Genomic DNA, 115343 nt, shown 5'->3' with positions numbered 1-115343 from the left:
AGCATTTACAGAAATAGTAATATGCGCTTTATCTGTTGTTTTGTTAGAATCTGCTTTAGGCAACATCAAATCGATAACATTCGGGTTTGCCAAAGTAGATATAATCAGGAAGAACAACAGTAGAAAGAACATGATATCACTGAGCGCAGAAGCTGCGATCTCAGCATGAAAACGTTTATTTCTCCTTACTCTCATTATTTACCTGTTGTAATTACATTAACAAACTGAATAACCTGCTTTTGAACTTTTAATGCAAACCCATCTATAAGCATATTAAAAAAATGGTATCCTGAATAAGCAACAACACCTACAATAAGTCCTAAACCTGAACTGATCATTTTTTCATAAAGACCTCCTGATATACTTCCAATACTAATATTCTCAGTAATTGAAATCGTATAGAAAATTTTGATTACACCGGAAATAGTTCCGATGAAACCCAAAATAGGTGCAATACCTGAAACAAGACCTAACCAGCCTAGTTTCTTTTCCATAAGTCCAATTTCAACATTGGTCGTCTTTTCCATCATACCTTCAATTTCACTCAAAGGTCTTCCTACCAGGGCAATCCCACTTTCAAGGATATTTCCATAAGCAGTACCTGCTTTACTGGCAGTAATTTGTGCTGCTTCAATCTTACCCGAATTAAGCTGAAAACGAACATCATTTATAAGTCCGGCATCTTCCTTACTATGTTTGCTGATATATAATGCTCTTTCAATAATAACATAAAGTGTAAAGAACAATAAAGCCAAAATTGGCCATACCATCACCCCACCTTTCATTAACATCGAAAAGAAATTGATTGATTGATCCTGAGTCGCTACAGCAGCCGCATCAACAGGAGCATCTTTTGCCACAGCCAGAGTGTCCTGAAGTAAGAAAATTAGATTTGTCATGTTCTGATAAAGGTTTTCTTTGAAAAGGTAATTTTGCCCAAAGGCAATAGTATTTATTTATAAATGATAACGAATATATGCTTTTTTACGTATGCACAAAAGCAAAATAAAAAAAACCTGTCCATTTTCACAGACAGGTTTTAGTATAATTTAACAAAGATTATTAAGCCTCTTCGTTGTGTTGTTTCACAATCAGGTCTTTATCTTTCTTCGGCATTGAATCAACAAGTACCGGAGTTGCGATAAATAGTGAAGAATATGTACCTACCACGATACCGATAAGCATCGCGAAGATGAAACCTCTTATAGAATCACCTCCAAAGATGAACATGATACCTAATACAAGAACCATTGTTAATGATGTATTGATCGTTCTTGACATAGTAGTATTAACAGAAGCATTTACGATATCTTTAAAGCTACCTTTTTCTTTACCTGTAAGGTATTCCCTTACCCTGTCAAATACAATTACCGTATCATTCATCGAGTAACCGATAACCGTAAGGATAGCAGCGATAAAGTGCTGATCCATTTCCATATGGAAAGGCATGAATTTGTAGCAAAGCGAGTAGATACCCAATACGAATATAACGTCGTGAGCAACTGCTGCGATAGCACCAAGTGAATATTGCCATTTTCTGAAACTTACCATTAGGTAAATAAATACGATAGCCATAGCACCAAGAACTGCCCATACTGAGTTAGCCTTGATATCGTCAGCAACTACACCGCTTACTTTAGAAGCAGAAAGAATACCAACTTGTTTACCCTCATAAGTATTTACGAATTGATCGTAAGTAATATTAGAATAGTTTTTCTTAAGAGACTCAAAAAGCATTTTGTTTACTTCTGTATCAGCTTCTACTGTATTTTCTTCAACTTTATATTTAGTTGTAATTCTTAGCTGAGAATTATTACCAAATACCTTAACATCTACTCCCTGGTGGAATACATTATCAAGATCAGATTTAATATCATCTGCAACTATCGGCTTCTCAAACTTCACTTGAAATGTCCTACCTCCAACGAAGTCGATACCCTGATCAAGTCCATTTACATAGAAAGACACACAGCTTACAATCACAACGATTGAAGAGAAGATATAAGTAAACTTCTTAGCTCCAAGGAAATCAAAATGGAAGTTAGTAAACCAGTTTTTAGAAAGACCGGTTACAAATGTAAGCTCACCACCTTTTCTGATACTCCAGTCAAGGAACAATCTTGTAATGAAAAGCGATGTAAATAATGATGTGAATATACCTAAAAGTAGTGTTGTAGCGAAACCTTTAACCGGACCTGTACCAAAAATCAACAGTACAAGACCTGTAAGTACGTGCGTTACGTTCGCATCTGTGATAGATGACATAGCACCTCTCCAGCTATAAGAGATCTTAACGGCCTCATCAAGCGATTTACCGTGACGCAGCTCCTCTTTTGCTCGCTCGTATATAATGATGTTAGCATCCACCGCAGTACCAATTGTTAGTACGATACCAGCGATACCAGGTAATGTAAGTACAGCACCTAAGCTTGCAAGCATACCAAATAAGAACAATACGTTTACAACAAGTGCAGCATTAGCAAACCAACCTGCTTTACCATAATAAACAACCATCCAAAGAGATACAAGTAAAAGACCTGCAATAGATGAGATAATACCGTTATCAATAGCTTCCTGACCAAGAGACGGACCTACCACTTCAGACTGAACAATATCAGCAGAAGCAGGAAGTTTACCAGCTCTAAGGATGTTAGCTAAGTCTTTTGTTTCAGTTACGTCAAATGCACCTGAAATTTGAGAATTACCACCTGCAATTGGACCTGAAGTTACACCCGGAGCAGAATAAACAACATTATCAAGAACGATAGCAATAAAACCTTGTTCTCTGTATGCTTTACCTGTCATTTCTTCCCAAACCTGAGCACCGCGGTTGTTCATCTGCATTTCTACAGACGGTTTACCCATTTGGTCAAATGCTGCATTAGCACCTGTAATTACGTTACCTGCAAGATCAGGAATACCCTCTCTGTTTGTTTTAAGACAGTAAAGTTCAAGAACACCTTTTGATTTTCTAACATCTTCTTTACCCCATGCAAAACGAGCGTAACGCTGATCAGCAGAAAGAAGACCACGAATATCGGCTCTTTTTAACCAAGAGTTGATTTTAGCAGTATCTTTCACAGAAGCGATACCGATTATCGGACCACCCTGACCCGGTGTAAGTTTTTCGAACAAAGGGTTAGCACCTTTAACAGGAGCAGCAGCTGAGTCTTTTGCTTTATTTGTAAGAAGTGTATCTGTTGGAGAAGCAGTAGCAGTCTCAGCAACTTTTACATCTTTTTCAGTTTTTTTAAGCACTTCGTTAGCACCCATAAGGAAGCCCTGAAGGTCATTTACTTTGTAAGCTTCCCAGAACTCAAGCTGAGCAGTACTCTGTAAAAGTTTTTTAACACGGTCAATATCTTTAGCACCAGGTAATTCTACCATGATACGTCCTGATTCACCAAGTTTTTGAATGTTTGGCTGAACAACACCAAATTTATCGATACGCTCAGTTAATACACCGAAAGCACTGTCAATAGACTCGCTTACTTTTTTTCTGATAACAGCCTTAACCTGATCATCAGTCATTTTTGTATTAACAGCCTCACCCATTATTCTGTTAGTGAATAGTTCCGGTGAAGCAAGTTTTACAGTACCGTTAGACTCTTTATCAAACGCAACGAAGAAAGCATCAAGATAATCCTGGTTACCTTGTCTGTTTTTCTTAGCCTCATCAAGAGCTTTGTTGAAAACAGGGTTTTTAGAATTGTTAGCAAGGCCTTTAACGATATCTTTTACTGATATCTCAAGCATTACGTTAATTCCACCCTCAAGGTCAAGACCTTTGTTGATTTGTTTGTTTCTTACTTCATCGTATGTATAACCAAGATACACTACTGAATCTTTCATCGATTCAAGATAAGCAACTTCCTTGTCAGAGTCGCCATTGGCATGAGCCTTAGCATCTTTCTCAATTCCATTTGAAACAAATGTAAAGGAAAGCTGGTAAATACATACTAACGCAAATACGATTGCGAAAAACTTAATGAGTCCCTTATTCTGCATTATTTGTTAAAATTAATTATGTCCAATTTTTTTAAAACGAGCAAATATATAATTTCAGATAAGATTAACCAATTTATTTACTAATTATATCGCAAAAAAAAGACTACCAATGGTAGTCTCCTTATTTTATTGACGTTTACATTACACAAGTACCGATTTCAAATCAGCATTCATGCTCCTGACAGCGTCTGCACTCTTCGTAAACAATACTTTTTCAGCATCATTAAGCTTAATATCAACAATTTTTTCAATACCGTTTTTTCCTATAATACACGGAACACCTATACAAATATCGCTCTGCCCATACTCCCCTTCAAGATATACCGAGCACGCAATAATCTTCTTCTGATCATTAAGAATACTATCCACAAGATAAGCCACCGAAGCACCCGGAGCATACCAAGCAGAAGTACCCAAAAGCCCTGTTAAAGTAGCTCCACCAACCATCGTATCTGCTGCAACTTTTTCAAGCTGCTCCTGTGAAAGAAAATCCGACACAGGACTTCCATTATATGAAGCAAGCCTGGTAAGAGGAATCATAGTTGTATCGCCGTGCCCGCCAATAACCATACCCTGAACATCATTAGATGGTTTATCCAGCGCTTTAGACAGATAATACTTAAAGCGTGAGCTATCCAACGCTCCACCCATACCAATAATCCTGTTTTTAGGAATACCCGTAGCCTTAAGCGTAAGATAAGTCATTGTATCCATGGGATTTGAAACCACTACTATAATCGCATTAGGCGAATGCTGTAAAACATTCTCAGCAACAGCTTTAACTATACCGGCATTGATACCGATAAGTTCTTCTCTGGTCATACCCGGTTTCCTGGGTATCCCCGAAGTAATTACCACCACATCGCTATTAGCCGTTTTTGAATAATCATTTGTACTTCCGGAAACGCGTGTATTAAAACCTGTAGTTGTGGCACACTGCATTATATCCATAGCCTTACCTTCAGCAAAGCCTTCTTTAATATCAAGCAAAACCACTTCGCTGGCAATACCCCTGTAAGAGATAACATCTGCACAGGTAGCGCCTACATTGCCGGCGCCTACTATTGTAACTTTCATAAATTAATGTTTAATTAGGTTAGTTTGTATTGTTTGTAAATCGGTTAAAGAACTTGTTCAAAACACATATCATCAAAAAATTGACAACATCTGTCTTTGATTTACCAATTTACTAAAATATTCCTCCCAAAGCATGTTATCTTTAATTTATTTTTAAAATAATCCAATTCATAAAAAAAGGACATTCGAATGAATGTCCTTTTTAGCGTGTTTGTTTGTATAGAAAAACCGTTATGCATCAATTTTAGCATAAGCAGCATTCTTTTCAATAAATTCTCTCCTTGGCGGAACCTCATCCCCCATAAGCATTGAGAAGATCCTGTCAGCTTCAGCAAGACTGTCAATACTAACCTGACGAAGCGTACGGTGCTCCGGATCCAGTGTAGTTTCCCAAAGCTGCTCAGCATTCATCTCTCCAAGACCTTTGTAACGCTGTACAGAAGATCCACCACCCATTCTTTCCGTTATCTGATCGCGCTGGGTATCATTCCATGCATATTCTTTCTTCGTACCTTTTTTAACCATATAAAGAGGTGGTGTCGCAATATATACGTGACCATTCTCTATAAGCTCTTTCATAAAACGGAAGAAGAATGTAAGGATAAGCGTAGAAATGTGCGAACCATCAACATCGGCATCACACATGATAACCACTTTGTGATAACGAAGTTTTTCAAGATTAAGCGCCTTACTGTCTTCAGGTGTACCAATAGTCACTCCAAGAGCTGTAAATATATTACGAATCTCTTCGTTTTCGAACACTTTGTGATGCATTGCCTTTTCTACGTTAAGAATCTTACCCCTTAACGGAAGAATAGCCTGAAAAGCCCTGTCACGTCCTTGTTTAGCAGTACCACCTGCCGAGTCACCCTCTACAAGGAATACTTCACATTTTGCAGGATCCTGCTCAGAACAGTCAGACAATTTACCCGGAAGTCCGCCACCACCCATTACAGTCTTACGCTGCACCATCTCACGTGCTTTTTTAGCCGCATGACGTGCCTGAGCCGCAAGAATAACTTTTTGTACGATTGTACGGGCATCGTTAGGATTTTCCTCAAGGTAATTCTCTAGCATTTCGCTTACCGCCTGGCTTACCGGCGCTACAACCTCACGGTTACCAAGTTTAGTCTTAGTCTGTCCTTCAAACTGAGGTTCTGCCACTTTTACCGAGATAATAGCTGTAAGTCCTTCACGGAAGTCATCTCCCGATATTTCAAACTTCAGTTTTTCAAGAAGCCCTGAGTTATCAGCATATTTTTTAAGGGTATTGGTAAGACCTCTTCGGAAACCCGAAAGGTGCGTACCCCCCTCATGTGTATTAATGTTGTTTACATAAGAGAAAATATTCTCAGAGTAGCTCGTGTTATAGATAAGTGCAACCTCCACAGGAATTTCCCCCTTATCGGTCTCCATACTGATTACATGAGCAATTATCGGCTCACGGTTACCATCAAGGAATTTAACGAACTCCTTAAGACCTTCCTGCGAATGGAATGTCTCACTAAGGAATTCACCTTTATCATCTTTTTCCCTTTTATCAGTAAGCGTAATTGAAATACCCTTATTAAGATACGAAAGCTCACGCATACGTGCTGCAAGCGTATCATAAGAATACTCAATAGTCTGGGTAAAGATAGTAGCATCCGGCTTAAAAGTTACAGTCGTACCTCTTTTCTCCGTCTCCCCTATTTGTTTTACAGGATAGATTGCTTTACCTCTTTCATACTCCTGCTCATACACTTTTCCATCTCTGTAAACAGTAGCCCTAAGGTGATCTGAAAGTGCATTCACACACGATACACCCACACCGTGAAGACCTCCCGATACTTTATAAGAGTCTTTATCGAATTTACCTCCTGCACCAATTTTGGTCATTACAACCTCAAGAGCAGAAACGCCTTCTTTTTTATGTATATCTACAGGAATACCACGACCATTATCTTCAACGGTTATGGAATTATCTTCATTAATAGCAACAATAATAGTATCACAATGTCCGGCAAGAGCCTCATCAATTGAGTTATCTACAACCTCGTAAACAAGGTGGTGTAAACCTCTGGTACCCACATCACCTATATACATGGAAGGACGCATCCTTACGTGCTCCATCCCCTCAAGGGCCTGAATACTGTCAGCCGAATAATTGTTTTTCTTTATTTCCTCACTCATAAAACTGTTTGTTAACGAAATTTTAAGTTTAACGAACAAATATATAAAAACAGGAGGGATAAAGCTATCAAAACACCTCTTTTAGGAGGTAAGTTATCAACAATTTATTAAAATCAACAGCCACTTGGCAAATAGCCAGTAATGTGTTAAAAACAATGCAGAAAAAATGCCCCATAAAGGAGCATTTTATACAAACAAACTAAAAATTCAAATATAAACTACTACATTATATTTCTATCTTAACCTGTGCAATACAGGTATCAGCCTGAACGTGTGCCGCGTTCGCGCGTCCGCTCGGATCGGTGTTTTCCTGCCACTTCGGTATCCATTTGCGTACCGTTTGGGCCGCACTGACCTGTGGGAAATGCTTATGAAAAATCGTCCTGTAAAAATAAGCTTCCTTAGTCGCCGGAGTGTTGTACGGGAAGCGTTCCTCGGCTGCTTCAAGCTCTGCATCGGTTACCTGCTCTGAACAATATTCAATCAGCGTATCGATCCAGCTATACCCTACTCCATCACTAAACTGCTCTTTCTGCCTCCACAACACCTCGTTTGGCAAATAAGGCGTCTTAGGTGTATCAAATGCTTTTCTGAGAATATATTTCTCTACTCCATCGTAAGTCTTAGGCTGTTTTTCTTCAGGTTTTATCTTTATAGCCAGTTCCAAAAATGCCTTATCTAAGAAAGGAACACGAGCCTCAAGACCATGTGCCATAGTCGACTTATCCGCTCTCAGCAAATCGGCTGTAAACAGCTTCTGTACCCTTTCAATCGTTTCCTTCTGGAAATCGGTAGCTGATGGCGCATTTCTGAAATAAAGGTAACCACCAAAAATCTCATCGGCTCCTTCACCTGAGAGCACAACCTTAATTCCTTTATCGGTTATTGCCTTACTTAAAAAATACATGGGTGTACTCGCCCTTATTGAGGTTACATCATAGGTTTCCAAATGCCAGATAAGCTTATCAAGTATTTCAATACCCTGCTCTATAGTAAAATGCACCTCGTGGTGTTCTGTACCTAAAAACTCAGCCACAAGGCGTGCCGCAACAGCATCGGGAGCATCAGAACCAAGTCCGATTGAAAACGAATGCAGCTTTTGTCCCGAATCTTTCATTAAACGTGCAGCTATAGAAGATGTTAGCGACGAATCCAGTCCTCCGGATAATAATACCCCAATTGGCACATCGCTCATCAACCTTTTCTCTACCGCCTGAGTCAATGTTTCCCTTATGGCAAAATAATCAACCTCATCAGTAGCCTTTGCTGCATCTTCCCATTCCGGCCTATAATATTTTACAAATCCGGTTTTGGCAGTATAATAATGTCCCGGCGGGAAAGTTGAAAAGTTTTTACACTGGTCCGCAATAGCTTTCATTTCGGAAGAAAAATACATTCTTCCCCTTTCATCAAGGCCATAATACAGTGGTTTTACACCAAGTGGATCACGCCCCGCTATATAATCGTCTCCATTAATAACAACGAAAGCAAAAATGCCATCAAGCATATCGCAAAATTCATAACCATATTCCTCGTAGAGGTGTACTATGACTTCCGAATCCGATGTAGTCCTGAATTCATGATGGCTTAATACAGTATCGCGCAGCTTCTGATGATTATATATCTCACCATTGTGCACCATCCAGGCCTTTGATGTTCCCTGAATAGGTTGTTTACCTGTAGTAAGATCGATAATGGATAAACGCTCATGACTTAGTATATGACCATTTTCTGTTACATGAAGATCGCTCTCATCCGGACCGCGATGTGACATCCTTTTTGAAAGCTGTTTCACTAATTGCTCGTCTTTTCCTTTACCGATAATTGCTAAAATTCCACACATAAGCTCTACTGTTTTATAATTTTTACTGAAAGCCCTGCTTTAAGTTCTTATCAGCAAGACAAAATTGAACTTTTAGTTTAAATTATAAAATACAAAACAGAATAAAGCTTACATATTCAAACATAAAACACACTTAACACATAAATATATTAGCAAGTGAAGAGTTTTGTTCAGAAAGAGGTTACAAATCATAAAAAAACCGATGCTTTGACATCGGTTTTTTTATTAGTGAATTTCTTCTATCAAATATTTTGTTCCGCTTATCTCAAATTCAAATCCTTTTTCCATCCCTATAAGTTTTGTACCTAATGGAGATTGAGGAGATAACGCAATTATATTAATACCCTCAACAGTGATCTTTGGCAATGCTGCACTAACAAAAAGATACATTGCATTAGCCTTTACAAGACTGCCAACTGCTACCTTCGTAGTTTTGGCATCAGGATTTATCTTATCTAATATTCCTTTCTGAGTAATAAATTCACCCAACTTATAGTTAAGCTTTTCCTGCTCCAGATGCATCATAGATAAAGCTGTTTCATGCTTATCCCCCGCCGAACCTTTTGCATCATTAGCGGAATCGATAGTAAGTTCGGCTATCATATCACGAAAGGCATCAATACGGTCTTCTGTTTGTTGTTTATAGTAGTTAAGTACTTTATGTTTAAGAGTTGTCAATTTGATTAAGGATTAAATGAATGAAAGATTTAAAAATTGAGAATACCCAATCTTTAAATCTTTCAATTTTAAGTTTTTATATGATTTTTAGAAGTCAAATTTATAAGATGCCCCTGCAAGAACCTGGAATCCCTGTACCGGATAGTTTACCCATCTTTGGTAATCCTGATTAGCAATGTTATTAAGCTTTATAAAGCCTGTAAGGCGTTCACTGTATTTGTACCCTACATGTGCGTTAAGGTCAAAATAGCTTTTCAGCGTTACTACTTCTGTATCATAATCCATTCCTGTATCAGCGAAAGTATTGCCCGGCAATACAAGATCTTTCCTGTCTCCTACAAAGAACAGATTAAGCCCTGCATACCATTTCTCCGTAATATCAACATCAAGAGTTGAACCTACCTTAATTTGCGGAAGGTTCCAGGCTTCAGCCTGTGTATCCATAGAGTAGCTACTGAACGTTCCATTAATTCCGAAATTTACACTTTTAGAGAAATCAGCTTTAAGCTCTCCGAAAAAGCTAATCGTTTGTACCTGATCATAGACTACACTGAATGAGTTTCCGTATTGAAATCCCTGAAGATCGGCTCCCGGTCCCGGAAGCACGCCCGGATTGAAATTTAAGAACAATGATTTATCATCTTCATTCATATAAGAACCACGTATGTTGTACGATACAGCATTAGCCAGTTTACCTTTCAATCCAACATAGACATCATACTGCTGGTTTGTTGGTGTTACTATCTGCATTGGTGAGATAAATGGATTCTGGCTCACAAAATCGGCATAAGAATTTTGCTTAAGAGCTCCTTCAGCACCGGCATAAGCCACCATAAGATCTCCAACAACTTTATATGATACTTTTGCCTGCGGATAGATATAGAACTTATTTTCTTTATCATCGGCAATCTTACCCATACTATAGAATATTCCGGCACCCAACTGAGCTGAAAAATCATCTTTTTGATATATGATACTTGGCTGTATACCTAAATTAAAATGTGAGTAATCAATTGGGAATTCCGTATCATCGGCAAGTGTACCTCCTACGTAATCGGCAACGAAATCAACTTTAATCTTTTCATCCATCACATCAATATCAAGTGAAGGCTTAACAAAGAAACGATTCTCTGCCGATCCATACGCATCCCAAAAACGCTTGTATTGCATTGATGCATCCCTGAAGAAACTATCCTCAGCAGCTATCCTTCCACCTATGTAAAACGAATTATAAGTTTGCTTTGGGTCAATCCCATTGATATTTACACCCAAATCATCAAAACTCACATATTCAGTAGGCAAACCATACCAGTTATACACCTGATTCTGGAAACCTAAATCGGTATTCCAGCTAAAATCTTTTTGTCGGTTACCATATGTCAAATCCAGCGATGTATTATAATACTTATCATCAACCTTTACCTCTTCTATACCGCCCTGTGAAGACAAATGGCGAAGCATCCCTCCCACATACTCATTACGATTTAGATTTTCAGTAACAAAAAGTTCAGCATTAATAGTTCCGTAATTACCTACACCCAGAGTAGCGTAGTTACTATACAGTTTCTCTTTCTGAGGCCTGTCTACACCTGCCGCCTTACCTTTAGAAGGTGTAAATGTAGAAGCTACAGGAAATGAAAATATGTTATACTCAATAGTCTCTTTTTGAGTATTATCCTCGTCTTCAATTACAGGTGTTTCCTTTACTTTAAACGCATCAGATATGGTTGGTGTATATGGCTTAACCACATTCACCACCTCTGTACCTATATTTTCGTCTTTCTTTTGTGCGTATGCCCCACTTACCGAGACAAATGCTGCTATTATGGCTATATATTGAAATCTGATCTTCATGGCTATAAATTAATTTTGGATAGATGAATTACGTTTAGCTTCTTCGGCTTTAATGGCATCAAGTTCTTTTTGCGCTTCTGCCACCACATCGGCATAAGAAGCAAAATTCTTGATAACACTTTCCAGTATATATGTTGCCTGGAAACTATCCTTAAGTCCATAAAAGTTTTTAGCCATTACAACAAGGCCTTTGGCACCAAAATATTTGTAGCCTGAATAATCTTTAGAAAGCTTTTGCACCGCGGTGTTAGAAGCTTCATATTTTCCATCTTTGTTCTTAAAGTAAGCGTCGTAGTATAATGCTTCAGCAGCAAGCTCACCTTTAGCGATAGCCTGAAGCTTAGCATAAGCCTCCCTTGCTTTGGTTTCATTGTTAGTTTTAATTGCCGAACGTGCCACTATAATTTGGGCATCACTCTTAACCCTGTCTTCGGTCTTGTTATTAGCCAATACTTTATCAGCATATACAACTGCATTAGCATAATCCTGCTGATCATAATAACATTTCATCAGATTAGACTGCGCAAAGGTTACGTTCTGAGGAAAATCTGCCTCAGTTTCAAGTCGCTTAAGTACAGGAACCGCTTTAGCACAATCATTCTTCTTCAGATGAATCTGTGACAACCTTGCCAGAGCCTGTTCTGTAAATTCGCTTCTTGATTTAGAGATTACAAACTCATAGTGCGGAATTGAATTTGTTTCAAGACCATCAGCATAATAGGATTGTGCCAAATAGAAGTTAGCTTTAAGGGCAGAAATTCCGTTAGGGAACTTAGCCACATAACTACTCAGGGTAGAGATTGCCTGTTTCGTATTATTCTGCAAATATTGTTTCTCAGCCGCTTCAAAAGCTGTATTATCCAAATCGGCATCGCTCACATCAACAAAGCCCAGCGTTTTAACCCAGGCAGCATATTCGTCGGTACGGCCATTGTCTACATAAATGTTGCGTGCTGTTGATACAGCCTCCATAGCTTCAGGAGTATTAGGAAACTCGGCAACTACTTTTTTGAATTTAACCAATGCCTGTTCGTCTTTCTCCGCATTATAATAAATAAGCGCCTGACGCATAATTGCTTTCGCAGTGTAAGAACTACCTTTGTATTCGTTTATAAGCCTGTCATAAGCTGCAATTGCTTTTTCAGTCTGTTTTTCTGTAACATAAGTATTTCCTATTTCATACAATGCATCATCTGCATATTTTGATTTAGGGTATGTCGACACGAATTTAGTCAGGTCTTCAATTTTCTTCTCATTCCTTGCTACGAATCCATAACTTATTCCCTTCTGGAAGAAAGCATAATCAGCATCAATACCCTTCATCTCGATGGCTTTGTTGTAAGCCTCCATTGCCGGCCAGTATTTAGCCGTTACGAAGTTACTGTCACCTAAACGCAGGTAGGCGTCATTAAGCCTTACAGCATCACCTTTAGCTGCAGCAGAAGATACATACTCCTGAAAATACTTAGCAGCATTCTCATACTCTTTCAGTTTGAAATAGGTATAAGCAAGGTTGTAATTATAGTTTTTATATTCCGGCGTATTTTTAGCCTCAGCACTTCCACCAAATTGCTTATAGCTTATCAATGCCTCATTAAAACCATCAAGAACATACTCTGTTTCAGCTTTCCAGTAGGTTGCACGGGCAGTAATCTTAGCGTCACGCGGCTCGGCTATCGATTTTTTAAACATTGCCATTGCCTCCTGGTAATTACCATCGGTAAACAGCTCAAGTCCACGATAGAAAGTCACTTTCTGATAAGCGGGCTTGTTAACTGCCGATTTATCCTTTTCAAGTAAAGCAAGTGCCTCCTTATAGTTTTTAGACGTGATATACGAGTTGATAAGCAGCGTCTGCACCTCCTGTTTAAAAGGGGTTGCAGGATATTTTTGCAGGAACGAACCCAATACTTCAGGCACGCTCTGGTAAGGGTTACCAATCTCATAGCTTAACTTAGCATAATTAAGATATGCATCCTCCTGAATCTTCACATCATACTCCATTTCAGAAGCATTTTTAAAAGCATTCAGTGCCTGTTGTTTCTTTCCTGTTTTCAGGTAGCTTTCCCCTAGGTGATAATATGCATTTTGGGCCACAAAGTCATTACCTTCAATTATCTTATTGAACTGGGTAATGGCATTTTCATAATCACCTTGTTTGTAATAGGCATATCCTAATTGGTAGAAATCGGTATTATTCCACTTGCCTTTTTTACCATGGTATTCTTTAAGGTAAGGTATCGCCTTGTCATATTTACCAAGGTTAAAATAACTCTCCCCTATTATCTTGTTAAGTTCAGACTTTTCATTAGCATCTGACTTTGGCAACTGTGGCACACCTAAATCAATCGCTTTTTGGAAGTTACCCAGCTTAAAGTTCATATCCGCCTGGAAATAGGACATCTTTTCTTTGTACTTGTCCTTATCCTCTACCTGCTCAAAAAGCTGATTCGCTTTTTTGTAGTCATCACTTTCGTATGACATAAAGCCAAGGTAATACTTAGCCTGAGAACCGTATTCTTTAGAGTTAATAACCTTATTCAGGTACTTATCAGCCTGTTTCTTATCTCCGGCACTAAAATAACTGTAACCTTTTTGGAAGTTATACCTGTCCCTGTCCGTAACACTCATGTTACTTTCATCCACTTTGTCATACCATTCCAGCGCCTGAGGGTATTTACCCTGCCCAAAATAGTAACCGGCAACCTCAACGTAAGCCTGGTTTTGCTTTGTGCTTGTTGGATAATCTTCTACAAAGTTTTCCATTAGCTCATCGGCATTCATCTGATCAAGCCTAATAGCGCAATTAGCAATATAGTAAGCACAGTCAGCCTGTACCTCCATTTCTCTATTCTCAGTCTTTGTTTTTTCGAAAAGAATCTGAGCCGCCTGATACTGCTTATCATTATAAAGCGTTACAGCCCTGTCAAAATCTCTGAGTTCATTAGTATAAATTGATGATTGCTGTGCCGAAAGGCTTAAACCCCAAAAGGGTAAAGTATATAGGAATAGCCTGTTTGGTTTATGCATGTGTGTTATGTTTTTTTAGGTAAGCCAAATATATCAATTCTTATTTATTTTAACGGATGATATTTTAGTTTTAGTATACAGTATTACTCCTTAAAAAAGACCTCAACTCCATTAAACCTGCTTATTATGAGTATGAATAACCCGTAATTTTAACCCAACTTTAACCCTTTTTAGCCTCACCCCTAACCCCTCTCCAAGGGAGAGGGAAACTCATACCGTAAAAGTCACTGAAAAACTGAATCCCCTATCTTTCCTTCTGAAATAAAATTTTGAATAGCCGCGTTATCTTATTACTTTTACCAAAACAAACATCAATAACTATGTCTCAACCCGTATTGTCTTTACAGGACGTTACCATTTACCAGGATAACAATGCCGTTTTAACAGATATAAACCTTGAAGTAAACCATGGCGAATTTCTGTATATAATAGGCAAAACAGGATCAGGAAAAAGTAGCCTTATGAAAACGCTATATGCCGATCTTAAGCTAAAAGATGGTGAAGGAACTTTTGTAGATTATGATTTGAAGACACTTCGCGAAAGGGATATTCCTTACCTGAGAAGGAAGATTGGTGTTGTTTTTCAGGATTTTAAACTGCTACCGGACAGAACAGTTTATGAAAACCTTTTATTCGTGCTGAAAGCAACAGGCTGGAGCGAAAAACAGGAAATGGATGTAAAAATCAACGAGGTTCTTGATAAAGTAGGACTAAAAGCTGCAGCTCACAAAATGCCGCACCAAATATCAGGAGGTGAACAGCAAAGGATCGCTGTAGCACGTGCGCTCTTAAATGACCCTGAAGTTATTCTTGCCGATGAGCCTACCGGAAATCTTGACCCTCAAACCAGTGTGGAAGTAATGCAACTGCTTCGTGAGATCAACCAGAATGGTAAAACTATCATTATGGCTACACATGATTATGCACTATTGATGAAGTTTCCAAGCAAAACGCTTAAATGCGAAAACGGAACACTGTTTGAAGTGGTACAAAGAACGGTTTAATGCTTTCAATCCTCATCCCTACATACAATTACAATGTTAGTCCGCTTGTAAAGGATTTGCATGATATGGCTGTACTTGAAAATATAGCCTTTGAGATAATTGTTCTGGATGATGCCTCTGCAAATGTTTTTTCTTCTGAAACCACATTAGAAAATGTAACCTATCTGAAAAATGAGAAAAACCTCGGGCGTACTCTTACCCGAAAAAAACTTGCAGAGACTGCTCTGTATGAAAACATCTTATTTCTGGATGCCGATGTAATACCTGTCAGTAATGATTTTATCGCCAGGTACATTTTCGAAATGCAAAAAGATTTTCAGGTTGTTCTGGGAGGGTATGCCTACGAAAAAACTAAACCTGAAAGAAAAAACATCTTACGCTACAAATATGGGAAAGAAAGGGAAGAAAGGTCTGCTTCCATTCGCAATCTTAATCCTTATGGTTTTATATTTTCCGGAAACATACTTATTAAAAAACGTATTTTCCTTGAAAACAACTATTCCGACGCTCTAAATTTGTATGGTATGGATATATTCTTTGCCTATAAATTGTATACCAACAATGTAAAGGTTAATCATATTGATAACCCTATCTATCATTTAGGACTTGAAGCCAATGAAGTTTTCTTTAAAAAGTGTCTTGAATCTGTTGTAAGCAGAAAAAAGTTTCTTGAGAATGAACAGGGAATAGAAAAGGTTAATGGCTTACTGAGGCATTACAAAAAACTAAAAAAATACAGCCTAACAGGTTTAGTGAGTATAGGCTTTAAACTAACAGGACCTTTTCTGAAAAAAATGATCTTTAAAAAAGACCCTAGTCTTTTTTGCCTTGATATCTACCGGCTTGGTTATATTTGTGCTATCAAATAATCGCTATGCCATTTTTTTCTGTAGTCATACCTCTTTACAACAAACAAAACTATATCACTGCTACACTGCAAAGTGTATTATCGCAAACTTTTACCGATTTTGAAGTTGTAATAATCAATGATGTTTCTACTGATGAAAGCCTTAAAGTTGCAGCAACTGTTAAGGACAGCAGAATCCGTATTATAAACCATGAAAAGAATAGTGGCCTTTCTGCCTCACGTAATACCGGTATTAAAAATGCACATGCCGAATATGTTGCCTTTCTTGATGCCGACGATATATGGAAACCCGCTTTTTTAAAAGAAATACACAATCTGATAGTAAATTATCCTGAAGCGGATTTATTTGCTACAAAATATGAAGAAATTTACCCTTCTAATGTTGGCGTTATTCCATCCTTTTCAATCGGGTCCGGCATAGTAGATAATTTTTTTCTTCGCAACTTAAATAAGACTATTTATTGCCCTTCAGGTTTATGCGTCAAAAAAAGTACTTTTGAAAAAATAGGCTTATATGATGAAAAAATCAGCATGGGGGAAGATGTAGATTTTAACATCAGAGCCCATCTGAAGTATCGTATGGCATATTGCAATAAACCATTGGTAGAGTATACCATGTATTCAGAAAATCAAATCATGCACTCATCCCTTTCCGGAAAAACAATAGTAGATCATGATTATTACGAAAAAGCTAATCCCGGAAATAAGGAACTAAAAAAATACCTCGATTTCCATAGATATACTATGGCCAAAAGGTATAAACTTGCCGGCGACATGGCTACTTATAAAAAAATGGTTAAAGCCATTCATCTGGCTAACCTTAATTACAAGCAACAGATTTTATTATATGCACCTGTATTTGCTCTCAAACTAATAAAAATGATAAAATCGAAATTAATAAAGAAAGGTATAAACCCTACTACTTATTAACCCCTTACCTTAAGGCAAAGAAAATAATTAATATCAAAAATCACTCTTTAATCTTTTCGGTATACTCCAAATATAGCATCATTTTCTTTGGTAATCTGCATAAATTTTTTCTCTTGTTCTATTAATGAATAAACAACCTTCTTTGTTTCAACATCGTCAGAAACAAAATTATGAGCAATACCTTTTAAAAGACTATGAAGAATATTCCAACCCAATTTTGCTTCTTCAAGAACTGTAAAATTATCATGTATACCTTTCACAAGATTTTCAGAATCAGGCGCTTCAGAAGGATCTACAAGTAACATCCTTAATAAACCAGGGCGATATACTTTTTTCTTTAATGTCTTACCATCATAAAGAGTCTTAAATTTATTTGGCAAAGTCTGTAAAATCCTGTTCGCTTCTTTTAACTGAGAATTTCTCCATTGCAATCTATTTGGACCACTAAATTCATACACTACCAACAAGCCTCCATTTTTTAACAAGGGCTTAATGTAATTTTGAAGAAAAGTAGATATATTACTGAAATGATGGAGGCTAGAACTAAACAGTATTACGTCAAAAGACTCCTTTTCAAAATCCTGTTTAAAAAAATCACCTGCAATATATTCAATTGGGAGTTTAAGTTCCTGCGCCATTTCTCTGGCTCGTTTAACCCGCATTTCGGCAATATCTATTCCAACAACCTTTTCTACTGCTGGATAAACAGCAAATTTCCTTTCATGACTGCCATCACCACAACCTACAGAAAGTATTTTAAGACCTGTCTTTCCTTTAAAATACTTTTCAGCAACATAATCCTCATACTCTTTATTTTCATCACCGCTTATCGATTTATTCCAATCCATAACAATTTCAGGAACTTCCCAAAAATCTGAAGATGCGGTATGCAAATCCCATTTGGATGAAACTCTCGCAGAATGCGACAGATGAAGCTTTGAAAACAAATAAGACATTCCTTTTTGACGGATTTTATGATAAACATCAAGAAAATCTCCCCAGGAAACAACAGAAGTATCTTTTTTTAAAATCATTTTTTATCTTTAATATATTTAAGATAATCCTTGTAATTTCTTATGTAATCATCTTCATCGTATATTCCGGATGCTAATACCATACACACGGCTCCTGATGAGAAATTATTGAGTTCACGCCAGATATGATTATTTATAAGTAAACCTTTATCTGGTTTATTAAGTGTTATAGTTATTTCATCAGTGCCATTTTTTAAAATAACATCAAAGCTGCCCGACAATGGGACTAATAACTGCTGTAGATTTTTATGGGCGTGCCCCCCCCTTTTTGCAGAGCTTGGCACATCATATAAATAATACACTCGTTTGATATCAAAAGGTATAACATCTTTTTCTATAACGCCAATATTACCTTGTGCATTTACTATTTTAGGTATCTCAACCAGTTGTATTTCCATGGAGTTTATTTCTCTTCAATTTTAAGGAATTCAAGCCAATTATGTCCTATACTTTCAATAGAAAATTTATCAATACTAATTAATGCATTTTGTTTACATGAAATGTACAATTCTTCATCTTCCACCATAGTATTCATCCCATTACGTAATTCATCAAAATCCTGATCTTTGATTAAAAGCCCATTAACTCTATGCTGTATAATTTCTGAAGGACCGGCATCACAATCAAAAGAAATTACCGGCGTACCACAGGCAAGAGATTCAATAAGCACCATTCCTAAACCTTCTTTTTTACTGCTCAATATGAAAAACATAGCGTGTTTCATAAACACAAAAGGATTTGACTTAAATCCGGGAAAAATAATCATATCATCCAGCTTCATTTCATTTACCTGCTCAACATAACTACTTTTTAATTTCCCTTCACCTAAAATAACCAGTTTTATACCTTTAGCCGGCAGATCAGAAAGAGCATAAGTATTTATTAGTTTATCAAATTGCTTAGTTTGGTGATTCATGCTTCCGGCAGCCAGAACATATTTATATTCAGGTGCGTTATCAGCATCCATCTTTAATCTTATCCGATCAATTATTACCGGATTATAAATACATTCCAGATTATCCGACAATCCAAGACCAGCCACCTTCTGCTTGATCCTGTCAGATACCGTTACTATGCCATAGGCCTTTCTAAAAAGCAGTTTCGCAAGGATACTGTTTTCAGGGATGTAATATTTTAAAATTGAACTATGAATCGTAAAAACGACCTTTTTATTAGTATTAACCAATTCATTTGTAATCAATTCCTGAAGATAATGATTCTTAAATCTGAAATCAATTACATAGTCAAAATCATGTTTTTCTAAATAATTTTTAAGCCTTAAAAGACGGTCTATTTTATTAATTACACCTCTCTTTTTATATAAACCCAGATTCAGCAACTCGCCGGAGTATGAATATGTAATTTTATCCTGAACAATAACAACATGAATTTCAATACCTTTAGAAAAGAAGTAATTTGAAAGATCGGCCATAACACGTTCTGCACCTCCAACTGATAATGAATCTCCTACAAGGCAGATTTTTTTTTTCGACATTTGCTGCATGAACTATATTTGTTACTTTCGTCAAATATAAATAATTCTTATGAAAATATTGCTTTTAGGGGAATACAGCAGGTTCCATAATTCCCTCAAGGAAGGATTAGTAAAATTGGGACATGAAGTTACTTTAGTAAGCGACAATGACTTCAAAAATTATCCTGCCGATATTTTCCTTTACTCAACTATTTTCAAAGACAACTATATTCTGAATAAAATCCGTCAGGGTATTTTCAGGATTTTAAAACTGGACATTGCTCACTTGGAAATAGCTTTCCGTTTTTATCGGAAACGAAAGCAATTTAAAGGTTTTGATGTTGTACAGCTTATAAACGAATATCCCCTGCCCAGTACGTTGTATCTTGAAGCTAAGATACTGAAATACATTTTCAAAAATAATAAAAAGACGTTTCTGTCATCCTCGGGAGATGATTATATCTGTGTAAACTATATGCTCGAAGGGAAGTTCAGGTATTCAGTACTAACTCCGTGTGAAACCTATCCGGATGCCAGGCACTGTCAATACACCTTATTTTATGCTACAAAATCATTTAAAAAACTACATGACTTTGTCTTTCAGAATATTCAGGCCGTAATAGCCGGTGATATGGACTATTCAATACCTTTAGAGGGGCATCCTAAATTTGCAGGACTTATTCCTTATCCCATAAATACCGAAAAACTTCAGGTAATTGATGTGGCTTCACCCGTAACATCAAAAATTGTAATTTTTCATGGAATCAACAATGTAAACTACTACAAAAAAGGAAACTATCTTTTTGAAAAAGCACTGGAGGTCATTTCAGAAAAGTATAACGACAGAGTAGAAATAATCACGACCCGATCTGTACCTTATAGTACTTACGTTACTTTATACAATAAATGCCATATCCTGCTCGATCAGGCGTTTTCATACGATCAGGGATATAATGCACTCGAAGCCATGGCACAGGGTAAAGTAGTATTTACCGGTGCTGAAAAAGAATTCATGCAACATTATAACCTAACCGAAAGAGTGGCTATTAATGCATTGCCCGACGTAAATGCGCTGGTAAATGACCTATCTTATCTTATTGAAAACCCTGAGGAGATTATTGCTATAAGCAAACGGGCAAGAGCTTTTATTGAAAAGGAACACGAGCACATTAAGGTAGCTCAAAAGTATTTAGAGAAGTGGAATAGATAAAAAAAACCGGGCAATGCCCGGATTTTATGTTTAATTCTTTATTAATTTTTTCGTTAAATTTTCACCCTTAACTGTCTCAATATTTACAATATAAATACCTTTAGGATAATCTTTGACATCTAATTCAAATTCTTTTTGCTGTATATTTTTAGTGAATATCTGGCGCCCATCTAAAGAAAACACCGATATATTTTCTATAACATCATCAGATAAAACAAATGTTGTTATATCATCCGTTGGATTAGGATACATTATAAAAGAATTATCTAACATCATTTCAGATGACGAATCATCTTCTGAGTACATATTTACCCTATCAGTTGAACTGTTAGAGCATACCTCAATTTCAGCATATAAAATAGCTCCATCCTTTATATCTGTATTAGGTTCAAGAAAAATTGCATTTTCAGCTTTTAATGCAACCGTAACACCATTATTTACTGCATAGTTTGTATTAGTACTGATAATATTCGACACTTTATATGTTTTGTTTGTCGTTTCAGTAGTGTTCAAATATAATGATTCAATGCACTCTACTTTTGGAAACAATTGTGGTAACTCTCCTATCGTATTTCCGTTCAAATACAAATTATTAATCTTAACAGATGAGCCAGAAAAAGAATTAGGATTATTTATTATGTGTAAGTACTTATTCCTGTTCAAATCCGTGGATTTTCCACTTACTAACATATTACCATATTTGTCTTTCTGGATACTATAAAATTTAGCAGAAGCTGTTGTAGAACTGGCAAACTCATAAAGCACCCTTGAAGGTGTATTTAAATTCGATAAATCTTTAACCATAACCTGTCCATCATTTCCTGATGGCATATTAACTGGTCGATAAGCCACAAAATAGGCTTTCGTTAAATCAGGAGATAACTCGAAATTATACGATATTCCACCATTGTACTCAAGTAAAATATTCTGGTAATTCGAAAAATGACCCGTAGCCATATCAAAATCAACACTATAGAAATGAGATAAATGGTTTCCTGGATCAGTATCTCCTGAGTCTTCGAAAGACGATTCGAGACCGTATAATTTAGATGTTCCTAAAATTGGCAAAACTCTAAACATACTTCTTTGTATGAAACTTCCATTATTGTTTGCATTTAAATTATAAATCTGACCAGGAAGAAATGTACTCTCTACTGGTACGGTATTTAGGCCTTGAGAATCTATTTTAAAACTATATAAACTATGGTGACGCTGTATAATTACCCAGTAATTACTCCCAGTCGTATCAGCGGTAAATGTCAACGGACTATAATAACCACTATGAGCATCCATAAGAACTGAGGTGTACAAATTTTCTACACCTGTACTCCCTGGCTCTTGATTTGTAGGAACAATCTGACCTAGACTATTGGAGCTAAAATCCACTATAGAGTAAACATAATATCCCCAAGAACTTCCATTTCCTCCAGTGCCTGCTGTATTTTGCATTTTATCCCTAATTATATAATATCTATTAGAATTTCCCGGATGAGGTACAATTATTACTTTTTGTAAGGATTTTGACAAAATATTAGTATCAACATCTATCATATCTCCATTTTGCATAATCTGATGGTTTTTATTCCACACAGTAATACCATCTGTGTAAAACAGCAAAGCACCATTGCTGTCGCTTATAGTAGCTATTCCATATTTTGCAGCAGATCCTTGAGAAACTACAGTAGCGGCTGGAGGATTGCTAGAAAAATTAACGTCCGTTAAACCCAAAAGCCAGTGATTGTTTCTGCTTTGCGCTAAACCCGTAAACCCACAAATAAGTAGGAATACCATTGAATATAAGTTTTTCATATTTCTATTTATCAACTTATATTTAGTTTCCTTTTTCTAAACGCTCAATTTTCTTTTCAAGGAGTTCAATTACCTGAGCTTGTTTTTCATTCACTTTATTTTGTTCGATCATATAAAGCGTTAACTCTTCAACTTTTTGCATTAAGAGTCTGTTCATATCCCCTAAGTCTATACCTTTTACCTCAACTTCTTTCGCTGAAGGTATATCAATAAGGTGTCCTTTTTCTTTGATATGTTTTTCGACTTCCTCAAGTGTTGGTAATTTATAAGAGTCTTCGAAAACATAATCTGCCCAGGTGTTATATACTTTAATCCTGTCAGCTCTTACATTACCATTAACGGATAATTTAAATAACTCTCCTGTTGCCGGATCACCATAATTACTTGAGCCAATGGTCACATATGAGTTCTCCTTTGGCATTGCAAAATGATTATTATTATTACTATCCTCAACAAAAGTAAAATTTACGGTCTGACTTTTATCATAAAGTGAAAAAGCTGATTTACCATCCTGAGGAGCATAAAACCTAAACCTTGTCATATCATTACGATTGGTAAGGGCAAACCATATTGTAGGAGCAGTATCAAATTGTGATTTTGGCATATCCATATAAATAAATGTCCTCGCATTTGAAACAGGAGAACATTTATATCCTGCGTTTAATACCAGTGATTTGTTTACCCTATCTGCATTGTCTATAAAAGTAGTTGCAATATTTGGATCTGCATTTCCGACAGCATTTGTAAAATACCCCTGAACAGCCTGAACATTGCCATTTACATCTAATTTCTGCACAGGTGTAGTAGTATTAATACCCACATTGCCAGATGAAGCCAAAAACAAACCATTAGTCGTAGAAGTTGGCTTAAATGCTAAACTATAGCTTCCTAAGGTAAGGGTTCTGTTAGAAGTTAAACTACCATTAGAATCGTAAATGTTTTGTGCATTTACTGTTGTCATTCCTGCCAAAAGTAAAACTGGCAAAATAATTTTTTTCATAAAAAAGTACTTTTAAAGTTAGACCTTAAAAGTATTCAAAAGAAACAAACAAGAAAGATTAATCCGACAAAAAACAAATATATCCGACAAAACTACCCTATAAATAAGATTAGATATATTCTTACAATCAAGTTATTGAAATCAATTCCTTCCTAAAGTATACTGCTAATACAATCCAATAGATAAAGTAGGTAAATGCATGCCCCATTACGGCTCCTTTTGCTCCATATTCTGCCATAAAGAAAATACTAGATGACAGCAAAATTAATGAAGAAACAACTTCTGTAATAACAAATGCTTTCGTAAGCTTTTTAGCAAAGAACTGATATCCTAATATTAATGAACCTACTTTAAAAAAATCACCCAGAAGTTGCCAGAAGAACAGTTCTGTCATAGGTAGAAATTCTTCCTTAAAAATAAAGAGTACTACAAACTCTCTTAAAAAATAGAGTCCCGATAAACCGATAGCAAACAATGGCAGTATGCTTTTGTAGTAACTGCTAAAAACCTGTTTAGTTTCATTAATACCGTTAGCAACAGATAATTTCGGCAAAAAATAAACTGTTAGCATGGTATTGGCAAACATCATATAAAAACCAGACAACCTGTTCATTGCCGACCACTGCCCTGCAGTTTCAAAACTAAAATTATCAATTAGTTTGTTGTTGATAGAAATAATAACTATCGGTAACAAAATTGCCGAAAACAAACTCATAAAACTATACGACAACAAGCCTTTTAAAATTGTCGTATCAAAATATTTAAAGCTTAAAAAAGGAAATCCGTTAAAACGCTGCCATATAGTATAAAATGTAAAAAGAAAATAAACCGCCTGAAACAGGATAAGTCCTAACAATGCGCCATCTGTATGAAACTTCCACATCAAATAGATAGAAAGTATGACGCCAATTATGTTACCACTAATATTTAGACGTATCACTTTCTTATAATCCCCAAAACCATTTAATATGGCTATAAATATGAGGCTTCCTGCATACCAGGGTAAAGAGAAGGCCAACACCTTAAATACCCACGCATATTGATCCGAATCTCTAAAAATCCACTCGCTGCAATAACCCGAAAATACAAGTAAAAGAGCTGTAAAAAGCAAAACTATTCCAAAAATGCTCAGAAAAACAGTGGATAGTACCGAATAAAGTTTCTTTTCATCTTTTTCATTTTCGGCAACATATTTAATAATACCATTTTGCATTCCCAAAGTGGCAAATGACTCCACAGGAGTCAAGAACTTACGCATGTTCTCAACAACAGCAAGCCCGGCAGCACCCACATAGGCCGCAATTGCTTTTGCGACAAATAAACCTCCAAGAATGCGCACTACAACGCTAACGGCATTTAGCGACGAGACTTTTACAATGGGCTTTTTTAATATTTCAGAAAGATTTTTCAAATAATATCTATTACATAAGAGCTGAATCCAGTAAACTGAAGTTAGCAGTTTCTACTTCATAAAAATCCTGAACAATTGTACGCGCCCCAAATCCTTCTTTCCAAAACATCAGTCCGCTATTCAGTTTTCTCCCCTGCTCCTCATTCGATATACCAAAATCAAAAAAATGCTTTTCAGCAAAAACATCGTTAATAAGGTGATCATATAAAAAGTCAAGAGCCCCGGAGTCGTTATACTCATTAATACCCGAAATATACTGCATATGCGCAACTGTATCAGTTACAAAAACAGTAGTTCCTGCCACAACGTCATCATTGTGATATACATTAAATTGTTTGATATTATGAGGAAACTTTTGCTGAAGCAGCTTTATTTCCTTTGCAGTATGCACCGGATCAGCATCATGTTTCTTTTTTAGATTAGGAATAAGTACTTTATCCCAAAAACTTTCAAAATCAGCCTCTTCTACAATACTATATCCATTCTTTTTACCCTTATTGACCGTACGCTTCCTTAACTTGGAAAACGGCAACCTTTGTTGCATATCTATTACAGCGAGGCTATCCCTACGAATAAGGCAGGCTTTTGCCAAAAAAAGGGCATAGCTCAACTCTTCAGAAGGATATTTATGATAGATAGAAGGTGTTTGTTTAATAATAAGTTTCTCAAACCCGTTTTGGTTTAAAAACTCAAGAATGGCCTTAAATGACATGATTACCTCAGGAAGTTTGAGTTTTTCAGAAAAGACTAGTCCGCCATAGGTCAATCCGCCATGAGAATAAACAGTATTCTTTTTTTTATTAGCCGGGAGGACTGCAATAAGTTCATTTTCATCAAAGACAAGCAGTGAAAAATCTTCAAACCTATCGCTATGATATTCCATAAAATCTCGATGGAATAGAAATGTTCCATTCTTTGACTTAGAAACAAAGTCATTCCAATTATCAAAATCATTTAAGGCATATCGCCGGATGCTGTACATGTAAATTGCAGGTATACATTTATTCTATTGGGTAAAAATAAACATTTATTTGGCAAATGCCTTCAACCTTTAGTAAACGTTAATTTTCAAAAATGTTGTTTTAGCTTAAAAAATTGAGAGTTAGCAAATAATTGTTATTTTTAAAAAAAATTAACGCTGTGAAAATAAGACTACTATTATTTTTTACATTTTTCGCTATAACTTCAGGATTCAGCCAGGTTGATATAACTCTTTATGAGCAATTCAACGGGAGGTATGACTTTACTTTTGTAGGAAACACACTTAACACTGCAGAGAATAATTTAACGGCTGTTGGAGAATGCTCAATAAATACATCCTCATCTGCGATTCTTAATCTGCAGCCGGATGACATAATTACGGCGGCTTATTTATACTGGGCCGGCTCAGGAACCGGTGATTTTGATATTAAATTAAACGGTACCGATTTTACCGCCGAACGCATATTTCCGCTGACGGCAATAACACTTGACGAGATACCACGACCCTATTTTGGTGCTTTTGCTGATGTAACAACTTTAGTTCAAACAACCGGAAACGGAACTTACACCTTATCTGAACTTGACCTTACACAGGTAGTAATTGATGATTTATATTGCGGAAATAAAACCAACTTTGGAGGCTGGGCCATTATTGTTGTTTACGAAAATGCTGCACTACCCTTAAACCAGCTTAATGTTTATGATGGGATGCAGTACGTCCCTAATTCCATTTCAATTACGCTTCCAAGCCTAAACGTAATTGATAATAACAATGCCAAAATAGGCTTTCTGGCATGGGAAGGTGATGCTAACCTTGCTATAAGCGAAACCCTTACGATTAACAATTCTGTTCTTAGTAATACTCTTAACCCTGCAACGAATGCCTTTAATAGCACCAACAGTGTTACTGGCTCATCTGACCTGTACAATATGGATCTTGATATTTATAACATCGAAGATTATATTGCTCCCGGAGATGAAACTGCTGAAATAGAATTATCATCAGGTCGTGACTTTGTAATGGTCAACGCTATTGTTACCAAATTAAACAGTGAATTGCCCGACGCTACAGTTACCATTGATGATGAATTTAAAGACTGTGCTGCGCAAACCTTACAGGTAACTTATACCGTTCATAACGATAACAGTACTGCTCCACTGCCTGCCGGAACGATGGTAGCTGTTTACCTGAATGGCAACCTTATAACAACATTTGCCACTCAAAATGAATTGCCTATTAACGGCAGTGAAAGCGGTACATTGTTATTACCGCTACCTATCGGCTTAACGGGCGAAGTTCAAATCATCTTTATTGTAGATGATAACGGAACCGGAGTTGGTAGTGTTACTGAAATAAACGAACAAAATAATTCGTACATACACACTACGACGCTTTGGGCATTAGAACCCATAAATCCTGCAGATATAACCGTTTGTGAAACTGCCAGCAATACGAATGTGGGTATTTTTGATTTCTCGGGATACGAAGAGTCACTTAAAACAGACCCGACGCAAACTGTTGCTTTTTATCACACTCAAATTGGCGCTCAGTCTCAGGACACGAATGATGAGATAAACAATAGCGACAGCTATCTTTCTACTCAAAACCCCGAAACCATATATGTAAGGCTTGATGATCCGAATGGATGTTCTACCATAGCCTCGTTTGATCTAATTGCCATTGACTGTACATTCCCTGATGCAACAGTGATGATTGATACTATTGTTACTTCATGTGATTCAAAAGAACTACAGGTAACCTATACCGTAAACAATTTTAACAGTTCTGATATATTACCGGCAAATACGCCAATAGCTATTTACGCCAACGGAATACTGATCACAACAACAGTAACAGCCTCAGATATAGCTATAGACGGTAGCCTTACGGCAACGATAACTATAACTATCCCTGCTTCCATTCCTCAAAACTTCAATCTTACTTTTGTTGTTGATGATACCGGCAACGGAACAGGTATTGTTATAGAAACCGATGAGACCAATAATAGTTTTACACTGCCGTTTACGCTTTGGGTATCACCTGTACTGACACAGCCTCAGGATATAGAAGGCTGTGAAACGTTTAACGGTTCAGGTATTGGAGAATTTGATTTCTCAGCATACGCCGAGTCGCTTAAAAACAACCCCACAGATGTGGTTACCTTCCATTTGTCACAAGCTGATGCCGACAACAATACTAATGCAATTAATCCTCTTAATTATAATGCTGTAACCAACACAGAAATTTATGTTAGGCTTACAGATGCTAATGGTTGTTATGATACCGCATCCTTTACGCTTATCACTATTGATTGTTATTTCCCTGATGCATCGGTGGTTATAGACGATGTATACAAGCAATGCAATTCGCGTGTACTACATATACATTATACAGTAAGCAACTTTAACGGAACTGACGTACTCCCTGCAAATACACCTGTAGCTATTTATGCCAATGGTCAGTTACTTACGGTGGTTCACACCATTAACACGCTGGAAATTGGTGAAAGTGAACCCGGTTTTATAGAAGTAACGGTACCTTTAGGAATACCATTAGACTTTGAATTAAAACTTACTGCCGACGATACCGGCAATGGTGTCGGCATTGTAATTGAAACGGACGAAACTAATAATGAATTTGCCCAGCCTGAAAACCTGCCGCTTTCTCCGGTATTGATACAGCCCGATGATATAGAAGTATGCGACACAGGTTTTGGAAATGCAACATTTGATTTTTCAGGTTATGCCGAATCACTGAAGAACTATCCAAATGAGGAAGTAACGTTCTATTTTTCTCAGCCTAATGCCGATCAGGATTTTGACCGTATATATAATACTTCAGATTATAAGATTGAAGAAAACCCAACGCGCATATACGTGCGCCTTTTTAATGGAACATGCCACACAACAGCTTCTTTCCTGTTGAAAACAAAAAAATGTAAACCAATCACCCACAATTACCTGACACCTAATGGCGATGGGCTTAACGACACCTTTTTTGTCGAAGGCTTGCGCAACGTATTCCTGAACTTTAAGCTGAGCATATATAACCGTTGGGGAACATTGATCTGGACAGGAAACCACAATACAGCCGATTGGGATGGTGTAGCTGATGTTTCAAAAATTGGTTCTGAAGGCACCGAAGTACCTGTAGGCACCTACTATTTCATACTGGAACTAAACGACCCCGATTTCCCTGAACCGATAGTTGACTGGGTATATGTAACGAAATAAATTGTGCTTTGGATTTCTTTAAACTATGGAAATAAAAGACCTTAACATTCCTGAAATAGCGAAACTTTTTGATTACACTCAAAATGAAGACACCAAATCGTGCGTTAATAAAATGCTGTTTACCCCTTTACCCACTTTAGAAGATGCCTTAGAGCGACAGGATATTCTTAAAGGTTTTATAGCCAATATCAGTCTTTTTGAAAACTATTCCTATTCACGGATAGATTTTAGGGAGACGGATTATTTTATAGAAAAATTCAACCAAAATGATTACTTACCACAAAACATAAAGCTAAAACTAAATCTTTACAAAACCCTTTATCACGAATATCGTAGCAAATTTGTCCAGGTAGTATTATTGCTTAATCGCCTGAATTCCTACATAAAGAACCTGCCGACGAAAGCATTCCCTGAAAACTATAAAAAGGAACTGCTTTCAATGGATGATTATCTCAGTAGCTACAGACTTAATTATTATGATAACCTCATCCGTGAAAATAAACTCAGGATAAAACACGTTATTGAATTCTTTGGGTTAATTGCTGAAAAGAAAAGTAAAAAACTCGAAATAGCTTTTAAAGATGCTTACACTAGGTTTGAAACCTATATTTCTATCGCCAAGGGTATAAAAGCACATCAATTCATTTTTCCTGAAATAGGGCATGCAAACCTTTCTGTCAACGATTTTTATCACCCGCTTTTAAAATCACCTGTAAAGAATTCACTGCAAACAAACTGTAATATTATATTACTTACCGGACCTAATATGTCCGGAAAATCTACATTACTCAAAGCTTTAGGTATATGTGTATACCTTGCTAATATTGGCTTAGCCATCCCTGCTTCTACAGCAAAAATTCCGTTTTATAACAATATTGATGTTTTTATAAATCTTAATGATGATTTACAGAGTGGTTACAGTCATTTTATGAACGAGATACAGAATCTTAAAAAAGTAATTACAAAAGCGGGAAGCGGTAAACCTGGATTTGCTGTTTTCGATGAATTATTCCGTGGCACTAATATAGATGATGCTTTGGAGATTAGCTGTTCAACACTAAAGGGAATGCTGAATTTTCCGAATTCACTATTCTTTGTTTCAAGCCATTTGCATCAACTTACTCAAATGGAAGAAATAGAATCAGGTAAAATAGCATGTATGCACCTGGATTGCAACCTGAACAATGAAAGTCCTGAATTTACTTATCAACTTAAGCAAGGAAGCAGCGACATAAAAATAGGCCGTATACTTTTCGAGAAAGAGAACATGAAGGAATTACTAAAGCTGTTATAAAAGCTTATTTTCTATCTAAAGCCGGTAATGACCACTTATAGTTTACAGCCATTAGTCTTATTGCGATAATAACAGCGGAAACTACAGGATAAAGCACGTCTTCCGATACATTTAACTTACGTAACAGGAAGAAAACACAGCCACCTATAATACATATAGTAGCATAAATTTCTTTTCTAAAGATAACGGGTATCTCATTGCATAAAATATCACGGATAACACCTCCAAAACAGGCTGTCATTGTACCAAGGGCAATGCAAATTACGGGATGGAGGCCACTTGCAATACCTTGTTCAAGACCGATAAGCGTAAACACCCCAAGCCCGATGGTATCGAAAAGGAAAAGAGAAACCCTTAACTTGTCAAGCTTTTTTCTGAATATGAGTGTTACTACAAAACCAGTTATGATTACATACACAGAATCCAGATTGCGCATCCAGCCTACGGGTGTATGACCAATAAGTACGTCCCGCAATGTACCACCCCCAACGGCAGTTACAAATGCAATAACAAAAACCCCAAAAGGGTCCATTTTTTTATTAATAGCAGTAAGGGCTCCAGATATGGCAAAGGCCATGGTTCCTAATATATCGAGAAGATCAAACATTACATGTTTCGGGTATAGTAGTTATAATCGTGAAGTACTGTATCTACAAATGCCATTGCATTCTGAGAAACTGATTTTATGCCTGTAACCTTTTCAATCTTATCCTGTAACTTGTCTATCATTACAAAATCGGCATTCTTCACACTGGCTTCATACGTTTCTTTAATGATCCTGACATCATTATCACTAAGCTTGATAACAAGAGGATAAACAGGAACATAATTATCCCTTACCTCTTTAAGTATTGTATGATTAATATTAATGCTGTTTTTAAGGGTAATTACAGCAGTTCCGGCAGCCATATCGCCAAGCCTCTGATTTTTATTGTTCACGATCATGCTGATAAGCCCGATAAAACTAAACGGAGGAGTTACTTCTACTATCCTCAAAATCCATCGGATAAGATAATCTCCAAAACCAGCCTGATAGCCATCTATTTTTATAACCTTAATCTTCATTATCCTCTTGCCTATCGTCTGTCCTTCCATGAGAGCTTCCTGCCAGAGTGCATAAAACAGCACGGGCAACGATATCAATCCATGAACGGCACGCTCAGACCACGGATCGTTGGGTATCAGATCGCCTAATCCAACAAGTTCTACCAAAACATAATATATAAGAACATAATAAGCTATAATAACAAGTAAATCAATTACATATGCCAGCATACGTTCTCCAACCGAAGCCGTATTAAAATTAATATTAACATTTTGCGTAGTAGTTATGGATAATTCTGACATATTTTATATTTTAGCTTTGTATGAGAGAAGTTGCATTTATAAAACAAAATAAAGAAAAATGGCTTGAATTTGAACAGGCTATTTTTGGTAAAGCTAAAAAAAATCCTGATGAATTAGCAAGCCTTTACATACATCTTATTAACGACCTATCGTTTGCACAAACCTATTATCCTAAAAGTAAAACGGTTGTATACCTTAACCATCTTGCTTCTATAACCTACCAAAAGATATACAAGACCAAACGCGAAGAAACCAATCGTATCGTTCGCTTCTTTAAGACCGAAGTGCCTCTTATCGTTTATCAAAACAGGCGTTATATGCTTTATGCTTTTGCACTGTTCTTTGTTTTTACATTTATTGGTGTGATTTCAGCAGGTAAAGATGAAACATTTACAAGATTAATCGTTGGAGATGCTTATGTAAATATGACGCTTGAAAACATAGAAAAAGGCAATCCGGTAGCCGTGTACAAAAGTGGCAGCAACTGGGGAAGTGCGATAGGTATTACGCTTAATAATCTAAGGGTTGGAGCGACTTCTTTTGTTTTGGGAGTTTTTGGAGGTGTGGGCACAGTTTATATCCTTTTTAAGAACTCCGTAATGCTGGGCTCTTTTCAATACTTTTTTTACGAGCATGGTGTGCTTTGGAAAAGTGTAAGAGGTATCTGGATACATGGTTGTATGGAAATATTTGCCATAGTTGTAGAAGCCGGTGCCGGACTGATGTTTGGCGCAGCATTGCTTTTTCCTAAAACCTTCTCAAGGGTAGCTTCTCTTAAAAACGGTTTTAAGAACGGTCTTAAAGTATGGTTCAGCACTATACCGTTTACTATTGCCGCAGGAATACTCGAGGGGTTTGTTACCCGATACTCACCCGATATGCCTTTGTGGCTTAACCTGCTTATCATATTGGGCACACTTGCTGCCATATCCTATTATTATCTTGTATATCCATTTATTGTAAACCATAAAATCAAAAAATATGTTCCAACTGTATAAAGTCAGGAATTTTAATGCAATCATAAACGATACTTTTACCTTTTTTAAAGTTGCCGGTAAAAATTACTTCAGGAATTATTTCATCATAAACGGTCCGCTACTATTAATACTTATAGTAATTGGCTTCGTTTTCTTTAAAATATTCTTTGAGAACATCTTTTCAGGTGTAATTTCAACGGGATCAACCGGAACTGCAGACAACTTATTTTCGGATAATTTCGGTTTGATGGTTACTCTTGGTATACTTACAGGAGTACTGGGACTTGTTGCTGCTATTATCAACTACAGCTACCCGGTAATTTACCTGATGCTGATGGAGAAAAACGAAAAACCTGATACCAGGGAAATTATAAATGCGCTAAAAAAACGAATAGGCAAGGCTATAATTTTCGGGCTGCTCTCACTGGTTACATTTTTGCCTTTACTGGCACTGATATGCATCGTCTCTTTTTTCCTTGCGATAATAATCATTGGCTTCCCGGTAGCCGTTATACTTATTGCAGCGTTTACCTGCTGGATGTATCAGTCCTTCTACGAATACATAAGTACAGATAATAGCTTTTTCGGTTCTATGGAAGCAGGACACACTTCGGTTAGACGAAGCTTTTGGGCTACTTCCGGAAGCACGGCTATTTTTTATATCATTCTTTATATTATACAAATGATACTGGGATTTGCAGGTATGATTATAAATATGCTGTTTGGACTTGTAAGCGCCGGTCCTGATCTGGAAAATGCAGACCCTAATAATATAATGGCTGCCATGAGTGTTACTATGATCATCGCTTTCGTAATCCAGACCATTGCAAGCTTCGTGATGGGTAATTTTATATTCATAAACCAGGGTATGATCTACTACAGCTCAAAAGAGCAGGAAGACAATAAAACGCTTTATAATGATATTGACCTTATAGGACGTGAAGCTGAATAAATACATATTATATTTCCTTTTTACCACTGCGGTAGCCTTTGCACAGGATATTCAGAATGATTCGGTAGCCACCGAAATCACTGAAGAATTCATTGAAGATAAAACTGTTGCCGACACTGCCGCTGCAGAGTATATTCCTGTAGAGCATACTTATGTAAACAGGACTTTTCCGCGTGGTTTTGACGAAAAGTATAAAGCTGAATCTGAGTTTGATTACGAAGTAAAAATAAGGACTAAAACACTGTGGGACCGTTTTTGGGAAGCCATAGGTAATTTCCTTGATCGTCTCTTCTCTTCCGGCAATAACGCTACAGGAACTTCTGCTTTTGAAATTTTCATGCGAATCCTGGCTTTTCTTCTTATAGGCTTTGTGATATACATGATTGTGCGAGCCATACTGAATAAAGAAGGGATGTGGATTTTTGGACGTTCCGCCAAAAAAATAGAAAGCAGTGATGTTACCATAGAAAACATCCATGAACTTGATTTTAGCAAACTAACAGAAGAAACTAAAAAAGAAGGCAATTACCGACTTGCCCTCCGCTACTATTACCTTTGGGTCCTTAAAAAAATGTCCAGCAGGGAAATCATAGAGTGGCACTGGGATAAAACTAACAGTGATTACCTGTATGAAATCAAAGACAATACATTAAGAAAAGATTTTGAGTACCTGTCATACCTATATGACTATAGCTGGTATGGAGAATTCCAAATTGACAGCGATGCTTTTTACAAAGCTGAAAAAGCATTCCTGAAAACATTAAACACGATCTAGGATGAGCAGGAAATTAATAATATACTTTGTATTGGTATCCTTGGTAATAGGACTGCTCATTTATGTAGATGCATCAAGGCCAAAACCTATAAACTGGAAGCCTACCTATGCCGCTAAAGACAAAATACCATTTGGGCTATATGTTTTTGATAAAGAAGCGCCACAGCTTTTTAAAGGTGATTCTATAAAAAAACTACGCGAAACACCTTATGAATATTTTGACAAGCTATACAACTACAGCACTAAGCAGTATCGTTCTCCTGGAACATTTATAAGCATTGATGAAGCCAGTGATATCGATACCGAATCTGCCAAGGAACTTATTTATTTCGCCGAACACGGTAACACGGTATTTATAAGTTCTAAAATGCTACCGAAGTTCTTACTGGATACTCTTGAAGTAAAGGTAAAGGGTGATTTCTCTCTAAAGGACACTTTAAAAATGAACCTGGCAAACAAAGGAACAGAGTATAACTATTCGCGTGGCGCCGGATTGATATACTTTGATAGTATAAAAAACAAAAAAGCAGAAATACTGGGTTACCAACAGCATGGCAAAGACAAAAAACCTAACTTTATAAAAATCCCTTTTGGAGAAGGTCAGTTCTTACTGCATACTCAGCCTGCCGTATTTAGCAATTACTATCTTTTACGCGATGGCAATTTTAAATATACCGAAGGACTGGCATCTTACATTCCTAAAGGGAATATATACTGGTACTCGCCATGGTTCGTGAAAAGAAATTTCGAATCGGACAATTCACTTCGTTATATACTAAGCCAGCCTGCACTTAAATGGGCCATGTGGCTGGGCTTAATCGCCATTATTGCTTTCGTACTCTTTAATGCCAAAAGGAGACAACGCGTAATTCCGGAGATATACCCTTTAAGAAACACCACGGTAGATTTTGCAAAAACCATTGGTAACCTTTACTATATGGAGCGCGACCATCATACGATCATTGAGAAGAAAATAATTTATTTCCTGGAGCATATACGAACAGTATATCTTATAGACACATATAAACTGGATGACGACTTTATAGAAAAGCTTCACTTAAAAACAGGAAAACCTGTTGAAGACATTAAAAAGACTGTCCGTTTAATACAGAAGCACAGACATGAGTTTACAAGTACCGAAGCTGATGTACTTGCAATAAATAAAGCAATTGAAAATTTAAGATAAATAACCAATCTATAAAATTATATATGGATACTTTTAATAACGAAGACCTGACTCCGCAAAACGACACCAATGAAACTCAGAATTCAGGTGGTATCAATATAGAAAACACATCAAACCAATCTGAAAACGAAACCATCAGCTTTCAGGCAAGGCTTGATCTTTCTGAACTTCAGGCCGGAATAGCAGCTATTAAAGCTGAGATCAATTCGGTTATAGTAGGACAGCATAAAATGATAGACCAGCTTTTGGTAGCCATCCTTTCTAACGGACACGTACTATTAGAAGGTGTTCCGGGTGTGGCTAAAACCATAACCGCAAAACTATTATCCAAAACATTATCGCTTCACTTCAGCAGGATACAGTTTACACCCGATCTTATGCCTTCGGATATATTAGGAACATCGGTATTTGACTTATCAAAATCGGTATTTAATTTCAAAAAAGGGCCAATTTTCTCAAACTTTGTACTGATTGACGAGATTAACAGGGCTCCGGCTAAAACCCAGGCTGCATTGTTTGAGGTTATGGAAGAGCGTCAGATTACCGTTGAAGGTGTAACACACGGCATGGAAGCTCCTTTCCTGGTAATTGCAACGCAAAACCCTATTGAGCAGGAAGGTACTTACAGACTGCCTGAAGCACAGCTTGACCGTTTCCTTTTCAAGATAAATATCGATTACCCTAACCTTAGTGAAGAGATTGCCATCCTTCAGAGGGAAAACGCACTTCAGAACAAACAAAAGCTTGATAATATCAAACAGATATTATCTCAGGTTGACATCATAAAATACCAGTCTATTGTAAAACAAATAACAATAGAACCACAGTTGTTGGAATATATTGCCAAAATTGTAACCAACACCCGTGAAAATGCATTCCTGTACTTAGGAGCATCACCACGAGCATCTATTGCGATACTTAACGCTGCGAAAGGATTTGCTGCACTAAGAGGCAGGGATTTTGTAACTCCGGAAGATATTAAAGATTCTGCGGTCCCTGTGCTTCAGCACCGCGTAATGGTAGCACCTGAGCGTGAAATGGAAGGCCTGACAGGTGAACAAATCATAAAACAAATAATTGATACCGTAGAAATACCGCGCTAATGAAGTGGTTCCGAAAAATATACCTTAATAATTTCCTGTTCTATGTGATAATGGGAATAATAGTATGCTTTGTAACGGCGCAGTTTATCCCCTCGCTTTACAAGGCCTGCTGGTTATTGCTTTATATTACCCTTGGTTTTATCGTAGTGGATTTCCTGTTGCTTTTTGCGAGTAACCAACGATTTACAGCCCACAGAAAAACCCCGGAAAAGTTTTCTAACGGTGATGAAAATCCTGTTGTTATTGAAATGGAAAGCGGGTATTCATTTCCGGTAAGCATTAAGGTTATTGATGAAATTCCCCAACAATTTCAGGTTAGGAATTTTGAGATAAAGAGAAAAGTACCAGCCGGGACAAAAGACAGCTTCGAATACTTTTTGCGTCCGGTTGAACGTGGAGAATATTACTTCGGCAGCCTGAATGTATATGTATCCTCACCTCTTCATCTGGTATGCCGAAGATTCATTTTTGATAACGGAGCCATGGTACCCACCTACCCTTCTTTTATTCAACTAAAAAAATATGACCTGATGGCTTTCTCTAATAAGCTATTTCAGTACGGCCTGAAAAAAATCCGCCGTATTGGTCATACCATGGAGTTTGAACAGATAAAAGATTATGTTTCGGGAGATGACCTACGCACCATAAACTGGAAAGCTACTGCCAAGAAAAATCAGCTGATGGTAAACCAGTTTCAGGATGAACGTTCGCAAAACGTTTATATGGTTATCGATAAGGGGCGTGTAATGAAAATGCCTTTTAACGGTCTTAGCCTGCTTGATTATGCAATTAACTCTACACTGGTACTGTCTAATATTATTCTGAAAAAACAGGATAAAGCAGGTATGTTTACCTTTTCTAAAAAAGTAGAGAACCGTGTGGCAGCCGAAAGACGTTCGAGTCAGATGCAGCGCATTCTTGAAACACTTTACAACGTTAAAACGAACTTTTTTGAGAGTGATTTTGGTCGATTGTATGGCGACATAAAGAAAAACGTTAACCAAAGAAGCCTTATATTACTATATACTAATTTTGAGACTGTAGACAGCCTTAAACGCCAGTTACCCTATCTTAAAGGTATTGCACATAACCATTTGCTTGTTGTGGTTTTCTTTGAGAACAGCGAACTGGATCAGTTGATCAATGGTAAAGTTAAAAACGTTCAGGAAGTGTACGATCAGGTTATCGCAGAAAAGCTTGCCTTTGAAAAAAGGCTCATTGTAAATGAGCTAAAAAAATACGGAATCCATTCGGTACTTACAAAACCTGAAAACCTCACTATTGAGAGTATCAATAAATACCTTGAGATAAAAGCAAGAGGTATTTTATAAATAATGATAAAAAGACCATGAGTGCAAAAAAAATAAATATAGATGCTATAAATATAGGCTTAATGTTTCTTGCACTCATACCTGCAATGCTTCTGCCATTTGAGCTTTTCCTGTTTGTATATGCTTTTTTGGGTCCGCTACATTACCTTACCGAGATTAACTGGCTACATAAAAAGAACTATTTTACTACTCAAAAGTACGACTATATGTTACTTTTAGTTCTAATAGCAATAATAAGCCTGCTAGTATTTACCCATACGACTTATAAGAATTATATAAGTTTCTTTTACTTTTTTGCTTTTGCAGCGGCCTTTAGTATGGTTATTTATAACAATTACATAAAAAAAATACTTCTTACGCTGGTCCTGCTCGCTGTAGGAAGTGTATTTTTCTATTTTTTTAATGACAGTTTTAAAACTGCATTTACTATTCTATTACCGTCCTTAATACATGTATTTATTTTTACAGGTGCTTTTATAATTTTAGGGTCGTTAAAATCTAAAAGTAAGCTGGGTATAGTATCAACAGTTGTGTTTGTGATATGTGCCTTAATAACACTTTTTGCATCACCCCGCACCGGACTCACTCATGTAGATGCAGAAGTATATAATATGTACGGAATTTTTAGGCCTATAAATGAAGTACTTGTTCGTTTATTCAGTTTTATACAGGTAGACAATGCCAAAATTGCCATTTGGGCACCTACAGGAATAAGCGAAAGAGATATGGAGATATTTTTTTCTGGTACCGGCATTAAAGTAATGCGCTTTATTGCTTTCGCCTATACCTACCATTACTTTAACTGGTTCTCAAAAACATCTGTCATACAATGGCATAATACTAAAAGGATTAACATGGTACTTATAGTACTAATTTGGATTATCTCAATAGTATTATATGCAAAAGATTATATGCTAGGTCTTAAATGGCTTTTTGTATTGAGCCTTGCCCATGTAATTCTAGAATTTCCTCTTAACAACCGAAGCTTTCTGGAAATAAAACAACAATTAGCAGCAAAGTTTTCTAAGTAATCATTGTTGTTTACCTTTGCTCTCTGCAACACTTACTTATGAAACAAATTACAAGCGCCCAGAATCCCTTTATAAAATCATTGGTTCAACTACAGGAAAAAGCTAAGGCACGTCGTCAGAGCGGTACTTTCCTAATTGAAGGCCAGCGTGAGATTCAGCTTGCCCGAAAAGGCGGTTATGAAATAGAAACTGTTTTGTTTTTGCCCGATATGCTTACCGACAGTGTTGTTGCGTCTCTTGCCGGCAAGCATGTGGAAATGATTGAAATAAGCCGTGAAGTCTATCAGAAACTAGCCTACCGCGACACCACTGAGGGAATTATAGCTATAGCTAAAAGCAAGAGCCTTGAACTATCTGATTTAAAACTGGGAGATAATCCGCTGGTACTTGTTGCTGAGACTCCGGAAAAACCGGGTAATCTCGGTGCATTGCTTCGTACTGCTGATGCCGCTAATCTTGATGCGGTAATTGTTGCTAATCCAAAAAGCGATATGTATAACCCAAATGTAGTACGTTCCAGTGTAGGCTGCCTGTTTACTAACCAGATTGCCACTGGTACCACTGACGAAGTAATCGCTTACCTTAAATCTAAAAACATCAATATCTTCTGTGCTACATTACAGGACTCTACCCAATACCACACTCAGGATTATACTACCCCTACTGCACTGGTTGTAGGCACCGAGGCCACTGGACTTACACAGGAATGGCGTGACGCCTCCACCAAAAATATTATCATCCCAATGCAGGGAGAAATCGATTCAATGAATGTATCTGTCGCTGCTGCCATACTTATTTTTGAAGCCAAAAGACAAAGAGGATTCTAAGAAACTAACGATATAAAACACTTCATTTTAATAAATCAGTTAAGAGTTTTGAAGCAATCCCTTGTTTTTCCCACAACAATAGCTTCTATAATTGATTTTATTAAAAAAACAAAACTCACTATATAAGAAAGGCCGCTCATAAATGAGCGGCCTTTCTTTCAAAATATAGCCTATTAAACCTAAAAACTATTCCTGTCTGTTGACGTAAATCCATCCGGTTTTGCTCTCTACCTGTTCTAATTCTATCATATAGAAATAAGTGCCTGTAGTAAGCTCATTACCGTTAGAATCCTGTCCTTTCCATTCGTTGGTATAATTTGTTTTGTTGTATACCTCTTTACCGTAACGGTTAAAGATGATAAGCTTTTTCACACCAAATGAAGTAAGGTCCAGTACATCATTAAATCCATCATTATTTGGCGATATACCTTTTTGTATCTCACATATAGTAGCTGTAACTATAAATTCAGCTTCGCCTGTACAACCCTCTGCAGTAGTAACAGTAACGTCGTATATTCCCGGCATAGGAGCTACGAATCTGCGCTCAGCAGAAGTAAAGTTTTCCGGTCCTGTCCAAGCATAAGACGCAGTATCAGGGTTAAATGAACCTTCGTCATCTGTAGCCTCTATCCAGTAAACATTGTTTTCGCACCCATCAAGAACCAGAACATCAATTACTGTTGCATCCTGTTCAACAACAGCAGTTGCTGAATTATCACAACCATTTGCTGTAACTGTAACCGCATAGGTACCAAAAACTGTCGCCGTGATACTACTAGTGGTTTCTGAGATAGCGTTTCCATCCAGAGTCCAGGCAAATACAGCATCCTCAACATCAAAATTGTCCGGATTTACAGTTATGGTAATATCTTCTGCTCTACATGCAGTAAAATCACCCTCAAGCGTAAATTGCGGTGTAAGATCCTGAGCTCTTACCGTAAATGTTTTTACTGCAAAACAGTCAGTTCCGTTATCAGCAATCCTAACATAAATAGTCTGTTCATTCTGAACCGTATTTGTGTATGGGCTTACTAATGCATCTGTATTAGCTTCGGCAACTTCAGCCGTTGCATGATAGGTAACTGTATAGTCAGCAGGATTAAGTCCTTCCAGAATTACAGCAGTATTTGATTCAATATCAAATTCAGCAAAGCCGTCAACATCACATACAATAATATCTGCCGGATTTGCCGTAAGATCCGCAACTGACGGATAGAATTCAACAATCACGCTATCTTCCCTTAAACAGCTGTAACCTGTTACATTAGCCGATATTGTATACTCACCCGGTTCGCTTACCACCAGCGTAGCCGATGTTTCATTTGGTATTACAACACCATCGCGTTTCCATGTGAAATCAAATGTTGTATCATCAAGTCCTGATTCAATTGTTGTTGTCTGCCCTACGCAAACCGCAGTATCGGTAGACACAAGTAGATCTGCTCCAAGATCAACAGTTCCGGCGCCAACCTCAACACCTGCTTTAATGAATACACCTGAATCAAGGTTGTTATCTGTCTCAGCAATAGCAATTTTAATATGATAAGGCTGATTTACCTCAACATTAGCCGTAGCTGTCATCACAACAGTTTGTCCTGCAAATGATGTTTGTGAAAGATCCTGATTACCAAAAACATTGTACTGTCCAAACCATTCCAGATTGTAACCCGGACAAATATTAGGATAACCTGCTCCACTGATGTTAAATACCGAAATTGGAATTGACGTTCCCGGAATCACAGCAATATTCTGTGTGTTTCCGTTAGCATCTGTCAATAGGATAGCAAATGTATCATAGCTGTAACACTGTATAAAATCGCCATACTCTTCAGATGCAAACATAAAGTCAAGGCTGAATGTTGGAAGTGACGGTACAAAGTCAAATTCGATTACCGATGCGTTTGTAGATGGCTGGAATGGCGGCGCACCAAGGAAACCTTCCATAACAGCATCAATATCCGTATCACCTAACCAAACAGAAGAGCCCTGCTCCATTGCTCTGTAGTCAGGTCCCGGAACTTTAGTAACATCTCCTGTTGTTAACACCAAACCTTCTTCAAAAGGGAAACCTGAACCATTTTTATTAAAGTAAGCAATCCCGTTAGGATTATCGCCAAACACATTGTCAGGATCCGGGTAATTTGTACCTGTTGACCATGTAATATTACTAATCTGGGCACAGCTTCCCTCAAAAAGGACATCTGTCACTAACTGTTCAACGGTATACTGCGTAGTACTTACTGCTATTGGGGTAACAGGTACTTTTACACATATTTTAAATGTAGTTTCAACAGGCTCAAAATCAGTATTAAAAATCCTGATCTTGTATTTCCCTCCCACGGTAAGGTTTTCAAGTAATTCAGTAGAATTATATTCAGCTGATGCCGTATTACAATAGCTGATTGTTGTTAGATTACCACAGTCATCTCCCTGGTATACTATATAAGTAAATTGAGGTCCAACAATATCGATGAATGATACCGTATGTGTAGCTGATGTCGCTGTAAACTCGAACCATACATCCTCGTTTACGCTTACCCATTCACCACAAGGACTATCCTGAGGTGTTGATGTTGTAGCACCTTTAAGCGTACCGGAAGCATATACATCGCAAATAACACCAGTGTTAACCGGAACTGTAACCGGTGCAGAGCATTCATCATTTGTTATAATTGTAACAAACTGAGCCTTGTCTGACATTACGCTCGATTCAGTACCACCACATACCGCTTTTACAGCAAGATTATAAAGTGTACCCGATGTAAGCGGAGTACCGTCAGGTAAAGCTGTAAGTGTATAAGGAAGAGCATTAACAACAATACCTGTTGCAGGAATATCTTCTCCCTGTACATTTACAAAAAGTTCCCATTGGGTTTCATTATTACCCGGTGTCCATGTTATCTCTGCCGATGTAGCAGTAATATTGCTTACCTCTATTAATTGTGGTTCCGGACAAGTAGGCATAGGCTCTACTATCACATTATCAATCATAAGATCAGAACCAAACTCTACTGTTGAAGGTATATGCCATGCAATATATACCGGACCTGTATAAGCCGTAAGAGAAACCGTTTTTACAAGATAATTTTCATTCGTATATATTGTTTCAGGAACAAGCTCTTCCGTAAAATCTGCAAGATCCGTACTACCCGTTGAAAGCATTACCCTAAATCCTGTGATTCCTTCATCAGCGCTACCTATTCTGAAATGATATTTAAGTCTTTCATTTCCTGTAAGCGTTATAGCAGGAGATATTAGCCAGTCATTGTTTTGGGTTGTACCAGTATATATTTTTGCAGCTTCATCACCTTCATAAGCAGGCATATCTGAGGTTGCCCAAATTGACCAGTCACCATTTCCGTTTACTATAGTCCAGCAAGATTCTGTAGCAGAATCGCTGTTGAATGCTTCACTGAAAGGTATCGCAAAAGCTGTACATTTCGTCTGGAAATAGTAAGGGCCTTCCCAAACACTCTTATTGTTTGTACCACAAACGGCGCGTATATATACTGCTTGTTGTGTATCGGGAAGAAGCGATGTCGCATCAAAATATGGATTGCTTACCGGAGTTCCTGTAACTGTATTAGAAGGAGTTCCAATTACTGAAGCTGTTCCAACAAGGATTTCCCATGCTGTTTCGTTGTTACCTGCAGTCCATGCTACATGGGCCTCTGTATCTGAAACTGAATTTACTACAATATCTGATGGTTCAGCACATGCCGGCATTTCCTCAACAATTACATTGTCAATCATAAGTTCATAACCTCCATTAAAGCCTGAAGGTACATACCATGCAAAGTAAACAGGCCCTGCCGGAATATTAGAAACATTAATAACCTTCTCAGTCCACGCACTAGTCGCATAGCTTGTTAGCGGTGAAAGTTCTATTGTAAAATCTTCAGGGTTTTTCCCTGTAACCGAAGCCATTACTTTAAAAGCAGCCGCTCCGCTATCCTGGGTTTTATAATGGAATTTAAGTCTTTCATTACCTGTAAGCAATATAGCAGGTGAAATCAGCATATCATCATTGGTCATCGAATAACTAACGTCAAATTTAGCCGACTGGTCACCCTGATAACTATCCATTGCAAAATCTAAATCCCATACTATTGTATCGTCATTATTATCAAGAACCGACCAGCAGAACTGAGATACGGAACCTGAATCAAAACCTTCAGAATAAGGAACTATAAATGCATCACATTGCGTATTGAATACTAATGGCCCTGCCCAGCTACTGAATGTACCATCATTACAATCTGCACGAACATAAAATTCGTATTGTGTAGACGGTGTAAGGTAGCTTGGCGTAATTGGATTATTTACAATAGTTTGTCCTGCTCCCATAGGCAAACCCTGCCCTACAGGTTGTATAACATATTGCCATGAAGTAGCCGTAGAATCCCATGCCAGCGTAATACCATTGCTGGTAGGCGCCGTAGCGGTAAGATTTTCCGGTTTATCACAGTATTCCTGCTGTATACTAAGTGTAAAAGCTGTAGTTTGAGCAAACCAGCTTGAAACTACTATATAATAGGTAGTACCGGCGGTAACGGTCATAGAAGTAATATTAAGATCTGGAGCCGGCGTTAAATAGTCATTAACAGCCGCTTCATAACAAGCAGTACCAATATTGGCGCATGAAGTGTAAACAAACACTCCTGTATAAGCTTCAGTAATACCCGACAAATTAATGCTTATTGCTCCTGTTTCCGTAGCCGTATAAGCATAAAACACATCATTCCCATTAAGATAGTTTTGGTATGCCGGTATTCCGCAGCCCCCTGATGAACCGTTTATAAAATCGAAATAAAGAGCAGTATCATCGGCTCCTGCATAAGGTAACGAAGTTATGCTTTTAGGATTCTGACAGTTATCACCCGGTTTAAAGGTTAAAAAAGTCACCGGAATTGTCCATTCACTTTGTCCTCCATCCAGACATATTGCTTTAATATAAAATTTATATTTAGTTCCCGGGGCAAGGTTTTGAACTACATAAGGTTGTACACCATTATAAGGCACACCTACACCTGTAGGCGCCAGAGCGTCTTCAACAATCTCAATCTCAAAATCATTAGCTCCTCCCGGATTATCCCATGTTATTTCTGCTGATGTTTGTGTAATATTATTTACAACAATATTTTCAGGCATAACACATTCCGAAACTACCTGAACATCATCAATTAGCCAGCGGTCACCATTATCACTTAGTATTACAAAAGCAACACGAATATCCGTATTCTCATAAATAGCAGGTATTTCTACTACTACTTTATTGTATTGCTGCTGCACAGTATTAATTTCAAGCTCTGTCCACGACTGCAGCTCAACATAGCTGGCAAGGTTATCGGCATCTGCCCCTTCAGGAAGAATCTTAACCTTATATACAGACCCCTGATCCAAAGCCATTGTTAGCCTTGAATAGAATTCAATACGTCCATTTACCGGTGAATTGAATAGAGGTGTAACAAGATAATCTTCAGGTATACCTGTAGCAACGTTCTCCGGGTTCAGATACGCCGCATATAATCCCGTATAAGACGGAGTATTTGTATTAGCAGCATTGGTTTGTGCCCATTGCGTATTTGTTCCAATGTTGTTTTGAAGAATTTTCCAGTTTGGAGGCCCCTGCCCGGGCACCCAACTCTCAAAACTCTCAAGAGCCAGCTGTGCATTGCTACTTAATGAAAATAGCAGTACGAATAAAAAAAATGAAATCTTTTTCATACACATTTCCCTTTTTTTGATTGTTAGTTTAATTAGTAGTTTATTAATGTAGGCAAGTTTATGAGCCGATTACTAACAGAAAATAATCTGATTAAAGCTTCAATAATTTGAGCTATTAATCATACCCTGAAGAATCACACCACAACATTAACAAAAAATTCACGCATTATTTAAAATGCGCATAACAATCGACTAGGAAACAGTCGGACAAATAGCCTAAAAAATGCGACAACAACAACCTATAGAGCTGATATATAGTCAAATATATTCACATTGACAGGTAATTCCATTTTATGCGCAATACGCTCTTTTCGTTTTCTGCAGGCTTCTATTGTTATGTTAAGAATAGAAGAAATTTCTTTCACACTAAGATTCATGTATATGTAAGCCACAAAGCGGACGTCATTTGCAGTAAGGGTTGGATGAAGTGTTTTTAAACGATTAAGGAATCCCTGATTGAGCTCTTCGAAATGCGTTATAAAATCATCCCATTCGTTGTCAATACGAAGTTGGCTTTTCAGGGTCTTGATTTGGTTGGCTAACGAAGTATCTTTAGACAGTTTGGTTTTTTTAGAAAGTGAAACCAAAATATCTTCTATAAGCTGATTCCTGTCTGAAAGATAAAGTGCTTTAGCAGACAATTTTCTGTTACGGGTCTCAATTTCATTCTTAAGTCGTTCCTGCTCCAGTAATGCATTAGTTTCATTTTCCCTGAATTGTTTTTCAAGTAACAAATTGTCATTCTTTTCTTTTTCGAGCTCAAGCGCTGTAATACGCTGATTACGCTCCGCTATCAGTTTCTTTTGTCTTAATATAAATACCGTAGCGGTTAGCGCAATAATAAAAAAAGCAAGTAGCGAGTAAATGATTCTTCGCGTTACAACTTCCTTTTCCTGATTTAAAGCAAGTTGGTTCTTATATTCCTGCATTTCAAATTTCACCCTGCTGTTCTCAAACAACCTTCCATTCTTCACTTCATTGAGTTCTTCAGTAGCACTCAGCACAGAATCTTTAAATTTAACAGCATTACGAAAATCATTACTCTTACCATAAATCTCTGCGAGCAACTCAAAAGTTCGCTTTCTTGTTTCAAGATCAGGCTTTTTATTTAAAATACCAAGAGCATTTTGAGCCGCTACGTCATAGCGGCCTTCTTTAAAATAACTTTTAACTATTATCTCATTAAGAGGTATTGCAATATCATTGTAAGCAACATCTTTTGTATTCTTTAGCAATTGCAAAGCCTCTTCCCTGGCGTCAGCAGTTTTACCGTCAAGCAAATCAGCTTCTGCAAGAATCATTTCTGCTGCAACCACAGACCTTGGCCAATACTGCTTAAGGTTAGGCATGGCTTCGGTAATATAGTTACGGGCCTGAACCGGATTTTCAAGTATATTTTCAACATTAGCAAGGTTTATCAGATAAATACCAAGGCTTTTGAATTTTTCCTTTTTAGCAGCATCATATACCTTTCTGTAATAGTCTCTTGCCTTTTCATAATTTTTATCAGCAGTATACAGTATGGCAATGTTATTAAGCGCAATCATCTCAAACTCCGGATCCAGCTCCTTTACGGCAAGATTATATGCCTCAAGACAATAATTAAGTGCCTCACCATAATCCATCATTGCAATATAATTATGTCCTGTGTAATTTATCGCATGAAACAATTGTTTCTTCCAACGGTTTTTTTCCGCCATAGAACGTGCCGTAGCCAAAACCTCTAGCGATTTTACATAATCCTTATCCCGTGTAGCCTGCTGCCCTACTTTTAAGAGCGAATCGCATTGTGCCACAGTGTGTGCATTTAAGGACACAGCACTTAGCGATATGAAAAGAATAAGAAGGACTATTTTACAGTTTTTTAATAAATGCATTTGGGATAGGAAGTCTGTAATTGAAAGTTAGATTCAAATATACTAATAAACCTTTTAAAAGTAAACTTATGTACATCCGCAGAAAACCTTGCCTAAACGACTAAACATACATTGTAACGTTAATCAATAATTTGTAGGTTTGTAATGGCAAACCACTTTATTGGATTGTGCCAAAAACTGACGTTATGAAACTTATTATTTCTTTATTTACACTGATAACATTTTCGGTGAATGCCCAACAACTACAAACCCTAAACTGGGATGATGCACGAGTAAACGGCAAACTGGAGCTGACGATATTAAAACGCGATTTTGAGAAAGCTGTAAAGGGAACCGGGACAATAATACCCAATCCAGAAGATATATGTAATAATGATGAAGGCCTGGACATTATGCTCTACAACTTTAAAGGCATTACTTATGAGATTGACAATGGAGTACTCAACTTCAGGCATCTCCTGCTCGATAAAAAAAAGGAATTTATTTCACCTATAAAAATGTAATATTAAACTGGAATACAACAACAGAAGACCTATTCAGACTTATAGACGTCAATGCGACAACATCATCTGAAAACCAATTGAAATTTGAAGGAACCGTCCTTATAATTTCTCTGGACAATAAAACGGATGAGGGTGAATGGCAATTTCATTTTAAAAACGGTAAACTGAACTCTATTCACTGTGTTTTTGATTGTTAATGGATGATGTAAAGACATATTATAATCCGTTAAACGGCGAGTATACCAAAATACTCCGATCATCTGCAGATACACTTGGAGAATATTCGCTTTTAGAAGTTAACCTTATGCCGGGAGGCGGAAACCCTCCACATTACCATACCCGATTTACAGAAGAGTTTATCGCTGTAAAGGGCAAACTGGGACTCTTGTACAATAAGGACATTGTATATTTAGACCCCGGAGAAAGTCGGTTGGTTCCAATAGGTGTTGAACATCGCTTTTTTAATGACAGCGATGAGCCTATTGTCTTTAAAATAATATTGAGAAGCGGGCAGCCGGGATTTGAAAACTTCATTAAAGGCCTTTTTGGACTGGTTAACGATGGTAAAACCACTAAAAAAATGATTCCTAAAAATCCTCTTTATGGTGCAATATTACTTTATTGGGGTGACACCCATCTTAAAAACCTTTATTTTTATCTCTTTAGCCCGTTAGCAGCACTTGCATACCGTATTGCCAAAATAAGCGGAGCCGAAAGGAAACTGCTTGACAAATACTGTTTAGGAGAAATCGTTAGGGATTCACAAATTAAATAGATAAATTTGCATTTTTCAATACTTTATGAAAGCAAAAGACATAGAACGAATATCAAAAGCTTTAGGCGACCCGCACCGTATGCGAATACTTGAAGAAGTAAAAAAACACGGGTGGAGACAATGCGCCGATATCTGTGATATGATAAATCTGGCGCAGCCTTCTGTATCACACCACATAAAGCAGCTCACTGATTCCGGCCTGCTGATATCTGAAAAAGAAGGAAGAAATATAAAATATACTATTGATAAAGAAGCCTTTAACAACTATATTAAATTCATAAACTCGTTTACCATATAATTTATATATAGAAAAATATAAATATATCGATAAATATTTTGTAGTATTGCACCAGCAATTCATCCCTATCTAAATGATTTAAATTTTTAAGAGTGATAATCAAACATAAGTCACATTTAAAAATATAGATAAATTTAAATATATGAATAAATAATCAATTAAAATACAAAATAATGAGTTTAAATTTAAATGGAAAAGTAGCTGTAGTAACAGGTGCTTCTAAAGGAATAGGTGCCGGAATAGCTAAAAGCCTTGCTGCAGCAGGTGCATCTGTAGCAGTAAATTATGCCAGTAGCGCTGAAGACGCTAACAAAGTGGTAAATCAGATAATGGCCGATGGCGGAAAAGCATTTGCAGTAAAAGGCAGTGTAGACAATATTACCGATGTAGAAAGCATCTTTAACGAAACCATTAAGAACTACGGACGCCTGGACATTGTGGTAAACAACGCTGGTGTATACGGATTTGCCCCTGTGAGTGACATTACAAAAGAAGAATATGACAGGCAATTCAACATTAATGTTTTTGGTCCGATCCTGACTACACAGCAGGCTGTAAAACATTTTCCTGAAAACGGCGGCAGCATTATAAACATTAGCTCTGTAGTAAGTAACAGCCCCGGAGAGAACATGGGCATTTATGCCGCAACAAAAGGGGCATTAGACACGCTTACTAAAACTTTTGCTATCGAACTTGCTCCAAAAAAGATCAGGGTAAACACAGTCGCTCCAGGCTACACCACCACCGAAGGCACAGTAACTGCTGGTATTACAGGGAGTGATTTTGAAAGCAACATCGTTGCTACAACACCTCTTGCGCGTGCCGGTCAACCTGATGATATCGCCCGCGTAGTTACCTTTTTGGCGTCAGATGATGCCGCATGGGTTACCGGCGAAAGAATTAGCGCTTCAGGGGGATTAAGATAATAATCACCATATCGTTTTAACAGGCAGGGATTTACCCTGCCTGTTTTTGTTTTACAACTATGCAATCATAGAATAATTCGATAGCTACCTTTGTTTTTGATAAAAATTATCACTAATTTTAAGGCTATTGTTATAGGACTATGATAGAGATCGATATAGAACAGGAAAATAAGGCTATTGCCAAAGAATACAAGGAGTTACTCCGCATCAGCTACCAAACGCTTACCGAAGATGACAAAAAGCTAATACGAAAAGCTTTTGACGTTGCCGTGGATGCCCATAAAGAACAACGAAGAAAATCGGGCGAAGCCTACATCTTCCACCCTATTGCCGTAGCTAAAATCGTAGCATCGGAAATCGGGTTGGGTGCAACTTCTATTGCCTCTGCCCTACTGCACGATGTAGTAGAAGACACCGATATTACCGTTGCGGATATTGAGCGTATGTTCAATCCTAAAATAGCGCAGATTGTTGACGGACTCACCAAAATAGCTCAGGTTAAGACCGATCAGGAAATATCGATGCAGGCGGAAAACTTCCGCAAAATGCTCCTTACCCTGAACGACGATGTAAGGGTTATTCTTATCAAAATAGCTGACAGGCTGCACAACATGCAGACAATGGAGTCTATGGCCGATTACAAACAGGCTAAGATTGCTTCTGAAACGCTATATATATACGCTCCGTTAGCACATCGTCTGGGCTTATATAACATAAAATCACAGCTGGAAGACCTTGGCTTAAAATATACCGAACCTGCAGTTTACAACGACATTGTAAGCAAGATGAAGGAAACAAAGGAAGAACAGGACGCTTATATCAAATCGATATCAGACGTATTAAAAGCTTCCCTTGATGCTGAAGGGATTGAATATACCATAAAAGGCCGCCCGAAGTCGATATATTCCATCCGCAGGAAAATGCTGGCGCAAGGGGTAACTTTTGATGAAGTATACGACAAGTTTGCATTACGAATAATCTATAGATCAAACCAACATGATGAGAAATTCATAGCCTGGAAAATATACTCTATCGTAACCGACCACTACCGCCCCAGCCCTAGCAGGCTGAGAGACTGGATCTCGTCACCTAAATCAACCGGATATGAAGCCCTGCACATTACAGTTATGGGACCTAAGGGTCGTTGGGTTGAAGTTCAGGTACGTAGTGAGCGTATGGACGAAGTAGCTGAAAAAGGTTATGCAGCACACTACAAGTACAAACAGGGTGGCGCAACCGAAGAACACGGACTTGAAACCTGGCTAAACCTGCTTAAAGAAGCTCTCGAAAACACATCGGGCAATGCTGTAGACTTTGTAGAGGACTTTAAGCTGAACCTTTACGCCAAAGAAATTTATGTATTTACCCCTAAGGGCGAAATAAAATCGCTACCAAAAGGAGCTACCTCACTGGATTTTGCCTTTAGCATACACTCTGAGATTGGTGTAAAAACAAGAGGCACACGTGTAAATGGTAAACTGGTTCCGCTAAACCATGTACTAAACAGCGGTGATCAGGTGGAAGTTATTACCTCGCCCAACCAAAAGCCTAATCCGCACTGGCTGGACTATGTAACAACGGCCCGCGCTAAAAATAAGATTAAGAACGTACTTAATGAAAGTACCAAAAAAATTGCCGAAGACGGTAAAGAACTCCTTACCCGTAAGTTACGCCATTTAAAAATTACACTTAGCGAAAATATTGTTAATGAGCTGGTAAACTACTTTAAGCTAAAAACCAGCCTTGACCTGTTTTATCGTGTAGGAGTTGGAACCATAGACAACCAACAGCTTAAGGATTATGCTGCCCTGAAGAGCAATACGTTCATGAACTTCTTTAAGAGCAAGATCAAACGTTCGCCAAGCGTACCTCAGGAACAGATACAAAAAGAAGAGATCAGCCGTAATTATGACCTGTTGGTTTTCGGTAAAAATGACGATAAACTGGACTATAAGCTATCCAACTGCTGTAACCCCATTCCGGGAGATGATGTGTTTGGCTTTATTACCATAAATGAAGGTATTAAAGTGCACAAAAAAGACTGTCCGAACGCCATCAGGCTTCAGAGTAATTACGCCTACCGCATTATGCCAGCCAAATGGATCGATTCATCACAGGAAGAATTCAAGGCAACACTTAAAATTACCGGTATGGATACCCTGGGACTTACCAATGAACTTACCAAGGTAATATCCAACAATATGCACGTGAACATCCAGAGTATATCGCTTAGCGGAAATGCTGGGATATTTAACGGTCAGGTTACTGTCGTAGTACAGAACAACACCATACTTAAAAAACTTATAGACAATATTAAAAAAATAGATGGCATAGATAAAGTGACTAGGATAAATAACAATTAAGCTTAATGCTTTCACTTAACGAAATTTAGATTATCTTTGCACCATCGATACAAATACCATGGAAGATAATAAAAACCAGGACATTGTAAAAAATGTTTTTACTAAGTTCCTAGAAGACAAAGGCCACAGGAAAACTCCTGAGCGCTATGCTATACTTCAGGAAATTTATGACAGCAAAGAGCATTTTGACATTGAATCGCTGTACATAAAGATGAAAAACAAGAACTACCGTGTGAGCCGTGCCACGCTTTACAACACGATAGAGTTGCTTTTAGAATGCGGGTTGGTAAGAAGACACCAGTTTGGACAAAACCAGAGCCACTACGAGAAATCGTATTTTGACAAGCAGCATGACCATATCATTATGACTGACACAGGAGAAGTTATAGAGTTTTGCGACCCAAGGATACAATCTATCAAAAAAACGATAGAAGAGATTTTTGGTATTGAAATTCATAACCATTCTTTATACCTTTACGGCCATAAAAAACAATCTGCAACGGAACAGGAAAAACCTGTTGTTGAACAACCTGTTGCAGAACATTAATAAAGGGCTCGTTTAGAAAACGATAAACCAACCCTGAAAAGGATTGGTTTTTATTTTTAGTAATTATCCGAAAAACAATTATTTCAATATAACAAACAAATTAAAGGAATGACCGTAGATTTGCTGCTTGGATTACAGTGGGGCGACGAAGGTAAAGGAAAGATCGTTGACGTACTCACATCAAAATATGATATTATTGCCCGTTTTCAGGGTGGGCCAAATGCCGGACACACGCTTGAGTTTGACGGTATCAAACACGTTTTAAGAACTATACCATCAGGTATATTCCATAAAAACTCTGTTAATATCATAGGAAACGGTGTGGTTATGGATCCTGTTGTTTTCCAGAAAGAGATAGAAGGACTTGAAAAATTCAATATCGATATACAGTCACGCCTTCTTATTTCAAGAAAAGCACACCTAATTCTTCCTACTCACCGGCTTTTAGATGCTGCTTCTGAAGCTTCTAAAGGAAAAGCAAAGATTGGCTCTACACTTAAAGGTATTGGACCTACTTATATGGACAAAACCGGAAGAAACGGTCTTCGTGTAGGTGATATTGAGCTTGACAACTTTGAAGAGCTTTACCGCCATCTTGCTGACAAACACCAGGCAATGATCGATTTCTACAATGTAGATCTTCAATATGATCTTGCTGAGCTTGAGGCTGAATTCTTTGCTGCGGTTAAAGAACTTAAGAAACTTACTTTCATTGATAGTGAAGAGTACCTGAACAAAGCCATGAAGGAAGGAAAAACAATCCTTGCTGAAGGTGCTCAGGGATCGCTTCTTGATATTGATTTCGGAACTTATCCATTCGTTACATCATCTAATACTACTGCCGCAGGAGCTTGTACAGGTCTTGGTATTGCACCAAACAGAGTTAAAGATGTATTCGGAATTTTTAAAGCATATACTACACGTGTAGGTAGCGGACCATTCCCTACTGAACTATTTGATGAAGATGGTGCTACTATGGCACGCGTTGGTAATGAATTCGGTTCGGTTACAGGACGTGCAAGACGTTGTGGTTGGTTAGACCTTGTAGCGCTTAAATATGCGGTTCAGGTAAATGGTGTAACTGCTCTTTACATGATGAAAGGTGACGTACTTTCAGGTTTCGATACTCTAAAAGTATGTACTGCCTATAAATATAAAGGACAGGAAATTAACCACCTTCCATACAACATCGAACCGGAAAATGTTGAGCCGATTTTTGTTGAGAAAAAAGGATGGGCTGCTGACCTTACAGGAATGACTACTTATGAGCAGCTTCCTGCTGAGCTTAAAGAATATATTGAGTTTATTGAAAAAGAACTTGAAGTACCTATCAAAGTTGTATCTGTAGGTCCGGACAGAACTCAGACAATAATGAAATAATACAGAAGCCGCTTGAAAGAGCGGCTTTTTTTTATCCACACAATAAAAACTCAACATATCCATTGTTATTGTTTTTATGTAAATTTGTTCCAAATTATTAAAACTTGAAAAAGCTTCTTTTTTTATTCATTGCTTTTATCGCTTTCAGTGGCACTTCGCTTACTGCCCAGAACACTAAGCAAATTATTATAGAACACGTTGATTTCAGTGAAATGAACCAGACTGAAATTCCCGGTGCCGTAGTGCTTTCAGGGAACGTGAGGGTACTTCACGACGGAATCAGGATGACCTGCAATAAAGCCTATCACTTCACAAAAGAAAACTACATAAAGCTTTTTGGAAATGTAAAGATGAATCAGGGTGACACCCTATTCATGGATGGGCGTTATGCTGAATATAACGGTAATAAAAAGTTTGCTTATGCAACTGGCGACGTGGTTATGCGTTCGCCGGACATGCGACTTACTACCGATACCATTAATTTTGACAGAACTATCCAGCAGGCTTATTACAATTCTTACGGAACAATTGTAAACGGAGAAAATACACTAAAAAGCAAATCAGGACGCTATATTGTTGGACAAAAAAAATATGAATTCAGGACGGCTGTAGTACTTACCAATCCTAAATATGTATTAAAATCAAACCATCTTGATTACTATACCAATTCAGGACATTCATATGTATTCGGACCATCGACCATTACCAGTAAAGAAGATTTTATCTATACTGAAAAAGGCTTTTATGACACCAAGAAAAACGAAGCCGAACTTCTTACCAATTCTTATATAAGATATGGTACGCGGGTGATTAAAGGCGACAAGCTTTACTATAACAAGCCGAAAAATTATTCATCGGGCACCAATAATGTCAGAATCACTGATACTATCAACAAATATATAATGGAGGGACACTTTGGCGAAATATACAGAAAAACAGAAGGTGATTCTATTGTTATGACCAAACATGCTGTTGCCAAAACTCTTGTAGAAAAAGACACGTTGTACACCCATGCTAAGCTGATGGTTGTTACCGGAAAGCCCGGAGAACGCATTATCAGAGGCTATAACAACGCCCGTTTTTACAAACTGGACATGAGCGGGAAATGCGATTCCATACATTCGGATGAGAAGAAAGGATTAACACAAATGATAAAAAGACCGGTTATCTGGAATGGTGACAGCCAGCTTACCGGCGATATTGTACATATTATATCGAACAGTAAGACCGAACAAATTGATTCCTTAAAAGTATTGGGTAACGCATTCATCATACAAAAAGACACCATAGGAACGGGATATAATCAGGTTAAGGGCAAGAACCTCTATGGAAAATTCCGGGACAATAAACTCTACGAAGTCGACCTGATAGGTAATGCCGAAAAGATTGTATACATGTATGACAAGACTGAACTTTTTGGTATTGATAAAGGAAAAGGCAGCAGCATACATCTTGAGATAGTAGATAATAAAATAACAACAGCCACACTTTTCAAAAAGACTGAAAGTGAAGTTTATCCTGATTCAGAATTCCCTGAGAATGTGCGGAAATTCAGAGGGTTTGTATGGCGGGGCGACGAGATGATACTCTCTAAGGATGATATTTTCCCGCAGGAAGAAAAAGACCTGCATGATAAGATCGTTAAGAAAAGTGATGACGATAAAAAAGTGGAAGATAAACCTATGGATCCTCTTAAGAAAACACTGGAGTACGACAAGAACAATCCGCAACCAAAGCCAAAACCGCAAACTCCTTAGTTTTCATTTGCAGTCGCAGTTTTCAGTTCTTCTAATATACAGTATTAAAAACGAAGACACCCTTTCTTCGGTAAATTCCCCCTTTGGGGGTTAGGGGGCTAATATGATCAATGATTTTTTAAAATACCAGGCACAGACTTCACCTTACCCATTAGGAATGGAAGTTTCTCATGCTGTAGGTTCCTATATATTTGATACAAAAGGCAAAAAGTACCTTGACTTTGTTGCAGGTGTTTCAGCTGCCAGCCTTGGGCATCAGCACCCAAGAGTAAATCAGGCTATAATAGACCAGCTAAACAAATACAGCCACGTTATGGTGTATGGCGAATATGCCCAGCATCCATCGGTTGAATTTTGCAAACTGCTTGCAGAGCATATGCCTCCTCAACTGAATAAAACCTATTTAGTTAATTCCGGGACTGAAGCAACAGAAGGCGCATTGAAGCTTGCCCGCAGGGTAACCGGCCGTAGCCAGCTCATATCATGCTTTAATGCATATCACGGAAATACTATGGGTTCTATGAGCGTTATGGGATTTGAGGAGCGTAAACAGATATTCAGACCGCTTATCCCTGATGTTGACTTTATCACTTTTAATAATGAGGAAGACCTTCAAAAGATAACAAATAAAACTGCCGGAATCATTTTGGAAACCATTCAGGGTGGTGCAGGCTTTATACAGCCTGAAAATGAATTCCTGAAAAAAGTAAGGCAGCGTTGTGATGAAGTTGGCGCTATGATGATACTGGATGAAATTCAGCCGGGCTTTGGACGTACCGGAAAAGTATTTGGCTTCCAGAATTACAATGTGATTCCTGATATAGTAGTTATGGGTAAAGGAATGGGTGGAGGAATGCCGGTAGGCGCTTTTACAGCCAATGAAAAATATATGGACCTGCTAAGCCACGACCCTAAATTGGGACACATAACAACATTTGGCGGACATCCGGTTATTGCTGCAGCCTGTCTTGCCACACTAAAAGAAATTACAGAGACTGACATAATGGCGCAGGCACTGGAAAAAGAAAAACTTTTCAGAAAACTGCTTGTGCATCCACTTATAAAAGAAATACGAGGCGAAGGCCTGATGATTGCCCCTATGACCGAAAGTGCTGATATCACTAACGAAGTGATACTTCGCTGCCAGCAAAAGGGTCTTATTTTGTTTTGGCTGCTATTTGAAGGGAAGGCAATACGCATTACACCTCCCCTAACGATAAGCAATAAAGAGATAGAAGAAGGATGTGGCATTATTATTGAAGTTATGAATGAGATTCTTGCAGAGCAAAACAATAATTAACAATAAAATTTGTTAATTAAATTGTTCAAAAGAATTATAAATTATTTCCTAATGGGGTGTACATTTCGTAACTTTAATAAGGATAATTTTAAACAATTGGAGTATGAATTTGAGCCACGAAGAAGAAGATTACAGTTTATCCTTATCAAAGTTTGAATCTATGTTGAAAACCAACAAAGTATTCTTCTTTGACTCCGAAGAGTTTGAAGATATCATTCTTCATTACCTTGACACCGGAAAAATAAATTTAGCTAAAAAGGCCTTAAAATTAGGTTTGGAACAACATCCCAAATCAACAGGCTTAAAATTAGTACAGGTGGAGCTTTTGGTATTTGATGATAAGCTCGATATCGCCGAAAGATTGCTGAATGACCTTTACGCAATTGAACCTACCAACGAAGAAATATATATCCAGAAAGCAAATATTTATTCTAAAAGAGACCAACACGAGAAAGCCGTAGAGCTACTTGAAACCGCTCTTAAATATACTGATGATTTTGCCGATGTATATTCGCTTATTGGCATGGAGTACCTTTTTATGGACAATTTAGAGCTGGCAAGGGATAACTTTATCAAATGCCTTGATGAAGATACCGAAGACCACTCTGCCTTATATAATGTAGTATACTGCTTTGATTTCCTTGACCAAAATCTTGAAGCTATTGAGTTCCTGAATAAGTTCATTGACAAAAATCCATATAGTGAAGTAGCATGGCATCAGCTAGGGCGTCAATATTATGCTGTAAAAGACTATCCGGGAGCGCTTCGCGCCTTTGATTATGCAACCCTTATTGATGATGCTTTCCTGGGTGCTTTTCTTGAAAAAGCAAAAACCCTTGAAAAGCTAAAAAAATACAGGGAAGCCATAGACTGCTACAATATCACAATGGAACTTGACGATCCTACCTCATTCGCTTTATTGCGCGTAGGTAAGTGTTACGAGAGACTTGGCAACTTTGAGCAGGCACTGAACTTTTTCCTTAAAACGGTTCACGAAGACCCATTATTGGATAAAGCATGGATAGCAATAACAGACTTTTACATTCGACGTAAAAATTACCAGAAAGCACTTTACTATGTAAATAAAGCTATTGGTATTGACAACGAAAACAAACTGTACTGGAAACGTTATGCTATCATCAACAGGGCACTAAGCTTTCATGAGGAAGCTGAAGAAGGTTACCGTAAAGCCGTAGAATTTGGTGATTACCAGCTTGATACCTGGTTATTCTGGACAGATACGTTAATTACCCTTGGCGAATATGAATCAGCAATCAAGGCTTTACTTGATGCTACTGAATATTTTCCTGAGGAGTATGAGATTGAATATCGTTTAGCCGGATTATACTTTATGCAGAACGAAGAAGAAAAAGCCGTTTTCCATCTAAGCAACGGATTACGTCTTGGCTTTAAGCACCACACGCTTATAGAAGAATTCTTCCCTGCAATATGGTATTCCGACATTGTTCAGGACGCTATTAAAAAGCAGGAAAAAAAGAATAAATAATTTTACTTTAAAATATTCAACCTGATTATGGAAACATAGTCAGGTTTTTTTATTTTTATGAAATGAAGAAATTTATAATATTATCTCTTATGATTATTTCAGGATGTAAACCGGAAGTAAAAAATGAGGTGATAAGTAAAATAACATCTGACAAAGCCGAAAATACTCACATTCCACCCGAATTTCAGGGTGGTTATAAAGCATTTTACAGACATGTACATAAAAGTGTAATGGTTGCAAAAACAGAAGAGCCCGGCGATTACGCCTTACATATGAAATTCGTCATTGAACAAGATGGTTCTTTTTCCAATATAAAAGCCATTAGAAATTCAACACCTGACAGCTTAGGATTAGTAGAAAAAGCAACAGACGCCATAAAAAATTATCCAAAATGCAAACCTGCAGAAATAAACGGCAAACCAGTAAAAGAAGATTACATACTACCATTATATATAAGCCACTAAAATGAAATCTAAACGTTTTGGCCTTGTGGGCCGTAATATAAATTATTCTTTTTCAGCAGGCTATTTCAAGGATAAATTTGAAAAAACCGGACTGAATAAATATACCTATACCAACTTTGACATTGAGGACATTTCTCAATTACCGGAAATCATTGAAAAGACCAAAAGGCTAAAAGGACTTAATGTTACCATTCCTTATAAAGAGGAAGTGATTCCTTTATTAGATAAACTTTCACCAACTGCACAAATAATAGGCGCAGTAAACACCATTATCTTTACTAAAAAAGGAACTAAAGGCTATAATACCGATCATTACGGCTTCAGAAAAGCGTTAGAGCCATTATTAATGCCTCATCATAAAAAAGCACTGATATTAGGAACCGGCGGCGCATCAAAAGCTGTTGCATATGCACTACGCCGACTGAAAATAGAATATGACTTCGTTTCGCGAACAGCTACTGATGTGGTATATGCTTATGAAGACCTTGACAAAGATATCTTTAATGATTACCAGATCATCATTAATACTACTCCCCTGGGCACTTTCCCTAACATGAAAGAATGCCCTCCAATAGATTACAGCCTTTTTACCAGAGAACATCTGGCCTTTGATCTTGTTTATAATCCTGAGGAAACAGAATTCATGAAACGTGCCGCACAGAATGGCGCTGCAACATCTAACGGCTACCAAATGTTGGTACACCAGGCTGAAAGAGCCTGGAAACTATGGAACCGAAAATAAATCAATCAGTTTTAAAAAATCATTAATAATCTTTAAAAACACCGCCGAAATATTCAGAAATTAAGGTTTTTCTTTGAATTCTGAACTGCCTTTCTTATCTTTCGGCAATAAAGCAATATAAACTTAAGCATCTAAACAATGTTAGAAGAAAAGAATGATAACCTGCTTAATGCAGATGGAGAGCAATTAAACGAAGTAAACGGTACACTTCAAACCGATTACACTGCTGAAAACGACAACAATGAAAACGAGGAAGCACCCGTAGTTCACGAGACTGAAGGGCAGCTACCTTTTGCCCCTAAGGAAATCCTTGAGGCTGCTAAAGTTGCCGAAGAACCGGAAGAAAACACTGATAATGAAACAGCTGAACAAACAAAATCATTATCTGCTGTTGAGTCTATAGACGAAGCTAATGCTGAGCAAGGTGAGGATGGGTCTCATCTTGAAGCAGAAGATTTTCCTATGAAAAACTACGAGGAGCTATCTATGGATGAGCTTGCTGCAGAACTTGAAAAGTTTGCAGCCGTAGAGAAAGTAATGTCCGTTAAAGACCACGTTGAAGAAATCAGAAAAGAATTTTATTCGAAATACAATCACTTTATTGAGGAGAAAAAAGACGAGTACAGCCATGAAAACAATGGCGATACTTCAGACTTTGAATACCACTACCCTCTTAAGAGTAAATTTGACGCCCTTTACAACCAGTACAGGGATAAGAAAAATACACACTTCAAAAAATTGCAAACTGACCTTAAAGGAAATCTTGAAAACAGGTTAGCAATTATCGAGGAGCTTAAAAATGTTGCTGAAGGCGGCGAAAATATTAAAGATTCGCTTAAGCATGTAAGCGAATTGCGTGAACGCTGGAAAAATGCCGGACCTATACCTCGTGACAAATACAATCACGTTTGGAACAACTTCCACTTCCATATAGAGCGTTTTTATGATCACCTGCACCTTGACAGGGAAGCAAGGGATATGGACTTTAAACATAACCTTGAGCAAAAACAAAAGATTATTGCACGTGTTGAAGAACTGGTAAATGACGAAGACATTAGTAAGGCTTTCCGTGAGCTTCAGGCACTTCATAAAATATGGAAAGAAGAGATCGGACCGGTATCAAGAGAACACCGTGAAGAGATTTGGAACCGTTTTAGCGAGCTTACAAAACAGCTTCATGACAAACGTGAGGCGCTTGTAGCTAAGAGCAAAGAGCTTGAAGAGGCTAACCTTGCAAAGAAAAAAGAGATCATTGCTCAAATAAATGCTATATCTGAAGAAAAAATAACTGCTCACAATGCATGGCAGGGACAGATTGATCGTATTGAGGCTCTTAGAGAGCAATTCTTCAAAGCCGGAAAAGTTCCTTTGGAGGTTAACGAAGAAACCTGGGCATCATTTAAAGATGCCGTAAGAAACTTTAATACGGTTAAGAATTCTTTCTACAAAGACATCAAAAAAGACCAGCAAGAGAACCTGAATAAAAAACAGTCACTTGTTGAGAAAGCAAAATCACTTCAGGACAGCGAAGACTTTGCTGCAACAACTGCAATTATGAAACAGATACAGGACGAATGGAAAACCATCGGCCATGTACCAAGAAAATATTCTGACAGCGTTTGGAAAGAATTCAAAGCGGCTTGTAACCATTACTTCGACAGGCTTCACGCTAAGCGCAACGAAGCAAACCACGAAGAACTGGAAGCATTCGACAAGAAAAAAGAATACCTGGAGCAACTTAAAGGATTTGAACTTACAGGTGAGCACAAAACCGATCTTGATGCCATTAAAAAGCATATTGAAAACTGGAAAGGTTTAGGCCGTGTTCCTCAGGCAAGAAGACATATTGAAGGCAAATTCAACAAGATACTTGATGCTTTGTTCGAAAAACTGAGCCTGTCTAAGAAAGAAACTGAGATGGTTCGTTTCAGCAACCGCCTGGAGCAACTTTCTGAAGGTGATGATACCCGCAGACTGGAAAACGAACAGCTTTTCATTATGCGTAAGATTGACGAAGTTCAGGGAGAGATCTTCCAGCTTGAGAATAATATACAGTTTATTTCTAACGCTAAAGGCGACAATCCTTTTGTAAAAGAAGTACAAAAGAGCATTGAGCGCCATAAAGAAGAACTTAAGACCTGGAAAGACAAGCTTAAGCAAATCAGGGAGCTTAAAAAACAGCAACAGGAAGGAGGAGAATAAACCTCTTATTCTATATAACAAAAGCCGGCTAATAGCCGGCTTTTGTTATATACTGTCTCATCGTGAAATACTTCTGCTGACGTGAGCGTCATACTCGTACCTCTAAATAAACACCACCATTTATCCGTTAAAAAACTATTTAAACACCCCTAAACAAAAGGAAAACTCAAATACGCTTGTCATTTATCTTTTTTAGCTTGTGTACACGAGCGTGAAGCTCGCTCCAGCACAACGCAATCAACACCATGCTCAATAGCTTTGCTACGACAAAAACCGATGAAGAATATAATGGCTTTTATTACTATATACTTGAAAAGCTAGAGTTATAAGCAAACCTCTCAGCAATAAAAAAGACAGTCCTTATCGAACTGTCTTTTTGCTTTTATATACAGGCACGAATTACACCCGAGGGCTTTTCCGAAGTGATGAAGGACATGTAGAGATAAACATCTACTTATTAATTCGTGTAAGTCAAGGATTGCAAATCCGCGACATCGGGGGCAGGGGACTATTTATTTAATAATTCAGAAATCGTAATCCTATTTGATGATGAAATTTCTTTACTTATTATTCGATTTAAGTCAGTATAATCAACAACTATGTAATTATAGCCTGTGCCTCCCATATAAGATATTAAAGAAAACTCAAGTAAGCAGACTTTAGATTTATTATGATTTAAAAAACAAGAACCTATAGGTAAACAAGACCAATAAGATTCCTTTAATGACAATTTCTTCTGAATAGTATCATCAATAGTCATTAAAAATGCTTCTTCAGGTTCACTATTAAGTTTTATTTTATGTTCAATGGTTTCACAAATATCGGTAGGATAAGTAAAATTAAAAGTTTTATTATCGTGAGTAACTTTGAATACTGTAAAGTCTGAATTACCTTCATAACAGAAAATCGCATTATTTTCAATTTTATTAAACTCTTGACTACAGCATATCATTGTATTTGATATAAAAACCATAAGTATTAAAACGTAATTTTTCATTTTTTTTGTTATAATTTTCCCGTTGGATTCTTTTTTAAAGATTCATCCGTTGATTTGTAAAATATTGTTGTTCCAAATGTTCCTTTGTGAGTACTAGTTGATTCAAAAATAGAATTTTCTAAGGTAGCAGAATTAGTCCATTTTCCAAAACCATTAGTTTTATCACCGTCGTGAATAAAAAGCCAACTCTTCCAATTATCGTTATTTAAAATATCTAACCCTTGCCAACCTATTGCTCCTTCTGATATATCGGCTTCCTTTTGAATAGCTTTTATTGTATAAGATATAGCCAATTTCATTAGCCTATTATTATTTCTTCCTAAACTATTTTTCTCAAAATCGACACTCCCACCTAAATCAATATCTAAAAATTTCCTAAATGCGCCATTACCATGTGCACCATAATGGAAAGCATTAGCATACGTATCATCACTCCATCTATTTCTCATTTTGAATACGGTATTTTCAAGTTTCCATTTTTCATCATATTTTTTAAGTCCAGAGTTTTTCAATTGAGTATGGTGATTTATAATTGTAAAAGGAATTCTTTTTATAACTTCTTCTGAATATCCAGATTCGCCGTATGCAAGTCCCGCAATCCTAAGGAATAAAGTATTATCTACACCTAGCGGTGCTGTATAAGATGCCGAATTTTCTATTGCTTTTTTACTAATCTCCCAATCTGACTTTAGACCACTCAAATATTTTTCAGCATTTTTAGCATCTTTTTGTAATTGTTGTACATCTTTTTCTTTAACAATTCGAACTTGTTTGTCATCACCTATTTTTGTTATAAAACTTCCACTAGCTGTATAAAAATATTCTAATCCCTCAAGCTCTATTCCATCAATTACCCTATTTTCAGCAAAAGCATATGGCGAATTATGTGGATATGATTTTGCAAGTGGGTCAATCGCAAAAAACCTACCTATCCTCGGGTCGTGCATCCTAAAGGTATAATTTAAACTGTTACCCTCGCCTTTAATCTCATTATCTTTTTCCTGCCCCTGGAAGCCATACCTGTAATCGCTTCCATTATAGAATCGGTTCGGTACCTGCATCCCGAAAGGATAGTAATCATAGTAATTAAAAACGTAAAAATAAAAAAAGAGGGGCCGGCAACCAATAGCCGAACCCCTCTTATAAACTAAAAACTATTACTCTGTTACTGTTTTACAATTTTAAAAGTAGCAGTTCCGCCATTTGCTCCGCTTGCCATAAGCAGGTAGGTGGCACTTGGCAGTGATGAGATATTGATCTGAGTTGAAGTAGCATTCACTTTTTGGTAAAGTACTTTCTGACCCAGAAGGTTATACACAGAAAGCTCTGTTATATTTTCTCTTCCTTCGATATTCATAATATCAGAAGATGGATTTGGATAGATTACAAGGTTCGCAAGAGCGAAATCGTCAGCACCTAATACTATATTTACAGTTATAGCAAGCACTTCACTCTCACAATCACCTACAGTTTGAGTTACCCCATATACAGCACCATCAATTAGCGGTGTGGTTGCAGGAATTTCAATCCATACATCTTCATCTAAGAAGTACCATTGTACTGTAGCGCCAGCAATGAACTCAACTTCAAGATCACCGGCAGTCTGACCGTTTTCATAATCCTGATCTGCAGGTCCTACAGGTGCATCCGGCATAGTAGTAACGACAACATCAACTGTAGCAGCTATACTCTCACACTCACCCATTGTTTGTGTTACAGTATATTGACCCGATACAAGAACATCATTAGGCGTTACAGGATCTCCTGTTGGAGAATACCAGTTAACAGTATAACCTGCTGTAGCACCAGCCTCAAGAGCTGCAACAAAAGCTTCTCCACAGAATGTTTGCTGAGCAGCCGGGAATGGCGTAGGAACATTCGTTAATGTAATCGTAGCTGCTGTTCTTGGACTTTCACAACCATCAACAGTTTGCGATACATAGAAAGTTCCTGCTGAAACTAATCCTTCAAGCTGTACAGTGCTCGTTTGTGAGCTATACCAGTTAAATGTTGCATCAGGCAGACCCTCTACCGGTAATTCAGCAAAAAGCGAGCTGTTACAAATAGCAAAGTTTTGCGCATCAGGAGCCGCTATACTATTAAGAGTTACTGTTATTGAAGCTCTTGCTCCTTCACAGTTACCTAAAGTTTGTGAAACATAATATGTAGTACCCGTAATAACCGGAGTAGATGCCTCTAATGACGCTGTAGCTGTAGCACTAGCGTACCAGGTTAGAGTTGCTCCTTCTTCCGCTGTAACAGGAACATCAGCAAGTGTAGAACCAAAGCATATCAACTGTGGAGCCGTAACCGGAGCTGCAACAGCATCAAAAACAACTACAGCTACTGCATCTTTACTGCTCTCGCAGCCATTGATGCTTTGTGAAACATAATAAGTACCTGTTGCTAGTGCAGTTGTAGCTGTAAGCGCTGTAGCACTAGTCTCAGTTTCATACCATTTTATAGTATTCCCTGCAGCAGGTGTAGCCTGTAAATCTGCAACGGTAGCACCTGCACAAAACTCCTGATCCTCAACTACAGGAGAGGTTACAGTGTTAATTGAAACCTGAACTGTAGACTTGGCACTTTCACAAACAGCTATAGTTTGTGTAACATAATAAGTGCCTGTTGCTAATACCGTATCTGATGTTAGTGGTGTAGTACTTGTTTGTGTTGCATACCATTTATATGTAATTGAAACGTTAGGGTTAGTCGGAAGATTCGCAACCGTAGCACCTGAACATAATTGTTGTGTAGGGATTACAGGAGATACAACTGAAGCAATTGTAACCTGACAAGAAACTTTAATACTTTCACATCCACCCACTGTCTGAGAAACATAATAAGTACCTGTACCCAATACTGTAGTTGGAGCTAAAGTTACAGTAGCTGTTTCAGAAGCATACCATTTTATAGTTCCATTAGCATCACCAGTTGCAACCAAGTTAGCCACTGTAGCTCCTGAACCTGCACAAAAAGTTTGTGCTGCTACTGTAGGAGGTGCTATAGTAGTTACTGAAATAGCAACAGTAGCTCTTGCACTTTCACATCCTCCCACCGTTTGAGATACATAGTAATTACCTGTAACAAGAGGAGTAGTAGCTGCTAAAGCAGTACCACCTGTCTCGGCAGCATACCATTTGATATTTACACCTGATGTAGTCGCTAAATTTGCCACAGTAGAACCACCACAAAGTGTTTGTGGAGCTGCTGTTGGTAATGCTGTAGGAGCCAGTGTAACAGTAAATGCTGCAGATCTTGCACTTTCGCAAGTACCTATTGTCTGTGACACGTAAAATGTTCCGTTTGAAACTGCTGCAGTTGATGCAATTGCAGTGCCACCTGTCGGAGCTGTATAGAATTTATAAACAGCACCGGAAATACCCCCAACAGTAAGATCTCCCATTGTAGCCTGAGGACAGATATTTTGGTTTGCAGCTGTTGGAGTAGCCGGTGTAGTACATGTTGCATACGCAAGGTTTATGGTTACTTTCCATGTGTTGTTATCGATTTTACCATAAGTAACATTACATCCTGAACCACCCCATACTCTCCAAACTCTTAACTGGAACGCAACTGTTCCTTCAAGATCATTTGCTATAGATATACCTGTACGGTTGTAAATCGCTGTACCTCCATTACCAGTAGAAGTAGCTATACTGGCCTCTGTAGTATTGTTTGTTGTACACGCTAAGATAGATCGCTGCTCAGACATGAATAGCCCTGCCTGCGATGTATAGTTATAACTGGTTGCTACCGAAGCAATCTTAAATCCTGGAGGGATTGTAGCTGTAAGGTTAGCAGGACATGTTGGAACAGTAGTTAAAGCAGGAGAAGTGTTATATTCACTATTAAGATCACCTGCTGTATACGTCAAAACAATCTGCCCCGGTGTGAAAACAATTTGTTTCCAAAAACCTTTAGTAGCACCACAATTAGATCTTATCCAAAAATAATAAGACGATCCAATAGCAAAACCTGTAAGTGTTTTAGTTGTAACGCCTGCCGCAACACTACCAGTAGGTGTTGTAGATGCAGTTGGCGGAGTAGCAGATGAAGAAGTATAATACTCATAACCGCTTGAAGGTGCCGAAGCAGGTGCCGTCCAGTTTATAACAGCACCATCAGTAGTTGAAGCATAGGTTAAATTTGTTGGAGATGGACAGCTGGTATAAACATCTGCTGAAAAAGCAAAAACATTCACAACACCAGTCCCTGCTGTTTTGGTTATTGTAACACTTTGCACCAGTTTAGATTGATTCGCCGAAGATATTGCTAGCGGAAACTGATACATTCTTGGATTAGTACTATTGGGCTCAAGAACATTGGTAGTATATCCTACACGTCCAATACCTTGTATTGCCGCATTTGCACCATTAAACCAGTCAGGAACCAACAAATTGTTAAAGGGTTGGCTTGTTGCGTCTGAAAAATTAACAACAGCATTAATGGTTCCATCTCCACTTCCTGAATTAACAAGCATATACAGCGTATTTACGGGTATAGGAGTTGCAAAAGTAATAGTCCCGGGCGTATTAGCGGTAGTTATTCTTAATGAGTTATTGCCCGTTAACGGTGCCAACTGATAACTTAATCCTGAAGTTGCTGTGACTATAGAATTAATAAGTCCATTTGCAGGAACTCCATAACTAATAGGTGTGCTTGAACTATTCAGTTTCCAATCAGTTGCGACTAAACTGAATCCTGCACCATCAAAATCTATACTTGTTGTTGAAACGACTGTGCCCGTTCCATTAGCGATAACGTCGGCATTGAGACCGGAGGCAATCGGCATGGTTTGATACTCCTGTGCTGTTGTGGTCCCTACAGCAAAAAGCGCCATCAAACCCAAAATTAAATTAGGTAATTTTTTTGTCATTTAGCTAAATTTAGGTTAATGTAATTTTTAGAAAATTAAGAAATTAATACCTAAAATTTCAACGTTTTACGTTAATTACATTTTTATAACAAAAAAGCCTGAAACAAAACCCTAATAAAACTTTAACAAATATTAAACATTAAAATTTAACACAAAAAAAGCATAAGTAGTTAATAATCTTCAGATTAATTCTACGCACATTAATTCAGAGAGACCGGAATTTTGTACGAAATTAACTGCGGTTCTTTTATAATCTTCTTTTCATACCTTGGAGTGATTGAAAAATCCATAAATTTTTCATCTTTATACTTTGTATGTTCTACGATGGCAGAGACTTTAATGTTTACATCTATAGGCTGTACATAGTTGTCGTTTATCAGCACCAAAGAAAATGCACCCTGAAGCATTCCTCCATCCACAAAGCGTTTATAAGCTGCTATCCCTTTACCTTCATCAATTGCTTTATAGGCTTTATCCTGAAATAAAAGTTTATTATTAGATTCATTCAACAACACATACCCCACATCTTCACCATTAGAAGGCAATGCAAGATTAGTCAGTGCACCGGCAGCGATACCACCTAATGGTGTTGTAAAATAACTGGCCGCTCCCTGAACGGCTCCAACTATCATTTTACGGTTTTGGTTCCAGTATTCATTACTTTCCTTCCCTACTCCTACCCAATAAGCCCAAGCCACAACTTTTTTGGTTTCATCTTTACCAATTACATTTATCGGAAGAGAAAAAGGCACGCTAACCCTTGTTTCTCCAAAAGTAGTTTTAGCCTCCACCCTTTGGTTTTTATCCATTACTACTTCCTCATATTTTTTCTCGAAATAGGCTACCTTACGTGTCTTTTGAACCTTAAGGGTATCATATCCAACAACAACATCTTTTGTAACCGAATTCCAAACCGTATCCTGCTTTGTTATCCATTTTACAGATGTTACGTGATTTTCAGTTTGTTTTGATACCGGTATACGTACAATCTTAACCATACACAATCTTACATCTGTTGCGGTATTGCTAAATTTGAATTTATAGACTGTTTTATTACCAATAACAAATTCCCTGTTCTTTTCTTTCTTTACATCATGCCCTTTGTACTTATATGTTTCGGGGTATTCAAAAACCGAAACCTCATCAACAGCGTTCCCGTTAGCTTCCTCAACTGTCAGTAACACTTTGTCGCCCGCAGCAAAACTATAAAAAAGCTCTTCGGATGATGACGGATTGATACGCAACTGCAAATCGGCTACGGTTATTTTTTGCCCAAAACAAAGAGCTGTAAACAACAGCAGGGCCAGAAATTTGTTCATATAGTAAGTAAAAGTGATTTATAGTTTTTTTGCTTCATTCCAAAAAACATCCATCTCGGCAAGCGTCATATCAGCCAATGGCTTACCAAGCTCTGAAGCCTTGCTTTCAAGATAGATGAAACGCTTAATGAATTTTTTATTGGTACGTTCCAGAGCATCTTCAGGATTGATATTAAGAAAACGGGCATAGTTGATCATAGAGAACAATACATCTCCAAATTCAGACTCTATTTTGTCCTGATCTCCGTTTTTAACTTCCTCCTGGAATTCTTCAAGTTCTTCCTGAACCTTATCCCATACCTGATGCGGTTCTTCCCAATCAAAACCAACACCCTTTGCCTTATCCTGAATACGACTGGCCTTAACCAATGCCGGAAGACTCTTTGGCACGCCCTCCAAAACTGATTTTTTACCTTCTTTAAGTTTGAGTTTTTCCCAGTTTTGCTTCACCTGTTCCTCGTCTTCTACCACCACATCACCATAAATATGCGGGTGACGGTGAATTAGCTTATCACAAATTTCATTAGCAACATCAGCGATATCAAAATCGCCGGTTTCACTACCTATCTTTGAGTAGAAAACAATATGGAGCAATATATCGCCCAACTCCTTCTTTATTTCCTGAAGATTGTTATCTAGAATAGCATCACCTAATTCATAAGTTTCTTCTATAGTCAGGTGTCGCAGGCTTTGTAATGTCTGCTTTTTATCCCAGGGACATTTCTCACGAAGGTCATCCATGATGTCTAAAAGGCGATTGAAGGCATCAAGCTGTTGTTGGCGTGTATTCATTTGGTTATTTTTTATGTAAAAATAAAAAATCCTGCCTTCTGTTTTCAAAAGGCAGGATAGTATTATTAAGATAGTAATTAACTATTCTTCAGCTTTAACCTCTTCAGCAGCAGGAGCTGTAGCAGCTACCGGAGCATCTTTAGAAACTAGTCCTTTTGCCTGAAGCATGTTGTACCAGCTAAGTATTTTTTTGATATCAGAAGCATATACTCTGTCTTCATCAAACTCAGGAAGTACTTCTCTAAAGTATGATTCAAGCTTAGCGTTATCTTCTTTATGAGATAATGCAGGCCCATTATCCTCTTTAGTAGCTATAGCTCTAAATACTTCAGAAAGGCGAATTTCTCCTTCATAAGTATAAACAGAAATCTCAGAAAGTAAACTAACATTGCTTCTAAGTCCTACAGTTACTTTTTTACCATCAACAAGTGATTCTGCGACAAAGCCTGTACGTGTCTGTAATTTCAGTTCATATAATCCCGGTTTTCCGGAAATAGATAATATTTTCTCGATGCTCATTATATTATTTTTTTAAAGGAAGGCAAATATCTAATCTTTGGCCAAAAAAACAAAAATTATCTGCCTTTTTTGGCAATAAATTTCATTTTATAGTCAGGCCTTGTTTTCCCTTCCATAATGTTTTGCAATTTCTTTTTAATCAACGTTTTTTTAAGGGTAGATATTTTATCTGTAAATAAAATACCCTCAATATGATCATACTCGTGCTGTATTACCCTGGCAATTAAACCATCATATACATCAGTATGCTTATTGAATTCCTCATCATAATATTCAATAGTTATCTTTTCATGACGGTATACATCCTCGCGTACTTCCGGGATACTAAGACAACCTTCATTAAAGCCCCACTCTTCACCTTCTTCCTTAAGGATAGTTGCATTTATAAAGGTCTTTTTAAAACCCTTAAGCAGTTCCTGTTCTTCTTTAGAAAGATCTTCATCATCACTGAAAGGCTCAGTATCAACTATAAAAAGACGGATAGCAAGCCCTACCTGTGGTGCAGCAAGCCCTACACCATAAGCATTATACATTGTCTCATACATATCGGCAATGATTTTTTTAAGCTCAGGATGATCCTTGCTTATCTCCTCACCTTTTTTTCTTAGTACAGGATCACCATATCCTACAATAGGTAATATCATAATTAGCTCGCTTTTAAATTTTTAAGACAGGCAAAAAAACACCTGCGTTTTGAGACTGCAAAAGTAATAAATTAAAATGACTTGCCATAAGCTCTTCAAATGCTAAAATTTTGTGAGAATTCACGAGCCAAAACACAGTATGATTGACGCATTCCTTATCTTTACACTTAAGTTTTACTATATGCTCCAAAGGATACGCAATTTTACCGACAGCCATAATTTCACCAAGGCCATAATTGTTACGATTGCCGCCGCAGTTCCGGTAATTATCCTTTCTCAACTGGGCTTTTTCCAGCTTGGATTTGCTATCGCATTAGGAGCCTTCCTTACCTACCCTGCAGATATTCCCAGCAATCTATTACATCGCTCAAAAGGTTTGCTTACCGCGTCGTTTATTGTAGCAGGCTGCGTACTGATCGTAAATTTGCTACATCCTTTTAAACTGCTGTTTTATCCCTTACTTTTCATACTCGTTTTCTTCCTTTCCACGATATCGGTCTACGGACAACGCGCCACCATGGTATCATTCTCCGGATTGCTTGCCACGGTTTTAGCCACAGGCCACATTCATACCGGATGGGAAATCCTGCAATATACCGGACTGGTATTGTCAGGAGGGCTTATCTATACTGTTGTTTCGGTTTCATTTAATTACTTAAGCCCATATCGTTATACGGAACTCGAAATTGCCCAGTGTATGAAGCTAACAGCAAAATACATGAAATTGCGCGGTGACCTCTGGAATACCGATGCCAACAGAGCCGCCATTGTAGAAAAGCAGCTTAATCTTCAGGTCGAAATCAACCTTAATCATGAGAACCTCCGTGAGATACTAATGCGTAACCGCTATAATAGTGAAAACTCAAACAGGGGGCGCAAAATGCTTCTTGTTTTCATTTCATTAATGGAAATATTAGAGCTGGCACTATCAACATCTTTTGACCATAGCAAACTACAGGAAAAATTCAGCAATCACCCTAAGGTACTGAGCACTTATCAAAACCTTGCCTACAACCTTGCTTCTTCTTTAAAAAAGATCTCAAAAAGCATCGGAGAGAGATCTAAATACATACCTAAACATAAGCTGGTTGCCGATCTTGAAGCACTCGAACAGGCAATTATAGATTATGAAGCCGAATTAGGAAAAGAAGCTGCTGCCGAAGGTGTATGGATGTTATCGAACATGCTTCATTATGCCGAAAAACAAATAGAGAAAATCAAGATTATAGAGCGCGCCTTTACCGAAAAAATCAAGTTTAAAGAATTAGGCAGCGGAAGAGACAAAGACCTTGAGAAATTCCTGACACCGGAATACTATCCGCTACATACCCTCAAAGAAAATTTAGGCTTCTCGTCTACCATATTCAGGCATTCCTTACGGCTTACCATGTGCATAGCCATAGGCTGTATACTGTCTTTTATTTTCCCACTTCAAAATGTATACTGGATATTCCTTACCATAGTAGTAATAATGCGCCCGGGATATGGCCTAACCAAACAACGCTCTTACCAAAGGATTGTAGGCACGCTTGTGGGTGGATTAATTGCGTTTGCCATACTCAGCTTTATCACTAATTCGATTATTATTGGCACGCTGACAATTGTTTGTATGCTGTTAGGCTATGCTTTTACAGCAACTAACTACCGAATCGGAGCCACATTTGTAACCATTTATGTAGTATTTGTTTACGGAATGCTTACCCCTAATGTAACCGACGTTATCCAGTACCGCATACTTGATACCGCCATTGGTGTTGCCATAACTTTTGCTGCTAATTATTTCCTTTGGCCTTCATGGGAGTTTATGAACATGCCAGTCTTCATAAAAAAATCTATTGAAGCCAACAGAAACTACCTTATTGAGATTTCCAGCTTTTACAATAATAAAGGAAACGTACCTACCTCCTACAGACTGGCGCGTAAAAGTGCCTTTATCGAGTTGGGTAATCTGATGTCGTCTTACCAGCGCATGACACAAGAACCAAAATCAAAACAAAAACAACAAAGCCAGATATATAAACTTGCTGTGTTAAATCATACCCTTTTATCGTCATTAGCATCATTAGGCACCTACATACAGTCTCACAAAACCACCAATGCATCCGAAGCATTTAACGTCGTGGTAAATACCGTTGTAAAAAACCTCGACAATGCCATAGCGCTTTTAAATATGGATCTACAAGCCGAAGAAGCCCATCAGGCCAACAACGATGATCTGGCAATGCGTTTTACTGAACTTAAGAACATTCGCGCCCGCGAGCTTAAAGAAGTACAAATTACCGACGAAGAAGAATTCAGGCTTAAAATGGAAGAAGCCCACCTTGTAATTGAGCAATTAGTATGGCTTACCGGCTTATCAGAAAAAATACTGAAAGCAGCACGCCAATTACAACTAAAAGCATAAAAAAATCCCGTCAATTCTATGACAGGATTTGTGAGTAGTAGTAAGGTATTGAAAAATTTTAGTTGGACTCTTTACTTTAAAAACACCTCTTTAGGCGTCATTATTAAGAGATACAATAGTAAACAGAAATCTTAAAACCATTTTACGGAAAACCGTAAAACATCTTCTTTTTAACTAATTTTTAACAAGTGTAGCCATTACTCAGCTTTTTAAAATTTTGCCTCCAATTTTCTCAAATCGTGCAACATCATCATACGTTAGCTCTTTTTTACGCTCTAAGAAGAATTTAAATTGATCATATTCCTTTTGATCTATATTACCAATCTTAAACTCCTGTTTCATTAATTTTTTCACTTCTTTATCCGAATAACTATTATGTATTACAAAAATTAAAGGCGAATATGCTTTTCCATCTTTATACCTCTTTAATCTTTGTGTTGACAGATAACCATACTTTTTAGTCATATCGATAAATTCAACAAGATTCTTCTCATATACTGCTACGTAAAAATCTTTGCATTTGATTGGCTTAAATTCTTTAAAATCGAAACCAATAAATTCTCTCAGATCAAGAGTCGAAGGGTTATTCTTCACTATAGTATTCATAAAATAATATGGAAAGGTTTTATCTAGTTCAGTTTGCTTTTCCTTGGTCATAGTCAAACATTTTGTGGCTTCCTGATCAAGATAAAACATAAGTTCAAGCTTATCGAGAATCGCATCTTTATCAACTTTTACCAAAGAATCCTTTTCAGCCTGCGCAAACCCTGAAAAAGAAACAAGCACAAATAAGATGAATAAAACTTTTTTCATAATAGCTATAGTATGGATGGCATAAAATATTACGTATTTCTCTATAAATAAATGAATTGTGATTTAATTAAAAAAGCCACCCTTTTCAGGATGGCTTTATATTATATATAACTCAGAATTAAATAGTAACCGTAGCTTCTAATCCAAGCATTTTGTCAGAGTGTTTTCTAACTTCAGCAAGCAACTCAGGATTATTGTTTAGCGCTGTACCGTATGATGGTATCATGGTTTTCAGCTTTTGCTGCCATGCTTCAGTCTTAATCTGTTCAGGGAAACAACGCTCTATAAGGTCTAGCATAATAGAAACTGCTGTACTCGCACCCGGAGACGCTCCTAAAAGCACCCCTAGCGAGCCATCAGCACTGTTTATCACTTCAGTACCAAACTCAAGCTTACCGCCCTGCTTTTCATCTTTTTTGATAACCTGCACACGTTGTCCTGCTGTCTCCAACACCCAGTCTTCTTTTTTAGCGTCCGGAAGATATTCCCTTAGTGCTTCCATCCTGTCATCCTGCGACTGCGTTACCTGTTGGATAAGGTATTTTGTCAGCGACATATTGTGATAACCCGCCGCAAGCATTGGAGCAATATTGTTGGCACGTATTGAAGTTGGAAGATCAAAATATGACCCTTGTTTAAGGAACTTAGTACTGAATCCTGCATAAGGCCCAAACAACAACTCTTTTTTGCCATTAATCATACGGGTATCAACGTGGGGTACCGACATTGGCGGCGCACCTACAGATGCCTTTCCATATACTTTGGCATTGTGTTTTTGTATCACCTCTTCGTTAATACATTTTAGCCATTGTCCGCTTACAGGGAATCCACCAAAACCATCTCCTTCAGGTATACCGGCTTTTTCAAGCAGGTGAAGCGATCCACCTCCTGCACCTATAAATACAAACTTACCATACACACGTTTTTTCTCACCCGTTGTAAGGTCTTTTATCTTAAGCTTCCATTTAGGGCTTTTTGCCGAACGTCTGATTCCCGAAACATCCTGGTTAAAGAACATATTTACGCCAGGTTGTTTTTCAAGCCATCTGAACATATCACGGGTAAGTTCACCAAAGTTTACATCGGTACCAATTGGCATATTGGTAGCAGCAATAGGCTGATTAGCGTCACGACCTTCCATTACCAATGGCATCCATGACTCTAATGTGTTTCTGTCTTCGGTATATTCCATCCCTTTGAATAAAGGATGTTTAGAAAGCGCTTCAAAACGTTTCTTTAGGTAATCTACATTGTCAGCACCCCATACAAAGCTCATATGCGGTATGCTTCTCACAAAATCTTCCGGCTTAGAGATACGCTTTTGCTCAATTAGATAAGCCCAAAACTGCTTAGAAACTTCAAACCATTCCGCAATCTTAATTGCTTTTGAAATCTCTACAGTACCATTGGGCATTTCAGGCGTGTAGTTAAGCTCACAAAAAGCAGAGTGTCCTGTACCTGCATTATTCCATGCATCAGAACTCTCAGCTGCTGCAACATCAAGCCTTTCATAAATGTCAATTTTCACTTCAGGCATCAGCTCTTTTAAGAACATGCCAAGTGTAGCGCTCATGATTCCCGCGCCTATAAGAACCACATCTGGTTCCTGATTTATCGTTGTGGACATTGTGTAAATTTGAATACTGCAAATTTACTTTGAATAACTCAAAATTTTATCCTAAATCCGCAGGAATAGGCGCAATTTTTAATTTTTATGAAAACACAAATAAAACTCTTTATTTTTTTCGTGATAAATAATCCTGTAACATAATTGTTGCCGATATCTCATCAATCAAGCCTTTATCCTGACGTTGCTTCTTTTTTAGTCCGCTATCTATCATTGTCTGAAAAGCCATCTTGCTTGTAAAACGTTCATCAACCCTTTCAAGCTGCATATCAGGAAACTGCGAAACGAATTTTGTTATAAAAACCTCAATTAAAGGTGCACTTTGTGACGGAAGTCCGTTCATCTGCTTTGGTTCGCCAATTAACACCTTTTCTACCTTTTCTTTTGCAAAATAATCATGCAGAAAATCGATAGCTTTTTCCGAGTCAACAGTCGTCAGTCCCGATGCAATTATCTGCATCTCATCTGTCACTGCTATACCTGTTCTTTTAAGCCCGTAATCTATAGCGAGTACTCTCATATTTATTCAGATTTTTGATTTCAGATTTTTGATTTCAGATTCAGCAGCATCGTATTCAATCTGAAATCTACCTTCTGAAATCTGAAATGGTTCCAATCCTCAAAAGTAATGGAAAAGTAACTTTCTTATCGCCATTCTCCCAATATTCTTTTAGCTTATCACGTATAATATCTACCGGATTGGTACCATTCTGTTTTATATAGTGCTGTACCGCCGACCAGGTTTCAAGATATCCTGTAAGCTGTTCAAATGTCCAGGTAAATTCATTTACGAATTGCTTAACCTCAATTTCTTCAAAAGGAAAAGGAATCGTAGTATAATTTTCATCGAGGTATTTACGCTCAGCATCCCAATAAGGACCCGTTATATCATAATAAAAATGCTTCAGTAATGTATCAGCCTCACCATTTGCATTGAACAACCCATAACCCAAAACAACAAAAATCCCATCCGGCTTAAGTATCCTGTAAACCTCTTTATAAAAGGCATCAAAATCAAACCAGTGTATTGCCTGTGCTACCGTTATAAGATCAAACTGGCTATTTACAAAAGATGTCTTTTCAGCACTCTCCTTTATATAGGTGACATTATCTTTTTGTAAAGCATTGTTTAACTGTTTATCACTAATATCAGTACCAAATACCTTCTCAAAGTACTTACCTAACTCAACCGCCACTTGTCCGTTTCCTGTAGCGATATCAAGTGCAAATTGTTTGTTTTTAGCAAAGGAAACAACATAAGCTATCATTTCCTGAGGATAATATGGCCTGTATTTGGCATAGCCTTCTGCCTGTGTTGAAAAATTATCTTTCATAAACAAATTTTGTGATTTAGTAAAGATAATTCATTATGTTTGAAAAAGCATTGAAAGTGGCTTATGCCATCTTAAAAAACCGACTTATATTTGCCCAAACGACTATTTGAAATGCAAAATTTACAAAACCTTGTAGAACAGGCCTGGGAAAACAGAGACCTGTTAAAAGAAGAGGCAACAACAAATGCCATCCGTGAAGTTATTGAGCTATTAGATTCAGGTAAGCTACGTGTAGCTGAACCTATCGAAGGCGGCTGGCAGGTTAACGAATGGGTAAAGAAAGCGGTAGTAATGTATTTCCCAATTCAAAAAATGGAAACCCTGGAAGCAGGTATTTTTGAATATCACGACAAAATGTTACTTAAACGCAATTATGCCGAAAAAGGCATACGTGTAGTACCTAATGCCGTGGCACGTTATGGTGCATATATCTCATCGGGTGTTATCCTTATGCCAAGCTACGTAAACATTGGTGCTTATGTAGACGAAGGCACTATGGTTGACACATGGGCAACCGTAGGAAGCTGTGCACAAATAGGTAAAAACGTTCACCTTAGCGGTGGTGTAGGTATCGGTGGTGTACTTGAACCTTTACAAGCTGCACCGGTTATCATCGAAGACGGAGCTTTCATCGGTTCAAGATGTATCGTTGTAGAAGGTGTTCGTGTCGAGACTGAAGCGGTACTTGGCGCTAATGTTTGCCTTACTGCATCTACTAAGATCATCGATGTTACCGGAGATGAGCCGGTAGAAATGAAAGGTGTAGTTCCGGCACGCAGCGTAGTTATACCGGGCAGTTATACCAAAAAATTTGCTGCTGGCGAATATCAGGTTCCATGCGCACTTATTATTGGTAAACGCAAGCCATCAACAGACCTTAAAACTTCATTAAACAATGCCCTGCGCGAATATGACGTAGCGGTTTAACAGTTTTTTGATGGGCGAAAAGATTAGAATATCTGCACTAGCGATTGTTTTAAATGAAGAACACAACATCAGGCAATATCTTGACAATATGTCTTTTGCCGATGAAATTATTGTGGTCGACTCATTCAGTTCTGATAATACTACAAAAATTATCCAGAAAGAATATACGCACGTAAAGTTATACCAGCGTGCATTTGATGATTTTTCTTCTCAGCGAAACTATACACTCGAATTAGCAACGAATGACTGGGTAGTTTTTTTTGATGCTGATGAAAGGGTTACGCAAAAGGGTATAGATGAAATTATTACAACTGTAAACAGTAATCCTGAAGAAGCTGCTTTTTGGTTTAAGCGTATCTTTTATTACAAAGGTCGCCCAATGGTTAATAACAGCTTCAATAAAGACAGGGCAATACGCCTTTTCAGGAAGTCGAAATGTAAATATTCCGAAAAACTTGTTCACGAAACGTTATCAATAAAAGGTAAAACCGGCCACCTTAAAGAGTCTATCCATCACTATTCTTTCAAGAGCAAGGAAGACTTTTTAGAAAAAAGGCTGCAATACTCTAAACTTAAGGCAAAAGAGCTTTACCAAAAGGGAGTCACTACAAACTTATACCACCTTTCGGTAAGGCCTGCCTTTCGATTTTTTAAATACTATATTTTAGGTCTTGGTTTCCTTAACGGAAGCCGTGGTCTTGAAATTGCCGGAATTCTTGGCTATCACGTATACATGAGATATGTATACCTGAGAGAAATGGCCAACCATAAAGAAGACCCTAAAATCCTTGTTATTCAGCAAAAGATGATAGGTGATGTACTGGCAAGCAGTATCATTTGTGCAAATTTAAAAGCACTCTATCCTAAGTCAACACTGGATTACCTCATCTATCCGTTTACCAAGCCTGTGGTAGAAAACAATCCTGCTATAGACAACCTTGTTCTTTTTGACCAAAAGTACAGGGACAGCAAATGGAAATTCATAAAATTCGTATTTGACATACGTAAAAAAAACTATGACATTGTTGTTGATGCCTACGGCATTTTAGGAAGTAACATAATAGTAGGTTTCTCTAAGGCAAAAACAAGAATAGGCTTTTACAAATCATATTCAAGCTTTGTATACACCCATACTGTTGAAGAACTTAAAACACCTTTAACCAATGCCGGTTTAGCTCTTGACAACCGCATGCAGCTAGTAAGGGTGTTAAAACCTGTATTACCATTAGTAAACAGGCCTGAAATTCATCTTACACAAGAGGAAATAAGTTACGGAAGAGCTTTTTTAGACAGCAAAGGCATTCCTGCAGGAACAAAAGTATACATGATAAGCGTATTAGGGAGCCTGAATATCAAGACCTATCCTGCTGCTTACATGGCACAACTGCTTGATTTAATTACCCAAAACAGTGAAGCTGTTCTTATTTTTAATTACATCCCATCTCAGCAAAAAGAAGCTGAAGAACTTTATAATCTTTGCAGGAATGCTACCAAAGAAAGGATTAGAATGGATATCAGTCCGGGAACTATCCGTGAATTCCTTTCGGTATTATACCATTGTAATGCGTTGATAGGTAATGAAGGCGGTGCAGTAAACATGGCTAAAGCCCTTTATATACCAACCTTTACAATATTCTCTACATGGATTAAAAAAGAAGCCTGGAACTCATTTGAAGACGGCACCACTACAATATCAGTTCACTTAAAAGACTTTAAACCTGAACTGTATGGAGAAACTTCACCAAAAGAAATGAAACCAAAAGCAATGGAGCTATATAATGCTTTTACACCTGACCTTATAATTCCTGCACTCAAAAAGTATATAGAAATTAATTAGAAAAACTATAGCATAAGTTAAGTTGCCACAAACCAAATTAATTAACACAAGAGAATCGTGGATTAATTTAGTTTGTGGCAATAAATTTTATCTAATCCTAATATTTCTTTATTCGTTAGAATCGATACCTACAGGTGTTTTAATCACTTTGTTATCGCGGGTATTTTTACGAATAGCATAGTTTTTCTTCCATGTCTCTTCATTCACATAACCCCTTTTATGATCAAGATGAACACAAACAGCATTGTATCGTATTTGCTTTGATTTAAGCCCTTTATTAAAGAGCCTTTCGCCAAGTTCGCGATCCTGTCCACCATATTGCATTTCCTGATTAAAACCGTTAATAAAAACCAGATCGGTTTTCCAGCCTGAAGAATTATGCCCGTTCCAAGTAGCCTTAGTAGGAGTTACAAAGTTCAGGAAAGATGCCATAAAGCCTTTAGCAGAAAGCTTAAGCTTGTTTTTATCCGGCAGTCCCATACCTGTAAGCCATTTTACATCAAAACATCTTTGAGAAACGATATCATCTTTAGCAATAGCTATTGAAATATCCATAGGAAGTTTAAAATAACCACCTGACAGGAAATAACCAGGCTCGCGGAATTTGATGTGTGTAGCTACAAAATCTTGACGGGGAATACAGTCGCCATCAGTAAAAATAAGATAGTCGCTGTTAGAGGCCATAATTGCCTTATTAAGTATCTGTGATTTCTGAAAACCATTATCTTCCTGCCACACATGCACTAATGGCATATCAATCTCCTGACGAAGCCTGTCTAAAAGTTCTTTTGTTTTAGGCCCCGAACCATCATCGGCAATAATAATCTCAAAATCTTTTTCGGTTTGTACACTAAAGCCCCATATTACTTTTTCAAGCCATGCCTCGGCATTATAGGTACTCATTATAACAGATGCTTTCATTTTCTTTACGTTGCTTAGATACTTATGTGCTGAGTTACTTAGATTTTGCCTCAGTAACTAAGTCACTAAGAACCTAAGGCACTCTCGAAGCCCAAAGATATTATTTTTTTTTCAGGCCAAGTTTTTGCTTAAGGGCGCGTTTTCTGTGGAATCTATTGGCAAAATATTGTGTATGCTTTACCATTAGCTGCAACACCTCTTCATATGGCTTTCCATAAAGTTTGGCATATTCATCGCTCATTACTTCAACGAGAGCAATTTCAGGCGTTAACTTTGCCATATTGATAATCCTTTGTTCAAAAGACATCGAATTATGAAATTCCATCCTGTTCAGGTCTACCAAAAAGAATTCATATGTTCCTTCTGCCGTTTTTTTAATAAGCGTATTACCCGGAGTATGATCCAGAAACTCCACTCCTTTTTCATGAAGTTCAAAAGAGAAACGCGTAAACTGCCTTAATATATTATTGTGATCAGGATAATCAGGTATTTCAATCAGCTGTCTGAACGTAAGATCTGCTTCAAGCTGCTCACTCATATAATAACTATCCTGCAATGAAAACGTTGCAAGATTTTCAAAATACGCAATGGGTTGAGGAGTTCCTATCCCTTTTTCAAGCAATATATTGGCAAACTCATATGAGCGGCGTGCCTTTGACTTCCTGAAAAAACGATAAACGATCTTGTTGATGAAATTTGGAATTTTGAATGACTTTACATTAACGGTGCGATTCCCAAGCTCAAACAGTTTTATCTTATTTCGTTTTCCATCTACAAAAAGCTGTCCCGTAGCATCAAAATGTTCAATAATATTTGTTATTTCCTGAGTCTGCGAAAGAAATTCCGGATGTATGACTTTGTTCATTCAGCAATTGCAATTTTATACAAAAGTAACTATTTTGAATTTCTTAGTTCAAATAATTGGTTTATTTTTACCCTCCAAACAATAAGCCTGCACATGTTCAATCACTATCTCATTACCCGTTTTAACCTTAAAAACCCCAAGTGGGACGTTACTAAAAACAACGAAACACTGCTTACAGATGAATGGCTTGAACACAGGCTGTGGCTTTTTGAAAACTTTTGTTTTCCGTCGGTTGCAGCACAGACCAATAAAAATTTTACGTGGCTTATTTACTTTGACACTACAACACCTCAAACCTATAAAAATAAGATAGAAGCCATTATTGGTAAGCAATCCAATATTCGCGTTTTTTACATTGACGGTATGCCTGCCTTCTACCCGGAAATCAACAAAGTCATCACAGTAGAGGCGGCAGACAAACCTTATCTTATTACATCACGTATTGATAATGATGATTGTATAAGCAAGAACTTCATAGACGAAGTCCAAAAACAATTTGCCAGTCAGGATTATATGGCTATAGATATTATAAATGGTTATTCATTACAGATAAAACCAGTTATTATGCTGGGCAAAAAAGAGCATATCTTTAATCCTTTTATTAGCCTTATAGAGAGGAATGAAAACCCTAAAACTGTTTGGGCTAACGATCATAACCATTGGAAAAAAGAAACCCGTGTAAAACAAATTACCGGAAAAAGATTATGGATGTCTATCATACACGAAAAGAATAAAGTAAATGAATTTGATGGATATGGCAATATTCCATGGGAAAGCGTAAATGATGAATTTATCGTTTCAGATGACATGAAAGCTACTATTACAAACGAAATATTATCCCATAGCAAATGGGCATGGACAAGCTTTAAAAATGAGCTATATGTAAAATGGGTTCTGTTTAATAAATCATTTAAAAAAGCCCTGGGCATCTATAAATTAAAGCAATAACTAATGAAAAAAGCAATAGTTGTAGTACCCATCTACAAAACAAATCTTGACGATAATGAGATGCTGTCCCTAAAAAGGTCTGTTAAGATGTTACACCAGCATCCGTTTGCCATTGCCTGTCCTGAGCATTTAGACATTACACCGTTAAACAGCATTCTCGCTCCGGTACATTATACCATACATCGCTTTGAAGACAGTTATTTCAAAGGAATTGCAGGATACAATAAGCTTATGCTTTCAGAAGTGTTTTATAACAGCTTTAATGAGTATGAATATCTGTTAATTTGCCAGACAGATGTTTTCGTTTTTGATGACCAGCTGGAGTACTGGTGCAGTAAAGGATATGACTATATAGGTGCACCCTGGATCGCATCTAAGCAAACTGCCATAACTAAGTTATTATTAAATATAAATAACAGCTTTAAAAAGAAGAAAAAGAGAACAGAGCATTTCTTTAAGGTTGGCAATGGAGGTTTCTCGCTACGAAAAGTTTCAACCATGCAACGCATTGTTAATGAACAAAAAGATAATATTGAATATTGTTTGGCAAATCCTAACGATTTGAGCCATCATATTGAAGATGTATATTTCTCTCTGGTTGCACCTGCACTTACCGAAATGAAGATTCCAGCCTATACTGAAGCCGTGGGCTTCGCGATGGACAGGAAACCGGATATTGCCTATAAGCTTAACGGTAAAAAATTACCTTTTGCAAGCCATAGGTTTTACAATCGTAAAGTAAAAGAATTTTGGACACCAATAATTGATAAAATGCAAAAAGCGGGTTAAAACCCGCTTTTTTATCGCTTATAAAAATGTTCTGAGAACTTTTGCTGTACCTCTTCACGCTTAAGATACTCTGGTAAGCTTTCAATCGTAGGCATTACCTGAAATTCCATGTTTCTCCCCAATATATCTTTTCCACTACAAAGACAATCATTGATAAAGTTCTCATCCTTTATCCTGTCGAGATTATATTCAGTATGCGAAAAGGCTTCCAGTTTTTGCTTAATCTTGTTAAAGCCTCCCATAAATGTAAAATGCCAGCCTGCATTAGGAATAATATCATACACTTGTTTTCTACGGAGAGTACGCATTAGCGTTTTGCGAATCCTAACCGGTGTTTGTTTCAATAATTTGTAAGGCAGCATAGCAGTACCAAACCATATACCGTTTACAGACTCTTCTTTTGTCATACGGCTTTCTTTGTCATAGATAAGCTTATGATTAAAGAAGTACATGAACATATCCATCTTTAATCCATATATCCTGTCAATACCCTTTTCCAGATATTCTTTGATAACAGATGCTCTTGGGATCTCATCTATATCTGAAATTAGAACAACATCATCCGGTTTACAGCCTTTAAGACCTTTAAGTATGCTGTTTCGTTGATAAAACTCCAGTTTCCAAGGCGAAAAAGGATTAATTACAGGAATAAATAACGGATATTTTGTTAATTTCACATGAATGATTTTATGCAAAAATTTTGCATACCGCTCTTTATTTTGCTCGAAAATAAAAGGCTTGGCATCATTCTGAAACGTCCTGTCGGCTTCAACTATAACGAACTTATCCACTACTGAGTCCATTTCGTTGAGCCTTATTTCCAACAAGTCTAACTCGTTGAAAAAGATAAAGCAGTCGTATACCATTATGGTAAAAAGATTAAATTGTTTGGGCGGCGAAAATAATCTTTTTTAACATAATTACGTTTAAAAATAACTTTACTTTATTATAAAATAAATTATCCTGCCAATTTAATTCTACAAAAACATAACCAACTAGCTATCAAACACTAAACCATCAAAGCCTGTATTAACTAAAAGCCTTATTTTTACACTCAGAAAAAACGCCTTTAATGATAAAATTTCTAGATCTGCAAAAAATAAATCTTCTTCATCAGGAGGAAATAGAATCACGATTGCTCAAAGCCTTCAGAAGCGGCTGGTATCTACTGGGTGAAGAAGTAAAACAGTTTGAAAAAAATCTATCTCATTACATAGGCGCAAAGCATAGCATAGGCGTTGCAAATGGATTAGATGCACTACGCCTTATTTTTAAAGCGTATATTGAGATGGGCTTTATGCAGCCAGAAGATGAAGTGATTGTTCCGGCAAACACATACATAGCTTCTTTACTTGCCCTAACCGACAATAATCTTATACCCGTTCTGGTAGAACCTGATATTAAAACTTATAATATTGATATTGCCAAAATAGAAGAGAAAATCACTCCGAAAACAAAGGCAATAATGGTAGTGCACTTGTATGGCCTGGTGGTTTTTAGCGACGAACTTACAGCACTTGCTCAAAAGCATAAACTGAAAATTATTGAAGACAATGCACAGGCGATTGGTGCCGAATGGAATGGTATTATGACCGGAAATTTGGGTGATGCTGCGGGTTTTAGTTTTTATCCCGGAAAAAATCTTGGTGCATTAGGCGATGCAGGAGCTGTTACTACTAATGATGATGTTCTTGCCAAAACCATAAGAGCATTGGCCAATTATGGTTCTGAAGAGAAATATGTAAACAAGTATCAGGGACTTAACTCAAGGCTTGACGAGATGCAGGCAGCAGTGCTAGACGAAAAACTGAAGCATCTTGACACCGAAAACGACACACGAAAAGCCATAGCTAAATATTATATTGATAATATAAATAACCCTGCTATACTACTACCTGAGTTACCCCTAAACAGCAATGAACACGTTTGGCACTTATTCGTAGTCCGTACGGCCGACAGGGATAAACTACAACAGTATCTAAAAGAGAATGATATTCATACCCTGATCCACTATCCTATCCCGCCACACAAACAAGCGGCATATCCTCAACTAAATGGATTATCTTTGCCAATAACTGAGCAGATACACCGTGAAGTATTGAGTCTGCCTATAAGCCCAGTGCTTACAGCAGAAGAAGTACAAAAAGTTGTTGATGCAATGAATAATTACAAATAGATATGAAACTTGGACTGCTTTGCACTTTATTACTTTTATTTTCAATTAAAGTCGTTAGTCAAACAACAATGACTTACTATCGTCCGGAAAGCAAAGAATATGGCATTTACTATCCAAAACATTATATAGTAAAAGCCGATAAAAGCGAAACGGTAAGTTTTATGGATCCTGAAGGAAATATCGATATAACCTTAAGCAGCTATTTTTTTGAAAATAAGACTGAGACCGGGAAATTAATCCTTAAACTCTCTGAATTTACAGGAATAAAAAGAGAAGATTTTGCAAATTATAAATCTAAATTTGATGATTTATTTGAAGGGCGAATAAAAAAAGATGATGATTACTGGACGTGGTGGTGCATAATGAAAGATAACCACGCAATAGTAATATCTATAAATAAATCTACAGAAATAACCGATGGAGATATCAATATGGTAAGATATATGATTCAAAATCTTGATATGTAAAATAATATGAGCACTCCCGATATAAACACCGAAGTACACAACGCTTTTGAAGTAATTAAAAATGGCGGAATCATCCTTTACCCTACCGATACGGTTTGGGGAATAGGCTGTGATGCTACCAATCCAGAAGCAATCAAAAAAATATATGCTTTAAAACAGCGTGAAGAGACCAAAAGCATGATTGTGCTTATGAACTCTGATCGTATGATGCATACGGTTTTCAGCCAGATACCCGAAGTGGCATGGCAGATACTAGATCTTTCGGAAAAACCTACTACGCTTATACTGGATAACCCACGTAATGTGGCTCCTAATATTATTGCAGAAGACAAAACATTGGGCGTGCGTCTGGTAAAAGAACCTTTTTGCTACAAACTGATGGAACGCATGAAAAAACCATTGGTTTCTACTTCGGCAAACATCAGCGGCAGACCTACCCCTAATTCTTTTAAAGAAATTGATCATCATATTTTGGACGGCGTAGACTATATCGTAAATTTGCACCACGATAAAATTGCCGCTAAACCATCTACCATTATAAAACTTGGTAATGATTTACAGGTTAAAGTGATACGACCTTAATGGAAAACAAAACTTCATATAAAGAAGCGCTAAATAACAGGATATTTGACATTACCTCGCAGGCTGCCGGAGAACTTAACGTACACAGTTATGTTATTGGCGGTTTTGTAAGGGATTTTCTTTTACAAAGGGATTTCAAAAAAGACATTGATATTGTTGCTGTTGGCAGTGGTATCGACCTTGCCGAAAAAGTATCTTCCCTGCTTCCTAACAAACCTAAAGTTCAGGTATTTAAAAGTTATGGTACCGCCATGCTTCGTTTTGAAGACATTGACATCGAGTTTGTTGGCGCACGCAAAGAGTCATACAACAGAGACAGCCGAAACCCAATTGTGGAAACAGGAACTCTGGAAGACGACCAAAACCGTCGCGATTTTACCATCAATGCATTAGCATTGTCATTATCTCCTGATAATTTTGGTGAACTGGTTGACCCTTTTGGCGGTGTTGAAGACCTGAAGAATAAAATAATCCGTACTCCGCTTAATCCTGACATCACGTACAGTGACGACCCACTGCGAATGATGCGTGCCATACGTTTTGCATCGCAGCTAAACTTTACGATTGAGGAAGAGTCACTTAATGCAATTACCAGAAATAAAGAACGTATTAATATCATTTCCGGCGAACGCATTGTTGATGAACTGAATAAGATACTGATGTCTGATGTGCCATCCGTAGGATTCAAGTTGCTTCATCAAACTGGGCTATTGCATATAATATTACCGGAACTTACCGCACTTCAGGGTGTTGAGGAAGTAGAAGGTCAAACCCATAAAGATAACTTTTACCATACGCTTGAGGTAGTTGATAATATTGCACCAAATACACAGGATGTATGGTTGCGATGGTCGGCTTTATTGCATGACATTGGTAAGGCTCCAACAAAGAAATTCCACAAAAAAGTGGGATGGACATTCCACGGCCATGAGTTTTTGGGTGGAAAAATGGTAAAAAAGCTTTTCGAAAGATTACACATGCCGTTGAACCATAAAATGAAATATGTTTCTAAAATGGTAATGCTGAGTTCGCGACCTATCGTACTGGCTCAGGATATCGTAACCGATTCGGCTGTACGCAGGCTTATTTTTGATGCCGGTGAAGATGTAGAAGACCTTATGATTCTTTGTGAAGCAGACATTACTACTAAAAATGCTGCTAAATTCAAGAAATACCATAATAACTTTAAGATCGTACGCCAAAAGATAGTTGAAGTTGAAGAACGCGATCATGTACGTAATTTCCAGCCACCTATTACAGGAGAAGAAATTATGGAGATCTTTAACCTGAAACCATCAAGGGAGATTGGAGTACTAAAAGAAGCCATTAAAGAAGCCATACTGGAAGGAGAGATACATAACGATTATGAGTCGGCTTACGCTTTTATGATGGAGAGAGCAAAGAAGTTGGGGCTGGTAGTAGCAAAGTAGCTGAGTTGCTGTTTACTCGTCACTGCGAGGTAGGAAGCAATCTAAAAGAGATTGCCACGCTTCCATTTCATTTCGCTCGCAATGACGTACATTGTGTCATTCTGAGCGCAGCACAGCGGAGTCGAAGAATCTCATGACATTTCCTTCGTCAGGAGGGCAAAAGAACCTGATATATATCATAAAATAGATTACGGCTTTGCCCGTAATTCGCAATAAAAAAATAAAATGAAAATCAGTTTTCAGAAGATTACCAAAACAGCTTTAATTCTTGTCTATCTTGTAATCGTAGCCGGCGCATTAGTGCGTATGACAGGCTCAGGCATGGGTTGCCCGGATTGGCCAAGGTGTTTTGGCTATTACATCCCTCCAACTGATATAAAAGAGCTGATGTGGTCTCCAAACCATCAGTTCAACAAAGGACAGGTAATCATTAAAGACGAAAAACTTTGGGTCGCCAAAGAAACCTTTACCACGACCGATACTTATGAATCATCTAACTGGGAAGAGTATACCAAACACGACTATGCCGAATTTAATCCTGTACACACTTGGGTAGAATATGTAAACCGTCTTGTAGGCGCCCTTGCAGGCGTTGCTGTTTTTGCTATGGCCATCGCTTCATTTGGTTTTTGGCGAAGGAAAACAAGTATTATTCTGCTTTCATGGCTTACAGTTTTTATGATGGGGTTCCAGGCATGGCTTGGTGCAACGGTAGTATATTCAGTACTGAATCCAGTTAAGATTACCATACATATGGTAATGGCGCTTATTATTGTTGCGGTTATATTATACATCCTTGACAAATCAAAAGCTCTGAATTATGCTGCTATCAGCTTTAAGAAAGATAAACTCTTCAAATCGCTACTTGTTACTTCATTGATAATTACCCTTATTCAGGTGATATTAGGTACAGAGGTACGTCAGTTTGTAGATGAGCGTGTTAAAATGCTGGGCTACGAAAACATGCATTTAGTAATGGATAGTCCAATAGTGCAGTTTTACTTCCATCGCACTTTTTCTTTTGTAGTATTTGGAATCAACCTGTGGCTGTACTTACGCAACAGAAAACTGAACCTTGGCTATAAAAAAACCGCTTGGGTTATGTCCCTGCTGGGCATCGAAATCCTATCAGGAATTGCTATGTATTACCTTGATTTCCCTTTTGGTATGCAGACAACACACCTCGTATCAGCATCAGCTTTGTTTGGTATACAATTCTACATGCTGTTGGAAAGTTCAAGGAAAGAAGGGCAATATTTAGCATAGTTTTACATTTCCCTTACCACAAGTTTAAGAGAACACAAGGTACCTTTACATTGTAATCAAAAAACAATATAAGCCATGCCAAATTCAACTGAACTTAAAGGAAACTGGGACGAATTTAAAGGTAAATTAAAACAGAAATATGCCGAACTTACAGACGATGATCTGACATATGAGGAAGGCAAAGACGATGAAATGTGGGGAAAACTTGAACAGAAACTGGGCAAAGCGAAAAAAGAGATATTAGCTCTATTCCAATAGCCTCTTTTCCTTCAGGGTAACAACCGCATATTCCGAAACTGTTCCATAGGCAGCAATCTGCTTATCGAACAGTTTTTTTATTTCGATCAGCCACAAATTTCACCAATTGCATAATTTGTGACTGATTATGTAAACTGAATACTGCGACTGCTAACTAATGCTTTTCTTGCCAAATGTAGCTTTCCACGAACCACAGCACCATAATGACCAAATAACTAATAATGGATGCAGGAACAAACGGGTTAACCTTATACCGTCAGTATCCAGGCCGAAAGCCGGATCGTGATTAATGTACTGGTTATAATTACCCGGGAAGATACAGATGAAAAAAATTGCTGTTATCCATCCCACCTGTACTCGATAACTGGTAAGGAATAACAATGAAAGTCCGAGCAGTAGCTCTACAACACCTGAAAGCGTTACCACAAGGCTTGCATCGAGCGGCACCCAACCCGGCACCTGAGCTAAAAACGGTTCGTGCAAAAAAGAAAGATGCCCTGTTCCTGTAAAGCATAGAAGGCAGCCTAAAAGGATCCTGAAAATGTTTTGTGCTTTAGAATAATGTACTGGAGTTTCCATAGTAAGAGGTTTTTGGTTTAACCAAAGTTAACAATAAACCCTCACAAAAAGCATTAATCTATTGATTTAAAACAAAATACAACTAACCTAACCAATTCCTAAAGTCGTTTACACGTTCACGGCTTACAATAACCTCATCTTCCTTGTACGTTGGGAGAATTATCTTAAGCCTTGAATTGGTATAAACTACTATATCTTTTATTGCATTAATAGAAACAATAAACTTTCTGCTTACACGATAAAATTTCGACGGATCGAGCTCATTTTCCAGCTGTTCAAGTGTATTCTCTAACAGATAATCACGTCCATCTACCGTATGGATGTACGTCCCTTTGTTTTCACTGTAAAAACATTCTGCATCCTCAATATTTATCATTTTGAGGTGCTGTCCCATTTTTACGGTAAAACGTTTTTTATAACTCTTTTCAGAAGGATTGGTCAGCATTTGCCTTATCTGGTCAAAATCCAGCGAAAGGTTCTGGGTTTGTGGCTGCAGGTTCTTGTATTTGTTTACAGCAGCTTCAAGATCGTCTTCATCTATAGGCTTAAGAAGATAGTCGATACTGTTAAGTTTAAATGCGCGTAGTGCGTACTCATCGTAGGCCGTAGTGAATATTACAGCACTTTTAATAGGGATGTTCTCAAATATCTCAAACGAAAGCCCGTCTGAAAGCTGAATATCAAGAAAAATCAGCTCAGGATGCGGATTATTGTTAAACCATTCGAGGCTTTCCTCTACCGAATGCAGCATGGTTTGCGCCTCAATATTAAGTTTCTGCAACTTTCGCTGCAGGAGCCTTGCAGCGGGCTTCTCGTCTTCTATAATGATAACATTCATTGGTGATTTATTGTAATGATTTGATTGATTGTTTTTTGATTTACCCGTTATAACAGGCTGATGACTGAACTATTGCTGATACAGGATTATTCCCATCGTTTGGTGTCATTTTCACCATTCTGATTTCGCCCCATCATTTCTTTTATTTTTCGTTCTTCCCAATTTTTACCCAGTACTATGTCTGTACCAAAAACACCATACCAGTGAAAGAACAAACCTATGCCCCAACAGATTGCTGTTGAGAAAGTACCCCATTCAAAAAAGACATCATCCGATCCGGTATTGAATGCTTTAATTATCAACAAAAAAGTATTAATTGCAAGGTATACAATCAGGTGTTTGTAAAACCCCTGCATTGCCTTAACTTTCTTTCTTACCTTATCTTCTCTTATTTTATCTTCGAGTGAATTTTCCATTTTATTCGTATTTATTGTGTTGGTTTTGTTTATTGATTAGTTCTTTAAGCTTTTTTTCTTCCCAGCTTTTCGAAAGTATGTATTTTGCTCCAAATACAAACAACCCGTGGGCTAACACTGCTAAACCGGCAACCCCTGCCATCATTATAAAGGCAGGACGCCAAAACGTTTCGGGCATAGACGTTTCCAGAAAAAACCAAAACATTAGAAAAAGCAGGTTTACAGTACAATAAGTTATAAGGTGCGTATAAAAATCCCTTAATTGTTCAACCCTTTTCTGAGCCAGAATAAAGTGTGCTGTTTTTTTATTATCAGGCTTCATCTCATTCGTATTTATCCCGTTCCTTGTCTCTTCTCTCCATTTCATCCATAAGTTGTTTCAGCTTTCGCTCTTCCCATCCTTTTCCTAGAAACGGATAACAGTCAAATGCTCCCATACCGTGAAAAAGTACTCCTACCCCCCATCCGGCCAGAGAGAACCAAAACCATTGAAATTGTGGGCTAAACCTTAGATTTATGTAAACCAAGATTGGAATAACAATACAATAACAGGTAAGGTTGATATAAAAACCCTTTATTTCCTTTACTTTTCTTTTTGCCTTATCGTAGGCTATTTTATCAAAATCTTCCATAATAGTTTATTGCCATTTTTTAGATTTTTCTTTATCCATTAATTCTCTCATTTTACGCTCTTCCCAGTCGCTACTAAGGAAAGGCATATAGTTGAATACATTCACACCATGTATTACAACACCTATTCCCCATCCTAAAGCCGGATAAATAAACCATAAATGATCCGGTGAAGTTGCAAAGTTCAATATTGCCAATCCTATATTAATTACGATATAGGATGCCAGGTTACCATAAAAGCCTTTAATATCCTCAATCTTTTTTTGAGCTTTTAAATAATTACTCTCTTCTTTATTGTAATGAGTAGGCTCCATAATTCTAAGCTGTTTTGTTAGTATAGGCAGCTTAACGGTAAAATGTTCTGCCGTTTCCTGTACCAGTACGTTTCTTTCGGTAAGTATAGCATATCGGTTTACGATATTTTGCAATCCTACCCCTTTCCTGTCCTGTAAAACCTCTTTCTTTTGCAAATCATTCTGTACCACCAGATAACCATCTTTTTCAAATATCCTGATATGTAACGGGCGTTGCGGACTCACAACATTATGCTTGATGGTGTTTTCTAAAAGCAATTGTAAGGAAAGTGGTACTACCCTGGCATCAGGATTACTTATTTCCTGTACTTCATAAAAGATACTGTTTTCAAAACGCATCTTCAGCAGGTTCATATAGGTTTTAGCAAACGAAAGTTCTTCCTCTACACTTACCAGTTCCTTATCCTTTTGTTCAAGGACATAACGGTATATTTTTGACAAGGATGTTGTAAAGCGCTGTGCATTGTCGGGATTCTCTTCGATCAGAGAACTCAAAACATTAAGGCTATTGAAAAGGAAATGCGGGTCTATCTGATTTTTAAGCGATTCAAACTGAGCGGATGCAGCTCCTGCAATAAGCTTTTGTTCTTTAACCCTGCCTTCCTGATAACGTTTGTAAAAATAAAACGCATGTACTATAATAGTTACTATTAGCGTAACAATAAGGGCTACATAATAATTCGATATCTTTTCGGTAGCAATAAATTCAGCAAACGATTCTCCCTCTACAATTACATCTTCAAATATTCGCAACAGGAACATTATAAATACAGAAACAAAGAAAGAAGTAAAAAAGCCTAATGCAATCCTCTTTATATTAAGTATAGTCCTATTGAATGCCTTATCGAAATAGTAAAATACAAATGCATTGGCCATGTATAAAGAAACCGAATACAGCATCACAAAAATGAACTGAAGTAACAACTGACGATTCCACGTAAAACTTTGTCCACTAGCCATTGCAACAAATAATAGTACAATAAATATTATCGTACCTATAGCTATGGATTTAAAAAGTTCTTTATACAGATTCTTTTTCATTGTGTTTTGCTTCTAAATTAAGATCTATCTTGTCTTTAACCGCCTTTAGAACAGGCACTACAGCAGCCAATATCCAAAAAGCAAGTATAAACAACATCCATTGAACCGTTTCAGTGGTTCTAACTATAGCTTTATTTTGTCCCTGAAGTATCTCTAATATCTTTTCCTGCGAGTTTATATCTTCAACAGTTTCCGGATAACCAAAAGTACTCAGGCTGGGTGTTGAAGGAAGTAATAGGTACATCACCAAAAACATCGCACCTGAAACAAGCAACATAATCTGAAGGTTTTGAATACTGTCCCGCAACGGATGTCCTATTTTATGCCTTGCTATTTTTGTGTAAAAAACTCCTCCTATTATGAAAGGTATAATGATGAACGCTAAATTTAAATCCTCTAATAACATAAATATCTGCCTATATTGCCTTAATTACTTTTTACACTCCTTAAGTTTTTCCTGTGCCCTGTCTGCACCCCAGTTAGGATGAAAAGGCGTTTCTGGCTTAAAGGTAGCAAAAAGACCAACCGCACGCTCAATTTCATTGCACATAGGTGCCGTATCCTGTCCGAAATAAGCTGCTCCTCCAATTTCAAATTCAGCCTTAGAAAAAACCACTCTTGGATTATTAGGTGCTAATATTTTTGCCTTTGCATACAATTCGTTAGCCTTAGCCGAATATTTCATTCCATTGGTCATTGGGTCATAAACAATCCATGCAGTATAAATCAGGCATTGCATTACCATCAGTTCCGGATTGTCAGGCGAAATTAAAGTTGCCGCATCCTGAGCCTGCTGAGCTTTAGCAAGCAGTCCGCTAAGCTTCTCCTTATCTTTAGTCATAAAGGCATCTGTTGTATTAATAAGAGCAACATAATAATTAGGCAGCCAGTTATCTTTTTCAACTGCAGCTATTCTTTCAAACATAGCCGAAGCTTCAGCAGATTTATTTTCACCCCATAACACAAAAGCCTTTTGCATACCGGTTTCATATTTAGTTTGTGCGATTACAGCATTTGCAATAAGTAAAACGTAAAGTACAATTAGTCGTATCATAATAATTAATTTTAGGTTGTTGATTTTTGATGAGACAAAGATGGCTACAATACGACTTTTAATAAAAAGTGTTTTACCCAACTGTAGAATTTTGAGGATGAATTGTAAATTATATATAGTAAACCCAAAATTTAGATTGAATTTATATACTGCGAAAACATTTTCATAAAATAATCACAAAGTTTTTGCTTAATAACTTCACTTTTTTCTAGTATGTATCATTTTACTTTTTATATTTGTTAAAATTATTGCCAACTAACTGATTATACAATAATTAAAAAGTTACGAAAATGCGTACATCTTTACTTAAATCTTTAGCTCTTATTGGCTTTTTCGCTGCAACCAGCTGCGGAACGAGCGAAGATGGCAGTTCATCGATTGGCAATGGAAGTAACGGAAATGCATCTTCTAATCTGGGTGGATCGTACAATATCATTTCAATGGTCTCTAACATAAGCGTTGATCTTAATAACGACGGCGTTACCTCTAATGATTTGTTTACGGAAATTGATCCCGAAGTATTTAATACCCAAATACCTGAGCTGGAAATAAAACCTGTTGTAGTAAACAATCAGTTGGAAAACATGATGAGTTTTTATCTGCCTCATTCTAATGTTACCATTGAATCTCCTACTTCTACAGGAAGTGTAAGGTTTTCTAAAACCGGACTAGGATATGTTTATGAATTTGATAGCAATACGCAAACAATATCAATAGAGGATAGTACTACTCCCGGAAGTCAACCCGGCATTTATGGTCACATTGAAAGCATTGAAGTTTATGGGGCTAATGGCTTAAAAGCTATATTTACTAAATATTATTACGACTTTTCTGCACCTGCCGGATGGAAACTGTTAACAGTAACATGCATCTATCGCAGAACATAATCTATTAAAAAACTGTTGTTTTTTTATCATATCTGTAAAAATTGCACAATACTCTAGGGTAAACAGTTGTAATGCTGTTTGTCATATAAAAATGCCAAACAACATGAATCAGAAAGAATTTCCTCTATTAAACCCTGTGTCTCTTCCCCATCCCGGAAAGCTACTCATAATTGAGCCCCTAGACTATCCAAATCCTTATGACTTCCATCAGGCACACAGGCATGATTATTTTGAAATCATTCTTGTAAAGAGTGGAAATGGTTTCCAGCTAATCGATTTTTCTCCATATAATATAAAAGAAGGACAGCTTTTTACCATCTACCCGGGTCAGGTACATCTTATGGAGCGTAAAACTGCACAAGGTATGATCATTCAGTTCAAAAAAGATATTTTTGAGTTTATTCATCCTTTAAAACATTCTCACTTATATTTTGCTGAAGCTTCGTTTGACCTGGATAAAGAAACTTTTACCCATTTGTATGATATGACTGAAGGTATCTGGGACCTTCTCCAAAAAGAAGATCTTACTCCTCTGTCTATTCACAAAGCATACAGCTATCTCCAGATTATCCTTATTACCCTGATAGAAAAGCACTGTAATAATACGGTAGATATTCAGGGACATCAGGTAGTAACCCAGTTTCTTTCCCTTCTTCCTCAGAATATAAAGACAAAAAAGAAAGTTTCGGAATATTGTGATCTCATGAATTGCAGCTCTGATAAACTTAATCTTGCCTGTAAGAACAGACTGGGCAAAACCGCTTTAAAACTAATACACGAAGAACTGATACTCGAAATAAGACGTTTACTACTCTTAAACCAGCTTTCGCTAAAAGAAATTGCCTACGAACTTAATTTTGACAGCCCGGCTAACTTTAGTGGATTTATAAAAGCAAATACCGGACTCACACCCACTGAACTTCAGTTATCTATACTCAAAATTTATAACTAATTTCGGTTTTTTAATAACCATCGGTTTAGAGAAGCAAATTAATTTTATAGTCAACCAAAATAACAGTAGCTATGAAAAAAACTGTACTCTTAACAGCCTTACTTTTTAGTATTACACAAAGTATAAATGCACAATGCAATGATGCAGTGCCATTGCCCTACGTCGAAAATTTTGATACGTCTCTCCCACCAGACTTACCAGACTGCACTTACTCGTATAGGCAAACATTTGTAGGCAGTGAGTGGGATTGTGCTATTGCGCCAAACAGCAGCTTTACCGGAAATGTAGGACGCTATTCTACCTACTCAGACGTAGGATGGGGAATGACATGCGATTTTATTCTTAGACCTGTTCAGCTGGCAGCAGGTTCAACATACAATGTGTCATATAAATATGCTAACGAGGATAATCAGCCAGCGATTGACATATTAAGGGTTTCGTTATCTTCTGCTAATGCAGAGATTCAGATACCGCTAGAATCACATGAGTCAATATCAGGAGCTGCACCGGTAAATCATTCGGTTGAATTTACCATAACATCAACAGCCACCTATTACCTTAGGTTTAGCCTTGAAACTTCAGGGAATCAGGGAATACTGTATTTAGATGATATAAAAATTGAGGAAACAGGCATAACAGGAATTCCTGACCCCGCATTAGCAGGAATAATATACTATCCAAATCCGGTTAAAGACCGTTTAACAATAACAAACACTACCGGCTCTGAAAACCTAGAGCTATACAGCATTACCGGGCAATTGTTATATGCACAGCCATCTTCGGAAAATGCTACACTCATTGATTTTCAAAATTTCCCTGCCGGTATTTACCTTTTGAAGACCGGGCTTAAAAACAGTAACAAAACCATCAGTATAATAAAGGAATAAACTAAAAACGGAAGCTTCACTTCCGTTTTTTTTATTTAAGAGCAGGCAGATTATATCTATAAGCGTTTGCGTTTTTTTTATAACAACTACTACAAAATATGCATGTATTTTTACATTAAGTAACCTATTAAAATTGCTATGAAAGTTAGTAGGCTATCCATCTGAATAACTAAATTTAGGTTTTAGTAATTTTTTCGCCTGCAAGGGCACATGATTGATTTTAAAAGTTTATTCAGATGTATAACGGGACTCTATCGAGTCCCGTTTTTTATTAAGCACCTCATCTATGAATCTATAATTATTTACGGTTTTTTCATAACAATGTACCAGAAACACAAACATAACTTTATAACACTGTTAATTTAATAAACAATACTTATGAAAAAGAAAATTACCATTATGCTAATCTTGACAATGTCGGCACTGGCAAATGCACAGTTACAAAATGCTGATTTTGAGCAATGGCAAAATGATCCTTCAGATCCAAATTTCCCTAACAAACCCAATGGATGGATAATTACTGATGGTTTTAGCGAAGCGGCATACTGTATGTATCCCCCTGCAACTGATACTCAAAGTGGAGATTATGCCCTTACACTTGGTATATGGTATCATTATGTGAAAGATGCTGCAAAACAAACTGTTCCCATTGATTACAGGCCATCTGCACTGAAGGGGTATTATAAATATACTGATAATATAATACAAGGCAATTCAGGTCCTGTAAACGATGTTGCACAGGTAAACATCTACCTTACAAAATGGAATGTAGTATTAAGCCAAAATGACACTATTGGCAAGGGAACAATAAACCTTAACGAAAGCATTGACTATAGTAGTTTTACATGTCCGGTAACTTATACCAGTAACGAAACCCCTGATAATGTATCTGTTTATCTTGACTGTACAAGAATTAAACGTGCAGGAGAAACAGAAAACCTAATACGCATGGAAGGTAGTGGCAGCTATTTTACAGTAGACAATATCACCCTTGAGCAAAGCACAGCAGGCCTGGAAGATTTTGCGGTTAACAATATTGAAATCTACCCAAACCCGGCAAGAGACAAAGTAACTATATCCAATTTTACGGGTCAGGCAGAGCTATATGATATTACCGGCAAATTAGTGATATCAAAATCATTGACAGAAGACAAAACTATTACTACCGAACAGCTACAAAGAGGTATTTATACCATTAGGCTTACCGATAAAACAAATACCAGCTATTCGAAACTTATCAAAGATTAATTTTTCATGTATGAGCTGCCAACAAGCAGCATGGTTTTTAATTTAGGTTTAGGTAAAGAAAAAACAGGGCTGATGACCCTGTTTTTGTTTTTACAAATTATCCAACTGGTTCTTAGTCTTATCATCACTGATGGTCCAGAAGAAGCCTACAAAAAAGAATCTGTCAGCCGGCTGGGTAATAGCCTGTCTTGCATATATGCCATTAGTTCCAGGATTATTAGCATAAGTATACCCAAACACATTGTCTGCTCCCATAACATTTGAAACCGAAAAATATAATATTTTTTGTTGGCTTACGAGATATGCCCAGCTAAGGCTAAGATTATTATATGCTTTTGTTTTGCCGTTCATAAAAGCATTTTCATTTGGATTATCATAAGGCCTTCCACTATTAAAGCTATAAGTTACACCAAGTTGCGATCTTAGGTCCTCAATCCAGTATTTAGTAACTATCGATGCATTATGTGTAGCTATGTAATTTGGTGTTACTTCATATTCGTAATTCTTATAGTCTCTTTTACTGTCTATATATGAATACGAAACCCAGTATTCAAGATTTTTTATCAGTTTACTGTCCCTCCAGAAAAGGTCAATACCCTGAGCATAACCATAACCTGCATTGCTGTAGTTTGAATCGAAGGCTGCGGTTATGCCATCATATTTCACTAAATTATCATACTTTTTATAATAAGCCTCACCCCTAAACATTCTTCCATCTGTATTGTACAGATAATTAAAAATATAATGAGCTGTTTTTTGGTGTTCAAAATTCTTGTAATATTTCAGGTAATTCTGTCCCGGTGTCTGGTAAAAATCGCCATAAGCTAATGAAAACTGACTTTTAGGACTCACTTTATAAGCAAGTGCAGCACGAGGTTCAACTGTCCCCTCCTCCAGTACGCTGGCGTATGAAGAACGTAATCCTGCTTTAAAAGCGAGGTTTTTAGAGATAAAAACATCCGCTTCGGCATAGGCCGCTGCTATCGAATTATTATAACCGCTATTAAAATTAAAACCTGTAGGTTCAGTATAGTTTTCATTAAAATCAGTTATAAAATAATCACCCCCAAATGTAAGTTTAAACCTGTCGCTAAAACCTTTGCGCAGTTTTAGTTTCATGTGTGAAGAGTTCTCGGCATTCTTTAACCCATTTACATCAAAAGCCGTTTTATTGTGGCTGTACCCATATGAAATACCGGTCTGAATCGTCCATTGGGTTCCAAACATTCCTTTATAAGAAGTATTAAAATAAAGATTGTCATTTTTGGTATCTACCCTTATTGGTTCAGGCAGGTTAATATCCTCCTGGTTCAGGTCGAAGGTAGCGTGATCAAAAGCAGCATATACCTTAAGCATACCACTATTGAACTTATACCTGTACACTGCTTCGCCCGACATTGACTGATAAGGTTTATTCCAGTCTACATTTTGTGGTACTATCCATTGGTAAGGTTTTAAGTTAAGGTAGGAAAGGTTAACGCTTAGCGAACTCTTATCCCATTTTTGGGTATGCCCCAAACCTAAACCAACAGTCATAATTGCAATATCGCTTTGTTTTTGTTCCGGTTCTTCAATAGTATTAAGTAGCAGCACACTCGATAATGCTTCTCCATACTCTGCCGAATAACCACCTGTAGAAAATGTCATCCCACTAAACAGGAATGGAGAAAAGCGTCCACGGGCAGGCAAATTATTTGCAGTTGCACTATAAGGCTGTGCTACGCGAAGACCATCTACAAAAGTTTGTGTCTCATCCGATTCTCCACCTCTGACAAACAATCTTCCGCTCTCCCCTACGGTCTGTGTACCGGGAAGCGTTTGTAATGCTCCAATAATATCTCCGGCTGCTCCGGCTGTAGTAACAATATCAAGTGGTTTTAGCGCAGTTACTTTACTGTTATCCCCTGCCTGAAAAGAACCCGCTGAAATAACAACGGCATCGAGCGTGTTCACACTAGCTTTCATCGCAAACGTCTGTACTTTATATTCCTCTACAACAATATCCTGTCTGAAATCTTCAAAAAACATTCCTGTAATTACTAACACCTGATTTCCCTTCTCTGGGGTTTGAAAAGAAAAATGACCGGTTTCATCAGATGTAGCACCGTCATAAGTGCCATCTATATAAATATTAGCACCGGTAACAGGCTTTCCTTTTTTGTCGGTAACTGTTCCTTCAATAGTTGTTTGCCCGACAGAAAAGCTGGATACAAGAATAAATAAAAGCGTAATAATTGATTTCATGATTGGTGGTTGTATTGATTTGATGGGTCAAAATTGCAGCTACATTTTCAGATATAATAATAAAGTATCCCGAACTGTAGAATTTAAAGGATGAACTGTATAAAAAATAGTGAATCAATTTACATTCAGAAAAAACCGACTACTTTTGCCGCATCATATTAAACCATCCGATGAAAAAATTATTTTTAATGCTTTTTATAGCATTCCCATTGCTTTCTATTGCTCAAATAAAATTTGAACCTGGCTATTTTATTGAAAATGAATCAAAAACTGAATGCCTGATTAAAAACATCGCATGGAAAAATAACCCAACATCTTTTGAGTACAAGCTAAATGAAGCTGATGATATAAAAACAAAAAACATAAGCACTGTCAGCGAATTCAACATTAATGAGAGCTATAAGTTTATAAGGACAACCACTAATGTAGATCGGTCAGAAACAGCACTGGATCGTTTAGATAATTCTAAACAGCCTAAATGGAATACTGAAACCATTTTCCTAAAAGTTTTGGTAGAGGGAAAAATTACGCTTTACCAGTATGAGGACAGTAACTTTATAAAATATTTTTTTAGTACAGAAAATGATGCAAAAACAGAACAACTTGTTTATAAAGAGTATTTAGTTGATGGAGGGGTTGCCGAAAACAACTTTTTCAGGCAACAGCTGTATAACCTAATGAAAGATGAGAAGTTTACTATATCACGTTTTGAAAACCTCAAGTACAAAAAGAGCGATTTGGTAAAACTTTTTGCTGAATATAATGGGAATTCAGGAACAAAAATGAAAAACCTTTCCGAAAAACAGAATAATGGAAAACTGAATCTGCGTTTTACACCGGGGATAACATTCAATTCTTTGGATGTACTTAATGATGCTTCAAATTATAAGCTTGAATTTGGCAGTAAAATATCATTCAGAATAGGTGCAGAACTTGAATACATACTACCATTTAACAATAATAAATGGTCATTATTTATAGACCCAAACTATAAGTCATTTAAATTAGACAGAATGAAAGGTAATCAAAGTCTATCAGCCAGTTATAAAGCTTTGGAAGTACCTATGGGAGTAAGACATTATATGTATCTTTCTGATAAATCAAGGTTATTTATTGATGCAACCTATGCAGCCTCTTTAAAAATTGGAAATAATTATATAAGATATGGTTACACCGAATTAGAAGTCAGTAACATTTCATCTGTGGCTTTTGGGTTAGGCTATGGTTATGAGAGATATAGTGTTGAAGCGCGCTATACCATTAATTACAATGTACTTAATTATGTTTACTGGAGAAGTAATTTTGATACTTTTAGCATTATACTGGGATATAAGTTTCTTTAATTAACCCCATTTTGCAATAATCCAGTAACTACTTTTGCATAAAAATCAAAGATAGTTATGCCATTACAAAAAATAAAACGAAGCTACCGTAAAACACGCTATGTAGTTTACAAAGAAACTCTTGTAAACTTTAAGGAACATCTATGGGCATTTATAGGTGCTTTTGTAGGTATGGGCATTTTATCATGGTTGCAATATGAAGCATTCCCACAACAGGATTATGTGTTTCTTATCGGTTCTTTCGGAGCCTCATGTGTACTGATATATGGTGTAATACAAAGTCCGCTGGCACAGCCCCGCAATCTTATTGGGGGACATTTGCTATCAGCTGTCATTGGAGTAAGTTTACAAAAACTCATGCCCGAGATGGTATGGCTTTCGGCTCCACTTGCAGTAGCCTTATCAATTGTTGCGATGCAGATGACCAAAACCCTGCATCCTCCCGGAGGTGCAACGGCTCTTATTGCTGTTACCGGAAGCCCGCAAATAAAGACCCTTGGTTACGAATACGTACTAAATCCGGTATTGAGCGGTGCGATGATATTGCTTATCATAGCGCTTATTTTTAATAACATTCCTCATAACCGCCAGTATCCTTCGGCTCCTGCCGTAATAAAATTCAAAAAGTTCAGAAAAGCACTGAAAAAATCAGTCAAAGTATAAAACATACTATATATCAAATGCTCAAAATAAACAAGATACACCATATAGCAATAATCTGTTCGAACTACGAGAAATCAAAACATTTTTACACTCATGTTATGGGATTCACCGTGGTTGCCGAAAATTACCGGAAAGAGCGACAATCCTATAAACTTGATCTCGCGGTTAATGATAGTTATGCAATAGAACTGTTCTCGTTCCCTAACCCACCACAAAGGGTTTCCCGCCCTGAAGCGGCCGGATTACGCCATTTAGCATTTGAAATTGATAATATTGAGCAAGCTGTTGCATGGCTGAATGATAACAATATTGTATGTGAACCAATTCGTGTTGATGAATTTACCGGTAAAAAGTTCACTTTCTTTTCAGACCCCGATGGGCTTCCTTTAGAAGTTTATGAAAAGTAGATTGATGTATTTATAGCTTTTTAAAAAGTACTGTTTGTTTAGATATTCTAACTATCGAAAAATCAAAGTATCGAATTATCGATTAGTCCAACTGTTGAAAAATCTAAAAATCCAACAATTTCAAAACGTAAAAATAGATTACCTTTGGGGTTTACAAAATATTTAGAATCATGGTTTACAAATTCAGAGTTATACTTGATGCAGAAGAAGATATCTTTAGGGATATCGCGATAGAAGATACTGACACACTGGAAGATCTGCACAATGCCATAGTAAATGCCTTTGGCTTTGACGGCATGGAAGCAGCTTCTTTTTACAGAAGTGATGACGAGTGGTCGCAGGGAGAAGAGATACCATTGTTTGACACGGGGGATGTACCCGGAGAACAAAGAACAATGGCTGAATTTGTACTTGCCGACAACCTTGATCAAAGCGAGAATAAAATCATCTACGTTTATGATTTCCTGAATATGTGGACATTCTTTGTTGAGTTGGCTGCTATTGAAGAGCCTGAAAGCGGAGTGGCTTACCCTGAGCTTCTTTTTGCTCACGGAGAGATGCCTGCCACGGCACCTGATCACGCTTTTGGCGCAGACGATCTTGATAATGACCCGTATGGCGAATTTGATGATGATTATGATGAGGAAGACTTTGACATGTTTGATGACGACCAGAGCTTTGGCGAAATGGACGACCATAACTGGAATTAAAACGAAGTTACAAAGTAACTGAGCTTCAAAGTGGCAAAGTTTTAAAGCCACATCCGATTCTGATTAAAAAGTAATAACTTATATTCATAGTCAAAAACTTTGCTACTATGCAACTTTGTGACTATGCAACTCAAAATAGATGATCAACTTATTCAACACACACATAGAAAGCCTTTCTCTTCACAGAGTAGGTAATAAAAGCCGAAATGAGGCTTACTTTTTGTCTGAACAGCCTTATAGTCTTACTGATGAGATTGTTCCTTTACTAAAAGAATATTTCTTTAAGCCATTCAGAGACAAAGAGGAAAACTATTTTCAGTTTGCTCACGATGTGCATTTGGATTACCACGATATGTACAACTATGCTACAGAGATTTTTACAAATCCTGACAGCGTACATGAGGTATCTAAAAAGATAACAAAACACCTTTTTGAGCAATCAAACCATCCGCACATTAAAAATGGTGAGGTATATGTTACTTATCTTACCCACCTTACTATAGACAACAATCCTGTTGATGCCATTGGTATCTTTAAAAGTGAGATTAAAACCGATTTCCTTCAGCTTGAAGAAAAAGGAACCAACCTTGAGCTATTGTTACAACAGGGAATCAACCTAAACAAGCTTGACAAAGGCTGTATCATTTTTAACTACAAAAAAGAAGAGGGGTATAAAATACTTACTGTAGACAGCAACCGTTATGATGCGCGTTATTGGCTGGAGCACTTCCTGTCAGTTGATGCTTTCCAGGATGAGAACTTCATGACTAAAAAGTACATGAAATTTGTTCAGGAATTTGCTAAAGACGTTATCCTGCCGGCTGAAGATAAAAAACAGGAAGTTATGTTTATGAACAGGGCTGTAAACCACTTCGCTAAAAATGACGAGTTTGAAGAAACCAAATTTTTGAATGAAGTAATGGACAATCCGGATCTGATTCCTGAATTTAAAAACTACAAAGTAGAAAAAGCTCCGAAGTACAGCATTGAAGATGTGACTTCTTTCCCTATTGCTAACGCTGCTGTTAGTGATGTTAGGAAAACCATTAAAAATGTTATCAATCTTGATACCAACATCCAGATCAAAATGGACTTCATTAACCCTGAAAGTGCAGAGAAATTTGTAGAAAAAGGTTGGGATGAGGAAAAACAAATGTACTATTACCTTGTTTATTTCAACAAAGAACAAAAATCGTAATTATTTAAATTACAATATATAAAGAGGCTTTTGGCCTCTTTTTTGTTGTTAAAACATTCGTAAAAATGATATGCTAACATACTTTTATCTTTTTGTTACTGTATTATTTCCTAATTTTCCTTAATCATTTCAGGAGGAACACTATGATAACAAAGCTCAGACTGCTTGTACTTATGGTATTTTTTGCCAGTGCTTTGTCATGGGCTCAGGTAACCCCTCCGGTAAAAAAAGATACCATAAAACCACCCAAAGACCAGATGTATAAAAATCTGGAAGACTATTCTAAAAGAAAGAAATTCACAAAATTCATCCATAAGCTCATCTTTAAACCGGTAGAAAAGCAAAAACCGGCCCGCTCAAGAAAAAAAGAAAAAGAGCGAAGCCCGGAGATGACTACCAGCCTTAGCAGTGCTGAAGGTAAAATCGTTAGAAAGATTAACATTGAAACACTGGACCCTTTTGGTTATTCGATTAATGATACCACCAAAAAAGCCAAAGACTGGATTCAGCGGGCAGGTAACAGCGTTCATCTTAAAACGAAACAATTTACCATCAGAAACCTGTTATTAATCAAAAGAAACAGGCCACTCGATACCCTGTTGGTTAAAGAATCTGAACGTTTGATAAGAAGCCAGCGTTATGTAAGGCGGGTAGTAATAAAACCTGTAGCTATAGCTAACAGTCCTGATTCGGTTGATGTATATGTCAGAGTATTAGATTCCTGGAGCCTTATTCCAAATGGTTCTTTCTCAAGCTCAAGTACATCTATGGAAATTACTGAAAGGAATTTTTTAGGACTTGGCCATGAATTCCGTAATGATTTTAAAAAAGAGTTCAAGACGGGAGAAACAGAATATTATACCCGATATACGGTACCAAACATTATGAATACCTATATCAACGCATCCATAAACTATGAGATATGGAAAAATGACAGCTACCTTAAAAGCTTTGGACTGGAAAGACAATTCTTCTCTGCCTTTACTAAATGGGCAGGAGGCGCTTATGCCGAATCACGAGTGATGAAAGATTCGCTTCCGGATGTTAATAATGACTGGAAGCTTTTAAATTTCAAATCGGATGCTCAGGATTTTTGGGCAGGGTATGCATTTAAAATTTATGAAGGTGACTCAGAAGCAGAGAGAACAACAAGACTGGTAACCACCGGAAGATATTTTTCGCAACATTATAAAGAAAAGCCGTCCATAGCTTATGATTCTGTAGGCTACTATGGGAATGAGAAACTATATCTTGCCAGTATCGGTTTAACTTCACGTAAATTCGTGCAGGATAAGTTCCTTTTCAATTATGACATCGTGGAAGACATACCCATAGGAAAAGTATATTCGCTTACTTCCGGTATGCAATATAAAAACAATGAACACCGGATGTATCTGGGTGGGCGCTATGCTTTTGGAAACTATTATAACTGGGGATACTTTTCCATAAATGCCGAAGCGGGTACTTTTTACTATAAAAACAGAACCGACCAGACAACTCTGGCAATTGATATGCTTTACTTTAGTAATATCAAAGATTGGGGTCAATGGCGATTCAGGCATTTTATAAAACCGGAACTTGTTTTTGGTGACAACAGGATGGCTATTATAAAAGACCAGCTAAACATAAATGAAGCCAATGGTTTACAGGGCTTTAATACACAATCGGTATTAGGAACCAAAAAACTCGTGCTTACCTTACAAACACAGTCCTACTCTCCATGGAATATATTTGGTTTCAGGCTTAATCCTTTTGCAAATTTCAGTATGGCGATTATTGGCGATGAGCAAAATAAACTTTATGAAAGTAAAGTATATAGTAAGTTGGGATTTGGTATACTACTGTACAATGACTATCTGGTATTTAACAGTTTTCAGCTTTCTTTTGCTTATTACCCAAGTATACCGGGTCAGGGAGAGAATATCTTCAAAACCAATTCTTTTAAGAATAACGACATATTGCTTCCTGACTTCCAGGTTGGTAAACCTACAGTGGTCCCTTATCAATAATAATTCTATTTCTTTTAAAATATCGGTAACAAAACATTACAGTGGTCGTCTTACTTAAAGAACCATAAAACAATTATTTTGGAAACGATATTAACCATAAGCAACCTTGACAAAAAGTTTGGCAAGGTACATGCCGTAAAAAATGTTTCTTTTGAGATAAAAAAAGGAAATGTATACGGAATTTTGGGGCCTAACGGAAGCGGAAAATCAACCACACTTGGAATAGTACTAAATGTAGTAAACAAAACATCGGGCAACTACAGCTGGTTTGGCGGTACCTTAGAAACCCATGAAGCGCTTAAAAAAGTAGGAGCCATCATAGAACGTCCCAATTTTTACCCATATATGTCGGCCTACGACAATCTGAAACTGGTTTGCAAAATTAAAGGAGCTCCTGAGCATAAAATATATGAAAAGCTTGAATTAGTTGGACTTTTAGAACGAAAAGACAGCAAGTTCAGAACTTTCTCCCTGGGTATGAAACAACGTCTTGCCATTGCTTCTGCCCTGCTTAATGATCCCGAGATACTTATTCTTGATGAACCTACAAACGGTCTCGACCCTCAGGGAATCAGGCAGATTAGGGATATTATCAGACAAATAGCCGCATCAGGCACTACCATATTACTTGCTTCTCACCTGCTGGATGAAGTAGAAAAAGTATGCAGCCATGTTGTTGTATTACGAAAAGGCGAAATGCTGTATAGTGGCACTGTAAACGGCATGATTGCCAATGAAGGCTTTTTTGAGCTTCAGGCTAATGATAATACTGTTTTAGCTGGAATGCTTTCGCAGCATGAAGCTATCGATAAGATTGAAGAAATTGAAGGCAAACTCCTTGCCTATCCAAAAACAACATTGGATCCTTCAGAACTGAATCGCTACTTATTTGATAAAGGCATAAGTCTGAGTCACCTGTCATACCGAAAACACAGTCTTGAAGAGCAATTCCTTCAATTAACTTCTAACAAACCTTCAAACTAACAGCCATGAAACGTCTCTTATCAATAGAACTGGAAAAATTGTGGAAAAACAGGGCCAGCAAAGTACTTGTAATTACCTATTTCGTATTACTTACCTTAATAGCTCTTTTAGCTTCAGTTAATTTCAGCATCATAGGAATAGATTTCCGTTTAGCAGATTTAGGAATATTTAACTTTCCTTTTATTTGGCATGCCAATACATGGCTGGCATCTATATTGAAAATATTCCTTGCCATTGTTATCGTTTCAATGATGGCTAACGAATATACGTACGGAACACTAAAACAAAACCTTATTGATGGTCTGAGCAAAAAAGAATTTGTTTTATCAAAGGTGCTAACCGTGAGTCTTTTTGCTCTTGTGTCAACATTATTTATTTTTATAATGACACTGATACTCGGTTATTCTTTTTCATCTTACACAGAAACTTCAATTGTGTTTACTGACCTTCAGTACATTGTTGCATATTTTATCAAACTCATTGCATTCTTTTCTTTCTGTCTCTTCTTAGGGGTTTGGGTTAAACGTTCTGCTTTTGCCATTGGGTTTATACTGTTGTGGTTTATCGGCGAACAGGTTATTCAGGGACTATTGTATAAATTTGTATTTGAAACAAGGCAAGCTCTGAATCAGGTTGCTCAATTCTTTCCAATGGAATCTATGAGCAATCTAATAAAAGAACCCATATCACGATTCCAGCTTTATAAGACTATAGAAAACCAAATAGGTGGCCAGGCTAGCATAAAAGATTATGATGTACATTGGTATCAAATCGCAATCGTGATTTTCTGGACAGCTTTCTTTATTTACATGTCATACAGAATATTAAAGAAAAGAGACCTGTAAGTTTCAAAATATAATAAATAAAGGGGATTTTATACAAAATCCCCTTTATTTATTATTTAACTTAAAATCAGCTTAATGTAAATTTATATATTTACAGCAAGAAAAATTATTGCCCTTGCTATGAAAACTCAATTTACACTTATTATGCTGATTTTATTTGGCATAAGACCCCTGCTTGCCCAAAATGACTGCTCCGATGCCATTACTGTGTGCGGAAATACCGGTTTTACCGGACTTAATGCTACCGGTGGAGGAAACATAGATGAAATATTTAACGGTAATAATGACTGTAGTGTAACTTCTGAAGCTAACAGCTTGTGGTTAAGGCTCCCAATAAACACCAGTGGAACTTTAGGCTTTACCCTAACACCTCTTAACCCTGATATTGATATAGATTTCGACTTTTATATTTTTGGACCTAACGCAACCTGCGGAAATCTTGGTCATACTATTCGCTGTTCTACGACAAATCCGGCAGCAGCCGGTTCTTCCTCCAATCAAACCGGAATGAATGATGTTGAAACAGATACCTCTGAAGGACCTGGTGAGTTTGGAAACAATTTTTTACAATGGCTTACAGTTCAGGCAGGTGAAGTATATTACCTTGTAATAGACCGCCCTATAAACCCTAGTGGTGTTACCTTGGATAGTGATTTCTCTATAGAATGGACGGGTACTGCAACTTTTTATGCTTCTCCCGAATTTGTTAATCCTCAGCTACAGTCTACCGACATTGTAAAGTGTGACGATGATGCTATAGACGATCAGATGACTCTTTTTGATCTGACTACTAACGAAACGATGTTTCTTGCTGGTCAGCCAGATGTAGTGCTTACATATCACCACAATGTAAACGATGTTATTACAGGTGAAAATCCTATAGCAAATCCTTCAGCTTATACTAACACTAGTAATCCTGAAACCATTTACATTAGAATGAGCAGGACTACTACCGAATGCTTTGTGACCGATCAATTTGAAATTAAAGTAACAAATCCTGTAACAGCCGGGCAACCCGATAACCTTGAACTATGTGATTTTAACGAAACCGGTAAACAAAAATTCAACCTTACAACAAATGATGCGTTGATACGAAATGGAAATTCATCAACTTCGGTAACCTATTATGCTTCTCAAAGCAATGCGCAGCAAAAAGTAAATCCACTGCCGGGCCTGTATGAAAACGCTACTACGACCATTTGGGCAAGGCTTGAAAGTACAGGTTCTTGTCAGGGGCACGACATAGTATCATTTACAGTGACTGTGACTCCGTTACCGGATATCATTTATACGCTTGATGTTAAAGATTTGACCGAGGAAGACAACTCTATTGCAGTCGTTATGGATAACGAACAGGATTATGAATTTGCAATTGATAACGGTTCCTTTAGTGACAACCCTTTATTTACAAGACTTGAAACTGGACAGCATACGGTTTACATAAAAGCAAAAAGTGGCTGTAAAACTGTTAGTGAAGAAGTAATAATATTAAATTACCCTAAATTCTTTACGCCTAACGGGGATAATGAAAATGAAGTATGGAGAATTCCTTACCTTAACCTTCATCCTAACGCACAGGTCACCATTTTTGACCGTTACGGAAAGATTATTACCGCATTTACAGGAAGCGGCAGCTGGGATGGTACTTTTAACGACTACAAACTCCCATCAACGGATTATTGGTTTGTATTACAGCTTACTACGGGACGAATAATAAGAGGGCATTTTTCAATGATCAGATAATTTTTCATATTTTTATTGAAAAATTAACATTGCTATGCTGTGAGGATTACCTGCACACTTATATTGTTGCTTTTATGTTCCCTTACTGTAAAAGCTCAGAACGACTGTCCCGATGCTATTATAGTATGTGGGGATGCGAACTATTATGACCTTGACGCAACAGGTTGGGGTGATATTCAGGAAATAAGCCTAAGCAATGCATGCTGGAGTCAGGAAAACAATACCGTATGGCTTAAGATACTTATCAATCAGGGTGGTACTCTTGGCTTTTTGCTAACTCCTGAAAATAGTGATATAGTAACCGATTTTGATTTCTGGATGTTTGGTCCCGATGTGGAATGTAACGCTTTAGGTACCGCCATACGATGCTCTACTACAAACCCAGGTGCGGCAGGCCTTGATTATGTTACAACCGGGATGAATGGTACAGAAACTGATGTATCTGAAGGACCTAATGGTGACGGTAATGCCTTTGTACAATGGATTACTGTTCAGGATAACGAAACCTATTATCTGGTTGTAGACAGGCCACATGGTTCAGGAAATTTCTCAATGGAATGGACCGGAACTGCCACATTTCATACAGTTCCTGTCTTCCTGAATCCGAACAACATAAATACCGATATACACCTCTGTGATAAAGACGGTATAAATGACCAAAAAACAACATTTGACCTTACAGTACATGAGGCTATGTTTTTAGGTGCTCAAAGCCCGATGGTTGTGACTTACCATCAATCCCTTAACGATTCGACCAATGGTGTAAACCCTATAGCTAATCCTCAAACGTATGTAAATCTTTCGGTTCCTCAAATAATATACATGAGGATGACGAATGTTATAACGGGCTGTTTTACAACCGAAACACTTAATATAATTCTCGATCCTCCGATGATTTCAGGTATGCCATCTGATCTCACAATCTGTGTCCCCTACAGCAATAACGGAATTGGAGAATTTGACCTAACCCTAAATGATGACAATGTTAGGGGTAACAATCCGCCCTCTACAATAGTCACTTACTATGCTTCACAAGCTAATGCACAAACCGGAGTTAATCCTGTTGGGCCTTTATTTACCAACACCATACCCGATCAACAAACACTTTGGACCCGTTTGGAAGATGTTGACGGATGTTTTAGTTATAATTTTTATCCGTTTGATCTTATTGTAAATCCAATACCTGTTTTTAACAATCCCGGTAATATTCCACTGGATATTATACAATGTGATAACGATGGCATAAGTGACAATCCAAATCTTTTTGACCTGACTATTCACAAAGATATGCTAACCAATTCGCAGAGTGAGTTAGTGATTACCTATTATCTCAATGCTAATGATGCTGAAGAGGATATTAATGCAATAGCAGGCCCGCAGGTATACAATAACAATATTGATTCGCAAACCATTTACATGCGTATAACGAACATACTCACATTATGTTATGATACGCTGTCTTTTGAAATTATTACCAATCGTGTTTTAACCGGAACACCAAACAATCTTGCGCTTTGTGATATCGACCAGAATGGATTCAGGGAATTCGATTTATCTGAAAATATTCCGCTTATACAAGATGTTTACACCGATGCTACGGTAACTTTTCACACATCACAAGCTGATGCTACAAGTGGCACTAACCCAATTAGCTCTAACTATACCAATTTAGTAGCCTATGAAACGCAAACCATTTGGGCAAGACTTGAAAAAGACTTTGGAACGTGTATCGGATATGATATAACTTCGTTTACTATTTCGGTAATTCCACTCCCTGAAATTACCAATCCTGACAATATCTCCTTTGATCAGACAAAATGTGACCTTGACGGTATAGACGATGGTTCGACAGAATATGACCTTACTATCCATGAGGATACAATGATAGGAACACAAAACAACGTTGTGTTTAGCTACTATTTAACACAACAGGATGCTGAAGATGCTACAAACCCTGTTAGTACTCCTACTGCCTTTGCAAATACTGTTAATCCGCAAACTATTTACATAAGACTTTACGATTCTGCTACGCAGTGCCATCAAACCGGAAGTTTTCATATAAATACTTTGTCAATTCCTCACATTGCCCCGCAACCGCCATTACTGGTTTGTGATATAAACAATGATGGTCATGCCGTATTTAACCTTGATCCGGTAATTCAGCAAATCACTACTGATTTAGGAAATGTAGTCGTTACAATGCATACTACGTTTGACGATGCCTTTTTTGGTGTTAATAATATAACTAATACCGATGCTTACCCTAACATTAATGCAAATACCCAAACGATTTATATTCGTGCAGAATCAGCTCCCGGTTGTGTTGACATCCAAACACTGCAACTCATTGCCAGCCCTGTGCCTGTAGCAGCAACACCTGACGCCTACCCTCTTTGTGATGACGGAGCTAATGATACAGACGGAGAATCAATTTTTAACCTTACCAGTAAAAATACACAGATACTTAACGGGCTTGATCCTGCTCAATATTCAGTTAATTATTACATAAGTGAGCAGGATGCAATAGCAGCTACCAACCCTATCACTAACCCGATGAGCTATAGCTCAGGCAATGCAACTATCTGGGCCCGTGTAACCAACAATGTAACAGGCTGTTTTGACATAGTAAGCTTTGAACTTATCGTAAATCCTTTACCGGTTCTGATAACCAACCAAAGTACCTATACACTTTGTGACAGCACAGAACCTGTGGAAGTAGAGACTTTTGATCTTACCTCAAAAATTCCGGACTATATAGCCAGTGAGAATGGTATAGTTATAACTTTTCACCATACATTTAATGATGCAACGACAGATATAAACGCTATAACCGACCCATCAAATTACCAAAATAACGAACCCGGAGTAGAGACAATATTCATACGCTTTGCTATTGAAGCTACAGGATGTTACAGAATTGGTTTCCTGGATGTAAGAACCTATCCTTTACCCATAATTCTTGAACCAACTCAGAAAGATCTCACTGTGTGCGATACCAACGGATCGGGTATAGGAGAATTCAATCTTCAAGCATTAGTGTCAGATATGCAGAACGGTGAACCGGGGCTTATTATAACTTTCCACGAAACAGAATTAGATGCAAAAAATGGTATCAATGCCATTCCCAATACTACAAACTATATCAATGCTACTCCTACCCTGCATCTTATATGGGTTAGAGTTACCGAACCTGCTTTTGGATGTTTTAGAACCTACATGCTTACCCTGACGGTAGAGCCAGCACCACAGGCCCCTGCATTAGAGGATTTGGTATACTGTGATGATCAGGATAACAACGACCAGGATGGCAGAAGGCGTATAGACCTTACAGTTCAGAATACAGTGATCAGCGATGCCCTTGGTCTTATCATCCCTACGGATATCGTTGTGGAGTACTATACCAGCGAGGCCGCTGTCCGCGCGGGAGTAGGCAGGATCGTATCAGAGACTTCATACCTTGCCACCCACGGCGATCATATCTGGGTAAGGGTAGAGAGCGCCGTAGCAGGCTGTTTCAGTGTAACGGACTTCTTCATTATCGTGAACAAGCCACATGCCCTGACCACGCCAGGCCAACTGGTGAAGTGCGACGAGGAACTGCCTAACGATGCCATTGTGACCTTTGACCTTACCGAGAAAGAGAATGAGATCTTAGGCGCAGCCGGCCAGGGGCAGGGTTATACGGTAAACTACTATGAGACCAACCCTGAGCTACCGGGTGGAGCTACCCCTATAGCAGATCCTACATC

The 115343-nt window shown here is 37.5% G+C and carries 95 protein-coding genes (1 of these 95 running past the window's edge); 52 read left to right on the top strand and 43 right to left on the bottom strand.

Annotated elements, in window-relative coordinates:
• The 9 genes from DEU42_RS15165 to DEU42_RS15125 form a co-directional block, all read right to left on the bottom strand.
• Window positions 1-195 carry the start of an ExbD/TolR family protein gene (locus tag DEU42_RS15165; RefSeq protein WP_114759175.1) on the bottom strand. It extends 198 nt beyond the left edge of the window, so only the first 195 of its 393 coding nucleotides appear in the window; it begins with the start codon at window positions 193-195; its stop codon lies off the left edge, out of view.
• Window positions 195-899: a MotA/TolQ/ExbB proton channel family protein gene (locus tag DEU42_RS15160; protein WP_114759174.1), complete on the bottom strand. Its 705-nt coding sequence runs from the start codon at window positions 897-899 to the stop codon at window positions 195-197. The genes DEU42_RS15165 and DEU42_RS15160 overlap by 1 nt, the downstream gene beginning before the upstream one ends.
• Before the next feature lie 163 nt (window positions 900-1062).
• Window positions 1063-4008: a protein translocase subunit SecDF gene (gene secDF, locus DEU42_RS15155; protein WP_114759173.1), complete on the bottom strand. Its 2946-nt coding sequence runs from the start codon at window positions 4006-4008 to the stop codon at window positions 1063-1065.
• A 141-nt stretch (window positions 4009-4149) separates the two neighbouring features.
• A complete protein-coding gene (gene mdh, locus DEU42_RS15150; protein ID WP_114759172.1) occupies window positions 4150-5085 on the bottom strand; it encodes a malate dehydrogenase in 936 nt (311 codons plus the stop codon).
• A 231-nt stretch (window positions 5086-5316) separates the two neighbouring features.
• Window positions 5317-7257 carry a DNA topoisomerase (ATP-hydrolyzing) subunit B gene (gene gyrB, locus DEU42_RS15145; protein ID WP_114759171.1) on the bottom strand — a complete coding sequence of 647 codons (1941 nt, stop codon included), beginning with the start codon at window positions 7255-7257 and terminating at the stop codon, window positions 5317-5319.
• Window positions 7258-7483: 226 nt separating this feature from the next.
• The gene (gene asnB, locus DEU42_RS15140) at window positions 7484-9100 is read right to left on the bottom strand and encodes an asparagine synthase B (protein WP_114759170.1); all 1617 of its coding nucleotides are present in this window, start codon (window positions 9098-9100) and stop codon (window positions 7484-7486) included.
• A gap of 225 nt (window positions 9101-9325) precedes the next feature.
• Entirely contained in the window at window positions 9326-9778 is a 453-nt protein-coding gene (locus tag DEU42_RS15135) for a hypothetical protein (protein WP_114759169.1), read from the bottom strand.
• 87 nt (window positions 9779-9865) lie between these two features.
• Window positions 9866-11632 carry a TonB-dependent receptor gene (locus tag DEU42_RS15130; RefSeq protein ID WP_114759168.1) on the bottom strand — a complete coding sequence of 589 codons (1767 nt, stop codon included), beginning with the start codon at window positions 11630-11632 and terminating at the stop codon, window positions 9866-9868.
• Window positions 11633-11641: 9 nt separating this feature from the next.
• A complete protein-coding gene (locus DEU42_RS15125) occupies window positions 11642-14662 on the bottom strand; it encodes a tetratricopeptide repeat protein (RefSeq protein ID WP_114759167.1) in 3021 nt (1006 codons plus the stop codon).
• Between the two features lie 320 nt (window positions 14663-14982).
• Here DEU42_RS15125 and DEU42_RS15120 point away from each other — a divergent pair, with 320 nt between their 5' ends.
• From DEU42_RS15120 to DEU42_RS15110, 3 genes are read left to right on the top strand one after another with little or no spacing between them, the layout of a single operon-like run.
• Complete coding sequence (locus tag DEU42_RS15120) at window positions 14983-15666, top strand: cell division ATP-binding protein FtsE (RefSeq protein ID WP_114759166.1); 684 nt, start codon at window positions 14983-14985, stop codon at window positions 15664-15666.
• Window positions 15666-16535, top strand: a complete 870-nt coding sequence (locus tag DEU42_RS15115; RefSeq protein WP_114759165.1) for a glycosyltransferase family 2 protein — start codon at window positions 15666-15668, stop codon at window positions 16533-16535. Before DEU42_RS15120 ends, DEU42_RS15115 begins: the two co-directional genes overlap by 1 nt.
• Window positions 16536-16540: 5 nt before the next feature.
• The gene (locus tag DEU42_RS15110; protein ID WP_114759164.1) at window positions 16541-17464 is read left to right on the top strand and encodes a glycosyltransferase family 2 protein; all 924 of its coding nucleotides are present in this window, start codon (window positions 16541-16543) and stop codon (window positions 17462-17464) included.
• A 47-nt stretch (window positions 17465-17511) separates the two neighbouring features.
• Here DEU42_RS15110 and DEU42_RS15105 read toward each other — a convergent pair whose 3' ends face one another.
• From DEU42_RS15105 to DEU42_RS15095, 3 genes are read right to left on the bottom strand one after another with little or no spacing between them, the layout of a single operon-like run.
• Complete coding sequence (locus DEU42_RS15105; RefSeq protein ID WP_114759163.1) at window positions 17512-18498, bottom strand: class I SAM-dependent methyltransferase; 987 nt, start codon at window positions 18496-18498, stop codon at window positions 17512-17514.
• Complete coding sequence (locus DEU42_RS15100; protein WP_114759162.1) at window positions 18495-18896, bottom strand: sugar 3,4-ketoisomerase; 402 nt, start codon at window positions 18894-18896, stop codon at window positions 18495-18497. The genes DEU42_RS15105 and DEU42_RS15100 overlap by 4 nt, the downstream gene beginning before the upstream one ends.
• Window positions 18897-18901: 5 nt before the next feature.
• Window positions 18902-19993, bottom strand: a complete 1092-nt coding sequence (locus DEU42_RS15095) for a glycosyltransferase (protein ID WP_158537890.1) — start codon at window positions 19991-19993, stop codon at window positions 18902-18904.
• Between the two features lie 49 nt (window positions 19994-20042).
• Here DEU42_RS15095 and DEU42_RS15090 point away from each other — a divergent pair, with 49 nt between their 5' ends.
• Window positions 20043-21182, top strand: a complete 1140-nt coding sequence (locus DEU42_RS15090) for a glycosyltransferase (protein ID WP_114759160.1) — start codon at window positions 20043-20045, stop codon at window positions 21180-21182.
• 30 nt (window positions 21183-21212) lie between these two features.
• Here the strand turns inward: DEU42_RS15090 and DEU42_RS15085 are convergent, their stop codons facing one another.
• From DEU42_RS15085 to DEU42_RS15070, 4 genes are all read right to left on the bottom strand, one after another.
• Entirely contained in the window at window positions 21213-22973 is a 1761-nt protein-coding gene (locus DEU42_RS15085; RefSeq protein ID WP_233506704.1) for a T9SS type A sorting domain-containing protein, read from the bottom strand.
• 40 nt (window positions 22974-23013) lie between these two features.
• The gene (locus DEU42_RS15080; RefSeq protein ID WP_114759158.1) at window positions 23014-23991 is read right to left on the bottom strand and encodes a hypothetical protein; all 978 of its coding nucleotides are present in this window, start codon (window positions 23989-23991) and stop codon (window positions 23014-23016) included.
• A 127-nt stretch (window positions 23992-24118) separates the two neighbouring features.
• Window positions 24119-25402 carry an O-antigen translocase gene (locus tag DEU42_RS15075; protein ID WP_114759157.1) on the bottom strand — a complete coding sequence of 428 codons (1284 nt, stop codon included), beginning with the start codon at window positions 25400-25402 and terminating at the stop codon, window positions 24119-24121.
• 10 nt (window positions 25403-25412) lie between these two features.
• The gene (locus DEU42_RS15070; RefSeq protein WP_199509103.1) at window positions 25413-26384 is read right to left on the bottom strand and encodes a GNAT family N-acetyltransferase; all 972 of its coding nucleotides are present in this window, start codon (window positions 26382-26384) and stop codon (window positions 25413-25415) included.
• A 158-nt stretch (window positions 26385-26542) separates the two neighbouring features.
• On the opposite strand from DEU42_RS15070, the gene DEU42_RS15065 reads away from it, so the two are divergent.
• Window positions 26543-29617, top strand: coding sequence for a gliding motility-associated C-terminal domain-containing protein (locus tag DEU42_RS15065; RefSeq protein WP_147278137.1), 3075 nt, complete (start codon window positions 26543-26545; stop codon window positions 29615-29617).
• Between the two features lie 25 nt (window positions 29618-29642).
• On the top strand, window positions 29643-30911 hold the full coding sequence (locus tag DEU42_RS15060; protein ID WP_114759154.1) for a MutS-related protein: 1269 nt from the start codon (window positions 29643-29645) through the stop codon (window positions 30909-30911).
• 4 nt (window positions 30912-30915) lie between these two features.
• On the opposite strand, the gene DEU42_RS15055 is transcribed toward DEU42_RS15060, so the two are convergent.
• Window positions 30916-31518, bottom strand: a complete 603-nt coding sequence (locus tag DEU42_RS15055) for a trimeric intracellular cation channel family protein (protein WP_114759153.1) — start codon at window positions 31516-31518, stop codon at window positions 30916-30918.
• On the bottom strand, window positions 31518-32258 hold the full coding sequence (locus DEU42_RS15050) for an RDD family protein (RefSeq protein ID WP_114759152.1): 741 nt from the start codon (window positions 32256-32258) through the stop codon (window positions 31518-31520). Before DEU42_RS15050 ends, DEU42_RS15055 begins: the two co-directional genes overlap by 1 nt.
• Before the next feature lie 20 nt (window positions 32259-32278).
• Here DEU42_RS15050 and DEU42_RS15045 point away from each other — a divergent pair, with 20 nt between their 5' ends.
• From DEU42_RS15045 to DEU42_RS15010, 8 genes are all read left to right on the top strand, one after another.
• Complete coding sequence (locus tag DEU42_RS15045) at window positions 32279-33256, top strand: stage II sporulation protein M (protein ID WP_114759151.1); 978 nt, start codon at window positions 32279-32281, stop codon at window positions 33254-33256.
• Window positions 33240-34187 (top strand): hypothetical protein, encoded by a 948-nt coding sequence (locus DEU42_RS15040; protein ID WP_114759150.1) that lies wholly within the window; start codon window positions 33240-33242, stop codon window positions 34185-34187. Before DEU42_RS15045 ends, DEU42_RS15040 begins: the two co-directional genes overlap by 17 nt.
• Window positions 34174-34962 (top strand): DUF4129 domain-containing protein, encoded by a 789-nt coding sequence (locus DEU42_RS15035; protein WP_114759149.1) that lies wholly within the window; start codon window positions 34174-34176, stop codon window positions 34960-34962. Before DEU42_RS15040 ends, DEU42_RS15035 begins: the two co-directional genes overlap by 14 nt.
• A gap of 1 nt (window position 34963) precedes the next feature.
• Window positions 34964-36148, top strand: coding sequence for a DUF4350 domain-containing protein (locus tag DEU42_RS15030; protein WP_114759148.1), 1185 nt, complete (start codon window positions 34964-34966; stop codon window positions 36146-36148).
• Window positions 36149-36246: 98 nt separating this feature from the next.
• On the top strand, window positions 36247-37251 hold the full coding sequence (locus tag DEU42_RS15025) for an AAA family ATPase (protein WP_233506707.1): 1005 nt from the start codon (window positions 36247-36249) through the stop codon (window positions 37249-37251).
• Window positions 37251-38582, top strand: coding sequence for a DUF58 domain-containing protein (locus DEU42_RS15020; RefSeq protein ID WP_114759146.1), 1332 nt, complete (start codon window positions 37251-37253; stop codon window positions 38580-38582). Before DEU42_RS15025 ends, DEU42_RS15020 begins: the two co-directional genes overlap by 1 nt.
• 17 nt (window positions 38583-38599) lie before the next feature.
• Window positions 38600-39613: a hypothetical protein gene (locus DEU42_RS15015; protein ID WP_114759145.1), complete on the top strand. Its 1014-nt coding sequence runs from the start codon at window positions 38600-38602 to the stop codon at window positions 39611-39613.
• Window positions 39614-39651: 38 nt separating this feature from the next.
• Window positions 39652-40440, top strand: a complete 789-nt coding sequence (locus DEU42_RS15010; protein ID WP_114759144.1) for a TrmH family RNA methyltransferase — start codon at window positions 39652-39654, stop codon at window positions 40438-40440.
• Between the two features lie 186 nt (window positions 40441-40626).
• On the opposite strand, the gene DEU42_RS15005 is transcribed toward DEU42_RS15010, so the two are convergent.
• On the bottom strand, window positions 40627-46167 hold the full coding sequence (locus DEU42_RS15005; protein WP_158537889.1) for a choice-of-anchor J domain-containing protein: 5541 nt from the start codon (window positions 46165-46167) through the stop codon (window positions 40627-40629).
• A gap of 239 nt (window positions 46168-46406) precedes the next feature.
• Window positions 46407-48044 (bottom strand): tetratricopeptide repeat protein, encoded by a 1638-nt coding sequence (locus tag DEU42_RS15000; protein WP_114759142.1) that lies wholly within the window; start codon window positions 48042-48044, stop codon window positions 46407-46409.
• A 185-nt stretch (window positions 48045-48229) separates the two neighbouring features.
• Here DEU42_RS15000 and DEU42_RS14995 point away from each other — a divergent pair, with 185 nt between their 5' ends.
• From DEU42_RS14995 to DEU42_RS14935, 13 genes are all read left to right on the top strand, one after another.
• The gene (locus DEU42_RS14995; RefSeq protein WP_114759141.1) at window positions 48230-48547 is read left to right on the top strand and encodes a hypothetical protein; all 318 of its coding nucleotides are present in this window, start codon (window positions 48230-48232) and stop codon (window positions 48545-48547) included.
• Between the two features lie 196 nt (window positions 48548-48743).
• Window positions 48744-49322: a cupin domain-containing protein gene (locus DEU42_RS14990; RefSeq protein ID WP_114759140.1), complete on the top strand. Its 579-nt coding sequence runs from the start codon at window positions 48744-48746 to the stop codon at window positions 49320-49322.
• Window positions 49323-49347: 25 nt separating this feature from the next.
• A complete protein-coding gene (locus tag DEU42_RS14985; protein ID WP_114759139.1) occupies window positions 49348-49620 on the top strand; it encodes an ArsR/SmtB family transcription factor in 273 nt (90 codons plus the stop codon).
• A gap of 173 nt (window positions 49621-49793) precedes the next feature.
• Window positions 49794-50546: an SDR family NAD(P)-dependent oxidoreductase gene (locus tag DEU42_RS14980; RefSeq protein ID WP_114759138.1), complete on the top strand. Its 753-nt coding sequence runs from the start codon at window positions 49794-49796 to the stop codon at window positions 50544-50546.
• A 140-nt stretch (window positions 50547-50686) separates the two neighbouring features.
• Window positions 50687-52909, top strand: a complete 2223-nt coding sequence (locus DEU42_RS14975; RefSeq protein ID WP_114759137.1) for a RelA/SpoT family protein — start codon at window positions 50687-50689, stop codon at window positions 52907-52909.
• Between the two features lie 58 nt (window positions 52910-52967).
• Entirely contained in the window at window positions 52968-53456 is a 489-nt protein-coding gene (locus DEU42_RS14970; protein WP_114759136.1) for a Fur family transcriptional regulator, read from the top strand.
• Window positions 53457-53564: 108 nt separating this feature from the next.
• Window positions 53565-54836, top strand: coding sequence for an adenylosuccinate synthase (locus DEU42_RS14965; RefSeq protein WP_114759135.1), 1272 nt, complete (start codon window positions 53565-53567; stop codon window positions 54834-54836).
• 104 nt (window positions 54837-54940) lie between these two features.
• Complete coding sequence (locus tag DEU42_RS14960) at window positions 54941-56593, top strand: OstA-like protein (RefSeq protein WP_114759134.1); 1653 nt, start codon at window positions 54941-54943, stop codon at window positions 56591-56593.
• A 103-nt stretch (window positions 56594-56696) separates the two neighbouring features.
• Entirely contained in the window at window positions 56697-57893 is a 1197-nt protein-coding gene (locus DEU42_RS14955; protein ID WP_114759133.1) for an aspartate aminotransferase family protein, read from the top strand.
• A gap of 103 nt (window positions 57894-57996) precedes the next feature.
• Window positions 57997-59400 (top strand): tetratricopeptide repeat protein, encoded by a 1404-nt coding sequence (locus tag DEU42_RS14950; protein ID WP_114759132.1) that lies wholly within the window; start codon window positions 57997-57999, stop codon window positions 59398-59400.
• A gap of 62 nt (window positions 59401-59462) precedes the next feature.
• A complete protein-coding gene (locus tag DEU42_RS14945) occupies window positions 59463-59864 on the top strand; it encodes an energy transducer TonB (RefSeq protein ID WP_114759131.1) in 402 nt (133 codons plus the stop codon).
• A gap of 1 nt (window position 59865) precedes the next feature.
• Window positions 59866-60606, top strand: coding sequence for a shikimate dehydrogenase family protein (locus DEU42_RS14940; RefSeq protein ID WP_114759130.1), 741 nt, complete (start codon window positions 59866-59868; stop codon window positions 60604-60606).
• A gap of 138 nt (window positions 60607-60744) precedes the next feature.
• Window positions 60745-62808 carry a DUF349 domain-containing protein gene (locus DEU42_RS14935; RefSeq protein WP_114759129.1) on the top strand — a complete coding sequence of 688 codons (2064 nt, stop codon included), beginning with the start codon at window positions 60745-60747 and terminating at the stop codon, window positions 62806-62808.
• 508 nt (window positions 62809-63316) lie between these two features.
• Here the strand turns inward: DEU42_RS14935 and DEU42_RS14930 are convergent.
• The 7 genes from DEU42_RS14930 to def form a co-directional block, all read right to left on the bottom strand.
• Window positions 63317-63805 (bottom strand): hypothetical protein, encoded by a 489-nt coding sequence (locus tag DEU42_RS14930; protein WP_114759128.1) that lies wholly within the window; start codon window positions 63803-63805, stop codon window positions 63317-63319.
• Between the two features lie 8 nt (window positions 63806-63813).
• Complete coding sequence (locus DEU42_RS14925; RefSeq protein WP_255418265.1) at window positions 63814-64932, bottom strand: RHS repeat domain-containing protein; 1119 nt, start codon at window positions 64930-64932, stop codon at window positions 63814-63816.
• Window positions 64933-64970: 38 nt separating this feature from the next.
• Complete coding sequence (locus tag DEU42_RS14920; protein ID WP_114759126.1) at window positions 64971-68684, bottom strand: T9SS type A sorting domain-containing protein; 3714 nt, start codon at window positions 68682-68684, stop codon at window positions 64971-64973.
• A 200-nt stretch (window positions 68685-68884) separates the two neighbouring features.
• The gene (locus tag DEU42_RS14915) at window positions 68885-70003 is read right to left on the bottom strand and encodes a hypothetical protein (protein ID WP_114759125.1); all 1119 of its coding nucleotides are present in this window, start codon (window positions 70001-70003) and stop codon (window positions 68885-68887) included.
• 18 nt (window positions 70004-70021) lie between these two features.
• Window positions 70022-70795, bottom strand: coding sequence for a nucleoside triphosphate pyrophosphohydrolase (gene mazG / locus DEU42_RS14910; protein WP_114759124.1), 774 nt, complete (start codon window positions 70793-70795; stop codon window positions 70022-70024).
• An 81-nt stretch (window positions 70796-70876) separates the two neighbouring features.
• On the bottom strand, window positions 70877-71314 hold the full coding sequence (locus DEU42_RS14905; RefSeq protein WP_114759122.1) for a DUF5606 domain-containing protein: 438 nt from the start codon (window positions 71312-71314) through the stop codon (window positions 70877-70879).
• A gap of 56 nt (window positions 71315-71370) precedes the next feature.
• Window positions 71371-71958, bottom strand: a complete 588-nt coding sequence (gene def, locus DEU42_RS14900; RefSeq protein ID WP_114759120.1) for a peptide deformylase — start codon at window positions 71956-71958, stop codon at window positions 71371-71373.
• A 139-nt stretch (window positions 71959-72097) separates the two neighbouring features.
• On the opposite strand from def, the gene DEU42_RS14895 reads away from it, so the two are divergent.
• Window positions 72098-74362 carry an FUSC family protein gene (locus DEU42_RS14895; protein WP_317047653.1) on the top strand — a complete coding sequence of 755 codons (2265 nt, stop codon included), beginning with the start codon at window positions 72098-72100 and terminating at the stop codon, window positions 74360-74362.
• Between the two features lie 201 nt (window positions 74363-74563).
• Here the strand turns inward: DEU42_RS14895 and DEU42_RS14890 are convergent, their stop codons facing one another.
• The 4 genes from DEU42_RS14890 to DEU42_RS14875 all read right to left on the bottom strand — a co-directional run bounded on the left by DEU42_RS14890 (window position 74564) and on the right by DEU42_RS14875 (window position 78136).
• The gene (locus DEU42_RS14890; protein ID WP_114759118.1) at window positions 74564-75175 is read right to left on the bottom strand and encodes a hypothetical protein; all 612 of its coding nucleotides are present in this window, start codon (window positions 75173-75175) and stop codon (window positions 74564-74566) included.
• A 118-nt stretch (window positions 75176-75293) separates the two neighbouring features.
• Window positions 75294-76802 (bottom strand): malate:quinone oxidoreductase, encoded by a 1509-nt coding sequence (locus DEU42_RS14885; RefSeq protein WP_114759116.1) that lies wholly within the window; start codon window positions 76800-76802, stop codon window positions 75294-75296.
• 109 nt (window positions 76803-76911) lie between these two features.
• Complete coding sequence (gene ruvX / locus DEU42_RS14880) at window positions 76912-77322, bottom strand: Holliday junction resolvase RuvX (protein ID WP_114759114.1); 411 nt, start codon at window positions 77320-77322, stop codon at window positions 76912-76914.
• 67 nt (window positions 77323-77389) lie between these two features.
• Complete coding sequence (locus tag DEU42_RS14875) at window positions 77390-78136, bottom strand: class I SAM-dependent methyltransferase (protein WP_114759112.1); 747 nt, start codon at window positions 78134-78136, stop codon at window positions 77390-77392.
• A gap of 111 nt (window positions 78137-78247) precedes the next feature.
• Here DEU42_RS14875 and DEU42_RS14870 point away from each other — a divergent pair, with 111 nt between their 5' ends.
• Both DEU42_RS14870 and DEU42_RS14865 read left to right on the top strand, forming a co-directional pair.
• A complete protein-coding gene (locus DEU42_RS14870; protein WP_114759110.1) occupies window positions 78248-79063 on the top strand; it encodes a 2,3,4,5-tetrahydropyridine-2,6-dicarboxylate N-succinyltransferase in 816 nt (271 codons plus the stop codon).
• 10 nt (window positions 79064-79073) lie between these two features.
• A complete protein-coding gene (locus DEU42_RS14865; RefSeq protein ID WP_114759108.1) occupies window positions 79074-80900 on the top strand; it encodes a glycosyltransferase in 1827 nt (608 codons plus the stop codon).
• A 108-nt stretch (window positions 80901-81008) separates the two neighbouring features.
• On the opposite strand, the gene DEU42_RS14860 is transcribed toward DEU42_RS14865, so the two are convergent.
• Both DEU42_RS14860 and DEU42_RS14855 read right to left on the bottom strand, forming a co-directional pair.
• Window positions 81009-81821, bottom strand: a complete 813-nt coding sequence (locus tag DEU42_RS14860) for a glycosyltransferase family 2 protein (protein WP_114759107.1) — start codon at window positions 81819-81821, stop codon at window positions 81009-81011.
• A 100-nt stretch (window positions 81822-81921) separates the two neighbouring features.
• Window positions 81922-82686, bottom strand: coding sequence for a lipopolysaccharide kinase InaA family protein (locus tag DEU42_RS14855; RefSeq protein ID WP_114759182.1), 765 nt, complete (start codon window positions 82684-82686; stop codon window positions 81922-81924).
• A 93-nt stretch (window positions 82687-82779) separates the two neighbouring features.
• Here DEU42_RS14855 and DEU42_RS14850 point away from each other — a divergent pair, with 93 nt between their 5' ends.
• A complete protein-coding gene (locus tag DEU42_RS14850; RefSeq protein ID WP_158537888.1) occupies window positions 82780-83634 on the top strand; it encodes a glycosyltransferase in 855 nt (284 codons plus the stop codon).
• A gap of 3 nt (window positions 83635-83637) precedes the next feature.
• Window positions 83638-84423 carry a DUF5672 family protein gene (locus DEU42_RS14845; RefSeq protein ID WP_114759103.1) on the top strand — a complete coding sequence of 262 codons (786 nt, stop codon included), beginning with the start codon at window positions 83638-83640 and terminating at the stop codon, window positions 84421-84423.
• A gap of 11 nt (window positions 84424-84434) precedes the next feature.
• Here the strand turns inward: DEU42_RS14845 and DEU42_RS14840 are convergent, their stop codons facing one another.
• Window positions 84435-85289, bottom strand: coding sequence for an N-acetylglucosaminyltransferase (locus DEU42_RS14840; RefSeq protein WP_114759102.1), 855 nt, complete (start codon window positions 85287-85289; stop codon window positions 84435-84437).
• A gap of 206 nt (window positions 85290-85495) precedes the next feature.
• Between DEU42_RS14840 and DEU42_RS14835 the strand changes: the two genes are divergently transcribed.
• From DEU42_RS14835 to DEU42_RS14810, 6 genes are all read left to right on the top strand, one after another.
• Window positions 85496-86599 (top strand): DegT/DnrJ/EryC1/StrS family aminotransferase, encoded by a 1104-nt coding sequence (locus DEU42_RS14835; protein WP_114759100.1) that lies wholly within the window; start codon window positions 85496-85498, stop codon window positions 86597-86599.
• A 68-nt stretch (window positions 86600-86667) separates the two neighbouring features.
• Entirely contained in the window at window positions 86668-87066 is a 399-nt protein-coding gene (locus DEU42_RS14830) for a hypothetical protein (protein ID WP_114759099.1), read from the top strand.
• A 6-nt stretch (window positions 87067-87072) separates the two neighbouring features.
• The gene (locus tag DEU42_RS14825) at window positions 87073-87648 is read left to right on the top strand and encodes an L-threonylcarbamoyladenylate synthase (RefSeq protein ID WP_114759097.1); all 576 of its coding nucleotides are present in this window, start codon (window positions 87073-87075) and stop codon (window positions 87646-87648) included.
• Window positions 87648-89078, top strand: coding sequence for a CCA tRNA nucleotidyltransferase (locus DEU42_RS14820; RefSeq protein ID WP_114759095.1), 1431 nt, complete (start codon window positions 87648-87650; stop codon window positions 89076-89078). Before DEU42_RS14825 ends, DEU42_RS14820 begins: the two co-directional genes overlap by 1 nt.
• 225 nt (window positions 89079-89303) lie before the next feature.
• Complete coding sequence (locus tag DEU42_RS14815) at window positions 89304-90344, top strand: COX15/CtaA family protein (RefSeq protein WP_114759094.1); 1041 nt, start codon at window positions 89304-89306, stop codon at window positions 90342-90344.
• 75 nt (window positions 90345-90419) lie between these two features.
• The gene (locus DEU42_RS14810) at window positions 90420-90602 is read left to right on the top strand and encodes a CsbD family protein (protein WP_114759093.1); all 183 of its coding nucleotides are present in this window, start codon (window positions 90420-90422) and stop codon (window positions 90600-90602) included.
• Between the two features lie 150 nt (window positions 90603-90752).
• Here DEU42_RS14810 and DEU42_RS14805 read toward each other — a convergent pair whose 3' ends face one another.
• The 8 genes from DEU42_RS14805 to DEU42_RS14770 form a co-directional block, all read right to left on the bottom strand.
• Window positions 90753-91181: a hypothetical protein gene (locus tag DEU42_RS14805; protein WP_114759091.1), complete on the bottom strand. Its 429-nt coding sequence runs from the start codon at window positions 91179-91181 to the stop codon at window positions 90753-90755.
• 82 nt (window positions 91182-91263) lie between these two features.
• Entirely contained in the window at window positions 91264-92019 is a 756-nt protein-coding gene (locus DEU42_RS14800; protein WP_114759090.1) for a LytR/AlgR family response regulator transcription factor, read from the bottom strand.
• Window positions 92020-92105: 86 nt separating this feature from the next.
• The gene (locus DEU42_RS14795) at window positions 92106-92435 is read right to left on the bottom strand and encodes a 2TM domain-containing protein (RefSeq protein WP_114759089.1); all 330 of its coding nucleotides are present in this window, start codon (window positions 92433-92435) and stop codon (window positions 92106-92108) included.
• Between the two features lies 1 nt (window position 92436).
• Entirely contained in the window at window positions 92437-92802 is a 366-nt protein-coding gene (locus DEU42_RS14790; RefSeq protein WP_114759088.1) for a 2TM domain-containing protein, read from the bottom strand.
• Window positions 92759-93067, bottom strand: coding sequence for a 2TM domain-containing protein (locus DEU42_RS14785; RefSeq protein WP_114759087.1), 309 nt, complete (start codon window positions 93065-93067; stop codon window positions 92759-92761). The genes DEU42_RS14790 and DEU42_RS14785 overlap by 44 nt, the downstream gene beginning before the upstream one ends.
• 6 nt (window positions 93068-93073) lie before the next feature.
• Window positions 93074-94420 carry a 2TM domain-containing protein gene (locus DEU42_RS14780; RefSeq protein ID WP_114759086.1) on the bottom strand — a complete coding sequence of 449 codons (1347 nt, stop codon included), beginning with the start codon at window positions 94418-94420 and terminating at the stop codon, window positions 93074-93076.
• On the bottom strand, window positions 94401-94697 hold the full coding sequence (locus tag DEU42_RS14775; RefSeq protein WP_147278136.1) for a hypothetical protein: 297 nt from the start codon (window positions 94695-94697) through the stop codon (window positions 94401-94403). The genes DEU42_RS14780 and DEU42_RS14775 overlap by 20 nt, the downstream gene beginning before the upstream one ends.
• A gap of 153 nt (window positions 94698-94850) precedes the next feature.
• Entirely contained in the window at window positions 94851-95474 is a 624-nt protein-coding gene (locus DEU42_RS14770; protein ID WP_114759181.1) for a hypothetical protein, read from the bottom strand.
• A 290-nt stretch (window positions 95475-95764) separates the two neighbouring features.
• Here DEU42_RS14770 and DEU42_RS14765 point away from each other — a divergent pair, with 290 nt between their 5' ends.
• From DEU42_RS14765 to DEU42_RS14750, 4 genes are all read left to right on the top strand, one after another.
• Window positions 95765-96361: a hypothetical protein gene (locus DEU42_RS14765; RefSeq protein WP_114759084.1), complete on the top strand. Its 597-nt coding sequence runs from the start codon at window positions 95765-95767 to the stop codon at window positions 96359-96361.
• Window positions 96362-96464: 103 nt separating this feature from the next.
• Window positions 96465-97313 carry a helix-turn-helix domain-containing protein gene (locus DEU42_RS14760; protein WP_158537887.1) on the top strand — a complete coding sequence of 283 codons (849 nt, stop codon included), beginning with the start codon at window positions 96465-96467 and terminating at the stop codon, window positions 97311-97313.
• 71 nt (window positions 97314-97384) lie between these two features.
• The gene (locus DEU42_RS14755; protein WP_114759082.1) at window positions 97385-98200 is read left to right on the top strand and encodes a T9SS type A sorting domain-containing protein; all 816 of its coding nucleotides are present in this window, start codon (window positions 97385-97387) and stop codon (window positions 98198-98200) included.
• Window positions 98201-98578: 378 nt separating this feature from the next.
• The gene (locus DEU42_RS14750; protein WP_114759081.1) at window positions 98579-99448 is read left to right on the top strand and encodes a T9SS type A sorting domain-containing protein; all 870 of its coding nucleotides are present in this window, start codon (window positions 98579-98581) and stop codon (window positions 99446-99448) included.
• Between the two features lie 90 nt (window positions 99449-99538).
• On the opposite strand, the gene DEU42_RS14745 is transcribed toward DEU42_RS14750, so the two are convergent.
• Entirely contained in the window at window positions 99539-101692 is a 2154-nt protein-coding gene (locus DEU42_RS14745; RefSeq protein WP_114759080.1) for a TonB-dependent receptor, read from the bottom strand.
• A gap of 170 nt (window positions 101693-101862) precedes the next feature.
• Between DEU42_RS14745 and DEU42_RS14740 the strand changes: the two genes are divergently transcribed.
• The 10 genes from DEU42_RS14740 to DEU42_RS14695 form a co-directional block, all read left to right on the top strand.
• The gene (locus DEU42_RS14740; protein WP_114759079.1) at window positions 101863-103035 is read left to right on the top strand and encodes a tRNA modification GTPase; all 1173 of its coding nucleotides are present in this window, start codon (window positions 101863-101865) and stop codon (window positions 103033-103035) included.
• A gap of 57 nt (window positions 103036-103092) precedes the next feature.
• Window positions 103093-103698 (top strand): HPP family protein, encoded by a 606-nt coding sequence (locus DEU42_RS14735; protein WP_114759078.1) that lies wholly within the window; start codon window positions 103093-103095, stop codon window positions 103696-103698.
• A 17-nt stretch (window positions 103699-103715) separates the two neighbouring features.
• Window positions 103716-104105: a VOC family protein gene (locus tag DEU42_RS14730; RefSeq protein ID WP_114759077.1), complete on the top strand. Its 390-nt coding sequence runs from the start codon at window positions 103716-103718 to the stop codon at window positions 104103-104105.
• A 170-nt stretch (window positions 104106-104275) separates the two neighbouring features.
• On the top strand, window positions 104276-104815 hold the full coding sequence (locus DEU42_RS14725) for an IS1096 element passenger TnpR family protein (protein WP_114759076.1): 540 nt from the start codon (window positions 104276-104278) through the stop codon (window positions 104813-104815).
• A 139-nt stretch (window positions 104816-104954) separates the two neighbouring features.
• Window positions 104955-106013, top strand: coding sequence for a nucleoid-associated protein (locus DEU42_RS14720; RefSeq protein ID WP_114759075.1), 1059 nt, complete (start codon window positions 104955-104957; stop codon window positions 106011-106013).
• 143 nt (window positions 106014-106156) lie between these two features.
• Window positions 106157-108022: a hypothetical protein gene (locus tag DEU42_RS14715; protein WP_114759074.1), complete on the top strand. Its 1866-nt coding sequence runs from the start codon at window positions 106157-106159 to the stop codon at window positions 108020-108022.
• 78 nt (window positions 108023-108100) lie between these two features.
• Complete coding sequence (locus tag DEU42_RS14710; RefSeq protein ID WP_114759073.1) at window positions 108101-109006, top strand: ABC transporter ATP-binding protein; 906 nt, start codon at window positions 108101-108103, stop codon at window positions 109004-109006.
• 5 nt (window positions 109007-109011) lie between these two features.
• On the top strand, window positions 109012-109851 hold the full coding sequence (locus DEU42_RS14705; protein WP_114759072.1) for an ABC transporter permease: 840 nt from the start codon (window positions 109012-109014) through the stop codon (window positions 109849-109851).
• 120 nt (window positions 109852-109971) lie between these two features.
• On the top strand, window positions 109972-111594 hold the full coding sequence (locus DEU42_RS14700; RefSeq protein WP_114759071.1) for a T9SS type B sorting domain-containing protein: 1623 nt from the start codon (window positions 109972-109974) through the stop codon (window positions 111592-111594).
• Window positions 111595-111633: 39 nt separating this feature from the next.
• The coding region (locus DEU42_RS14695) for a hypothetical protein (RefSeq protein WP_147278135.1) at window positions 111634-115343 on the top strand (3710 nt) is incomplete at its 3' end.

This window comes from Flavobacterium sp. AG291, assembly GCF_003350375.1.
Classification (GTDB): domain Bacteria; phylum Bacteroidota; class Bacteroidia; order Flavobacteriales; family Flavobacteriaceae; genus Flavobacterium; species Flavobacterium suzhouense.
Note: the sequence above shows the minus strand (reverse complement) of the source record. Positions and strands in the feature narration are given on the sequence as shown.

What these genes read in the sequence shown, in the direction of transcription:
- DEU42_RS14945 (WP_114759131.1), top strand. Translation starts at nt 59,463, where the DNA reads ATGAAGAAATTTATAATATTATCTCTTATGATTATTTCAGGATGTAAA.
- DEU42_RS15055 (WP_114759153.1), bottom strand. Translation starts at nt 31,518, where the DNA reads ATGTTTGATCTTCTCGATATATTAGGAACCATGGCCTTTGCCATATCT.
- DEU42_RS15100 (WP_114759162.1), bottom strand. Translation starts at nt 18,896, where the DNA reads ATGGAAATACAACTGGTTGAGATACCTAAAATAGTAAATGCACAAGGT.
- DEU42_RS14815 (WP_114759094.1), top strand. Translation starts at nt 89,304, where the DNA reads ATGAAAATCAGTTTTCAGAAGATTACCAAAACAGCTTTAATTCTTGTC.
- DEU42_RS14705 (WP_114759072.1), top strand. Translation starts at nt 109,012, where the DNA reads ATGAAACGTCTCTTATCAATAGAACTGGAAAAATTGTGGAAAAACAGG.
- DEU42_RS14720 (WP_114759075.1), top strand. Translation starts at nt 104,955, where the DNA reads ATGATCAACTTATTCAACACACACATAGAAAGCCTTTCTCTTCACAGA.
- DEU42_RS15080 (WP_114759158.1), bottom strand. Translation starts at nt 23,991, where the DNA reads ATGAAAAAAATTATTTTGCCAGTTTTACTTTTGGCAGGAATGACAACA.
- DEU42_RS14775 (WP_147278136.1), bottom strand. Translation starts at nt 94,697, where the DNA reads ATGTTGCTTGTTTCAGGTGCGATGTTTTTGGTGATGTACCTATTACTT.
- DEU42_RS14835 (WP_114759100.1), top strand. Translation starts at nt 85,496, where the DNA reads ATGATAAAATTTCTAGATCTGCAAAAAATAAATCTTCTTCATCAGGAG.
- DEU42_RS14860 (WP_114759107.1), bottom strand. Translation starts at nt 81,821, where the DNA reads ATGAAAGCATCTGTTATAATGAGTACCTATAATGCCGAGGCATGGCTT.
- DEU42_RS14905 (WP_114759122.1), bottom strand. Translation starts at nt 71,314, where the DNA reads ATGAGCATCGAGAAAATATTATCTATTTCCGGAAAACCGGGATTATAT.
- DEU42_RS15030 (WP_114759148.1), top strand. Translation starts at nt 34,964, where the DNA reads ATGAGCAGGAAATTAATAATATACTTTGTATTGGTATCCTTGGTAATA.
- DEU42_RS14745 (WP_114759080.1), bottom strand. Translation starts at nt 101,692, where the DNA reads ATGAAATCAATTATTACGCTTTTATTTATTCTTGTATCCAGCTTTTCT.
- DEU42_RS15045 (WP_114759151.1), top strand. Translation starts at nt 32,279, where the DNA reads ATGAGAGAAGTTGCATTTATAAAACAAAATAAAGAAAAATGGCTTGAA.
- DEU42_RS15125 (WP_114759167.1), bottom strand. Translation starts at nt 14,662, where the DNA reads ATGCATAAACCAAACAGGCTATTCCTATATACTTTACCCTTTTGGGGT.
- DEU42_RS14940 (WP_114759130.1), top strand. Translation starts at nt 59,866, where the DNA reads ATGAAATCTAAACGTTTTGGCCTTGTGGGCCGTAATATAAATTATTCT.
- DEU42_RS15005 (WP_158537889.1), bottom strand. Translation starts at nt 46,167, where the DNA reads ATGAAAAAGATTTCATTTTTTTTATTCGTACTGCTATTTTCATTAAGT.
- mdh (WP_114759172.1), bottom strand. Translation starts at nt 5,085, where the DNA reads ATGAAAGTTACAATAGTAGGCGCCGGCAATGTAGGCGCTACCTGTGCA.
- DEU42_RS15060 (WP_114759154.1), top strand. Translation starts at nt 29,643, where the DNA reads ATGGAAATAAAAGACCTTAACATTCCTGAAATAGCGAAACTTTTTGAT.
- DEU42_RS14970 (WP_114759136.1), top strand. Translation starts at nt 52,968, where the DNA reads ATGGAAGATAATAAAAACCAGGACATTGTAAAAAATGTTTTTACTAAG.
- DEU42_RS14810 (WP_114759093.1), top strand. Translation starts at nt 90,420, where the DNA reads ATGCCAAATTCAACTGAACTTAAAGGAAACTGGGACGAATTTAAAGGT.
- DEU42_RS14780 (WP_114759086.1), bottom strand. Translation starts at nt 94,420, where the DNA reads ATGAAAAAGAATCTGTATAAAGAACTTTTTAAATCCATAGCTATAGGT.
- DEU42_RS14735 (WP_114759078.1), top strand. Translation starts at nt 103,093, where the DNA reads ATGCCATTACAAAAAATAAAACGAAGCTACCGTAAAACACGCTATGTA.
- DEU42_RS15020 (WP_114759146.1), top strand. Translation starts at nt 37,251, where the DNA reads ATGAAGTGGTTCCGAAAAATATACCTTAATAATTTCCTGTTCTATGTG.
- DEU42_RS14875 (WP_114759112.1), bottom strand. Translation starts at nt 78,136, where the DNA reads ATGAAAGATAATTTTTCAACACAGGCAGAAGGCTATGCCAAATACAGG.
- ruvX (WP_114759114.1), bottom strand. Translation starts at nt 77,322, where the DNA reads ATGAGAGTACTCGCTATAGATTACGGGCTTAAAAGAACAGGTATAGCA.
- DEU42_RS15160 (WP_114759174.1), bottom strand. Translation starts at nt 899, where the DNA reads ATGACAAATCTAATTTTCTTACTTCAGGACACTCTGGCTGTGGCAAAA.
- DEU42_RS14740 (WP_114759079.1), top strand. Translation starts at nt 101,863, where the DNA reads ATGAAAAAATTATTTTTAATGCTTTTTATAGCATTCCCATTGCTTTCT.
- DEU42_RS15130 (WP_114759168.1), bottom strand. Translation starts at nt 11,632, where the DNA reads ATGAAGATCAGATTTCAATATATAGCCATAATAGCAGCATTTGTCTCG.
- DEU42_RS14935 (WP_114759129.1), top strand. Translation starts at nt 60,745, where the DNA reads ATGTTAGAAGAAAAGAATGATAACCTGCTTAATGCAGATGGAGAGCAA.
- DEU42_RS14865 (WP_114759108.1), top strand. Translation starts at nt 79,074, where the DNA reads ATGGGCGAAAAGATTAGAATATCTGCACTAGCGATTGTTTTAAATGAA.
- DEU42_RS14855 (WP_114759182.1), bottom strand. Translation starts at nt 82,686, where the DNA reads ATGAACAAAGTCATACATCCGGAATTTCTTTCGCAGACTCAGGAAATA.
- DEU42_RS14985 (WP_114759139.1), top strand. Translation starts at nt 49,348, where the DNA reads ATGAAAGCAAAAGACATAGAACGAATATCAAAAGCTTTAGGCGACCCG.
- DEU42_RS15090 (WP_114759160.1), top strand. Translation starts at nt 20,043, where the DNA reads ATGAAAATATTGCTTTTAGGGGAATACAGCAGGTTCCATAATTCCCTC.
- DEU42_RS14895 (WP_317047653.1), top strand. Translation starts at nt 72,098, where the DNA reads ATGATTGACGCATTCCTTATCTTTACACTTAAGTTTTACTATATGCTC.
- DEU42_RS15120 (WP_114759166.1), top strand. Translation starts at nt 14,983, where the DNA reads ATGTCTCAACCCGTATTGTCTTTACAGGACGTTACCATTTACCAGGAT.
- DEU42_RS14885 (WP_114759116.1), bottom strand. Translation starts at nt 76,802, where the DNA reads ATGTCCACAACGATAAATCAGGAACCAGATGTGGTTCTTATAGGCGCG.
- DEU42_RS14840 (WP_114759102.1), bottom strand. Translation starts at nt 85,289, where the DNA reads ATGGTATACGACTGCTTTATCTTTTTCAACGAGTTAGACTTGTTGGAA.
- DEU42_RS14785 (WP_114759087.1), bottom strand. Translation starts at nt 93,067, where the DNA reads ATGGAAGATTTTGATAAAATAGCCTACGATAAGGCAAAAAGAAAAGTA.
- DEU42_RS14790 (WP_114759088.1), bottom strand. Translation starts at nt 92,802, where the DNA reads ATGAAATGGAGAGAAGAGACAAGGAACGGGATAAATACGAATGAGATG.
- secDF (WP_114759173.1), bottom strand. Translation starts at nt 4,008, where the DNA reads ATGCAGAATAAGGGACTCATTAAGTTTTTCGCAATCGTATTTGCGTTA.
- DEU42_RS14845 (WP_114759103.1), top strand. Translation starts at nt 83,638, where the DNA reads ATGAAAAAAGCAATAGTTGTAGTACCCATCTACAAAACAAATCTTGAC.
- DEU42_RS14715 (WP_114759074.1), top strand. Translation starts at nt 106,157, where the DNA reads ATGATAACAAAGCTCAGACTGCTTGTACTTATGGTATTTTTTGCCAGT.
- mazG (WP_114759124.1), bottom strand. Translation starts at nt 70,795, where the DNA reads ATGAATACACGCCAACAACAGCTTGATGCCTTCAATCGCCTTTTAGAC.
- DEU42_RS14915 (WP_114759125.1), bottom strand. Translation starts at nt 70,003, where the DNA reads ATGAACAAATTTCTGGCCCTGCTGTTGTTTACAGCTCTTTGTTTTGGG.
- DEU42_RS15050 (WP_114759152.1), bottom strand. Translation starts at nt 32,258, where the DNA reads ATGTCAGAATTATCCATAACTACTACGCAAAATGTTAATATTAATTTT.
- DEU42_RS15010 (WP_114759144.1), top strand. Translation starts at nt 39,652, where the DNA reads ATGAAACAAATTACAAGCGCCCAGAATCCCTTTATAAAATCATTGGTT.
- DEU42_RS14730 (WP_114759077.1), top strand. Translation starts at nt 103,716, where the DNA reads ATGCTCAAAATAAACAAGATACACCATATAGCAATAATCTGTTCGAAC.
- DEU42_RS14965 (WP_114759135.1), top strand. Translation starts at nt 53,565, where the DNA reads ATGACCGTAGATTTGCTGCTTGGATTACAGTGGGGCGACGAAGGTAAA.
- DEU42_RS15115 (WP_114759165.1), top strand. Translation starts at nt 15,666, where the DNA reads ATGCTTTCAATCCTCATCCCTACATACAATTACAATGTTAGTCCGCTT.
- asnB (WP_114759170.1), bottom strand. Translation starts at nt 9,100, where the DNA reads ATGTGTGGAATTTTAGCAATTATCGGTAAAGGAAAAGACGAGCAATTA.
- DEU42_RS14955 (WP_114759133.1), top strand. Translation starts at nt 56,697, where the DNA reads ATGATCAATGATTTTTTAAAATACCAGGCACAGACTTCACCTTACCCA.
- DEU42_RS14820 (WP_114759095.1), top strand. Translation starts at nt 87,648, where the DNA reads ATGGAAAACAAAACTTCATATAAAGAAGCGCTAAATAACAGGATATTT.
- DEU42_RS14825 (WP_114759097.1), top strand. Translation starts at nt 87,073, where the DNA reads ATGAGCACTCCCGATATAAACACCGAAGTACACAACGCTTTTGAAGTA.
- DEU42_RS14760 (WP_158537887.1), top strand. Translation starts at nt 96,465, where the DNA reads ATGAATCAGAAAGAATTTCCTCTATTAAACCCTGTGTCTCTTCCCCAT.
- DEU42_RS14725 (WP_114759076.1), top strand. Translation starts at nt 104,276, where the DNA reads ATGGTTTACAAATTCAGAGTTATACTTGATGCAGAAGAAGATATCTTT.
- DEU42_RS15110 (WP_114759164.1), top strand. Translation starts at nt 16,541, where the DNA reads ATGCCATTTTTTTCTGTAGTCATACCTCTTTACAACAAACAAAACTAT.
- DEU42_RS14770 (WP_114759181.1), bottom strand. Translation starts at nt 95,474, where the DNA reads ATGATACGACTAATTGTACTTTACGTTTTACTTATTGCAAATGCTGTA.
- DEU42_RS14950 (WP_114759132.1), top strand. Translation starts at nt 57,997, where the DNA reads ATGAATTTGAGCCACGAAGAAGAAGATTACAGTTTATCCTTATCAAAG.
- DEU42_RS14990 (WP_114759140.1), top strand. Translation starts at nt 48,744, where the DNA reads ATGGATGATGTAAAGACATATTATAATCCGTTAAACGGCGAGTATACC.
- DEU42_RS14750 (WP_114759081.1), top strand. Translation starts at nt 98,579, where the DNA reads ATGAAAAAGAAAATTACCATTATGCTAATCTTGACAATGTCGGCACTG.
- DEU42_RS14755 (WP_114759082.1), top strand. Translation starts at nt 97,385, where the DNA reads ATGAAAAAAACTGTACTCTTAACAGCCTTACTTTTTAGTATTACACAA.
- gyrB (WP_114759171.1), bottom strand. Translation starts at nt 7,257, where the DNA reads ATGAGTGAGGAAATAAAGAAAAACAATTATTCGGCTGACAGTATTCAG.
- DEU42_RS14870 (WP_114759110.1), top strand. Translation starts at nt 78,248, where the DNA reads ATGCAAAATTTACAAAACCTTGTAGAACAGGCCTGGGAAAACAGAGAC.
- DEU42_RS15040 (WP_114759150.1), top strand. Translation starts at nt 33,240, where the DNA reads ATGTTCCAACTGTATAAAGTCAGGAATTTTAATGCAATCATAAACGAT.
- DEU42_RS14920 (WP_114759126.1), bottom strand. Translation starts at nt 68,684, where the DNA reads ATGACAAAAAAATTACCTAATTTAATTTTGGGTTTGATGGCGCTTTTT.
- def (WP_114759120.1), bottom strand. Translation starts at nt 71,958, where the DNA reads ATGATATTACCTATTGTAGGATATGGTGATCCTGTACTAAGAAAAAAA.
- DEU42_RS14890 (WP_114759118.1), bottom strand. Translation starts at nt 75,175, where the DNA reads ATGAAAAAAGTTTTATTCATCTTATTTGTGCTTGTTTCTTTTTCAGGG.
- DEU42_RS14930 (WP_114759128.1), bottom strand. Translation starts at nt 63,805, where the DNA reads ATGAAAAATTACGTTTTAATACTTATGGTTTTTATATCAAATACAATG.
- DEU42_RS14800 (WP_114759090.1), bottom strand. Translation starts at nt 92,019, where the DNA reads ATGAATGTTATCATTATAGAAGACGAGAAGCCCGCTGCAAGGCTCCTG.
- DEU42_RS14805 (WP_114759091.1), bottom strand. Translation starts at nt 91,181, where the DNA reads ATGGAAACTCCAGTACATTATTCTAAAGCACAAAACATTTTCAGGATC.
- DEU42_RS15015 (WP_114759145.1), top strand. Translation starts at nt 38,600, where the DNA reads ATGAGTGCAAAAAAAATAAATATAGATGCTATAAATATAGGCTTAATG.
- DEU42_RS15085 (WP_233506704.1), bottom strand. Translation starts at nt 22,973, where the DNA reads ATGGTATTCCTACTTATTTGTGGGTTTACGGGTTTAGCGCAAAGCAGA.
- DEU42_RS14795 (WP_114759089.1), bottom strand. Translation starts at nt 92,435, where the DNA reads ATGGAAAATTCACTCGAAGATAAAATAAGAGAAGATAAGGTAAGAAAG.
- DEU42_RS14980 (WP_114759138.1), top strand. Translation starts at nt 49,794, where the DNA reads ATGAGTTTAAATTTAAATGGAAAAGTAGCTGTAGTAACAGGTGCTTCT.
- DEU42_RS15095 (WP_158537890.1), bottom strand. Translation starts at nt 19,993, where the DNA reads ATGTCGAAAAAAAAAATCTGCCTTGTAGGAGATTCATTATCAGTTGGA.
- DEU42_RS15105 (WP_114759163.1), bottom strand. Translation starts at nt 18,498, where the DNA reads ATGATTTTAAAAAAAGATACTTCTGTTGTTTCCTGGGGAGATTTTCTT.
- DEU42_RS15000 (WP_114759142.1), bottom strand. Translation starts at nt 48,044, where the DNA reads ATGCATTTATTAAAAAACTGTAAAATAGTCCTTCTTATTCTTTTCATA.
- DEU42_RS14830 (WP_114759099.1), top strand. Translation starts at nt 86,668, where the DNA reads ATGACTTACTATCGTCCGGAAAGCAAAGAATATGGCATTTACTATCCA.
- DEU42_RS14765 (WP_114759084.1), top strand. Translation starts at nt 95,765, where the DNA reads ATGCGTACATCTTTACTTAAATCTTTAGCTCTTATTGGCTTTTTCGCT.
- DEU42_RS15070 (WP_199509103.1), bottom strand. Translation starts at nt 26,384, where the DNA reads ATGTACAGCATCCGGCGATATGCCTTAAATGATTTTGATAATTGGAAT.
- DEU42_RS14995 (WP_114759141.1), top strand. Translation starts at nt 48,230, where the DNA reads ATGAAACTTATTATTTCTTTATTTACACTGATAACATTTTCGGTGAAT.
- DEU42_RS14700 (WP_114759071.1), top strand. Translation starts at nt 109,972, where the DNA reads ATGAAAACTCAATTTACACTTATTATGCTGATTTTATTTGGCATAAGA.
- DEU42_RS14850 (WP_158537888.1), top strand. Translation starts at nt 82,780, where the DNA reads ATGTTCAATCACTATCTCATTACCCGTTTTAACCTTAAAAACCCCAAG.
- DEU42_RS14975 (WP_114759137.1), top strand. Translation starts at nt 50,687, where the DNA reads ATGATAGAGATCGATATAGAACAGGAAAATAAGGCTATTGCCAAAGAA.